We start from the raw sequence: 115,343 nt of genomic DNA, 5'->3' as shown, positions 1-115,343 counted from the left end.
GCCCGACGGTATCCGACTGAAGCACCATTTGCGTTCACCAGATTGAAAAAGGAAACGGCGACCGCAAGGTGAGTCAGAAGCAGAAAAGCAGAGGCAAAAAAGCAAAAAGGCCGCGAAAGAAAATCTTAGCGGCCCGAAATGTTCGGTTGAGATGCTGGTGGAAACGATGGCTATCGCGAAGCTGCGCTGTCAGATTCAGCCGGTAAAGCGGAGTAACATCAGCACCAGAATAGCGAGGAACACCGTTTCACCAATCATCAGTGCAATGGGTTTGAAACCGACTGACGCCAAATCTTTAAGCTGTGTTTTCATGCCGATCGCACTGATGGCCGCAACCAGGCACCAGCTGGAGAGATCTTTTCCATAGTGTTGCACCGCCCCAGATATCCAACCGGTACTGTTGATAGCGGCGAGCGCTACAAAGGCCACGGCAAACCAGGGTAGCAGAGGTGGGCGTTGTCCACCCTCGGCGGTACCCTGAGCGCGGGTGATCATGGCTGCACACAAGATCACCGGCAGCAACATGGCTATGCGCATCAGTTTAACGACCGTGGCTGTATCTCCAGTTTCCTGCGAAAGGCTATAGCCAGCCCCCACTACCTGGGCAACATCGTGAATGGTCCCGCCCAAAAAAATTCCGGCATCGACAGTTTCCAGCTCCAATAACTGCACCACCATGGGGTAGGCGATCATTGCCAGCGTCGAGAGTGCGGAAACCCCGATCACGGTAAACAGTGTTGCCCGCTCCTTCGCCGGGTGTGACGGCAGGGCGGCGGACAATGCCAGTGCCGCAGAGGCGCCACAAATGGCGGTGGCGCCACCAGTGAGCAGGCCAAAGATGGGTTGAAAACCGAGTGCTTTCGCCGCGGCCACCGAAACCAGGATCGTCACCACCACCGATACCACGACAATCAATACCGGCTCCCAGCCCAGTGCCGCAATCTGCGCAAAGGTAAATCGCAGACCGAGCAGCGCTACACCGACACGCAGCACCTGACGCGCGGTAAATTCGATCCCGGGTTTGCAGCGCGGGTCGCTGGCGAGAAAGTTCATCGCCATGCCGAGCAACAGGGCAAACAGCATTACCGGTGCATCGTAATGCTCCGAAAGAAAACTGGCTGCCGCCGCTGCGATAAGACTGGCAACCACGCCCGGAAACAAGTTGCGCCCGCGTTCATGCACGGCGGCAATGGCTGCTGCGCTCATTAGGAAAATTCCTCTGTATCAGCTGTTGCGGCCAGCGCCGCGCGTATCGCTGCCACCAACGTATCTGGCTCAGCGGCGCCGGAGACGGCGCGGCGATTGTTGAACACAAAATAGGGAACGTCATGAGCCTTGGATGGCGACATGGAGCGGTTGAAATGTATGGCCATTGCCAAGGCCCGCTCCGAGACTGCGTCCATGAAATGACTGTCGCGAGCAATCTCCAGCAGGGTGTTGCGGTCGCCAATGTTTTTGCCCTGTTGGAAGTGGGCCCGAAACAACTGATCCAGTAGCAAGCTGTACTGGGCGGAGCTGCCTTCCTGTTCTGCCAGTGTCAGGAGCCCGAGCGCCTGCGTGGTATTGGGCATCACTCTGATGCGGTCGAAAGCAATACTGACGCCGGCCTGCGCTGTGGCCTGTTGAACTTGAGCCTGTCGCAGGCGCACGGCTTCCGCACTGCCCAGACGGTGCTGATAAAACTCGACAAAAGGCACGCCGTGATCGGGGAGGTCGGGCAGCAACTGAGTCGGTTGCCAGTGGAGTTCTGGTTGGACCTGTGGGTGCAAGGCGGCGAGTGTTTCCAAAGCGGCTTCGAGATTACGCTTGCCGATAAAGCACCACGGGCAGATCAGGTCAAAATAGATATGGATGTTGAGCCGGATCATTGCACTCTGGTCTCCAGTGGAACATTTCCTTCATTGCCAGCATGCACGCCCTGAAGGTCTTTCAGGTAATTGCGCTTGCCGATGTAGAAGGCGATGGCTGCCGCCAGGCTCACCAGGGGAATAATCTGCAAAGCACTGCCCAGGCCGAAGCTGTCGGCGAGGCGGCCGGTTACCAGCGGGCCGGGGGCCAGCCCCAGTAGATTGTTGACCAGGGTCAGAGTGGCGAATGCTGTGCCGTGAATGGTGGCGTGAGTGAGATTTGCCACCATGGCACCGGCGGGGCCAGAAGTACCCGCGGCGACAAACATGCCGGCACCGATCAACAGTAGTTGTAGTGGTCCTGGCGGTAGTTGGAAGGCCGCGGACAACAGCAGGAAGGTTGCAATACAGTAGCTGCAGGCGAGTAAAAATTTACGCTGTGGCAAATTCTGGCTCACGCGATCACTCACAATACCGCACAGCACCATCCCGGCGCCGGCGGTAAGGACAAACACCGCGGCCAGGGCTCCGGCCTTATCGGTCGCCATGTCGTAGTAGCGGTTCAGGTAGCTGGGCATCCAGGCGATCATGGCACCGCCAATAAACAGTTGCAGACCGCTGCCGATATACGCACAGATGACCGAGCGGCTGGAGACCAGTCCAGCCAGTCGCAGGCGCAGTGGTGGCAGCGGCGCGGCTTCGTTGCGTGCGTTGCGCGGAGCAATCCTGGCTTCGCGCACGATCAGCGGGTAGATGAAGGCCAGTGCCAGGCCGAACAGTGCCATACAGGCGAAGGCCCAGCGCCAGGTCAGTGCGGTGGCGATAACGCCGCCGAGGCCCATGCCGAGTACCGAGCCAAACATGCCGCCCGCCATAAATGCCCCCGTGAGGGTGGCGCGCAGGCGTGCAGGAAATACCGACAGCACCACCGCAATGCCGACGCTGCCATAGGCGGCCTCGCCAATGCCGACAAAAAAGCGCGCCGTCAGCATCTGCTCGAAGTTGTCCGAGAGGGCGCACATCAGGGTTGCCAGGCTCCACAGGATCGCCATCAGTGTGAGGCTGCGCACGCGCCCAAAGCGATCCGCGAGCAGCGACAGCGGTACGGTCAGCAGCCCGACCATCAGCGCGACGATTCCGGCGAGCAATCCAAGCTGGGAGTCGGACAATACCCACTCTTCCTTGAGCAGTGGAAACACTGCATTAAGTACCTGCCGCGACATATAGTCGGAAATCAGCAGCCCAAAGGTGAGCGCGAACACAATCCACGCATAGCGACGCGGAACGTCACTCGCGGTTGTGCCACGGTGGTGATCGCAGTGATGGTCGCTGTGATGAAGTTGAGCCATGGAGCGTCCTCGTCAAAGAGTGGGCGAGCCGTATCAGTTTCTCGCCCGGCACCGCGGGTACATTACTTTTGCAGGAAGCCCTGCATGCCGCCCCTCGGGTTCGGAGCGAAGCCGTTGGCCGCCAGGGTCTCTTCGACGGTGTCATAGAAAACACCGATCTTGAGGATCTCGCGGGCTTCGTGACCATTGGCCACTGGGCGACCGAATTCTTTGGCGATGCGTACCAGCTGCTGAATCTGTTCGACGGTAGTCACCTTGCGCGAGCGATCCTGGGCCCAGAGGTTGTCTTCGATACCGCAGCGCACGTGCAGCCCCATCGCCATACCCATCATGTTGATGGGCAGCACGTTGAGCATGGTGCTCTCCACTGTCAGCATGGTGCCGTCGGGGATGGCTCGCAGGAAGTTCGCCATGCTGTAGATGTGCGGTTGGTCCATACCGCCACCGATGGCTACCCAGTTACATACCAACGGCCCCTTGTAGACACCGCGACGGATCAGGCGCTCAACCGTTTCGTAGCTGTTGATGTTGTAGAACTGGAAAGCGCTCTGGATACCGGCGTCGCTCAGACGCTTGACGTGCTCCTCGATGAAGCCGGGGCCGGACGGCACGATCATCTCGCGGTAGGCATCGTAGGTCTCGTCAGCCATGGAGGTACCTGCGTAGTCGCGCGCATCCATCTGCTCGATGACGTTCATCTGGGTGGTGTTGACCGTTACCGTGACCTGGTCGGGTTTCGGGTCGAGCTCGGCGAGCATGTGACGGGTATCGTCGTGCAGCCACTTCGCCGCCGCGCCGTCTTCCGGGGGCGCGAAGGAAATGGAGCCGCCGACCTGGATAACCATCTCCGGCACCGCTTTGCGCACACCGGCGATCAGTTCGTTGAACTTTTCCAGACGTTTGGAGCCCTTGCCATCCAGCTCGCGCACGTGCAGGTGCAATACCGCGGCACCGGCCTCGTAGCAGTCCACAGCTTTCTGGATCTGCTCTTCCATTGTCACCGGAATGTCTTCCGGAAAATCGGAGGGAAACCATTCGGGGCCGTACGGGGCCGCGGTGATTACGAGCCTGTCCTGATTTTCAGGGAAAAGTGCACCGTCTAAGAAGTTCATGACTGTTTCCTCAAATGATTGAAGGCGGGCGGTGTTGCCGGGTGCTCCCGGTCAGTAGGTTTTGTCACCAATGATGCCGGCGCGCTCCATCTTGCGATGGCACGGCGCATAGTCCATTACCGCGTAGTGCTGGGTGCTGCGGTTGTCCCAGATGGCTACGCTGTTCGGTTGCCAACGCCAGCGCACCTGGTACTCCGGGATGTTGGCCTGGCAGACCAGGTATCTGAGCAATTCACCGGCACCGGGGTTGGCATCCTGCCCGAAGCGCACGCGCTCGGGGGTGTGGTAATTGGTGAAGTGGGTGGTGAATGCGTTGACAAACAGAATTTTTTCGCCGGTCTCGGGATGTGTGCGCACCACCGGATGCTCCGCGTCCGGAAACTGGGCCTTCAGGGCCAAACGTTTTTCTATTGGCATGGCCGCACCGAAACTCGCTTCGATACTGTGGCGCGCACGCAGGCCGTTGATTTGATCTTTGATGTGCGCCGGCAGATTTTCGTAGGCAAGCGCCATATTTGCCCACATGGTGTCGCCGCCGATCGGCGGACATTCCACACAGCGCAACACACAGCCCATCGGCGGCGCCTCGCGCCAGGTGGCGTCGGTATGCCAAGCATTTTCATAGCGATCCATCGGCTGGTCCGGCGCTTTGTAAATCTGCACCAGGCCGGGATGTTCCGGATCGCTACCCGCTACCGGGTGGTCTTCCAGCTCGCCGAAGCGACGGGCGAAGGCCACGTGGTCGGCACGGCTGATAGCCTGGTCGCGCAGGAACAATACCTTGTGCTGCAGCAGCAACGCGCGGATATCGGAAAAAAGTCCGTCGTTATTCACTGCATCGGCAAGATTCACATCGCTCAATTCGGCGCCGATACTGCAGGTCATTGGCTGTACACGCATGGCCACACCCCTCAAATAACGAATATCGACGAGCCGGTGGTCTTGCGCGCTTCGAGATCCCGGTGCGCTTGCACAGCGTCTTCCAGCGCATAATGCTGGTTGATCTGGATACGAATGCGACCGGCGGCGATGTGATCGAAGATCTCGCCGGCGAGTTCGGCCTTTTCAACCGGATCAGCGATGTAGTCGGCGAGGGCCGGGCGCGTCATGTACAGCGAGCCCTTCATGGCCAGCAGCTGCGGATCAAATGGCGGAATGGTCCCGGACGCGGTGCCGACGCACACCATCAGGCCGCGGCGCTTGAGTGAGTCCAGTGATCCCATAAAAGTGTCGCGTCCGACGCTGTCGAACACCACGGCAACGCCTTCTCCACCAGTGATTTCACGTACGCGTGCGGCGACATCTTCGCGACTGTAGTTGATGGTGTAATCACACCCGTGGGCGCGGGCCATTTCCGCTTTGGCATCCGTAGACACTGTGCCGATCACCGTGAGCCCGAGCAATTTGGCCCATTGGGAAATAATCAGGCCCACACCGCCAGCGGCGGCATGCAGCAAAATGGTATCCCCGGTCTTGAACGAATAGATGCGACGCATCAGGTAGGCGGCGGTGAGACCGCGCATGGTCATTGCCGCCGCCGTTTCAAAACCGATACTTTCCGGCAACTTGATCAGCGGCGCAGCCGGCACCAGGCGTTCACTGCTGTAGGCGCCGAGTGTATTGATGAAGCCGGTGTAGGTAACGCGGTCACCGGGTGCCACATTGCTGACGCCTTCGCCAACAGCCAGTACCACACCTGACGCCTCGACACCCAGGCCATTGGGCATCGGGATCGGATAGGTTCCATTGCGGAAATAGGTATCGGCGTAATTCAGGCCCACCGCCACGTGGCGAAGATGCACCTCGCCGGGGCCGGGCTCGCACACTTCGATATCTTCGTAGCGCAGAACCTCGGGGCCACCCTGCTCGTAAATGCGCACTGCTTTTGCCATTGTCGTCACCTGTTTCAAACTCGAAATTGTCGGATTGGCCAGATGCCAAACCTATTGAGTCCTACTGTAGGTAACCCGGCGACCGGCTTCTTCTCTCGCGGCGACAGGGACTTTTCTTTTCGTGACAGCTGGGGCGGTTATGGGCAATTGATGATTGGCGGCGCTAATATAGTCACAGGCGGGATGTGGCAAATGGCAGTGCACGACAATGACATTGCAATTCGCGACATGAAACTCATTCGATTACGCGGCAATATCGGAGGCCAGAAGCCACCGGGGCACGCCTGATTGACGGATGCCAGATCATGGCGACACTCTTCCGGGCTGCGGCCCTCACCAATTATTTCGAGGTGGCGGAAAGCCTGGGGCTGAACCCCCAGCCACTGCTCGGCAAATTCGGCTTCAGCCGCTCGCAGCTCGCGGATCCCGAACAGCGTATCCCGGCGGCGGCAGCTATTAGCCTGCTTGAGGAGTCAGCGCGGGCCAGCAACTGTGACACATTTGGTTTGCGTATGGCGGAATCGCGCCAGCTTGCAGATTTCGGTGCGGTGAGCCTGTTGCTGACGCACCAGCGTACGCTGCGCGACGCACTTCAGGCGGTGGTTCACTACGAACATCTGCTCAATGAGGGGTTGGCGATCAGTATCGAGGATGCGGGTAAGACGGTCATCGTGCGGGATGAAGTGGTGACCGATCCGCCGATGTCATCACGACATGCGACTGAGCTCGCAGTGGGTGCCTTGTTCCGGTTGTGCAGTGCTCTTTTGGGAATCCACTGGCAGCCATACAGCGTCAATTTTACCCACGAGGCCCCGGACGATCTTCAGGTCCACCGCCGTATTTTCCGCTGCAAATTATATTTCGGGGCCGAGTTCAATGGGTTTACCTGCCCGGCTGACAGCCTCGATTTTCCGAACCCGACCGCAGATGCATCTCTGGCCCAGTTTGCCGAGCGCTTTGTGGATTCTCTGCCGGCAAAGTCCGAGCATTCCATCGAGTTGGACGTGCGCAAAATGATATTCCTGCTGCTGCCCACTGGGCGAGCGACCATCGAACAGGTGGCGATGACCATGGGAATGAATGTGCGCACCCTGCAGCGGCGATTGGATGAGGCCGATACGGGATTTTCCGAGTTGGTAAGCAGTGTGCGGCGCGAGCTGGCATTGCGACATATGGAAAATCCCAGGCACAGTCTGGGGCGCGTTGCCGAGTTGCTGGGTTATTCGGTGCCCAGTTCGTTCACGCGCTGGTTCAAGACCCAGTTTGGTGTATCACCCGCCCAGTGGCGGGCGAAGCATGTGAAAAAGGTGGGGTGAAACTGTCTACCGCTATATTGCCGCGAGTATGTATCCCTGACCCCATACCGTGCGCACCGTCAGTGAAAGTTCGGGACGCTTCTCCAGTTTTTTGCGCAGGCGGCTGACACGCCGGTCAACCGCGCGATCCAAGCCATCATATTGTCGCCCCAGTGCATGCACAAACAGGAAATCCCGACTTAAAAGGCGCTTTGGGTGTGAAACCAGCAACCAGAGAATTTCGAATTCGCCGGTGGATAGTGGCAGTAGCTGGCCTCCTATCTTCGCGCTTCGCTCTGCGTGATTCACCGTGAGATTTTGTATCTGCACAATACTTTTTTTGGGCGCTAGGTGAGTTGCGCGCTTCAGGCATACATGGATTCTCGCGAGTAACACGCGTGAATCAACCGGTGTAATGATGAAGTCATCCGCACCCGATTCGAAGGCATCCAGCTGGATTTTCGTATTGTTCTGACTGGAAATGATCAGCAGTGGCCCGACAAAGCTGCGCCGTATATGTCGGATAATCTCCAGTTTTTCTGTGTTGATTGCGTCGCTATTCCACAACACCACATCATACTCAATGGTGTCGAAAGTGAACTTCAAAGGACTGCCGTCAGCGAGTTGTTGAACGGAAAACCCTTGCTTTATCAGGAATTCACGTGGTGAGCGCTCCGGGTTACCCTTTCCTTCAAGCAATAGAATTTGTTTATCGTGCATCTCACGAATTTACTCAGTTCCTAATCCGGCTCACAGATCTCCATCTGTTGCGCCGCATCACGGCTCAATCAAGTTAACTGCCAGATCTCCTCATCCAACCTGCTGCCAGCAATTCGCAATTCTACAGCCCATGGCTACGACTGCTCGGCGTAAAACATGGGTGGCTCCGTGGTGAGCTCTATTAACAAAAATGATTGTCCGAGGATAAATTTTGTGGCTAATATCATGCGCAGACTGCTAGTGGATTTTAGTCCAGACATTTTGTTACGGCTATGACTTCATGGAGATCAGAGATCTGTACTGCCTGCTCTAGTACGTCTCGGGAATACGCGGAACAGGTGTGGTTTGTATGATGGCAAATTGAGATCTCAGATCCGTGCGGTAGATAAGCATCTTTTTTTCAGGAATCTCTGGGTGATTCACCCTAGCTATTCAAAGATGTTATTCGGACGGATAGTTGTGTGAACCGGTCGGTCTACAAACCAGTCTACTTCCGGCAGAAACGCACCTTACCGACGAAGGAATTCAGAGCAAGACTTTCTTTCGGGTGGAAGGAAGGCGGCGCCATTGCATGTCAGTAAGCGTAAGTGAGATAGCTAAGTATTCGAATGTATAGCTTGCCGAGTTGACGCAAGATCGCATGGTCATCGGTATAGGCGATTACCGAGGCCTGACCGCCAACACGAAGTTGATTGAGGGCTTCGGGTGGCAGCGATGAGTCGAATTCCACCCGCACGGGAAACCGTTGTGCCTGGCGCAGCCAGTCGCGATTGTTTTGCACATCTGGCAGATCCCCCGGCACGGGTATGCGACCGGCATTCACACCTGCCCCGATATCCCGTACTCGACCTTTTAAAACCTGACCAGGTAGTGCGTCCAGAAGAATTTCTACCGGTGTGCCCTGCTTCAGATGGCCTAAATTGTTTTCCGTGTAATCCGCGCTGATCCAGAAATCCTCTTGGGAAATCAGAGTCAACACAGGGCTTCCGGTCCCAGCGTAGCGGCCAACTTCTGCGCGCAGATCGGTTATGACGCCATCAGTCTGCGCGACGACTGTGGTGTTATCGAGATCCAGTTGCGCTTGGTTAACCGCAGCCCTGGCGACTTTCAGCAGCGAGTTGTTGTGCTCTGAATCACCACCTTTCTGTTCGATGGCCTGTTGGATCGCGGCTTCCGCGGCGACCACTTGGGCGCGCGCTTGTTCCAGATCAGCACGGGCGATTTCCAGACGGCGCAGGGAGATAGTGCCTGGATCTTCGTCGCGCAGTCGCTTGAGGCGAGTGTAGTTTTGTTCCGCTTCCAGCCTGCCGGCGGTAGCAGCGCGCAGGTTGGCGCGGGCTTGTTCTACCGCAGCATCTCCGGCGGCGATCTGCTGCCAGGTGTTGTCGAGATTGGCACGTGCGCTCTGCAGCGCCAGTGCGTACTTGGTGCGGTCGATGGCAAACAGTTTTTCGCCTTCTTTGACCTGCTGATTGTTGTTGACCCACACCTCGGTAATCACCCCGGCCACTTTGGGCGCCACGCCCACCACATAGCCTTGCACCCGCGCCTGCGAGGTATAAGGGGTGAAACGGTCGGCGAGGAGGTACAGGCACAGAGAAGCGAGAATCAGTGCCAGCAGGACTTTCACACCGCGACCGACTGCCTGCGCGGAATCTTTCTGTTCGTTTTTTTGTGACACAGGCGCAGGGGTACCGGCGGCGTCCGCCGCGGCGATTTCGTCCAGGGTGTGCCGGTTGTCAGCGCTTGCTTCTCGGTCGTGCATTCAGGACTCAGGCATTCATGGAATGGGTTCTTGCAAAAGATCGCCCCAGTCGACGCGCTCTGTCATGCGGTAGCGCGTTTCCGCGGGAACGAGGTCGTCGATGCCTGCCTCGCGCCAGCCGCCGCCGAGGGACCGGTACAGTTCAATAATGGCAGTTACATGGTCACCGCGATTGATGACTACAAGGTCGGATTGCACAAACACCGCGGCCTGCGCGTCGAGCACCCGCTGGAAGTCGGAATAACCTTCCTGATACCGCCGCATGGCGATTTCCAACGAACGCTCTGCGGCGGTCAGGGATTCGTTGAGAATGCTCTGGCGGGCGTGGGTCTGGGCGATTCTGCTGGCAGCGTCGTCGGTTTCCCGCGCGGCCTGCAGTACGGTTGCGCGGAAGACTTCCAGTAACTGTTGTAGCCGCGCATCCTGCACACGCACGTTGTTCTCGATGCGCCCGTAACTAAAAATATTCCAGCGCAGTGCCGGACCTATGGCAAAGGTGGACACGTCCGGGATATTGTCGAGGCTGGTGCCGGCCCAGCCGAGGGTGCCGAACAGGGAGATGGCGGGGTAGAGGTCTGTGATGGCGACCCCGACCTGGGCGGATTGCGCCGCGGCCTGCCACGCCGCCGCGCGCACATCCGGGCGCCGCAGCAGCAGGCTGACCGGGGCCTCGTTCAGCGGAATCCGCCGAATGTCCGGGAGGCTGTCATCGACGCCGGCCAATTCCGGTAAATCCCCCGGCGCGCGCCCAAGCAGTGCGCACAGGGCATTGCGCTGCAGGCTCAGAGTGAGTTTCAGCGCGGGGATTGTCGCGAGCGTGGCAAGGAGCTGGGTGCGCGCCTGTTGCAGGTCCAGCTCCGATTCCTGACCGCTCGCGAACAGCGCGCGGGTGATCGCCACGTTGCGTTCCTGCAGGGCAATATTGCGCTGTGCTATGTCGATGCGCTGCAGGGTGGTCTTGTAGTCGTAGTAGCGTGTCGCTACCTCGGCAGCGAGCAACACCTGCCCGTCGCGCTGGTTGGCAATGGAGGCGAAGAATGCGGCGTCGGCGGACTCGATGCCGCGCCGGAAGCGACCCCAGAAATCCATCTCCCACTGGATGTTGAAGGCGATGTCACCTGTGCGGTAATCCCGGTGATCGTCGTCAGCCCCGCCGTGCAGATATTCGGATACATAGGCCGCGGCACCGTCGATCTGTTGCAGCTGCGGGTATTTGAGGCCGATGGCGATGCCGAGTGCGGCGCGGCTTTCGAGAATGCGCAGGCCGGCGATCTGCAGGGTGGGATTTTCAATACGCGCGATGGCGATCAGGTTGTTGAGCGTGGGGTCCCCTAGGCGCTGCCACCACTGACTCAAATCTGACGCGCCCGGTTCCTGATAGGCCTGACCGTACAGATCCGGCTGCCACGCCGACAACCAGGCCATATCCGGTTCGCGAAAATCGGGCCCGAGAGGGGCGCAGGCAATGGCGCTGGTCAATAACAGCGCGGAAATTGGCCGGAAAAATGCGGAACGCAGCGTCGCACGGCTCATTGCGCGCGATCTTTGCTGGGGTTGTCCGCGGCGTCCATCCATCACGTTCCTTGTGCGCGGCGTAGGCGGGGCGTAGGTCGGCAGAAAGTATAGCAATCGCCTTTCAGCGGGAATTTCGCTCGCGCTGGTGCCATTCGCTCAGTACAACGGCAGCGACGATGAGGGCGCCGCCGATGGCGAGACGCGGCAGATCCGCGTCGCGGTTCCAGATCAACAGGTTCACCAGCAACCCCGCCGGAATCAGCGCATTGTTCATCGCCGCCAGGGTACCGGGGGAAACCTGGGTGGCGCCCTTGTTCCACAGGAAATAGCCGAGTCCCGAGGCTACGGCGCCGAGCCACAGTAACACGCCCCACTGGACTGGCGTGGTGGGGTATTTGGCGGTGCCGAGGGCGAACCAGGCAATACCGGCCACGATACTGGCGCCGATAAAAAACCAGCCGAAAGTCTGCCGCGGCGGCAGCGATTTCGTGCGCGCGTGGGAGGATTGCATAAACTGCCTGTAGGCCACCTGGCCTGCCGCAAAGCAGAGGTTGGCGCCCTGCACCACAAAAAAGCCTTTCCAATAATCGCCGCTCAGGTTGTCCCAGCGGATGATGGCGGCACCGAGCACGGCGATGGCGGCCACCAGTAAATTCCAGGGCGAGAAGCGCCGCGCCAACAGGTCGTAGATCAGGGCGATGTACACCGGCGTGAAAATGGTAAACAGCAGTACTTCCGGTACGCTCAGCAGCAGAAAAGATTGATAGTAGAACAGATACATCAGTCCCAGCTGCACGGCGCCGATGGCGATAAGCGTCAGCGCGATGCGCGGCGGTGTGCGCCAGTTGAGAAATGGCAGGAATATCAGGGTGGCGAGTAGTACCCGGGTGAGTACGGCAAAATAGCTGTCGACCTGGCCGGCGAGATAGACGCCGATCAGACTGAAGGAAAGGGCCCACAACAGGGTGATGAGTATCAGCAGAAACATGAATAGGAAGTTTGTCCGGTGACGATTGGCCTGGATTACATATCGCTCGCGGCGTTGGCGCAACTGTGCGAGCGGTTAAAGAAAGTCCGTGCTTTCAGTTTCAATGCCAGCAATGGTCCGGGCTCGCAGACCAATTGGCGTGGGCATGGGCGCGGGGAGGTGGAGGTTACCAGTTTTGGCGCGCACATTCTGTTTGCGGAACGGGCGAAGTTTACCGATGCGGATGGTCACAAAATTGACTTGCAAAATACTTACCGCTGGACGCGCTGTGTGGACTTTGTGCGGCTGGAGCATCTGCGGCGGGAGGAGCCGGTGATGTTGTTCAATCTGGTGCCTGTTACCGAGCACGGGTTCCGTCACCAGTCGCCGCATCTGTGTGGGGAGGATACCTACACCGCCGATCTGATTCTTCATCCGGATGAGATTGAGTTGATCTGGCAGATTGATGGGCCGCGGAAGAATGAGCGGTTGCATTACCATTACTGGTAAATGGGTATTACCGGTAAAGGGCATTAATACTTGATTGATTCCCGTGGTTATCGATTTATGGTTGCTCGAAGCAAATTGGTCTAATGAAGGTCGATATGAAGGTGGCGATACCGGGTGCGCTTTTGCGAGACCTTCCGCGAGAGGGACCTCGCGGAAGAGCCCCCATGGATGGGTTGAGGGGGAGCGCCTAGCTCGTGTCTCGCAAAAGCGCACCCGGTAGCGGTACCGCCACAGAGTAGGAACGAACAGGTACCACCGTAGAATTACAAACTGATCTGTCCTCGCAGATACGTCACCGCGCGTCCGCGCATGATTACCCGCTCACCTTTCAATTCACAATCCAGCTCGCCACCGCGCGGTGAAATCTGTTTTGCCTTGAGTGAGGTCTTGTCGAGTTTCTGTGCCCAGAACGGCACCAGTCGGGTGTGTGCAGAGCCGGTCACCGGATCTTCGTCGATGCCGATGGCGGGGGCAAAGAAGCGGCTGACGAAGTCGCAGTCGAAGCCGTCGCCGGGAGCGGTGCAGATCAGGCCTTTGTAGGGCAGGTTTTTTACGGCGCGGAAGTCCGGGGCGAGCTCGGCGACGATGTCGGCGGAGGGGAACTCCAGCAGCAGCTGGTCGTTGGAACCGACCACTTCCATGGCTTTGACTGGAGCTGTACCGAGTGCCTGTGTGTAGCTTTCGTCGAGTGGGATTTCGCTGTTTTTCTGCGCGGGGAAGTCCATTGCCAGCAGGTCGCCCTCTTTGCGCACGATCAGCTCGCCGCTGCGGGTGTGGAAGTGGATTTCGCTGTCGGTAAAACCCAGTTCGGTCCACAACAGGTGCGCGGTGACGAGGGTGGCGTGGCCGCACAGGGGGACTTCTTCACTGGGGGTGAACCAGCGCAGTTCGAAGCCGTTGCCGGCGGGCACGGTGAAGGCGGTTTCGGCGAGGTTGTTCTCCGCGGCGATCTGTTGCATCAGCGCGTCGTCGAGCCAGCTTGTGAGGGGAATGTAGGCGGCGGGGTTGCCTTTGAACAGTTTGGAGGTGAAGGCGTCGGCCTGGTAGATGGACAATTGCATGGGAATTTACCTCCTCGACTGCGGGAATGAATAACAAATGAAAAAGGGAGCGCGAGGCTCCCTTTTTAACAGGCGATGGCGCTAGTGGCCATCGCTAATCGGCATATGGCCGCCTTACCAGCCAAACACACCTTTGAAAAAGAAGAAGAACAGGATGGCCAGGCCCGCGCCGGCGGGCAGGGTGACGATCCAGGAGGCGACGATGGTGGTGATCATGCGCAGGTTGAGTGCGCCGATACCGCGCGCCAGGCCCACCCCGAGTACCGCGCCCACCAGGGTGTGGGTGGTGGAGATAGGTAGGCCTGTGCCGGAGGCCAGAACCACGGTAGAGGCGGCGCCCAGCTCGGCGGCAAAGCCGCGGCTGGGGGTCAGCTCAGTAATCTTCTGGCCGATGGTGGCCATCACCTTAAAGCCGTAAGTGGCGAGGCCCACCACGATACCGACACCACCGAGCAGCAGGATCCACGACGGCATCACCGCTTTGGCAGTTACCGCACCCTGCTGCACCGTGTTTACAATCGCTGCCAGTGGGCCGACGGCGTTGGCCACGTCGTTGGAGCCGTGAGCGAAAGCCATGGCACAGGCGGTGAAAATCATCAGGATGGCGAACACCCGCTCCACGTTGGCAAAGCGGTTGCTGCGCTCGCGCTCGGGGTCGCGTTTGATGCGCTTGATCATCGCCATGCCCACGCCCATCACGATCAGGCCGACAACGCCGGCGATCAGCGCGTCCTGCCAGAAGACCAGATTGATGTTCGCGTCTTTCAGCACGTGCTTGAGGCCCTTGGTGAGGGTCACCATGGCGATCATCCAGCCCACTGCGAACATATAGACTGGGATGTAGCGTTTGGCGTTGGTAAATGGATCTTCGGTGTTGAGGATCAGCCGCTGAACGCTGCGGAACAGCAGGAATGAAAAGGTGCCAGCCAGTACCGGTGAGACGACCCAACTGGCGACGATACTGCCCACCTTGCCCCAGGCCACCGCGTCTACGGAAATGCCCACCGCCGAGAAGCCAACGATGGCGCCGACGATGGAGTGCGTGGTGGACACTGGCCAGCCCAGCACACTGGCGATGGCCAGCCAGGTACCGGCGGCCAGCAGCGCAGAGAGCATGCCGTAGATCAGCAGTTCGGGATTATCGGTAAACAGATCCGGGGAAATGATCCCCTTGCGAATGGTGGCAGTTACTTCGCCACCGGCCAAATAGGCGCCGGCGAATTCGAAGATCATGGCGATGATGATCGCCTGCTTGATGGTCAGCGCGCGGGAGCCTACGGAGGTTCCCATGGCGTTGGCCACGTCGTTTGCGCCCACGCCCCAGGCCATAAAGAAGCCGAAGACGCAGGCCAGAATCAGGAAGATGTGGCCGTACTGTGCAATGATTTCCATGGAATTCCCCCTTTAACGCGCCAGCAACAATTGCAATCGGTTGCCGACAGCGTGCGCGCGGTCGGCCAGGTCGCCGACCCACTCGATGACGCGATAGAGGAAAATCACATCCACGGGAGGCAGTTCTTTTTCGATCTTGAACAGGGCAGCGCGCACCTGAACTTCGAGTTTGTCGGATTTGCGCTCGAGTTCGTCCAGCTCTTCGGTCATGCGCTGGGCGATATCCACTTCGCGCCCGGCGAAGCCGGACTCCAGCAGCTCATCCAGCTCGTTAATGGCGGTGAGGGCCTGGGCGGAGGCGGCTACGGCGCTCTCGACGAAGGTCTGCATCTGCGTGCGCAGAGCCTCGGGTACCAGCATCTGGCGGCCGATGGCGAGACCGGCGATGTCCTGGGCGGTGTTGGCCACTTCGTCCTGGGCGTGCAACAGCTCCAGCAGGTCGGTGCGGGAAACCGGCATGAACAGACTGTCCGGCAGGTGCAGGCGCAGATCTTTCTTTATGTCGTCGGCGCGGTTCTCGGTCGCGGAGATGCGCTGCTGGATGGTTTTGGCGGTGTCGAAGTCCTCATGCATAAGGGCTTCGAAGAAGGGCACCAGATCCGCTGACGCCTCGTGGGCGGTCGCCATGTGCTCCTTGATGGGCTTGATCGGCGAGCGGCCGAACAGGTTGGCGATATTGGACAGGGGCATGGTCTGTTCCTTTTTCCGGTCCTGACAGTTGGTTGAAAAGCCACCGGGGCGGCCAAATTTGGCGGCATGGTACCCCAACATCTGCCGAGGGCACAGTGACGCCTGTTTTTGACTAAAGGGTCTCGGCAATTTTCTGCGGACCGGTCGCACTGTTGCCGTCCGCCATAAAAGCTACAATGCGCCATCACACTAAGCGTAGACGGGTGCAAGGGTATGGCTGTGAGCAGAATGGCAGACAGGTTTCTCGACCTGGCGGGGTTGCTGGAAGACCTGGTGAGCCAGGGCTATGTGGGCCGCCCGGACGCCAATCGCCTGATCGGTACCCCGCGCACCGCGGAGCAGGCGCAGATGCACCCGCTCAGCTATATCGCCAGCTGTGAGCTGCCCAACCTGAAAAAGCCCGGCAAGGTGCTGGATGCGTTCTTTCTTACCCAGTGGCTGGCGGATACCTCCTCCCACGGCCTGTACCACATCGACCCGCTGAAGGTGAATGTAGCGGCGGTGACTGAGGTGATGAGCTTCCAGTTCGCCAAACGCCACCAGATTCTGTGTGTGGAGGCCAGCAAGGAGATGCTGCTGGTGGCCACCGCCCAGCCCTACACCTCCGGCTGGGAGGAGCAACTGGAACACACCAGTGGTCGCACCGTGCAGCGGGTGGTGGCAGACCCCGCGGACATCAAGCGCTATTGCACCGAGTTCTACTCCCTGGCCCACTCCATCACCGGCGCCAGCGGTCTCAAGGGCACGTCCGGCGCCAACAATTTCGAACAGCTGCTGGAACTCGGCAACCTGAAGGACCCGGAGGCCAATGACCAGCACATCGTCAATATTGTCGACTGGCTGCTGCAGCACGCCTTCGACCAGCGCGCCAGTGACATCCATATCGAGCCGCGCCGGGACGTGGGGCGCATCCGCTTCCGCATCGACGGCATCCTGCACCCGATCCACGAACTGCCGGACCAGGTCAACGCCGCTGTCACCAGCCGCCTGAAAATTCTCGGGCGCATGAACGTGGCAGAGAAGCGCAAACCCCAGGACGGCCGCATCAAGACCAAGCGCCCGGACGGCAGCGAGGTGGAACTGCGCCTCTCCACCCTGCCCACCGCGTTCGGTGAAAAGCTGGTGATGCGGATCTTTGATCCCGAGGTACTGGCGCGTTCCTACCACGACCTGGGCCTCGCCGGCGACGATCTGGCCCGCTGGCAGACCATGCTCGGGCGCCCCAACGGTATTGTGCTGGTCACCGGCCCCACCGGCTCCGGTAAAACCACCACCTTGTATACGGCGCTCAAGCAGCTGGCTTCGAGCGAGGTGAATGTTTCCACCATCGAAGACCCTATCGAGATGGTCGAGGAAAATTTCAACCAGACCCAGGTCCATCACAGCATTGGCCTGGATTTCGCCGCCGGCATCCGCACCCTGATGCGGCAGGACCCGGACATCATCATGGTGGGGGAGATCCGCGACCTGGAGACTGCACAGATGGCGGTGCAGGCCGCGCTCACCGGTCACCTGGTGATTTCCACCCTGCACACCAACGACGCGCCCACTGCCGTGACCCGCCTGCTGGACCTTGGCTTGCCGCACTACCTGCTGAAATCCACCGTGCTCGGGGTGATGGCCCAGCGCCTGGTGCGCACCCTGTGCCCCAACTGCAAGCGCAAGGCAGAGATCAGCGACGAGGACTGGCAGGCGCTGGTGAAACCCTGGAAGGCGCCCAAGCCCGAGGTGGTGTATCAGCCGGAGGGCTGCCTCGACTGCCGCAACACCGGTTACCGCGGCCGCCAGGGCATCTACGAAATCCTGCTGTTTTCCGAGGGTGTGCAGGCGCTGGTCACCCACGACTGCGACCTGCAACTGGTGCGCCGCCAGGGCATGCGCGAGGGAATGAACAGCCTGCGGTTATCCGGCGCGCGCAAGGTGGCAGCGGGAATTACCACCGTACAGGAAGTTCTGCGGGTGGCGCCGCCACCGGATATCGCTTTCTGATTTCGCGCGCTGTGTTTGCATTCTCTCGCCGATACGCCATAGTCAGGGAAGCGACCGCAATGACGGATAAACAATAAAAAGGACGATAAAGATGACGATTGAATACGCTTTGCTGGATGTATTTGCCAACGCCCCATTTCAGGGCACCCAGATCCCGGTGGTGAACCTGGCGGGCCACACTCTGGATGAAGCGGCAAAAAAAGCCATCGCCAGCGAATTCCAGCAGACCGAGACCGTTTTTATCCAGCCGGAACATCCCGTTCCCGCCAGCGTATACACCGCTAAAGGCCCGCAGCACTTTGGTGCCCACACCATCCTCGCCGCTTCATTTATGGCCTTTGAGCTGGGGCTCAGTAAAAGCGAAGGGGCCTTTGCCTCGTTTCTGCTGGAACAGGACAGTGGGCTGATCGAAAGCTTTATCGATGACCGGGACGGTGTGCCAGGCGCGATCCAGTTTGCCCGCGTGCTGTCGCCCACTGTCGACCGCTACACCCCGGAAGTGGCCCGCCTCGCGGCGGCGCTCAACACCGAGGAAAAGCATATTTCCTTCAGTAAATATAAATCCATGGTGGTGAGCGTCGACCGGCCCACTCTGATCGTGCCGTTCACCCGCCCCGAGCATGTCGTGGCGGCGAGCCTGAATCACGAGCGCTGGGCAGAATTACTGGGAGATATGTACACTTCCGAGCTGTTCCTGTTTGCACCGGGCTCCATTACCGGCGGCACTGAGTTTCACGGTCGCCTGCTGAATCCCGGTTTGGCGAAAGACGTGTATCCGCCCATCGGCAATGTAATGCCGGAATTCATTGCCTACCTTGCCGAGCAGCAGGAAACCGCCACGGGCACCCACACCTTTTCCGTAGATCGCGGCAGCGTGGCCACTCGCAAGAGTGTGCTGCATGTGGAGTTTGATAAGAAAAATGGCCGGGAAGTACGCTGCCGTATCGGCGGCAATGTGATCAAGATGGGAGAGGGCAAGCTGTTCTACTCATGACCTTGCTCGGCAATAATGAGCACCCAATAAAAAACCGCGCGGTTGCGCGGTTTTTTATTGGCGAGTGAATTACGCGGCTGGATCTTCCGAATCCTCCTGTTTATCACCTTCCGCGGTTTGTTCCTTTTCCTCCCGCTCCACCAGTACCAGATTGTCGTGGCGCTTGTCCGTTACGCGATCGAAGTCGTACTTGGCGATTTCAAACACCTGCTCGCGGTCACTCCGGCGCACATAGTATTTGTCGTCCGCGTGCAAGAAGCGGTAGCGCAGTTCGCCGTCTTTGGTCTGCACAAGTACTTCGGTTTCCTCGACTTCTGGCACCTCGGAAACTGGTGCGGTGATACGCAGCTTCTCCAACGCACTGGCGAGCTCGCGGGCTTTGCCGGGGTCCACTGCGGGCGCGGCTTCACTGCCAGTGTCTGCGAATTTCCAGTTTTCGCCATCTTTGCGCAGCTGGTAGTCGGGCCCTTCGATGTGCTCGATGTCGCCGGCGGCAAGCAGGGTTTTGTCCAGCCAGCTGTCGGCATTTTCCGGCAGGTCGAAACTGTTCAGTTCCACCGCATAGATGGCGTCGTCTCCGGCGCGGCGCACGTGCACTTTGCGGAAACCGGGCGAGGTACCCACAAACAACTCCAGCGCTGGCGTGTCGCCCTCCGCGGTGTACAGCTTCAGGTGTTTGCGGAATTTGTCTTCCGCCACCTCAAAGCGCTCGCGGGCGCTCGCGCTGGTGGCCACCGGCCAGTTGCCTTTGAGCGCGGTGAGTTTTTCCAGCAGTGTGTCGAGCTTGTCGCTGTCGACCGGCAGATCGTGCAGGTCCGGCAACTGCCACTGGCCGTTTTTTCTGGCCAGGGTGACGCTGTTGCCGTCGCCGGCAATTTCCAGACGCTTGAGTGCGTCGGTTTCGGCGTCTACCAGCCGGGTCTGCTGGGCCTGCGCCTGTTGCCGGGCACTTGCGTCCCAGAACAGGCCCGCGGCCAGTACCAGCTGCAGTGCCAGCACTCCGCTCAATATTTTTTGCAGATTCTTCATGCTTCCGTTCCTCCTCAGCCGGCCAGCAGCTGCTGATAGCGCTGCTGGCGGGCGCGACTGCGCAGGGTCTGGATCAGGGCGACGATGCCCAGTGCCAGCAGCGCGGCGATATAGTTCAGGGTTTCCCAGAACAGGCGGCTGTCCTGTTCCATCGGCGGCAGGGTGCGGTTGAAGTGGCCGCGGGCGCGGATGCCGAGCAGGCCGGCGTCTTCGAGAGACCAGTCCACGCTGTTGGCCGCCAGCTGCAGGGTGTTGAGGTAGTCGCCACCGGTGGCCGCGCCGCTCATGCGCACCACCTGATCGCGCAGGAAGTCGTTGGAGGCGAACAGGATGATGCGCGCGGATTCCGGCGAGCGGCTGATCTGGCTCGGCAGATTGTCCAGTTCGGTCGCGTCAGTTGCAGCTTCTTCTTTGTCTTCTGTTACTTCTTCCGACTGCTGCGCCAGCGGCGAGGGCTTGTCGGCGAAGTAGGAGTCGAAGCGCCCGGCACTCACCACGCCCAGCAGCTGCGAGGCGCGCTCGCCCTCGGGGGTGAAGGCGCTGATCTGTCCGTCCACGTAGCGCGGCATCACGCTGGTGCTGCTGGACAGCCAGGAATCCTGCGAGCTGTGCAGCAGCGGGGTGATGGTGCGCGCGGCGGACTTCTCCTCGTCCACGCGGATTGGCGACGCCCAGCTGAGGGTGGCCTGGGGCAGGCTGCCGGTGATGGGGTTGTCGGCGTTCAGGCCGTCGCCGCGCACGTCGATAAAGTAGGGGTAGTCCAGCATGCGCAGTTCCTGCAGCTGGAAGCCGCCCACATTGCGGGTCACCGGCACCGGGAAGGCGCTATTCTGCGGGTCCAGCACCAGTTTGTTGTCCACCTTCAGGCCCATATGGTCGAGCCAGCTTTCCAGACCGCTGTTGACCCGGTTCAGGCTCAGGCTGCGGTTGGACAGGTTGGCGCTGTACGGGGAGGTGGCGGCGATCACGGTGCCGCCCTGCATCAGGAACTGGTCCACGGCATACAGGGCCTTTTCGCTCAGGTTGCGCGGCGCCAGCAGCATCAGGATATCCGCGTTGCCGGAGACGCGACCGTCGCTCAGGTCCTCGCGCTCCACATTCAGCTCGGCGCCGAGCAGGGTTTCCAGCTGGCTGAAGCGGGCACCGCCGCCCATGCCCTGGCTGAAATCGTCCGCCGGCGTCACCAGCGCCACGGTCTTGGTAAAGCCGCTGGCAAAGCGCTTGATGCCCGCTTCCAGATTGCGCTCGAAGGTGTCGGCGCTGAGGTCGTCCAGCGGGATCTGCACCACTTTGTCATGCTGTTCATCGCGGGCGAGGGTTAGGTAGAAATAGAAGGGGCGCCCGACCAGGCTCGCGGCCATGGGCTGGAAGCCGTAGTCCTCGGCGATCTGCTGTGCCACCACACCGCCGTCCGCCTGCGGGTCGACAAATTCGACACTCAGGCGGTCGCCGGCGTCGGCCTGCATTTTTTCCACCGACGTGCGGATGGACTGTTTGAACTCCGCCAGCTGTTCAGGCAACTGTTCTTCGGCGGACACATAGGCGGTAAACGCCAGCTTGCCCTGCACCGTGTCGAACAGGTTGCCCTCGCTCTGGTAGCTCTGCAGAACTTTCTTGATCGCGCGGGTGAGGTCGTATTCCGGGTTGCGCAGCTGCACGTCGATATCCGCCTCGCGCTCCGCATTCACCTCGATCAGATCGCGGAAGCCCAGTACCTCGTACTCGTCACCGTACTGCACCAGCACATCGAAATAGGAGCTGACGATGGAAGCCTGGTAGCGGTCCGCCACCTGGAAGGGCACCGGCGCTATGCCGTATTTGCGGTTGGCTTCCTCTTCCAGTTCCGGTTCCTGGGTCGGGTCGATGATTTCCACCCGCACGCGGCCGTCGCCGGCCACTTCATATTCCCGCAGCAGGTCGCGCATCTGCGGTACCAGCGGAGCTAACAGTGGATGGGTTTTGCCGCTGAAATAACCGCGGATCAGCAGCGGTTCCTGCAGCTGGTCCAGATACTGCTCGGTAGCCGGGGAGATGGAATACAGATTGCCCTCGGTCACATCCGCGCGCAGGGATTTCAATTGCCCCAGCCACAGGTTGGCCCCCAGGGCGTTGACCACTAGCAGAGCGGTAACCGTCTGCCAGGCGCGGCGGTGCTTGCGATCGCCGCCGGCGGCCCAGCGCTCGCGCTCCAGCACCAGCGTATTGAGGGCCAGGAACACCGCGCACAGGCTCAGGTAGTAATAGAGGTCCGGCAGATCGATGACGCCGCGGGTGATGGCGTCAAAGCGCGCACCGGTGCTTAGGCTGCGCAGCCACTCGCCGGCGCTGTTGCCGAAAAAGTCGGTGAGCAGCGGTGTGCCGACCAGGTAGAAAACCCCGCACAGGGCCGATGCCACAATCAGGCTGACGATCTGGTTGCTGGCTCGGGCGGACACGAACAGGCCGATACTCAGATACGCGGCCCCCAGCAGAAAGGTGGCGAGATAACCCGCCCACACCGGGCCCCAGTCCAGCTCGCCGATCAGCGCCACGGTGATGGGCAGCGGCAGGGTGATGGCCAGCGCAATGCCGAGCAGCGCTAAGCAGCCGACAAACTTGCCCACCACAAACTGCCACAGCGGAGCGGGTTGGGTGAGGACATGTTCCAGCGTGCCTTTGGCGCGCTCGTCGCTCCACAGGCGCATGGTGAGCGCGCTGCTAAGGAAAATCAGCAGCAGCGGCATCCACTCGAACAGTGGGCGCACGTCGGCGATGTTGCGGGCAAAAAAGGCCTCGCCCCAGAAAAACACGAACAGGCTCACCGCGGCAAAGGTGGCGAGGAACAGATATGCCACCGGCGAGGCAAAAAACAGGGTGAGTTCTTTGGCGGCGACACGCTGGATCAGTTGTCTGCCGCTGACTTGAACGTTGGAATCAGGCCGCATCTTCCATTGCCTCCGTGTGTTGTTCTTTGTTGTTTTCATTTACCTGACGGAACAGGCTTTCCAGGTCCCGCTGTTCCGGTTGCAGGCGGTAGAGTTCGCCTCCGGCGGCAATCAGCGTGCGCGCGATGGTCGCGCTGGCGCTGCGCAGGTTGGCACCCTCTGCGAGGACGATGCGGAACTGCCCGGCAGTTTTCAGAGCCTCTACCCTGTGAATACCCTGCTCCTTGCCAAGGCGCGCGAGTACGTCGCGGGCATCGGTGGCGGAGGTCTCAAGCCAGATACTGTTGGCGCGGCGCAGGCGGTCGAGTTTTTCATCTACCGCGAGGCTGCCACTGTGAATGATCAGCACCCGGTCACACAGGGCTTCCACTTCCTGCATGATGTGGGTGGAGAGGATCACGGTGGCTTCGCGCGCGATGTCTTTTATCAGTGCGCGCATCTGCCGGGTCTGTGTCGGATCGAGGCCGTTGGTGGGCTCATCCAGGATCAGCAGCCGCGGGCGCCCGAGGATGGCCTGGGCGACGCCGACGCGCTGTTTGTAGCCCCGTGAGAGGGTGTGGATGCGCGCGTGCAGTTTGTCGCCGAGCTCCGTGGCTTTGATGGCGCGGCGGATTTCGTCGATTTTTTCCTGGCCGTCGAGGCCTTTCAGTGAGGCGGCGTAGTCGAGGTAGTCGGCGACGCTCATCTCTCCATAAACCGGAAGATTTTCCGGCAGGTAGCCCAATTGCCGTTGCAGGGTTTTGGGCTTGTCGGCCATGTCGATGCCATCAATCTTTACGCTGCCGGTATCCGGTTCCAGATAGCCGGAGAGCATTTTCATGATGGTGGTTTTGCCGGCGCCGTTGTGGCCGAGCAGGCCGACAATTTCGCCTTTGCCGATGTTAAAACTGACGCCGTCGACGGCTTTGAAGTCGCCGTAGCAACGGCTGAGGTGGGTGACTTCCAGCACCTTGTCCTCCTTTTGGTTTGGTTGTCAGGGGGTGGTGGTAATGCTTCGGGGGTTTAATCAGCTCCGTGGCGGCGCCACTGTCCGGTACAGCCTTGCGAGACACGCCGTAGACCCATCCATGGGGGCTCTTCTAAAACATCCCTGTTTTAGAAGGTCTCGCAAGGCTGTACCGGACAGTGACGCCTTCGCGCGAAGTTGAGTGGTAATAATTCGAAAGTGATTACGGTGGTGGACGCGAGATGGGCAGGTAGATGGGTACGCGTCGCATGGCGCGGCGACAGGTTGCCGCGGCCCGGAAGTTATGGGGGTGCTTGAGGTGAAGTGTGTAATCAGTCGAAATAGTCATGCTCGTAAAACGGGGTGGCCCGCAATAAAAACAGGGTTCTGACGAAAGATTGGTGGCAATGGATCGTCGGTTAGATAGGGTCTTCTAAAGAAAGTTCAAGAGCGCGGGCGCAGGGCGGCGAGGATTCCGGTGACGGCCAATGTATACTCAGGCTCTTACCGTAAAGATGGGCTGGAGCCCGTTCACAGGAGAAGCCCGGATGCCATTGACCGATCTCTGCCCCCCGCAACACCAATCCCTGTTTGCCCAGCGCTGGAATACCTGGAGCGCTGCAGTCGGTATGGAGGCTGCTGCGCAGGTTGAGTCTTTGCTGGCGGATAGAGCGAAGGCCATGAGTGTGGCCCGGGGGTTTGTGGGCTCGGATTTTTTTGTGCAGCAGTGCACGCGCCAGCCGGATCTGTTGCCGGCGCTGCTGGCGGAGGGCGATTGCGGCCTGGTGGCTCCCGCGCTGGATGAACTGGAGAGCGAGGAGCAGCTGGAGCGTGCGCTGCGTCGGTTGCGCAACCGGGTGAATGCGGAGGTAATCTGGCGGGATTTTGCTGGCCAGTGGGATATTCCCGCTGCCTGTGCGCGACTTACCGGGCTGGCAGAAGTGTGCATTCAAGCAGCGCTCGATTGGCACTGGCAGTCGCTGGTTGCGCGTCATGGGCAACCGCGCAACCGCGAGGGCGTCGCGCAGCCGATGATCGTGCTGGGCATGGGCAAGCTGGGGGCGCGGGAGCTGAACCTGTCGTCGGATATCGATCTGATTTTTGCCTACCCGGAACCCGGACAGAGCGATGGTCAGAGCCCGTTGGAAAACCAGGCGTTTTTCCAGCGCCTGGGCCAGCGGCTGATCAAGTCCCTCGACGCTACCACCGCCGACGGCTTCGTATTCCGTGTGGATATGCGCCTGCGCCCCTACGGCGACAGCGGTCCGCTGGTGAGCCACTACGCCGCGCTGGAGGACTACTACCAGACCCAGGGGCGCGAGTGGGAGCGCTACGCCATGATCAAGGCGCGCCCGGTGGCCATGAGTGGTGAAGGTGCGGCGGAGGCGGCGGAGGAATTGATGGAGCTGCTGCGCCCGTTTACCTATCGCCGCTATATCGATTTCAGCGTGATTGAAGCGCTGCGGGAAATGAAAACCCTGATCCAGCGCCAGGTGCGCGCGCGCGGCATGACCGACAACATCAAGCTGGGCCGCGGTGGTATCCGTGAGGTGGAATTCATCGCCCAGGCCTTCCAGTTGATTCGCGGCGGGCGCGAACCAGACCTGCGGGTGCGCAATATTCTCAAAGTGCTGCCGCTGCTGGAGGCCGGTGGGCATCTGCCCGAAGGTTGCGCGGCGCAGCTGCGCGAGGCCTATCTGCTGTTGCGCCGGGTGGAGCACGGCCTGCAGGCGGAAAAAGACCAGCAGACCCAGACCCTGCCAGCGGAGCCTGCGCGTCGCGAGCAGTTGGCGTTCGCTCTGGGCTATGCCGACTGGACGGCATTGGCGCTGGAACTGGCGGAAGCCCGCGCGGTAATTGAGCGGGAATTCGACGAGGTGATCGCGCCGCCGGAAGAGAGTGGCGAGATCAATCCCAGCGAGCAGTGGCAGATGTTATGGGCCGGTTGTGCGCGTGCGGAGGAGCGGGATACCTGGCTGGAACAGTTGCATGAGGGCGGCTTTCAGCCCGCGTCCAAAGCACTGGAAATCCTCGCCGAGTTGCACGGAGACCGTATCGTTGCCGCGCTGCCGGCGTCCGGTCGCCAGCGTCTGGACCAGACCATGCCGCTGTTGCTGGCGGCGGCGTCCGAAGTGAGTGAGCCATTACTGGCGCTGGCGCGGGTGATGCCGCTACTGCGCTCGATATTGCGCCGCAGTGCCTATCTGGTACTGATCATTGAGAACCCGCCGGTGCTGGCGCAGCTGCTGCGGCTGTGCAGCGCTTCGCCGTGGATCGCCGAGCAACTGGCGCGCCACCCGATCCTGCTGGATGAAATGCTCGACCAGCGCCGCCTGTTGCAGCCGTCCACGGCAAAGGACATCGCCGACGATCTGCGCCAGCACATGCTGCGGGTGGACCCGGAAGACCTGGAGGCGCAGATGGAAGCGTTGCGCCACTTCAAGCAGGGCCAGAGCCTGCGCACCGCAGCCCAGGAAATTACCGGCGCGCTGCCGCTGATGAAAGTGAGCGACTCGCTGACCTGGCTCGCCGAGGCGATTCTGCAGCAGTCGCTCGCGCTCGCCTGGCAGCAGGTGACGGAAAAACACGGTGCGCCGGCGAATACCAGCGCAGAGGAAATGCGCTTTGCCATCGTCGCTTACGGCAAGCTCGGCGGTCTTGAGCTCGGTCACGGCTCGGATCTGGATATCGTATTCGTGCACGACGCCGAGGCGCAGCAGTACACCGACGGCGAGAGACCCATCGACAACCTGAGTTTCTACACCCGTCTCGCCCAGCGCCTGATTCATATTCTGCAGACCCGCACCCTGAGCGGTCCGCTGTATGAAGTGGATACCCGCCTGCGTCCATCCGGTAATTCCGGCCTGCTTGTCACCTCGCTGGCCGCGTTCGAGAAATACCAGCGTGAGAGCGCCTGGACCTGGGAGCACCAGGCGCTGGTGCGCACCCGTCCGGTGGCGGGCAGTGAACGCCTCGGCGCGGCATTCGAAGCCCTGCGAACCGACCTGTTGTGCTCCCAGCGTGACGAGCAGAAATTGCGCGATGAGGTGGTAGAAATGCGCAATAAGATGCGTGCACAGCTGGATAAGAGCAATGATCGGGAATTCGATCTCAAGCATGGCCGGGGCGGTATTGTCGATATCGAATTTATGGTTCAATATGCCGCATTGGCCTGGGCGCATAGCGCCCCATCAATCGTGCGATATACCGACAATATCCGCATTCTTGAGAGCCTCACCGAGGCGGGCCTGATGCCGGCCCACCAAGCCGAGCATTTGATCGACGCCTACAAAGCCTACCGATCAGAAGGTCATCGCCTGGCATTACAACAGCTGCCGGGGGTTGTATCCGGTGACCACTTCGAAGCGGAAAGAAAGACCGTTGAAAAAACCTGGCAGCAGATACTGGGCTGAAGCAACTCCCCCGGGAGAGTTTCCGTCACCAGTGTCTAAATTGGCTGCCCGCTTAAACTGTTTTTCACTGGCTCTGTGCTGTAGGAGCCAGCCTGCTGGCGAACTGATTCGATCCTCCCGCTTGTTCCGGGCTCGATTTCCCTCCCCAGGCCTAGACTCCTACAGAGTGCGTAACTGAATTCTTGCAGGAGTTTCCCCATGTCTTTTGCCGATAGAGACGGCGTTATCTGGTTTGATGGTGAGCTGGTTCCGTGGCGCGATGCGCGTGTCCACGTACTCACCCACACTTTGCACTACGGAATGGGCGTGTTCGAAGGCGTGCGCGCCTATCAGACCGCCGACGGCGGCACCAGCATCTTCCGCTTGCAGGAGCATACCCGCCGCCTGTTCCGCTCCGCCAAGATCATGAACATGCCCATGCCGTGGGATGCCGAGCAGCTGAATGAAGCTCAGCGTCTGGTGGTGCGTGAAAATGGCCTGAAGGAGGCCTACCTGCGCCCGATGGCGTTTTACGGCTCCGAAGGCATGGGTCTGCGCGCTGACAAGCTCGAAACCCATGTAATTGTCGCCGCCTGGGAGTGGCCGAGCTACATGAGCCCCGAGGCCCGCGAGCTGGGTATCAAGGTCAACACCTCGTCCTACACCCGCCACCACGTGAACATCGCCATGTGCAAGGCGAAGGCCAATGGCAACTACATCAACTCCATGCTGGCGTTGCAGGAGGCAATCCGCAACGGCTGCGAGGAAGCCCTGCTGCTGGATCCGGAAGGCTACGTGGCCGAGGGCAGCGGTGAGAATTTCTTCCTGGTGAGCGACGGCGTGATCTACACCCCGGAACTGACCTCCTGTCTCGACGGGATTACCCGCAAGTCGGTAATCCAGCTGGCGGAGGAGTGCGGCTACAAAGTGGTGGAAAAACGCATCACCCGCGACGAGGTGTATATCGCCGACGAGGCCTTCTTCACCGGCACCGCGGCGGAAGTCCTGCCCATCCGCATGCTCGACGGCCGCACTATAGGCGCGGGCCGCCGCGGACCCATCACCAAACGTCTGCAGCAGATGTATTTCGATGCGGTGCAGGGCAAGAGCCAGGCGCATATGGGGTGGCTCAGCGATGTGTCTAATGACGGAATCAATGAGCGTCTCGCCGCAGTTTAATCGTTCAAAGCTCTTCTCCGTGTAGGGGGAGAGCTTTTCGCCTTTCTTTTTTCTCTCTCTTTATTTCATTCCCTGAGATTTGTCTGTTTCTAAATATTAAGTTTCTCGATCTGAATTGGGGGCGTGTTTTTCAACGGTAAGCAATACAGAATATTGGTTCGGTCTACTAATTTCTCGCATTTATTCTGTAGCTTCTGATGCGTGGGTACCAGTTCCGGAATTTTTCCGATACGTTCGTGCCTATTGCGCTGGTTCTGTCTGCATTTTTTGAAAAAACTTGCTAATCCGCAAAGATTGCGCTTTACGCGTCTAATTTCAGTGCTTAGTATCTCGCCGCCTAAAATCATCAATGGAAGGTGAAATTATTTATGCGCAAGAGTATTTTTCTTTTTCTTTTTATTGTTTTTCCCGCTGTAGGGTTTGCAAAAAATTACTGGCAGGGACCTGTCGGCGGCACTGGGGGGAATTACTTTCAGACCGTTGTGGCGGATCATGAGCGTGTCTGTGGGGTTTATATCCGACATGGAAGCCGGATTGATGCGATTCAATTGAAAGTTTGCGACAAAAGTGGAAATTCGTATCGTTCACAGAGGTTTGGTGGGGGTGGCGGTAGTGAGTCCTTTTTTGCCATTTCCAGTGCTGAATATCTTAGTGGTTTGAAGGTCTACCTTGGTAGGCGAGATGGCGGTGAGCGCATTTTTGGGTTGCAGCTTGAAAAAAATAGAATTGGAAGCTCGTCTTCCTCCACCAGAGTCACTTCACCACTCTACGGAACCAAGACAACTAAGCTTCTCATTCAGGATGGTGTGTCATATCAATCAATATCCCCCTTTGATTATTCCGTTCCGGGAATTGTGGGGCTTTTCGGGCGGGCGAACAAAGAGCTGGATGCAGTAGGTCTGGTGTTTTCTGATGGGCAGCGCGGCAATGATCCAGATAATTTATTGCGCACCGCTATCGGCGGAAAGAATGGAGTTTATGACGACTTTTTTCAATTTACCGATGGGAATATTTGCAGGTTTGATGTTCGCCATGGAAGTCGAATCGATGGCTTGAGGTTCAAGAAGTGCACTGATAATGGTGGTTCCTTATATTCCCCGTGGTACGGTGGTAGCGGCGGTTCGATAAGTAGTTTTATCCTTCAGGATGGGGAATTTCTTGTTGCGATAAGGGGGTCCCTGGTTACCCGTAATGGTCGCGTTACACTTTCATCCATCTATTTTGTAACCAATAAAAGAGTGTCTCCGATATTTGGGGAGACTACATCTCGTGAATACAAAGTGGAAATTCCTGTGGGTAAGGCAGTGTATTTATTGCAGGTAGAGAGCAAGGATGAGATAACCTCCTTGGGGGTTTGGACTTTGTAAGTTCTGAGTACACGTATCCATTGGTCCGGCTGTGCAGGTTTACCTGTGCAGCCGAAGCGTTGATGTTTTCTTGCTTTTTAACTTGATTCTTTGTTTGCTTGCTTTTGGTGTTTCATTTTTTTGCATAGATCGTAGAAGTTGTCAGCTATGTCGTTACGGTTATACTTTTTCATCTGGTTAAACGCGAGCGCGATTTCCCTGTATGTTTGATTAATTGCCCAGCTTTTTATGGAGTTTGCCAGTGATTCAGGATCAGGAGGGAAGTACTCTATCGCTTTGTCGAGAGGGCTTTCGATTATGTAGTTGGAGGGGATTAGCGACGGTTTTCGATATCGTAAAATGTCGTTTTCAACTCCTGACATTTTGCTCTTGCCGTAAACTTCCCGATATTTTTTGAAGTGAGTATCAATCTTTATTGGAGCGACAAAAAAATCCACTGATGCCACCTTCTTTTCAAATTCCTCTGCTGGCACGTAATCAGTGCTGTAATCTAGGTGGAATCTGTCAGATGTCAGGCTCTCAAAGTTCCGGATAATATTGCCAACCTGCTTATGTCCGGCGTTGCCCAGTAGGGTCAGTTTGACTCGTGGGGAGTTGGGGTCTTGCAGGTATTTTCTAAGCGCGCGGTAAACCAAAGTGAAGTCTTTCTTGCAGTTGGTCACTTTGCCAGTGATGGCAATATTGATTGTATCGCGTTGGTTGATGTCTGGGATTTTCCTGAGTTCTTTTTCTCCAAGGTAGCCAAAAGGCAACACCGGGTCGAGAATCTTTTGTGGGTCTACCCAGTTGTGGTCTTTGACATAGTGAGTGATGGTTTCATTAGGAAACATCACATAGTCAATTTTTTCAAATAGGCTTTTCCTGAGGTTCCACTCCCGGCCGATCAGCACTTTGCGCAACAGGTGGGAGAGTATGGCAGGGCTGTTTAATACCGGGTTCCGAAAGTGTCTGAGCGGGCTCAGGTCGCAGTGAGCATTGTGGATCCTGATGATCGCCGGAGCGGTAAAGCGAATGCGGTTTACCTCTTTCCAGTAACCGGCGACGGTATTGAAATAGATGATGTCGGCAGATGCGAAGACCGGTGCCATTCTCTGTAGAAAATCGGCAATGTATTCTTCCGGCTTCTTGAGTTGAATATCAAGGCGCGGGTCACTGCCTGCTGAAGGCAGGCCAGAATCTTTGTAAACCTTGGGTATGGTGACAAGGGTTAGCTTGAAATTATTCAGCTTCAGGGTGTCGTAAAGATTCTTCAGCAGTTCACCGTGGTGGTGCAGTTCCAGCACCACCAGGTGAATGGTTTCGGGCTTGCCTTGTTCGGGCATATGGGACTTTCTCTAAATGGAACTCGGTTGCGTTGCTGGGGGGAGGCTGGCTTTAGCTTGCGGGCGCCCCACACAGAAGTATTCAAACCCGGCTTCTGCCATATCCAGCGGATCGTAGAGGTTGCGACCGTCGAATACCACCGGCGTTTTCAGGCTGTCGCGTACGGTATTGTGGTCCAGTGATTTGAACTGCTGCCACTCGGTGGCAATGATCAGCGCATCCGCGCCGGACAGGGCGCTGTCGCGGGTGCCGCACAGTTGCAGGTCGTCGCGATTTCCGTAGATGCGCTCGCACTCGTGCATGGCTTCCGGGTCAAACGCGCGCACCTTCGCTCCCATATCCCACAGGTTTTCCATCAGCACGCGGCTGGGTGCCTCGCGCATGTCGTCGGTGTTGGGCTTGAATGACAGGCCCCACAGCGCGAAGGTCATACCGGAGAGATCCTTGCCGTAGCGCTGCACGATTTTTTCCAGCAGGTAGTGCTTCTGGCGCTGGTTGCGCTCTTCCACCGCGTTCAGGACTTTGGGTTCGAGCCCCAGCTGGGTTGCGGTGGTTTTCAGAGCCTGCACATCTTTGGGGAAGCAGGAGCCGCCGTAGCCGATGCCGGGGTAGATGAAATGGTAGCCGATGCGCGGGTCGGAGCCGATGCCCTGGCGCACGGCTTCAATGTCCGCGCCCACTTTGTCGGCAATCACCGCCATCTCGTTCATGAAACTGATTTTGGTGGCGAGCATGCAGTTGGCCGCGTACTTGGCCAGTTCCGCGCTGCGCACGTCCATCACGATGACCTTGTCGTGATTTCGGTTGAAGGGCGCATACAGCTGGCGCATCTTCTGCTCGGATGCGTGTTCGCTGGTGCCGATAATGATGCGGTCCGGCTTCATACAGTCCGCCACCGCCGAGCCTTCCTTGAGAAATTCCGGGTTGGAAATCACATCGAACTCAAGGTTTAGCGCGTTGCGCTCCTGCAGTGTGCGGGTCACCTGCTCGCGTACCTTGTCTGCGGTGCCCACCGGTACGGTGGATTTGTTAATGATGTATTTCTTGCCACTCATGTGCTCGGCGATGGTGCGCGCCACTGCGAGTACGTAGCGCAGATCGGCGGAGCCGTCCTCGTCCGGTGGTGTGCCGACGGCAATGAAAATCAGGTCTCCGTGGGCGACGCCAGCGGCGGCATCGGTAGTGAAGTTGAGATTGCCGGATTCGTTGTTGCGCTTGACGATCGGTTCCAGGCCCGGCTCGAAGATCGGGATATGACCCTGCTTCAGGCGCTCAATCTTGTTTTCGTCGATATCCACGCAGGTAACCCGGTGGCCGGCTTCCGCCAGTACAGCGGCTTGTACCAGGCCCACATAGCCGGTGCCAAATACGGTAACGTTCATTTGTCAGAACCTGTTAATTTTGAAATTTTGGATTGGGATGATCGGCATTTATACGGCTGGTCAGCTGACTGCGTGCCAGCAAAACCGCCAGTGGTATCCAGTAAAAGAACCAGATATAGCTGGGTTTTACCAGGGGTTGTTGAGCGTAAATCAACATCGCGAGGACACCGAAACCAAGCCAAATAGCGTAGAGTCCGGGGATCCACTGGGTCCAGGTTCTACGGTGACGCATTGGCCAGGCAGCCGCAAATAATTGAGCCAGAGCAGCAGTAACGCCTATCAAGCCGGTAAAGCGTGCGATATCGAATAAGTAGTTGTGGGGGTGCGGCAGTACGGCTGGACCCAAATTAAGGAATTGCTTGTACATCAGGCCCGAGCCAACGAGCGGCGATTCGGCAAACTGATTGAAGGTCATGAGCCAGAGGTCGATGCGGGCGGAGTAGGCAATGTCTCGGTGTAAAAGAGGCAGGTCGCCGTATATAGCCAGATAGATAAGGGGCAGGGCGATGACTCCGCCGACCAGTAGCAGCGCCTTCAGCCAGCGAGAGCCGCCGCTGATTAGTGTTGCCAGAATTATGGCTACAAGCACCATCACAATCGGGATTTTCGTTTGTGATAACAGTATGTAAATGCAGCAGAGCAAGAGACCGGTCCAGGACAGCCAGCGCCAATACTTGCCTAATGTAAGACCGTAACAGCAAAAGAGTGCGAGGAAACCGTAAAGCATTCCGGTCTTGTCGATATCTCCTTCGAGCGATATGCCGCCAATACGGCGAAAACTCTCCAGGCCACCCGCTACTACATAATTAATTAAGGAAATTGCACAGGAAATGATCCCGATGGGGATCAGCCACTGGAAGATGCGAACTAATATTTTATCGCCATGCTTTTCCAGTGTCAGATACAGGGCCACGTAAAACAAAGCCAAATAAAGTGTGACTTTCAGGTAATAGGAAAACTCACGCTGAATATCCGCCTCTTCACTCGAAGCCCATAGCGAGGATATTGCCAGTAATAAAGGCAGGGTGCAGAAAACGACAAATTGCCATGACAGTAGAAAGGAAAGATCCCGCCTTGTCATCAATAACAAGAGTGCTGGGAGCAGCAACGTAAGATAAAAGGCTGTCTGGAGTTTGGCGACGTGTGGAACGACATAGAAACCGCACGCCAGGATAAGTAATCCCACCCCAGTTAATTTCAGCAATCCGGAAGCCCAGCGTTCGCTCCAGCGGTAATCGTTGGCGCAGGAGTCGAGAGTGATGCTATTTGATCCAGACATAATTATGGCTATACGGCAGGTGCATGGCGCTCTCGACGATGTATTGGGCGTAGAGCGTATTATTGATTTCACGGTGAAAGAAGTCGCGGCATCGCGCAGCCCAGTGCCGACGCTTATCGTCGTCATGATGGAATTCTAAAAGGCGTGCTTCCAGCGAGTCTTTACCGTCGAAATATACCAGTGTCTCCTCCGGCATGAAATCATCAAAGCGGCCTGCGGCGTGAGTGAAGACCAATAAGCCATTGCCGGCCATCTGTGCAATACGGGCAGAGGAGTACCACTGGTAGCCTTCCTGACGATTCAGGTTGAGGCCCATCTTGCTTGCGGCCAGCTTGTGTTCGTAATCGCGTCCCCACAGGGTAGGCTGATCGAACATGCCGGGTGTGTGGAAACGGAAATCCGCGGGCAGGTGCTCACGGAGCTCACTGACCAGCTGGCCGCGTTCGGTGTATTGGTGTGACTTGCTACAGAACAGCAGGTCGGTCTGCAGCCGCGGGTCGTCGGCCGCCAGTGCACTGGCGTCCGCAGTCTCCACCGCTGGGTCCACTGGATTGGGCATATGCCAGAGGCCTGCGCGTTTACCTTTGAAAATCTGCAGATCGTCGACGCCGGTGGACACAAACATAGCGTCGGCGATTTCACAGCGCTTTGCGATGTTGGCAGCATTCGTGGGCACGAACAGTGGGTCGTTGTTGCATGCGGCAATGACGATGTCCGGGTGCCGCTGCCGAATTGTTGCGAATGTCTCATTGTCGATCAGGTCGCAGTGGCCGATCACAACCAAATCGGGCTCGAAGGCCTCCACTGTCTGCAGCAGGCGCAGGTTGGTTTTCTTCCTCCCCAGTTCGCGGATGCGAAGCGGCGCCTCGAATGCGGCGACGTCACGGTCACTGAACGCCAGAACATTGTGACCGGCGCGTACCAATCCCGTGTATAGCTTGAGGGCCCAACTGACGCGTGTGTGACCGTATTTTCGCTGCTGGTGATTGTCGACGTGGATGATGCGCATGGAGATTTTGTCGGTGATGAGCCGGTAGGGGGGCCGCTGCGGAGAGAGTGGGCATTATACTGACGACCTCGATGCGAGCAAATTGAAGGTATGTTTCCGGCAGGTTTGATGCATTACCTCGGCGGACTGAGTTAGCATGCGCCGGAAAGCTGGCTTCGGGTGCTGATATTCAAAGCGAGATGCACTTCTCAACGGCCATTTGCGGGAATCTGGAGAACTACTGTTGCGGCTCATCATCTGGCGTTTTCTCGACGGCAATCGCGCCCATGAAAAACAGAGTGCGGCTCTGGTCAGCGGGCTGCGCAGTTGTCTCGGCTCGGACTCGGTGGATTGCCACGACCTCCACTGCCTCGAGTTAAGCATCTCATTGTGGCGTGGGCTACCTGAACAGCTGCACCAGTTGCCTAAACCGGACCTGATCGTGGGTGCCGGTCACCGTAGTCACTGGCCTATGTTGCGCGCCCGTCGCCAATTCGGTGGTCGCAGTGTGGTAATCATGCAGCCAAGCCTCCCTCTGCACTGGTTTGATTTTGCCATTATTCCTGAGCACGACCGCCCGCCGCCTCTGGAGAATGTGATTCTGACCCATGGTGCACTTGCCGAGCCATTGCCGGATCTGGAGCCGGAAGCTGGGCGCGGCCTGCTGCTAATCGGCGGACCCAGCAGGCATTACCGTTGGGATACACAAGCGGTGGCTACCACCGCGGATCGACTTTTTGAGCAACCCTTGCGTTGGGTAGTGTCGGACAGCCGCCGCACACCTGCAGACACGCAGGCAATCCTGGCCGGCAGCAAGGCCGAGTTTTACAGCTGGCGCAGTTGCCCGCCCGGGTGGCTGGCGGAGCAAATGGCGAGGTCGGCACAGATATGGGTGACCTCGGATAGTGTGTCGATGATCTCTGAAGCCCTGCAGAGTCGCGCCAGGATCGGCGTCATCCCGTTGCCGAGTCGCACCAGGGCTAACAAGGTGCGCAGCGCCGTGCAGCGCTTCATGGATCTGGGGCTGTTGAGCGATCGCCCAGAGGAGATTGGCGGTGCCTGGGCGCCGCGGGAGCCGTTCAATCAGCAGATAGTCTGTGCGCGGGCACTGTTGCGTCGCTGTGGCCTCAACACATTGAAACAGGTGGAAGTGGGCGGGCAACTGTTGTGATCGTTAGTTCAGACATCGTTCCGGTAGAATCACCTCTGCGCATTTGTCACCTGTTTACCAGCCAGGAGACGGGCGGGCTGGAAAAGCATGTACAAGAGCAGTGCCAGTGGCAGTTGGAGAGCACGGATGCCGAGATATTTGTAATCGCGCATCCGAGATATCGAGCCATGTTTCCCGAGGGGGTGCGGTTTCTGCCGATGAATACGGACCGCAGCCGCCGCAATCCAGTGCTGAATTTTGCCCTGCTACGGCAATTGCGTCGCTACCGCATCGACCTGGTTCATGCTCACGGCGGTAAACCCGCCCACTTGCTGTGGAACCTGCGACGTTTTCTGCGGGCGCGGGTGGTGATTACCCGTCACAACCGACACCACCCCAAAGACAAGATTGCTCGCCATTTTGAGCACCGCATTGCGGTCAGCCTCAAGACGGTTGCGAACTCTTCCCTGGACTGGACGATTATTCCCAACGGCACCCGCTTGCCGTCCGCCGGTGAGCATCACTGTGACCAAGTGGACTGCAATCGCGCAGTGGTGATCTCGGTGGCGCGTCTGGTGCCCGCCAAAGGCGTAGATGTCCTGCTGCGGGCATGGTGTCGTGCTCAAGTGAACAGCGCTGTGCTCTATATACTGGGCGATGGTCCTGAGCGTGCGGCGCTGGAGGCGTTAGCAGCGGAGCTGAACCTGGAAGAGAGTGTGCGTTTTATGGGATATCAGCGGCAGGTGGCGGATTGGTACCGCGCTGCCGACCTGACGGTAATCGCTTCCCGTTATGAAGGCGGCCCCTATACGGTGGCGGAAGCGTTGCTGGCGGGGTGCCCGGTTGTGTCGACGGACGTTGGCTATGTGGCGGAAAATATCCCGGCGCAGTATCTGGTTCAGATAGAGGATATCCCCGCGTTGGCGGTACGTCTGACGGCCGCTCTGGGAGACCTTGAACGATTGCGTGACGACTTCGCGCCCTATATTGCCCGTGCCCGCAACAGACTTACTCTAGAGGCCATGGCAGGGGAAACCTGGAAAGTCTACCTGCGTGCTCTCAGCGACGGCTGAGCTTTTCCGCCTGTGTCCATGACAGCGATCGGTCGGAAACTTCCCAGTGAATACGTTTCCACATTTTCTCAATACGGCGTTCGATATAGCGCCGGCGGGAAAAAGCGAAATACTCCGCAAATGGCAGGAAGGCCGCACTGCCGAGGCCGTCGATCAGAAACAGCTCCGGTTGGCCGTGGCGATGGCTCAGCACCAGATTGTGCGGCAGCAGGTTTTTGGTCAGTACACCGGTGGCGCGCAGCCATTGTGAAAAGCGCGCCAGCGCGCCGCGGATCGTGTCGTCCAGTCCGTACTGCTGCAGGTAATTTTCCAGCGTGATGCCGGGTGCTCCGTCCGCATCCAGAATCAGCTCAGACACCGCGCCCACGCCGATACTCGTGTCCTCCACACCATACCAGCGCGGCAGGTGCGCCCACACCGGGCTCGCCGGCTCCGCATTGTTTAGCACCTTCTGCCGGTAGCCATCCACTTCGCGCGCGTTGTCGTCGAACTGACGTTCACTGCCCAGCGCCTTATACCAGGGAGCGCGTCTGCGCAGCTCGGCGACGCGCCCGGGTCGCATCACCTTTACGCAGCGATCCGCGAACTGCGGGTGGCGGTAGCAGTGGCGGTTGCCGCCGGAGGCGAATGGTTCGGCGTTGGTAAGGTCGATCAAAACGTCAGCTCTATGGGTGTGATGGGCGCTGCTCTAAAAGACGCTGGTACAGCGCCATGGTGCGCTGCGCCAATGTGTCCAGGGTGAACTCCGCCGCGAGGTGCGATGGCTGCGGATTCGCGAGCAGGGCGCGGGTTTTTTCAAGCAATTGCCTGCCGTTGCCGTTTTCCACCAGACCCTGTGGGAAACACGCACGCAGCGATTCCGCCGGTCCGCCGATGTCGTAGCCGATGATCGGCTTGCCCATGGCGGCGGCCTCAATCACTGTGCGTCCGAAGGGTTCGGGTTTTTTCGACAGGTTGAATACCAGTGCTGCATATCGGTACCACTCGCGGATGTCGCTGCGGTGTCCGGTGAAGGTGATTTTGTCGGCGACACCGAGTTCTGCCGCCAACGCGCGCAGTTCCTCGGCGAAATGCTCTTTGTTTTTTTCCGCCCCGCCGAGCACGATCCCGTGGATGTCCGGTTCCTGGCGCGACAGCGCGGCGATCATACGGATGAAATCTTCCTGTCCCTTCCAGCGGCTGAGGCGTCCGGGCAGTAATAACCAGCGGCGATCACGCAACGCAGGGAATTCCCCCAAGGTGTTTTCCAGCCAGTCCACCGGCGGCGGAATATCTGTGGAAAACTCCTCGGTATCCACACCGCGGTAGATCACCTCTGGCTCTGCGCGCAGGTCCGCGGCGTAATTCGCCAGCAAATAACTCTTCACGCAGTCCGAGATGGCGATTACCTGTTCGGCCTTGGCCATGATCGCACTGTAGCGGTTGATGGAGTAGAGGCCGTGGGCGGTGCTTACCAGGTGCGGGCGGGTGCGCGGGTCGAGTTTTCGCCAGGCGAGCCAGGTAAGCCAGGCGGGTACTCGCGAGCGCACGTGCAGAATATCCGGCTGCAGTTCGCGGATGAGCCGGCGCAGTGGGCGCACCTGCAGTAGGCTCGCAAGCGATTTTCTATGAACCGGCAGCGCGATATGCCGGCTGCCTTCCATTTCCAGTTGCTGCACCAGGCGCCCGCCACTGGAGATGACGATGGAGTCGTGGCCCGCACGCACCAGGGCGCGGGCCAGGTCCAGGGTGCCCCGTTCCACACCGCCGGAATTGAGGGCGGGCAGTAGCTGGATGACTTTCATTAATGGGGGTCCGTGCGGGCGCGAAGTGAAGAGAATGGCGCTATGTAATCCGCGCAGAAGTATACCGATGTAGTGATGTTCGCGCAAAAAATAGCCATTCTAGACATCCCGGAATTGGGGGTATAGTCTGCCGGCCCTACTGTGAGGGAGCCGCATGCTCCAGAGGGGAGGAATTGGATAGGTTACTGAATATCGGTGTCTGTAGTTATCGGCGGCCGGATCAACTGAGGCGTCTGCTGCAAAGTTTCGCAGGTATGAGAGTTCCCTCAAGCCTGCAATTGCTTGTCACCGTGATCGACAATGATCCCGCCGGCAGTGCGCAACCGGTGGTTGCCGAAATGAAGGCGTCGTTGCCTTTCTCTCTCGGCTATTGCCATGAAATGCGCAGGGGTATCCCCTGTGCCCGCAATCGGGCAATCGCGGAGGCGCTCATCGCTGAGGCTGACTACCTGGTTTTCGTGGACGATGACGAATGGGTCGAAGTGGACTGGCTGGAACAGCTTTATAATTACGCCCTTTTAAAAGACGGCGCGGTTATTTGTGGGCGGGTCAAAGCTGAGGTGCCAGAGGGAACTCGAGCGGTGATGGCTGAGTTCTTCGAGCGCAAGGTATATCCGACAGGTGCGCGGCGCGCCTATTGCGCCACGAACAATGTACTTATCCCAATTGCGGTGGTGCGAGACCTCAGCTTGCGTTTTGACGAAAGTCGCCCTTTTGCGGGAGGGGAAGATACTCTCTTTTTCACCGAGGTCTCGGCGAGGGGAGTTGAAATTCTCTACTGCGCAGAAGCGGTGGTCCATGAGGTAATTCCAGCAGAGCGGATATCGGTGCGCTGGCAGTCCCGCAGAAAATTTGCGGCGGGAACGACACAAGCGGTGCAGAAGCGTGCCTGCGGTCGTGGCCGCATGGGGATCATTCAGTCCGGTGTGGCGCAGTTGCTGGGAGCCTTGATCAGTGCGCCTTTGTACTTCGCAACAGGGCGGACAGACAGCGGGTATCGCAGCTGGTTAAAAGCCTGCCGCTCAGCCGGGTTGATCGGCGGTGCAATCGGGGTTCGATCTGATTTTTATCGCCAAATTGCTGAATAGCAAGGTTAACGTAGTCTTGTCACGATTGGGTGCAACAACATACTAGATGCGTCATCTATACACTTGGTTTTTCCGCCTCACACTCCCGCTGATGCTACTGCATCTGTGGTGGCGCGGCCGCGCTGACCCCGCTTACCGCAAGCGCTGGAGCGAGCGCTTCGGGCTGGTGCCGTCGCGCCCGGGTGCCCGCCGCCGCTGGCGCGAGCGTTTCGGGGTGGTGCCGGACCGCGCGAGCCGCGCGCCGCTGATCTGGATTCACTCGGTATCGGTGGGGGAAACGCTTGCGGCCATCCCGCTGATCAAGGAACTGGCCGCGCGCCATCCGCGCTGGCAGTGGTTGGTAACCACCACTACCCCCACCGGTTCACAGCGGGTGCACGATGCACTTGAACCCATCCTCAATGGGCGGCTGCTGCACTATTACCTGCCGTTTGATCTGCCGGAATGCCTGACCCCGTTTCTGGATGCGCTGCGCCCGAACATTCTGGTGAGCATGGAAACGGAGCTGTGGCCGAATCTGTTGGCGATCTGTGATAAGCGCGGTATCCCTGCAGTACTTGTGAACGGTCGTCTCAGCGCCAAGTCTGCGAAGGGATATGGGCGTTTCCCGGGGCTCGCCCGGGACATGATGAAAAATCTCATGAAGGTGGTTGCCCAGTATCCCGCGGATGCCGATCGCTTTGTCGCCCTGGGAATGCCGTCAGACAGGGTGGTGGCTGTAGGCAATATCAAATTCGACCTGCATATCGGCTCCGGACTGGAGAGCGAGGCGCAGGTATTGTCGCATCAGTGGCGCGGGGCTGCGAAACGGCCTGTGTGGCTCGCCGCCAGTACCCACGGCGGCGAGGACGAGCCGGTGCTGGAGGCTCACCAACAGCTGTTGCGGGAGTTTCCCGACCTGCTGCTGGTACTGGTGCCGCGCCATCCGGTGCGTTTCGACAGTGTGGCGCGCCTGTGCCGCGAGCGGGGGCTTTCCGTAGTGCGGCGCAGTGACGGGCGCCCGCCCGCGGCCGGTGATCAGGTGTTACTGGGAGATTCCATGGGGGAGCTGCTGCGCTTCTACGGTGCGTGCGATGTGGCCTTCGTGGGGGGTAGCCTGGTGCCGGTAGGGGGGCACAATATGATTGAGCCGGCGGCCTGGGGTGTGCCGGTAGTGTGCGGCCCGCACCTGCACAATTTCAGCACCGTTGCGAGCCTGATGCAGGAAGCCGGCGGTCTGGCAGTGGTGAACGATGCCTCGCAGCTCGCGGCGCAGCTGGCCCAGTGGCTGCGGGACGCCGCGCTGAGGGAAGAGGCCGGTGCTCGCGGCCGCGCGGTGGCAGGGCAGAACAGTGGTGCGCTGGCGCGCACCGTGCAGGAAGTTGAATCCATGATGCCTCGCTGAGCCGGTGTGTTCCGGCAAACGCCGCACACAAACGAAAAGGCCGACCGCTTCCGCGGTCGGCCTTTTTCATTATCGGGGAGTTGTGCCCGCTACTGGCTCTTGTCCGTCGCCTTGCGCACGCTGCTGCGGATCTGGGTATTGAGCCTGCTGCCGGTGTATCGCCCCTTGCTGATATGGCGGATGCGGTAAACCCCCGGGATTTCCAGCGGTGTGCCCTGAGTGCCCAGCAGCCAGCGGAAAGCGCGGTCCTCGTGGGCTTTGCACCAGCTGTCAGCGGGCTTTTGGTAGTAGGCGAGGCAGTCGCAGTAACCGCCGGCGCGGGCCACGTCGCCGTGGGCAATCTGCAATGGGCCTGTGGCGCGGTCGCGCGTCTGCTCCACAAAGCGCGTATCGTCGATGTCGGCGATACGCAGTTCCGCCGGATCGAAGTTCAGCATGGGATCGTCGTCGGCCAGCAATGAGGTGATGCGCTCGCGGGATGGGAACACCAGGCTGTCGCGGCGACCCTGTAGCAGGTCTGCCAGCTGGTCGATGCAGTTCTCGCGGAACATCAGGTCGCAGTCGGTGAACCAGATCCAGTCGGCTTTAGTGGCGAGTGCGGCCTGATTGCGGCCGATGGCGCGGCGGAACAGGGACTCTTTGGGCAGTTCACACCAGTTCCAGGTCACACCGGGAACCTGCTGGTGGCCGATAAAATCGAGCACCGCCGCGGTGCGGGTGTCTTCGCTGTTGTAGTAGACGGTCATGGTGACCGTCGCTTTGGTGGGCGGGAACAGCGCCAGCGAGCTCAGCTGGTAAATCAGGAAATGCGAGTACTGCCAGCAGTGGCTGACAATCTCGATATCCAGCACACCGGTGCGCGCCGCGCGCTGTGTTTCCGTCGGCAGCGGTTTCTGGAACAGGGACGGCGGCACCAGGCCGCTGGCGGCGAGGCGCAGGAAACGGCTGACGAAAGGGTCGGACCAGTGTTTGTGACTTGTCATGGGCGTTCTGAGTTAATTGGCGTTCGGGGTTATTCGGGGCGCGGATTATTCAGGGGGCGCACTATTCAGGTTGGTAGCCACTTTCCAGCAACTGGCGGATTCCCTGCGGGGTTTCAATGACGCCCTCTCTGGCGACTCGCAGACGCAGTGCCTTGTTGCGTGCCACGATCGCCGGATCGGCGTAGCCCCGCGGGTGATCCAGATGCACGCAGATGGCGTCGAAACGCACATGTCGCGGCCTGATGCCGGCGTTTTCCAGGCGCACACCGAATTCGCGGTCGAGCCCGCCCCAGGCCATGCGTTCGTCGAAACCATTCACTTTCAGGATGTCGGCTTTCCAAGCGGACGCATTGGAGCCCTTGAGGTTGCACGCGGTGGGGGTGAGGCGATTGAGCAGCGGTGCCCAGCGTGCACTGGCGCGAAGTTTCAGGGTCTTGCGGCGGGTTTTGAGGCCGTTGGCGCGCAGCCAGGCATAGTCGAAGCAGCGCCCGGAGAGAATGTCGTCTCTGGTGATGGCTTCGCTGGTGCTCATAGGCAGCTTGAAGTAACTGCCGGAGAGAAAATAGCCCGGCTCGGCGCGGCGCTTGTGCACGGCGAGGAAATCCGCGCGTGGAATACAGTCGCCGTCGGTGAAGACGATGTAGTCGCCGCGGGCGTGGAGGATTGCCTTGTTGAGAATCCGGCACTTGCGGAAACCGTCGTCGCGCTGCCACACATGGCGGATATCCAGCCCGCTCTCCTCCCGCAGCCGCGCCACCAATTCACCGGTTTCCGGGCGCGAGCCGTCGTCGGCGACGATCACTTCCAACGGCATTTCCGTCTGGCAGCTGTAGCCCCACAGCACTTTTTCCAGCCATACGGGGGAGTTGTAGGTGGTCATGATGACGGACAGGTTCATGGATATTCCGAGTGATTCCGCTGTTACTTTATCGCCGCCGGGGGCGGGCCGGGGAATTTAACCCATTGCCAAGGGTATTGCGACCGTCCAACTGGCCCCATTGGCCTGAGGCGTGGATTCATCCGGGTGTCATCTGGCGTTGCCACGCTATGGCGGTGAAGTTGTGGCTGGGAACGATAAGTCACGGCAGTGGCAGGCAGCTTTTGGTATGCTGCGCCGGCCCAGCAAACTGCACTGTGTAAGCCGAGAGCCCATGCATATTTTTGTTTTTTCCTTCAATCGTGGTCCATTTCTGGAGAACTGTGTCCGCTCCATTGAGGCTTGCGCGCCGCAGTGCAGGTTGACGGTGATCGACGACGGCAGCAACGATCCGGAGACCCGCCGGATCCTGGTGGACATTGCCAGGCGCCATGAGGTCATCGACAAGACCGCGGACTCCGGCCACAAACTCGGTGGCCTCTACGCGAATATGCAGGCCGCGTTTGAGATGGCCGCAGACGACCAGTTGATGTGCTTTCTGCAGGACGACACCCAGATGGTGCGCGCACTGTCCGATGAAGATGTGCAGGACCTGCGCCGGAGCTTCGAGCAGCAGCCGGATCTCGGTTTTGTTTCCCCGGCCTTTGTGCGCGGCTTTTCCCTGCGCAAAAAAGCCGATCGGGATTTTCGCTTTGACCGCGAGCGCGGCTACTGGTTCTGGTATCCACAGAAGCGCTCCACCGGCACCTGGTTTTCCGCGCTGCTGATTGCCGACCCCAAGCGTTTGCGGCAGGTGGAGTGGCGCTTTGAGGTGGGGGAGTCGGTCAACAACCGCAAGGCGGCACAGCTGTTCTGCCGCATGGCGCGCATGCGCGCGCCTTTTTCCATGTGGCTGCCCAATGGGCGCGCCTACCGCGGCAAACAGAAGTCGCTGGCACTGCGCTTTGGGGAGTGGTCGCGCCGCTGCGGTTTGTATCCGCTGCAGATTATGCCGGATAGCGAAGTGCAGGCGCTGAAGCAGGCGGAGCCCGCGCGTCTGCCGGTGGCGGAAGATTGGCTCAAAACGACCCGTGGCGAGTTGAAAACGCCCTGGGCTTACGACCCCATGCAAGGCGCCGGCTGGTTAAAACTGCTGGACCGTCTGGAGCGCAAACTACGCGGGCTGTTCGGCTGATCGGGACGGGCGCGCTATTGGGGGCTGGCGCGGACAGCGTTAGAATGCGTAGGACTTTTGTTTCCAAAATAAGACCTGAGACGGAACCGGGTTGCAATATAAAAGCAGGATGACGGCAAAATTAGGGTAAATATTCTGTGGGGTATCGGCAGTTCACAAGCAAACTCGCCCGGGTGATCTACGACGATGAAGTGGTGGATGCCGGCTGCGAGAAGCTGTTCCATTGCGATTGGCTTGCGGCCAATAGCCGCTGCGCGCTGGTGGAGCGCGGCAAGGCGGTCATGTTTGCCTACCGCGGCCGGGAGCTGGTGTTCAAACAGTATCACCGCGGCGGATTGATCGGGCGTCTGGTGGAAAAGACTTACCTGTACAGCCCTCTGTCCAACACCCGCGTCTGGCGGGAGTTCAATATGCTGCGGGCCATGCGCGAGCTGGGTCTGCCGGTGCCGCGCCCGGTGGCAGCGCGCTGTGTCAGCGTGCCGCCGCTGGCCTACCGGGGTGCGCTGATTACCGAGCGGATTCCCGATTCGCGCACCCTGACCGAAATACTGCGCGAAAGACCGCTGGACAATGAGGCATGGGCAAAGTTGGGTGCACTGATTGCGCGTTTCCACCACAAAAATGTGTATCACGCCGATCTGAACGCCAGCAATATCCTGCTGACCGGCGGTGGCGACTTTTATCTGATTGACTTCGACAAGGGCACTATCCGCCGCTCGCTGTCCCGCCAGGATGCCGATGCCAATGTGGCGCGTCTGCGCCGTTCCCTCTGCAAACTGCAGAAGCGGTGTCCCGAATTCCACTTTGCGGAAGACAACTGGCAGGCGCTGGAGCGCGCCTATCGCGCCGCGATTGACCAGCCTGAAAATCAGGCTGGATAGCGGTCACACCGAATAGTACTCCCGGTACCAGTCCACGAATTTCCGCACCCCCTCGCGCACGCTGGTGTCGGGTTTGTAGCCGGTGGCCTGTTGCAGCCTGCGGGTGTCCGCGTGGGTATCCGGAATGTCCCCCGGCTGCATCGGCAGCAGTTCGCGAATCGCCTTTTTCCCCAGCGCGTCTTCCAGTGCGTCAATATAGTCCGATAGCTGCGCAGGGTCGCCGTTGCCAATATTGAAAATACGGTAGGGCGCGCTGCTGGTAGAGGGGGTCGGTGCGTCTCCGGACCAGTCGGTGTCCGGGCTCGCGATCTGGTCACTGGACTGGATCACACCCTGCACTATGTCATCGATATAGGTGAAATCCCGGCTGTGGTGGCCCCGATTGAACACCGGGATTGGCTTGCCCTCGAGAATCAGACGGGTGAACTTGAACAGCGCCATATCCGGGCGTCCCCAGGGGCCATACACGGTAAAGAAGCGCAGTCCGGTGGTGGGCAGGCGGAACAGGTGGCTGTAACTGTGAGCCATCAGCTCGTTGGCGCGCTTGGTGGCGGCGTAGAACTGCAGCGGGTGGTCGGCGCCGTGATCCTCGCTGAATGGCATGCGGGTATTGCCGCCGTATACGCTGCTGGTGCTGGCGTAGGTCAGGTGCGGGATGGCGGCCTGGCGACAGGTTTCCAGCAGGTTGGAGAACCCCACCAGATTGCTCTCGACATAGTCTTCCGGGTGGTCGATGGAGTGGCGCACTCCGGCCTGGGCGGCGAGGTGGATCACACGGTCGAAACGGTGTTGTTCAAAGCAGCGGTCGAGGGCAGCGCGATCGGCGATATTGGCGCGCACAAACGCGTATTCGGCACCGCTTTGCTGGGCGGTGATGTCCAGCGCGCGCAGCCGATCCTCCTTCAGGGCCGTATCGTAGTAGCCGTTGACATTGTCGATGCCCACGACGGCATCTCCCCGCGCCATCAGGGTGTTCGCCACATGAAAGCCGATAAAGCCCGCATTGCCAGTGATCAGATACTTCATGGATTGAGTCAGACCGCAGTTAGCCAGTGGGTGTGGCGGACGTACATCCCCGGATTTCGCAATGGATGTCCCGACATTGTAGTCAGCCCATAAAAAAGGCCGGCACTATAACAGTGCCGGCCTTTGATTTCTGCGCGGGTATTCTGATTTGCCTACCTTATTTGCTGAGGGGCGCGGCACCGCTGTCGAGGATATGTGCGCGGGACACCGGCATCGCCGGGTTCAGGCTCGCATCCAGTTGTTGCAGATCCGCTGGTCCCAACAGCCCCGCCACCAGCTTCAGGTTCAGGGTGTTGAGGATGTAGTCGTACAGCGCATTGGCGTAATCGGTCTGGGACTGTGCCAGGGTGCGCTGGGCCAGCAGCACGTCGACGATATTGCGGGTGCCCACCTCGTAACCGGCCTGGGTGGCATCCAGTGCACTTTTGGCGGAAACCACTGCCTGCTCACGGGCCTCCACACGCGCGGTGTCGGTAGTGACGGCGCGGTGCAGGGTGCGGGTGTTCTGGATGGTGTTGCGCTCGGTCAGGTTGCGCAGGTCTTCCGCCTGGAACGCCAGGTTGCGCGCTTCGCGGCGGCTGGCGCTGAGGCGGCCGCCGGTATAGAGCGGCATGGTCAAGTTGATGGCGGCCATTCTTACTTCTGTGCTGGCATCTACGGGGGCAGAGTTGAAGAATGTATCACCGGTTCTAGGTACAAAACTGGTCGAACTGCTGCTGCCGTCCTCGGTGCTGTCCTGGTACATCAGGGAGCCGGTAATAGTAGGCAGATGTTCTGCCGCTGCCGCGCGGGCATTGTAGCGGGAGGCATCAGAGTTCAGGCGGGCCGCTTTCAGGGTGTAGTTGTTGGCCAGTGCGAAGTCGACCCAGGCGGCGCGATCCGCGGGGTCCGGTGCGGCGACGGTAAAGCTCGGTTGCAGCGGCGCCACCACATCGTGGTGTGTACCGGTCAGTACCGACAGCGCGTCAAACCGGCTCAGCAGATCGTCCTGTGCGGTGAGTCGGCGCGCCACGGCGCTGTCGTAAGCGGAGCGGGAGTCATACACGTCGGTAATCGCGCTCAGACCCACCTCGAAGCGCTGCTGGGTCTGCTCCAGCTGCTTGGCCAGGGCCTCTTCCTCAGAGATAGCGGCTTCCAGTACGTCATGGGCGCGCAGCACGTTAAAGTAGGCGCTGGCAACGCGGATCATCATGTCTTGCTGGTTGGCGCTGAACTCGGCGGTGGCCTGCTCGCTGACGGTTTTGCCCTGTTTGTAGCCGAACCACGCGGGCAGATCGAACAGTGCCTGGTCGAGCCGGGCGCCGTATACCGTGCTGTCGACGTCACTGTCGCCTTCGGTATTTATGTTGACGATACCGACACCATCAACCAGGTTGGTGCCAACGGAGTCGAAATCGGTTTTGGTTCTGTTGATTTCGGCGGAGGCACTAATCTGCGGCAACAGCGCGGAGCGGCCGAGGTTTTTCGCTTCAAGGCCGGCGCGGTAGGCGGCGCGGTCGGCGGCCAGCTGCGGGTCGTTGTCGAGCGCCTGCAGGTACACTTCCCACAGGGTATCTGCCTGGGCCTGTACCGCGCCGAGACCGGTACCCAGGCCGATGACAGCGGCGGCGAGCAGAGATTTGAGCGGGCGGCCAAATTGGTGAGCGAGGCGCCCTTTTGCACTTCTTGTCATTACTGTTGATTTCCTGTGACAGCTGCGGTCTTCAAGTTTCCGGTAGCAATGGATTCTGCTCCGGGCTTTCCTGTAAACCCCGCTTTCCTTGTTATAAGGAGTGGAGCCAGTCTGTAATGTGCTCTGAAGGCGGCGCTGGCTTGGCCCGGGGCGGTGTTGTTATTCCGCTGAATACATGGATTCAAGACGGAGTCCGGGCCTGCGGTCGCGAGAGTGTACCCTTCGGCCGCAGGAGCGTCGAGGCGACGGTCGGGGCAAATTGGTATATCTTCGTTAAGCTGACGCGAATGTGCGTCCAGTAACCAAAATCAACCTCTGACCGGCACGCCTGGGCATTTCCCGACCTTTGTGACGCGGTATCGACCGCTGGCGGATGCAGTCCTGGTGCGGCCGCGGCGAAATATTCTAACGAGCAGGAAGTTGGCGGGACATGGAGCAGGACTCCGGGCAAGACGCACAGCAGTACAGGCCGCAGCTATTAGATGCCGGGCAGCCCCGCGTCTGGCAGCGCGCCTGTCACCAGTGCGATCTGTTGCTTACCCGCGCCCATGCGCCGGTGGGGCAGCGGCTGCTGTGCCCGCGCTGCGGGGCCACGCTGCATCGCAATATGGAGCGCAGTGTTGCCCATACCGCGGCCCTGAGCCTGAGTGGACTGCTGCTGTTTATTCCCTCTGCAACCCTGCCGTTGCTGGAGTTTTCCCTGTTTTCCTTCGGAGCCGAAAACACCCTGCTGAATGGCGTGCAGGCACTGTTTGCCGCCGGTTACATGTGGCTCGCGTCGATCGTACTGTTCTGCAGTGTGCTGGCACCGCTCGGCAAATTTCTGCTGCTTGCTTTTATCTGCTGGGGTAGCGGCTGGGCCTCGCTGGCAAAGCCGGTGGCACGCGCGTTGCGCTGGTATCACCACCTGCAGGAGTGGGGCATGCTGGATGTTTACATGCTCGGCATTCTGGTGGCGCTGGTGAAAATGTCGGATCTCGGCAAGATGACGGTGGAGCCGGGGCTCTATTGTTTTGTTGCGATGATGGTGATTTCCAGCGCGGCCACCGTGTCGTTCGATGCGGAAACCGTGTGGGCGAGGTTGGCGCGGCGCGCGGCAGCGACCGGCGGCGGAGACAAAGATAGGAAGGCAGCACAATGAACCGACCGGCGCGCGCCCTGTCTCAGGGGTTCTGGACCTGCCTCGGCTGTCGCCTGCTGGTGAAGGCGCCGGAAAAGCGCAATACCCTCTCCTGTCTCTGTCCGCGCTGTGGCGCGCGCATGCACGGACGGGTGGAGGGCAGCATCATGCTCACCTGGGCGCTCACCATCACCGGCGCGCTGCTGCTGATTCCGGCGAATATCCTGCCGGTCATGACGGTGATCTACCTGGGCGCGGGCGAGCCGAGCACCATTGTCGGCGGCACGCTGGAGCTGTATCAGAACGGTCTGTGGGGTATTGCTCTGATCGTGTTTGTGGCGAGTGTCGCGGTACCGGTAATGAAACTGGTGGGGCTGGTGATCCTGTGCCTGATCGTGCAGTGGCGCCTGGACGTGGCGCCGCGCCAGGCAATGCGGATTTACCGGGTGGTGAATGCCATTGGCCGCTGGTCGCTACTGGATCTGTTCATGATTTCCATACTGGTGGCGTTGGTGGATATGGGAGCCATCGCCGAGGTGGCCGCGGGCGCAGGCAGTACGGCATTTGCCACCGTCGTGGTGGTCACCATGTTTGCGGTGCGGGCATTTGATCCGCGTTTGATCTGGGATATTTACGAAGAAAAAATGGCGGCAGTCGACAGCAAAGCCCGGGATGAGGAGCGCGAATGAGCGATCCTCAGGTCGAATACGATACCCAGCCGGAAGGTGTGGCGCGCCGCAGTCGCGGCCTTTCGCTGGTGTGGCTACTGCCGTTGATCGCGGCCCTGATCGCTGTGTGGCTGTTGTACAAGGATTTCACCCAAGGCGATATCCGCGCCACCATCCTGTTTTCCAGCGGCGATGGCCTGGTGAAAGGAAAGACGTCGGTGAAATACTCCGGTGTGGAAATCGGCGTGGTTAACGATTTCAGGCTTGTGCCAAACGCCAAGGAACTGAACGGCCAGGATGGGGTGCTGGCGGAAGTTACCTTCAACCGCAGTGCCGGCTACCTGCTGACGAAAGACACCAAGTTCTGGGTGGTCAGGCCGGAAGTGTCCCTCACCGGGGTGCGCGGCCTGGAGACACTGGTTTCCGGTAACTACATTGCGGTGGAGCCGGGCAGTGGTCCGCCGCAGAGGCACTTCGTTGCGGTGGTCGAGCCTCCCGCCTATGTGCGTGGCGACGGCCTGCGCGTCACGCTCAAGTCCGCGCGTCTGGCTTCTCTCAGCCGTGGGGCCCCGGTGTATTACCGCCAGCTGGAGGTGGGGCAGGTAGAGAATTACCGCCTGGCGGAAGATGCGAGTGAGGTGGAGATCAATCTGTTCATCCGCCGTGAATACGCGCATCTGGTGCATCGGGGCAGCCGTTTCTGGAATGCGTCCGGCGTGTCGATTCAGGGCGGAATCAGCGGGGTCAATGTGGAGTTGGAGTCTCTTGCCTCGCTGATTGCCGGCGGTGTGAGTTTCTATACCCCCGATGCCCAGCAGAATTCACCACTGGCGGTGGATGGCAACGAATTCAAGCTGTACAAGAGTTTTGCCGAGGCGGATGCCGGTATACCCATCACCCTCAACTTTGATCGCGGGGTCAGCCTTTCCGAGGGTTCCACCCAGGTGATATATCAGGGCATCCAGGTTGGGGAAGTGAGCAGCGTCGAAGCCAACAAGAATATTGACGGCATGTCGGTGAAGGTTCTGATGGACCCCATTACCGACGACCTGTTGAGTGAAAACACCCAGTTCTGGCTGGCGCCGCCAACACTCGATTTCACCTCCGGGGTCAACGATTTACTCAAGGGCAACCGTATTGAGGTGGACCTGCGCCGGGGGCAGCGCTCGGTACGGGAGTTTGATGCCCACGCGTCGCCGCCGCCGCGGGATCCAAGGGTGCCGGGACTGCACCTGACACTCACCGCGCGCAATACCGGGTCGCTACAGCGCGGCGCCTCGCTCTACTACCGGCAGATGGAGGTGGGGCGCGTGCAGGGCATGGCATTGAAGGGAGATGGTTCGGGCGTTGAGGTGTACGTGGTCATCGACCCGCCCTACGCCCACTTGGTGAACAATGAAAGTCGCTTCTGGAATGTAAGCGGCCTGCGCGCCAGCGCCAGCCTCAAGGGCATCGAAGTGGAGACGGATTCTCTATTGTCGATGGTGCGCGGTGGCATTGCCTTTGGCAGCGGCCCCCACGACAGTAAGAGCGCCGGGCAGGCGGTCAGCGGAGACAGTTTCCCGTTGTATGGCAGCCGCGACGAGGCCATGGAGGAGGGTATCAATATCTACATTGACCTCACCGGTGACGAAGGGCTCAAGGTGGGGGCGCCGCTGCGCTACCGCGGCATTCAGGTGGGGGAAATCACCGCCATGCGGCTCAATCTGAATCTGGACGGTGTGCGCGCCCGCGCGCGACTCTATCGGCGCGCAGAGCGCTTTGCCCGCAGTGGTACGCGGATGTGGGTGGTGGGGCCGAAAATCGGGCTCGGCGGTGTCGATCATCTGGATACTCTGGTCACCGGGCCTTTCCTGGAGCTGGAACCCGGCGCCGGCGGTGAACCGCAAACGGAATTCGTCGCGCTGGCCGCGAAGCCGGAACCGGATCTGGCGGACACCATGATGATGCCGGGGCTGGCGCTGATTCTGGACGCACCGCGGCGAGGCTCCCTCAAGCGTGGCAGTCCGGTCTACTACCGCCAGGTGCAGGTGGGGCAGGTGACCGGCTACCAGTTGGGGGAACTGGCGGACCGGGTTTACATCTATGTTTATATTGAGCCGCAGTTCCGCACTCTGGTGCGGGAACACTCGAAGTTCTGGAATGCCAGCGGGGTGGACGTGAATTTCGGGGTGATGACCGGGCTCGACGTGCACACGGAATCCGCCCAGGCGCTGCTTGCCGGCGGTATCGCCTTCGCCACACCGAACAATGCGGAGATGGGGCTTGAAGTGGAATCCGGCAGCCACTATCCACTGTATGGCAAGCCGGAAAATGACTGGCTGCTGTGGAGCCCGAAAATTGAGCTTTACCCGGCGCTGGAAGAAAGTTTCAAATAAATCCAGAAGCCTGTCAGTGATTCGTCACCCGCGGTTTCGGGATCCGTCAGGTTCGTCGCTTCGAGCAAGTACACATAGAAAGGGAGAACGGATGCGCAATTCAAATACCGGGCTGACAGCCACCAGTCTGTTGGCGGGGGTTGTCTTGTCCCTCGGCCTCGCCGGCTGCGGCACGCCCACACAGATAGACCGTATCGAATCGCGCAGTGCGCCGGTCAGTTTCCAGACTTACGCCTGGGGCACCGAGGCGCTCAGCGCCGAATCCGGCGCCCCGGCGCAATTGGTAGAGCTGGACAGTGAGCTGCGCCAGGTGGTCGGCGCGCTGATGCAGTCGCGCGGCTACCGTCAGGTGCAGGGCACCGACAATGCGCAGATGGTGGTGGACTACCAGATATCGATTGTCGAGGAGGAGTTTGCCAGCGAGGACAATAACACCAGCTGGGATGCGCAGTTCGACAGCAACGCCCAGCGCGGCGTGGTGGAGCTGCCCGACCGCAGTGGCGCACCGCGAGTGACCCTGTCGGTCGGTATTGGCCCCCAGCACGGCATGCCCATTTGGGGTGGTAGCGCCACCAAACTGATTGTGCGCCCGGAGGACAGGAGCGAGCGCCAGCGCATTCTCAACAATGCCGTTGGCGAACTGCTCAGGGACTTGCCGCCGGCGGCCTGATACAGTTCGTGCGAGAACATTTTCAAAAACGGATCGGCAGGGACGCCGTTCTCTCAACGCATCAGCGGGAGTACACATGGCTTCACTGCTCAGATTCTTTTCCGTCGCCTTTCTCGGCCTGTTACTGGCCGCGGGGCTCGGCGGCTGTGCCGCCCCCAATCCGGTCGCGGTCGATTACGATCCCGGCTTTAAATTTGCCAACCTCCGCAGCTACCATTTGCTGGATACCCTCGCCAACGGCCCGGTTTCCCCTTTTGAGAGCAAGCGTGCCAGTCAGGCTGTCGACGAAATGCTGAGAGGCACATACACGCCCGCCGCCAGTCGCGATACGGCGGATTTCCTGGTGCGCGTGCAGCTGTTCAGTGCCGACAAGGTGGCGGTATACGAAGACCCGTTCAGTATCTACGGCGGCTACCGCTACTTCGGTTTCGGCTGGCGCGCACCGCTACGGGTGCGTGAATACCGCGAAAATACCCTGATCATCGACGTGCTGTCGCCGGAAGAGGCGCCGCTGTGGCGCGGCAGCATGCCGTCCACTGCCACGCGCTACGAATCCCCGGAGCAGCAGATGTTTCGCCTGCGCGAAGAGGCGGCCATGATTCTCGCGCGCTTCCCGCCGTACAACGACGTCGGCTACGACTGATCCCGAAAGGGCCGCCCCAGCAAGGATTTCCATGAGCGATACACCGGACCTGAAACCGCCGTTCACCCGCGGCGCAGTGGATATCATCTCCCGCACAACGGTATACGACGGCTTCTTCAAAATGCACAAGCTGCGCCTGCGGCACCGCCTCTATCGCGGTGGCTGGGGGGGAGAGATGGAGCGCGAACTCTTCGTGCGCGGCAACGCGGTGGGGGTGTTGCTATACGATCCGGAACACCAGCTGGTGGCGTTGATCGAGCAGTTTCGCATTGGCGCACTGGAGCGCGAAGCCGGACCCTGGTGTCTGGAAGTCGTGGCGGGTATGGTGGAGGAGGGTGAATCCATAGAGGATGTCGCCCGCCGCGAACTGCAGGAAGAGGCTGGGCTCGAGGTGCAGGGCCTGCACTTCATCCGCAGTTACCTGCCGAGTCCCGGCGGCGCCTGCGAGCGCATGTATCTATTCTGCGCCTGCGCGGATCTGCGCGGTATCGAAGGGTATTTCGGTCTCGCCCACGAACATGAAGATATCCGCCTGCGGGTTTTCCCTCTGCAGGTGGTTCTCGACGCGGTCAACAGCGGTGATGCCGCCATCGACAACGCGGCCAGTATCATCAGCCTGCAGTGGCTGCAACTGAATCGCGACCGCTTGGGCGGATGATATTCTTTCCGGGCTGTTTGACAGCAGGCAGATTTGCGTCAATAGCCCTTTGGGGCCCTACAATTCGCAGGTTGGAAGCGCGATTTCGTCGAATCGCGGACAATTTGAGAGATCAATCACGGCGCGGACAGAACAGGAGTGTCGATAATGGCGGTACCCGCTGGCACAGACCGCAACAAGACTGCGGTTCAGGCCCGCACCGGTGTGAATAAAGAAACGGGGGGCGGCGCCAAAGCGCGCTACCGAGTTGACTTGCCCAATTATCACGCCGACTGCGATGCCAACTACCTGCGTCTGTGCAAGCTGATGCCAGAACTCGCGAGCAATCAGTGCTGGCGCTATCAGGTACCCGGCGGTTTCCTGGAGGTCGCGGTGCTTGAGCGCAGCCGGTACACCACCGAGGTCAGCCTGCAGGCGTCTGCGGAGCCCGGCAGCCGGGGCCGCAACTGGCTGCGACCGCCGCCCATCACTGTTCGCCTGTACCACGACGCACGCATGGCCGAGGTAGTGGCGGTGGATGGCCAGGGGCCGGTAGGCGGCGATGGACTGAACTTCAGCTATCCCAATCCGGCCATGCACAATGAGGACGAGCGGCAACAGGTCAATCGCTACCTGAGTGAATGGCTGGCCCACTGTCTGGCGAATGGTCGCGTCGACGTCGAGCTCACCTTTGGTGACCGGCGACGCTGAGTACACGCCGGGCATCGCAAAGACAACACGGATGTTTCGGCAAGGTGAGAAAGTGAAGATCGAGGCAGTACAACCGGCAAACCGGCTGATCCAGATTACTGACCCCCATATTGGCGGTCGGCCGGATTACCAGTTGCTGGGCCTGGATACCGGCCACACGCTGGACGAGGTTCTCGCTGCCATTGCCGCCGCTCCCTCGCAACCGGAGCTTATGGTGGTGACCGGCGATGTTTCCGCCAACGGCGCTGAAGCCGCCTATCGCCGTTTCCTGCACAAGATGCAACCGGTTGCCTGCCCCTGGTACTGGCTGCCGGGCAATCACGACAACCCCCAGCGTATGGACGAGATAGCGCCGAAACGCCGCCCGGAGCTGGTGGCGCTCGGCAACTGGCGCCTGCTGTTACTGGATACCAGCGTGCCCGGAAATATCTGCGGCGGGCTCAGCGAGGCGGAACTGGCGCGTGTGGCGCAGCTGATCGAGGCCCATCGCGCGCACCCGGTCCTGCTGATGATGCACCACCAGCCGGTGCCTGTCGGCAGCCACTGGATCGACGGCCATATGTTGAAAGAGGGGCGCGAGTCGTTCGTCGACCTGATCCAGCGCGCTGACAATGTCCGCGCCGTGTGCTGGGGGCATGTGCACCAGCAGTTCGACGACGAGCTGGGGCATGTCGGTCTGCACGCCACGCCCTCCACCTCGGTGCAGTTCACTCCCGGCAGCGGCCCATTTGCGGTCGACAGCGAGATGCCCGGCTACCGCTGGTTCGAATTGCGGGACGATGGCAGCTACGAGACCGGCGTCGAGCGGGTCACTGTCGCCGAATACAGCGTCGATCTGGCATCTTCCGGCTACTGAGAACCGAGCGTCGGACCGTTTCCCGGGGTACCGGGTGGCCGTTCGTCGAAGTATCGCGTCCGCCTGACTTTCATGACTTCCCGGCCTGCTCTTTACTTGTAGAATGGCACCCGAATCCGCGAATGTGTGGTACCGGATTTGGAACGCGGCCGGGTTGTCTAATGGCCGCGCGTTTAACTCCCGGAAACAGGAAGTGAGGTCACCATGCACACAATCCATAACAAACTGCTGTCTCCACTGCTTCTTTCGCTCGCCCTGCTGGCCGGCTGTGCCCAGCAGCCCGCGATCAGCCCGGAGGATGCCAAAGACGGCCTGCTGCCGCGCCAGACCGGCCTCGACAGCGTCAGCGCGGCCTATGCCTTCGATCTGAGCGGCGCCAAGGTTTACCTCGAGCCGGTGGGCGTCGCCTACAACAAACGCCACACCAACCCGGGTTCGCCATTGCGCGCGGAAGATTACGAGCTGAGCGAGAAGGATCTGGCGCGGCTGCAGGAACTCATGGGGGAAACCCTGAGTGAGCGCTTCCTCGCACCGCGGCAGAGCCAGTTGGTGGCGGACAAGTCGGAAGCCGATTACGTCCTGCAGTTGGATCTGAGCCGTTTCGCCCTCGGTGCACCGCTCGACCCACAGCCCTGGCTGTGGCGCGTCTACACCGACAAGAGCGCCTACGGCGTGTTGTCCGGTGAACTACAGGACAACAGTGGCAACGCGGTGATGCGCTTCAGCGACCGCCGCGATATCGGCGACAATTTCGCCGGCCTCGGGCTCGCCGGCCGTATGGACCGCTTCACCAGCGTTACCTTCTGGCACGATATGAAAGTGGATCTGCGCCGCGCGTTTGGCAGCCTGGATGAATCCCTGCGCTAGTTGTTCGAGCCAGCAAACGCAAATAGCGCAAGGCTGCCGGTGCATCTGCCGGCGGCCCCGCTATAATCCCCGCCCATGCAAGCACCACAACTCTCGAACCGCGAACGCCCGCTGCTGATCTATCTGCACGGCTTCCTGTCTTCCCCGCAGTCCTATAAATGCCAGCTGCTGAAAGACTGGCTGCAACAGTTGCGCCCAGACATCGTATTCTATGCACCGATGATCTCGCCCTATCCCGGCGAAGCGGCGATGGCGCTGGGGCAGATGCTGCGGGATTTCCGCATCAACCACCGCGGTCCCATTGGCCTTGTGGGCAGCTCCATGGGGGGCTTCTGGTGCACCTGGTTGGCGGAACAGCATGGATTGGCCGCCGTGGTGATCAACCCCGCGGTTGAGCCCTCCCGTTTCATGCCGGGTTATGTAAACCAGGACTTGAAGCCCTACAGTGGCGAGATGCAGACCTATCGTCTGCGCCCCGCGGATGTGGAAGACATGCGCAGGCTGGAAGCCTCGGTTCCAGCCGACCTGCAGGGGCGCTACTGGCTGCTGGCCCAGCGCGGCGATGAAACCCTCGACTGCCGCGATGCCGAGCAGTTCTACCGCAGTCAGCAACAGACTATCGAAGATGGCGGCGATCACAGTTTCCAGGGATTTGCCCGCTACACCGAGGCACTGGTAGATTTCCTGTTTCCCCAAGAACTGAACACCACAAAGCAGTACGGCGAATAAAAACTCTATGGCCAATTACTCCGCAGAAGACATTGAGGTATTGACGGGGCTCGACCCGGTGAAAAAACGCCCGGGCATGTACACCGACACCACCCGTCCCAACCACCTGGCCCAGGAAGTCATCGACAACAGCGTCGACGAAGCCCTCGCCGGCCATGCCAAAAAAATCGAAGTGGTGCTGCACAAGGACCACTCCATCACCGTCAGCGACGACGGCCGCGGCATGCCGGTGGATATCCACCCGGAACAGGGTCGCCCGGGGGTGGAAGTGATCCTGTCCACCCTGCACGCGGGGGGCAAATTCTCCAATAAAAACTACCAGTTTTCCGGCGGCCTGCACGGTGTGGGCATCTCGGTGGTGAACGCGCTGTCGAAGGTGCTGGAAGTCACCATCCAGCGGGACGGCCAGGTGCACCGCATCGGTTTCCAGAATGGCGACAAGGCATCCGATCTGGAAGTCATCGGCGAGTGCGGCAAGCGCACCACCGGTACCAGCGTGCGTTTTTTGCCGGACCCGCAGTACTTCGACTCCTTCAAGTTTTCCGTGCCGCGCCTGCGCCACCTGCTGCGCGCCAAGGCGGTGCTTTGCCCGGGCCTCAGCGTCACCTTCATCAATGAGCAGGACGGCGAGTCCGACCAGTGGTACTACGAAGACGGCCTCAAGGACTATCTCGCCGCCGCCAACCAGGGCTGGGAAGTGCTGCCGGCGGAACCGTTTGTGGGAAGCTTCGCCGCCACCAGCGAGGCCGCCGACTGGGCAGTGCAGTGGCTGCCGGAGGGAGGTGAAGTCACCGCGGAATCCTACGTCAACCTGATCCCCACCGCCCAAGGCGGCACTCATGTGAATGGCCTGCGCGCGGGCCTGCTGGACGCCATGCGCGAGTACTGCGAAATCCGCAACCTGCTGCCGCGCGGTGTAAAACTCGGGCCGGAAGATATCTGGAACCAGTGTTCTTATGTGCTCTCCGCCAAGCTCGCCGACCCGCAGTTTTCCGGCCAGACCAAGGAGCGCCTGAGCTCCCGCGAGGCCACCGCATTTATTTCCGGCGTGGCGAAAGACGCCTTCGGCCTGTGGCTCAACCAGCACACCGAGGAGGGCGACAAGCTCGCCGAGCTGTGTATCAGCAATGCGCAGAAACGCCTGCGCTCGGCGAAAAAAGTCGCGCGCAAAAAAGTCACCCAGGGGCCGGCGCTGCCGGGCAAGCTCGCCGACTGCTCCAGCGGCGATGCCAGCCGCTCGGAACTCTTCCTGGTGGAAGGGGACTCCGCCGGTGGCTCCGCCAAACAGGCGCGGGACCGCGAATTCCAGGCCATCATGCCGTTGCGCGGAAAAATCCTGAATACCTGGGAAGTGGACTCCAACGAGATCCTCGCGAGCCAGGAGGTTCACGACATCGCCGTTGCTTTGGGGGTGGATCCCGGCAGCGACAATCTCGAAGGTCTGCGCTACAACAAAGTCTGCATTCTCGCCGACGCCGACTCCGACGGCCTGCACATCGCCACCTTGCTGTGCGCGCTGTTCCTGCGTCACTTCCGCCCGCTGGTCACCAATGGCCATGTGTATGTCGCCATGCCGCCGCTGTTCCGCATCGACATCGGCAAGGACGTTTACTACGCGCTGGACGACGCCGAACGCCAGGGAATCCTCGATCGCATTTCCGCCGAGAAAAAGAAAGGCAAGATCCAGGTCACCCGCTTCAAGGGCCTCGGTGAAATGAACCCGCTGCAACTGCGGGAAACCACCATGGACCCGAACACCCGTCGCCTGGTGCAGCTGTATATCGACGCCGGTGACGACAGCAATCAACTGCTGGATATGTTGCTGGCGAAGAAACGCGCGGGAGACCGCAAGCAATGGTTGGAAAGCAAAGGTAACCTCGCCGAGATCAGTTAAAAAGGAGCCTGCTTCAAAGGGCTTTGTTATTTAATGACGGGACAGGGAGAGAGGTTGATGGAAACTGAGTGCAGGTTTCAGGCGGAGCTGTTGCAGCCGGTAAGCCCCGGCGAGAGTTCATCATGGTTGTTTGTCGTTTTGCCAAAGGATGTGAGTGATACACTTCCGCGTCGGGGCCGAACGACGGTGGAGGGCCTGCTCAATGGCCATGCATTTCAGGTAACACTGGAGCCAGATGGTAAATTGAGTCACTGGTTAAAGGTCGGCAAGGAACTGCAGCAGGCTGCGGGCGTTGCTGCTGGTGATTCGGTTACGCTTGAAATCCGGCCGGTGGAGAAGGAGCCGGAGCCTGAGGTGCCTGGGGATCTGCAACAGGCGCTGGCTGCCAATCCTGAAGCGCGCAGTTCCTGGGAGGCGACCACCACGATCGCGCGGGTGGACTGGATACACTGGATCGTCTCCGCCAAGCAGGCGAAGACCCGCGTGAAGCGGATCAACGATGCCTGCAATATGCTGGCCGAAGGTAAAAAGCGGGTGTGCTGCTTTGATACTTCGGGTTTCTACAGCAAGGCGTTACGCGCGCCGGAACACGCGTAATCGGTTGTTGCGCAATCAGTCTGTTCCGTCGAATGAACGGTGCAGGAAGCTGATCATGTCGTCCAAGGTGTCCGGCGCATCCCGGTCAAAGCAGGTGCCGAGATACTCGTTGCAGCCGTTGTCCAGAAACGCGTGGTTTTTTCCCGGATAGAGTCTGAATTCGGCCGGTTGGCCTGCGGCGCGCAAGCGCTCGACAAAATCCTCGACCGCCGCGGGCGGGGTGGTGGCGTCTTTGCTGCCGACGTGTGCAAATACCGGCGGTAAACGGTAGTCCGCGGCTGCGGGAATCTGATGGATGGGGGATACCGCCCGGTAGAGTTCCGGCTGCTTCTCCACGCTGTAATTTTTGCCGAACAGCCCCCGTGCCTGCGTATTCCCCATTTTCCAGAAAATATTCTGCGGGCTTTCAAAACCATTCTGGGCAGCATTGAAAATATCGAAGGCGCCGTAGCTCAGTACCGCCGCCTGCACCCGCAGGCCGTCTTCCGCCGCAATCTGCTCCGGGGTTTTTCCGCTGGGGATGTAACTCGGCTTAAAGGCGAGGTTCGCAGGCGAGAAGTCCTCGCTGCTGAGATTGCGCGCGGCCAGTAATACCATCGCGCTCAGATGCCCGCCGGCGCTGTCGCCAGTGACGGCCACGCGTGCAGGATCACCGCCGTAGCGTGCAATGTTTTCTTTCACCCACAACAAACCGCCCAGTGCGTCCTCGACGATGTCATCCATAGTGGTGGTGTTGCCATTGTCGCCGAGCAACCGGTAGTTCATGTTGGCCACCACGAATTGTCCGTGGCTCGCGAGATACTGGGCGGTGGAATCCATGATGCGGTTGTCGTTAATCAACCAGCCGCCACCGTGATAGATCACGACAACCGGCAGGGGTTTATCGGCGTCCTTTGGTGCAATGATATCGGCGGTCAATTGCCGGTCGCCGGCTTGGGTCCAGGGGATATCGCGCTGGATCGAGAGCGCGGAATTCTTCTGGGAGATTTCCGCGGTGCAGGCGGACAGGAAGAGCAGGCCGAACAGCAGCACCGGGAAGCGGATCTTCAGAGATTGGAACATGGGTATGCCTCATCGGAAAACAGGTGAGGCACACTTTATTGCGCAACGTCAGTGGGTGCCAGCGTTCGGGCGTGCCATGTTTATTCCGGGACTGTGTTTGTGCGCTCGGCTACGAGTTCTGGTTCCGGCTTCTCGCCTTCCGCCCACCTGCGCGCGAAGGCTACCAGCAGAAAGCCGATAGGAAACATGATTACGCCGTAAATGGCGGAGGGAATGGACATATCGCCGGACTGCAGCAGCGTCAGTGTCACCATCAACCCCAGAGTGCCATTCTTGATGCCCAGTTCGGTGGCGATGGCGATGCCCTCGCGTTTGCCCAGCCCTATCATTCTTGCGCTGAAAAATCCGAGCGCAATACCGAGCAGGTTCAACGCAATGGTGGCCGGGCCCGCCTGGATCATCAGATCGAGAAAGCGATCGCGCATCCCGTACACAATACCGATTACCAGCGCCGCCAGCACCAGGCCACCGAAGACACTTACCAGGCCTTCCGCGCGCGCCGCGAGGGCGGGGCTCGACCGCTTTACCAGCATGCCGATGGCGACCGGCAGCAGCACAATCAGTGACAGCATCAGCACGGTTTTCCCAAGCGGCAGCTCAATGGCCTGCTGGGTGCCGTAATTCAGCTCCAGGGCATAGTTCGCAAATATCGGCAGGGTCATGATGGTAATCAGGCTGGCGGAAATCGTGAGCACTATAGAGAGTGCCACATTGCCACGGGCCAGCAGGGTGAACAGGTTGGACGTGGTGCCGCCGGGGCAGGCGGCAATCACCACAAGTCCCACCGCCATTGCCGGCGGCAGTCGCAATGCCCACGCCAGGGCAAACGCCGCCGCAGGCATCAGCAGTATCTGGGTGACTGTACCGAGGATCAGGCCCGCGGGTTTGACCGTGACCTGGTGAAAGTCCCGCGCAGTCAGAGTCATGCCGATACCGATCATGATGATGAACAGGGAGATCGGCAGGCCGATAGAAATCAGGGGGCTCGATTCCATGGGAGGCTCCGGAAATTATTATTAGATCTTGTGTTTATAGCCCACAAAGCGCAAATGCATTGCCGCGGATACTCCAGAAAACGCGCGCGGGGCGAGAATGTCAACGAGTTTACGCCTGGTCGGGCGGGGTTTGGCGGTTTCGATGTCTGCGCTGCAATAGCGGTACCGGGGCCTTACTGAAGTTAAAACTGGGCAGTCTGCGGCACTGTGGTATAGTGCCGCGGCTGGCACTAGCGCCAGTTGCGTCATCTGTAGGCTGGAATGTTTTCTGGCTCCTTTCTGAAACACTGCACCCAGCGGTGTGTCCGAACCCTTTCTACTGAATGCCGCACCCGGTCGAATTGAAATCTTCGACCACAGCCTTTGGCGGCAACTTGAGCTCACCCGTGGAACACCGGAGTTTTCTGCTTCTACCTGGCGAGTTTTCCGAATTTTTATCCGGCAGCCTGTGCTGATTCAGCGCCCGGCCCCGGTCATCTGTAAGAAGAAACTTTATGCTGTTTGAAGATCTCGGCCTTGTGCCGGAAATCGCCCGCGCCGTAGCGGAGCAGGGCTATACCCAACCCACCCCGATCCAGGCGCAGGCCATCCCCGTGGTCATGCGTGGGGGCGATGTGATGGCCGCGGCCCAGACCGGTACCGGCAAGACCGCCGGCTTCACCCTGCCGCTGCTGCACCGTCTGTGCGCCGGCGAGCGCGCGCGCAACAATCAGGTGCGCGCTCTGGTACTCACGCCCACCCGCGAACTGGCGGCGCAGGTGTTCGACAACGTGCAGAGCTACTCCAAGTACCTGCCGCTGCGCCACAGCTGCGTATTTGGCGGCGTGAAGATCAATCCGCAAATGATGCGCCTGCGCGGCGGTGCGGACATTCTCGTGGCGACCCCGGGCCGCCTGCTGGATCTCTACAACCAGCGCGCGATCAAATTCGACGCTCTGGAAGCGCTGGTGTTGGACGAAGCCGACCGCATGCTGGACATGGGCTTTATCCACGACATCAAAAAAATCCTGCGGGTGCTGCCGGCCAAACGCCAGAACCTGTTGTTCTCCGCGACCTTCTCCCCGGAAATCCGCGCCCTCGCCAAGGGCCTGGTCAACGATCCGGTGGAAATCGATGTGAGCCCGCGCAACAGCACCACCAAGACGGTACAGCAGAAGCTGCACCCGGTGGACAAGGCGCGCAAGACGGCGCTGTTGAGCCACCTGATCCGCGAAAACAACTGGCACCAGGCGCTGGTGTTCAGCCGCACCAAGCACGGTGCCAACCGCCTGGCACAGCAACTGGAAAAAGACCGTATCACCGCTGCAGCCATTCACGGCAACAAGAGCCAGAATGCGCGCACCAAAGCCCTGGCGGATTTCAAAAGTGGCAAGGTACAGATTCTGGTGGCAACGGATATCGCCGCCCGCGGTATCGACATCGACCAGCTGCCGCAGGTGGTCAATTTCGACCTGCCGAACGTGCCGGAGGATTACGTGCACCGCATCGGCCGCACTGGCCGCGCCGGTGCCAGCGGTCAGGCGGTTTCGCTGGTCTCGGCAGACGAGATCAAGCAGTTGCGGGATATCGAGCGCCTGATCCAGAGACCGATTGAGCGCGAGGAAATTGAAGGCTTTGAACCGGACCACCAACTGCCGCTTTCGGATGGAAAAGGCGGTGGCAAAGTCGGCAAAGGCAACCAGGTGCGCCGCGGTGGCAACCCGCGTCCGCAATCTGCGGGCAGTGGAAATTCTGCTGGCAATGGCCGTCCGTCTGCCAACCGCTCCGGCAATCGCAGTGGAAATGGCGGTGGCGAGGGGCGCGCTGGTGAAAACCGTGGAGGCAATCGTCGCGGCGGTAATGGTTCCGGTGGCAATGGTGCTGGTGGCAATGGCGGCGGACAGAGCCGCAATCGCAACAGCGATGGCCAGGGCGAGAACCGCTCACAGCAGAACCGCCGACGCCGTCCGCAGCGCCGTCCTGAAACGGCGTGAGTCGATAGCAACAAAAAAGGCGATCACTGATCGCCTTTTTTGTGTCTACCTGTTTGTCGCTAGGGTTTCGCCTGGCTGGCAAAATAATCCAGCGTCAGCTGGGTAATCGCTTCAGTACCTACTTTCAGCGCGCTTTCATCCACATAAAAACGCGGCGAATGGTTGCTGGCCGCTGTGGCCGGGTCGGTGCCCTTGGGAGTGACGCCGAGAAAGTAATAAAAACCGGGAATCTCATTAGCGAAGAAGGAAAAATCTTCGGCGCCGGTCACTTTCGGTACCACTATGACCTTGTCTTTGCCGGCCGCTGATTGCAGCGCGGGAATCGCGGCCTCGGTGAGTGTGGGGTCATTGGCGGTCACCGGGTAGCCTTCGATGATTTCCACTTCGGCTTCTGCACCGCTGCTTTTGGCAAGGTTTTCCGCCGTCACTTTAAGGCGGTTGAAAATTTCCTGGCGGTTGTCCATGTCGAAATTGCGGATAGTGCCGTTCAGGAACACGCTGTCGGGGATGATATTGTTGCGCACACCGCCGTCGATTTTGCCGAAGGAAACCACCGCGGGTTCCTTGGTGATATCGATCTGGCGGCTGACAATGGTCTGGGTGCCCATGATGATCTGCGCCGCTGCGGTGATCGGGTCGACACCGCCCCAGGGGCGTGAGCCGTGGGTCTGGCGCCCCTTCACGTTGATGCGGAATTCATCGGAGCTCGCCATCAGTGGGCCGGAGCGATAGCCGATCATCCCCGCGGGCAGGCTCGAGGTCACATGCTGGCCAAAGGCCACGGCCGGTTTATATTTCTTGAACAGCCCTTCCTTCAGCATCAGCTCCGCACCGCCTTCCTCACCGTCCGGTGCACCTTCTTCGGCGGGCTGGAAAATAAACAGCACATTGCCGGCGAGTTCATCGCGCATGCCTGCCAGCACCTGTGCCGCCCCCATCAGCATGGCCACATGGGTATCGTGGCCGCAGGCGTGCATCACGCCCACTTCCTCGCCGTTGTATTCGGTTTTGGCCTTGGACGCGAAGGGGATGTCCACCTGCTCGGTCACCGGCAGCGCGTCCATATCCGCGCGCAGTGCCACAGTGGGGCCGGGCTTACCGCCTTTCAGAAAACCGACCACGCCGGTGTGGGCGATGCCTGTCTCCACCTCCATACCGAGGGATTTGAGGTGTGCGGCTACGTATTTGGCGGTTTCGAATTCGCGATTGCCCAGTTCCGGGTTCTGGTGCAGGTGACGGCGCCACTCGATGACCTTGTTTTCGGTCTGTACCAGTTGTTTTTCCACATCGGCGGCCTGAGCCTGAGTGGCGGCGAGCGCAAGAGCGAGTGAGAGTAAGGTTTTTTTCACGCGGAATTCCTTGGTTGCAGTGCATGGCCGGCTCACAGGAAACCATGCACTGCCGCGGGAATCAATCCTTGCGCGCGTTGACGGCCTTTACCCGCTCAGGGAAATCGGAGACGCCTTTCTCGGTGCGCTCGACTTTCTGGATGGTGCCATCATCATTGAAGTACAGGTACTCCGCCGCGGAGTGGCGCTGGCGTTTTTCGCAGCTGGAGGGGTCGGATTCCAGCCAGCGGTGGTAGAACAGAATCCACTGGCCTTTGTACTCGACGATGGAGTGGTGGTTGTTTGCGTTGTGCTCCTCGTCCATGAAAATCCCTTTGTATTCCCAGGGACCCTTGGGAGAATCGGACATGTAGTAGGCGAGGGCGCGGTTATTTTCCGGCATGGTGAAGTAGTACTTGTCCCCGCGCTTGAATACCCAGGGGCCTTCCATTTTTGGCTCGTAACCGCCCATGTCCATTTTGTGGAAATCGCCCTTGATGCTGCGCATGTCATCGGCCATCTCGACCACGTAGTAATCGAATTTGGTGCCGTGGAAATACAGGTAGGCCTTGCCGTCGTCGTCCATGAACAGCGCCGGGTCATTGGCGTAGGGCTTGCGCCACAGGGGGCCGCCGATGACGTCTTTGAAGGGACCGGTGGGGGAGTCGCTCTCGGCGATACCGATGCCCATCCATTTGGTGCTCTTCTCCGGGTTTACGCGGTCTTTGTGGCCGGTGCCGGCGGGGAACACGAGATAGTATTTGCCGTTTTTGTAGGCGGCGTCCGGCGCCCAGGCGTAGTTGTCGGCCCAGCTGAGGTCGTCGACGGACAGCACCGCGCCGTGGTCTTGCCAGTTGACCAGGTCTTTGGACGAGAACACGTGCCAGTTCTTCATCCAGAAGTCTTCCTGGCATTCCTCGTCGTGGGAGGTGTAGAGATACATTTTGCCGTCCTGCCACACGTGGCCGGAGGGGTCGGCGGTTTTGATATCGCTGCCGAAATTCAGGGGGTTTTGTGCTTGGGTCGCGCTGGAGCCGAGCATCAGTGCCACCAGGGCTGTGTGAAGTTTGTTTATTTTCATGGGTACTCCGTCATCGCTGTCAGGTAACTGTCAGGCCGTTTATTTTTTTGGTCTGGCCGATTTTACAGGTCGCGTAGTGAAAATAAAGCTCTGTGCCCTGTTTTGGTCTTTCGGGGTTCTAGGCTGGGGCGGTGGCGGCAGAGCTCCGGGTATGGGTTTTCAAAACCGCCATGAATACATCCCTGTAGGCTGCGTCGGAAACATCCCTGTTTCCGACGCTTTTGAAAACCCATACCCGGATCTCTGCCTTCGATTCAGTGCAAAGTGCTTCGTAAGCAAAGAGTGAGGAGAGGCAAAGAGCGGGAGTTGAGAGAAAAAGCCTGGGAAGCAAAAGCTAACGAAGTGCAGTTCTGTGAATTGAAGGGAAAGTGCTGGGTAACCCTTTTTGAAAGCGTCGGAAACAGGGATGTTTCCGACGCAGCCTACAGGGACGTATCTATGGCGGTTTCAAAAAGGGTTACCCAGTGCTTTCCCGCCACCGGAGGTCAGTCAAAACCACCGAAAACCCATAAAACCCGAATTACATGGAGAAGTAAGTAGCAGCCCCAGGCCCAACCGGAAGCCCCGCCACAAACACCCACAGGAAAAACAGCGCCGTCCAACCCACAAAGAAGAATATGGAGTACGGAATCATCGTCGCAATCAGCGTCCCGATGCCGAGATCTTTCTTATAACGGGTGGCAAAGGACACGATCAGGCCGAAATAGCTCATCATCGGCGTGATGATATTGGTCACCGAATCCCCAATCCGGTAGGCCGCCTGGATCACTTCAGGGGCGTAGCCTACCAGCATCAGCATCGGTACAAAGATCGGCGCAGTCACCGCCCACTGCGCAGACGCGCTGCCCAGGCTCAGGTTCACCACACCGCACATCAGGATAAAGAAGAAGAACAGCAGCGGACCGGTGAGGCCGATGCTCTGCAGCGCTTCCGCACCCAGCACCGCGAAAATAGTGCCCAGGTTGGTCATGGAGAAGAAGGCCACGAACTGCGCCGCAAAGAACACCAGCACAATGTACATGCCCATGGTGCTCATGCTCTTCGACATGGCGTCGATCACATCGCGGTCGTTGTTTATGGTGCCCACCACCTTGCCATAGACAAAGCCCGGGATGGCAAAGAACACCACGATCAGCGCCACAATACCTTTCAGGAATGGTGAGCCGGCGACTTCGCCCGTGGCCTGATTGCGCAGCACGCCCCACTCCGGAACGATGGTGAGTGCCAGCAAACTGCATACTCCCAGTACCGCAATACCGGCAAATTTTAAGCCGCGCTTTTCGGTGTCGGTCAGGTCGGTCATCTTGTCCTGGGACAGGTCCACCGAAGCCTCGCTGTTGTCGTACTTGCCCAGCTTAGGTTCGACGATCGCCAACGTCACCCAGCTGCCGACAGCGGTGATCAGGAAGGTGCTGGCGATCATGAAGAACCAGTTTACCTCCGGGCCTACCACATAGTTGGGATCGACCATGTGCGCGGCGGACTCGGTGATACCGGACAGCAGCGGGTCCACGGTGCCGAGGAACAGGTTGGCGCTGTAGCCTCCGGACACCCCGGCAAAGGCGGCGGCGAGGCCCGCCAGTGGGTGGCGGCCGAGGGAGTGGAAGATCATCGCCGCCATCGGGATCAGTACCACATAGCCGAGTTCGGACGCGGTATTGGAGATGATGCCCGCGAACACCACGATCACCGTCACCGTGCGCTTGGACGCCTGCAGCACCATGCCGCGCACCGCGGCCGAAAGCAGCCCCGAATGCTCGGCAATACCCACGCCGAGCAGTGCCACCAGCACCGTGCCCAGCGGTGCAAAGCCGGTGAAATTGGTGACGAGTGAGGTGACGATGGTGCGCAATCCTTCACCGGATAGCAGGTTTACCACGTGGATAACCCCATCGGCGGAGCGACCGGCGGCGCCTTCAGGGCGCGGGTCGACGACAGACAGACCGAAATAGGAGGCTATGCCGCTCAGGACCACCACGCCCAGGGCAAACATCGCAAACAGGGTAATCGGGTGGGGCAACAGGTTGCCGAGCCACTCGACGGTATCGAGGAAGCGGGTAAATGCGGTTTTCTTGCCAGAGCCGGCGGTCTGTACGTCACTGGGGGAAGCGGAAGTTGTCATTATTTCTCCTGAGTGTCGCCCGCAGGCCAAAAAGTAGTCAGATGCGCGCCATCATACACAAAATATGACAGCGATAGTTTTTGTGGATGGAGAACCGGTGTTTATTCTCGAAATTCGTGAATTTTCAGCAATGATCGCTTCAATTCTTAGGTTGAAAAAGGTCTGAGTGCCAGTGCAGCGGCGGCGGAAGCGACGTGTGGCGTTGAGAATGTGATTCAGCGGCGCCACGGTAAGCGGTCGAGTGCGGCGGAACGGCGAGGCAGAGGGGCGGGCGCGGTGCTTCCGCTGGAATCTGTCAGAACTTATAGCCGAGACCGACGGAATATACCCAGGGGTCTATGTCTACATCGGTTCTGATCCGTGTTTCGTACCCCTGTCTGCTGCGGAAATAAATCTTGGCGTCGCTGTCGATGTCCAGATACCACACCGCGGCATTGAACAGCCAGTTGCTTTCGCGGCCGAACAGTATGTCTATGCCGAGTTCGCCGGCGAGTCCCCAGGAGTCGTCCAGCCTTAGGTCTGCGGGCGCCCAGGCGTCGAGAGCGTCCGTGAAGTATTCGTCGGCGGTGCTGCTGATTTCCTCGTTGCTGAAGGTGGTAAAGTTCACTCCGAATCCCACATAGGGCTGTACCCAGGATTCCTTGCACACCGGGAACCACTGCACCGTCAGTGTGGCGGGGAGATGCTCCAGGCTGCCGAGGTCCACCTGGCCGAGGCGGGCGCCGGGATTGAGAGGGTCGGGCAGCCCCCCCACTTCCAGGTCATGCTCGAATGGCAGTGCCGCCAACAGGCCGAGGCCGAAGTGGTCGGCGAACAGCCAAGTGGCGGTAATGGTGGCGCTGTCACCAGTGTCCACGTACACGCGGGTGTCGGGCAGTTGGCCAACGCCGTCGATGGCGAGCCAGTCGGATGCGTCGTCGGGGTCCACATAGCCCCAGCCGACACGCAGGACAAAGTCGCCCTGTTCGTAATCCGCCAGGCAGGGGCTGGCGCCGAGGATGGTGGCCAGTGTGGCCGCGATGACGGAGGTCGCCTTGCTGGCTGTTTTCATGAATCCGCTCCTTGAACTCCCCGGGGGTGAGGCGCAACACTTTGATTCTAGCCGGGCCTTTAAATCTGCGATGTTTTCGCGTTTTATCTGGTGTCAGTCCGGACCCGCTTGAGGGTCACGGGGATGGGCGCAATAATGTGATCACATGTTTGGCTGTCAGTTGTCTCTGGAAATGGGTAAGTAAAATGAAGATAGGTGTTCTGAAGACCGACGATGTCCGCCCCCAGCTGGTGGGGGAGTTTGGCGAATATCCGGAGATGTTTGCGTCGCTGCTGCAGCGTGAGGAGCCGTCGCTGGAGTTTGTGACCTATGAGGTGCAGCACGGGCACTACCCGCAGGATGTCGACGAGGTGGACGCTTACCTCATTACCGGTAGCAAGACGGGTGTTTACGACGATAAGCCGTGGATTGCGCCGCTGATGGAGTTCGTGCGCGAGCTGCACCGGCGCGAGAAGCCGACACTGGGGGTCTGTTTCGGCCACCAGTTGATTGCGCACGCACTGGGTGGTGAGGCGCGCAAGTCGGAGAAGGGTTGGGGCATTGGGGTGCACAGCTATGAGGTGCAGGAGACGCCGGTGTGGATGGTGGAGCCGCAGGGCCAGTTTAATCTGTTGGTGAGCCACCAGGATCAGGTGACGGCGCTGCCGCCGGGGACGAAGGTGATTGCGTCCAGTGATTTCTGTCCCTATGCGATGTTGCAGGTGGGTGAGCACATGCTCACCATGCAGGCGCATCCGGAATTCACCAAACCCTATTCCCACAGCCTGATGGAGCTGCGCCGCGAAATGTTCGGAGACGAGATGCTGGAGAGGGGCAAGGATTCCCTGCAGAACGATATTCATGCGAGTGCAGTGGCGCGGTGGATGCTCGCGTTTTTGAAAAGCGCTTCGTAGTTTTTGGTGTTTTGAGCAGGTTTGGTGGCGCCAGAACACTGGGTATCTGTTTTCGAAACCACCGTGAATACATCCCTGTACGCTGCGTCGGCAACATGGCCCGGCCGCTCCATCGCGGCGCCTTCGGCCCCTGTTGCCGACGCTTTCGAAAACAGATACCCAGCACTCTGTCTTCAATTCAAGTAATTTACTTCGTTAGCAATCTTTGCTTTCAACCTAATCCAGAAAAAATCAGGCCTGGTTTGTCAGGATGAAACTCCCTCGTTCATCCTGCCCATATTCTCTCCGTCCACTGCGCACGGGCTCCCTTCACAATCTACGTCAAATGACGCATACCCCTTCCCGGGGAATCTTGTTTCCATTGGCTCTGAATCCATCCTGTGGCTCCGGCTTTCAATGCGGGCGGCGGGTTTGAGCTGCTGGTCTGTAGATGAATCAACTCGCCATTGTCGATATTCCCAACATTGCCGAAGCGCAGGGCACGCAGGCCAGTCGCTGGCATGCGGATCTGGAGCTGTGGTTCGAGCGCGACGCGCGCGGTTGCCGGCTGGCACGCAACCGGCACAGCGGACCGCTGTATGTGCAGAAGCCGTTTTTCCCGGAGGGCCGGGACCTTGCCCATGTGTATCTGTTGCATCCGCCCGGGGGGCTGGTGTCGGGGGACCGGCTGGATATCCGTGTGGAGGTGCGTGAGAACGCGGCGGCGCTGGTGACGACGACGGGGGCGGGGCGGGTTTACCGGGCCCGTCCGGACGGGTTGTTGCAGGGGCAGAATACGGTCTTGCAGGTGGCGGCCGGGGCGAGCCTGGAGTGGTTGCCGCTGGAGAATATTGCCTATCCCGGAGCCAATGGCGCGATGCACACGCGAGTGGATATCGCTCCCGGTGGAAGATTTGCGGGGTGGGAGATCACATCGCTGGGGTTGCCGGCCTGTGATGAACCGTTTGCCAGCGGCCGGTTGACGCAGCGGCTGGAAATTTTTCGCGCGGGGGTTCCGCTGTTGGTGGAATCCCTGCGGATCGGCGGTGCGGACCGCTATGTCCTGAACGCGGGCGCCGGGCTGAGGAATTTTCCGGTTAACGGCTTGCTGGTGATGGGACCGTTTGCTGCAACCTTGCCGGAGGAGTTGATGACGAGCTGCCGGGAAATCATTGCCGGGCACGGGCAGCGTTGTCTCGCGGGGATCTCGCAGGTGACGGACATGTTCGTGGTGCGTGTGCTGGGGCATTGTGCCTTTGACGTGCGCCGGCTGCTGACGGCCTTGTGGGCGCAGCTGCGCCCGGAACTGCTTGGGCGCGAGCCCTGTGCGCCGCGCATCTGGCGCACCTGAATTAAAAACTTTCACTGCAGGTTTGTGCATGGAATTACTGCCGAGAGAAAAAGACAAGCTGCTGATCTTTACCGCCGCGGTACTGGCGGAGCGGCGGTTGGCGCGAGGGCTGAAGCTGAATTACCCGGAGGCGGTGGCGCTCATCACTATGGAAATCATGGAGGGCGCGCGGGACGGCAAAAGTGTCGCGGAGTTGATGGGTTACGGCCGCGAGATCCTGCGCGTGGACCAGGTCATGGATGGTGTGGCGGAAATGATTCACGAGGTGCAGGTAGAGGCCACGTTTCCCGATGGCACCAAGCTTGTCACCGTGCACAACCCGATCAGCTGAATGGCCGCGGAGAAAAAAATGATTCCCGGAGAAATCCAGGTTGCGTCAGGCAAGGGCGATATCGAACTGAATGTTGGCCGCGAGACCCGCACTCTGCGGGTGGAAAACATCGGCGATCGCCCGGTGCAGGTGGGTTCCCACTATCACTTTTACGAAGTCAATCCGGCGCTGCGTTTCGAGCGTAAACAGGCGCGGGGGTTTCACCTGAATATCGCGTCTGGCACCGCGGTGCGATTCGAACCGGGGCAGGGGCGCGAGGTGGAGTTGGTGGCCTACGCCGGTGCGCGCGTGGTGTACGGTTTTCGCGGCGAGGTAATGGGCGCGTTGGATGAAGTGGGAGTCGTTGAAACATGAGCCGTATGGATCGCGAAAGCTATGCCCAGATGTTCGGTCCCACCACGGGCGACCGTGTGCGTCTCGCCGATACCGAACTCTGGTTGCAGGTGGAAAAGGATTTTACCCGCTACGGTGACGAAGTGAAATTTGGCGGTGGCAAGGTGATCCGCGACGGCATGGGCCAGAGCCAGCGTCCTTCGGCGCAGACGCCGGACCTGGTGATTACCAATGCGCTGATACTGGACCACTGGGGCGTGGTGAAGGCGGATGTGGCGGTAAAGGCCGGGCGCATTTCCGGCATCGGCAAAGCGGGAAATCCCGATGTGCAGGAAGGGGTGGATATTATCATCGGCCCGGGAACGGAAATCATTGCCGGTGAAGGTTCCATTCTCACCGCCGGTGCCATCGACGCGCACATTCATTTCATTTGCCCACAGCAGGTGGAAGAGGCGCTGATGTCCGGCGTCACCACCATGATCGGCGGCGGCACCGGCCCGGCCACCGGCACCAATGCCACTACCTGCACCCCGGGACCGTGGAATATCGGCAAGATGCTGCAGGCCACCGACAGCCTGCCGATGAATTTCGGCTTTCTCGGTAAGGGCAATGCGAGTCTGCCACACGCTATCGAGGAGCAGCTGGAAGCGGGCGCCTGCGGCCTGAAACTGCACGAAGACTGGGGCACCACGCCGGCGGCCATCGACTGCTGCCTGACGGTTGCCGACAAGTACGACGTGCAGGTAGCCATCCACACCGACACCCTGAACGAATCCGGGTTTGTGGACGACACCATGAATGCCTTCAAAGGCCGCGCCATTCACACCTACCACACCGAGGGCGCCGGCGGCGGCCACGCGCCGGATATTATCAAGGCGTGCGCGTCTTCCAACGTGCTGCCGTCGTCGACCAATCCCACGCGCCCCTATACCGTCAATACCGTGGATGAGCACCTGGATATGCTGATGGTGTGCCACCATCTGGACACCAGTATCCCTGAAGATATTGCCTTTGCAGATTCCCGCATCCGCAAGGAAACCATCGCCGCGGAAGATATTTTTCACGATCTCGGCGCCTTCAGCATGATCGCGTCGGATTCGCAGGCCATGGGGCGCGTGGGCGAGGTGATCACCCGAACCTGGCAGACCGCGCACAAAATGAAAATACAGCGCGGAACTTTGTCCGAGGACACGAAAGGCGATACGGCCGGAGCCGACAATTTCCGCGCGCGCCGCTATATCGCCAAGTACACCATCAACCCGGCCATTACCCATGGCATCGCCCATGAGGTGGGCTCGATCGAAGTGGGAAAATTCGCCGATCTGGTGCTGTGGAAACCGGCCTTCTTTGGCATTAAGCCGTCGATGATCCTGAAGGGCGGCATGATCGCCGCCGCACCCATGGGTGATCCGAATGCCTCTATCCCCACGCCGCAACCAGTGCACTACCGCCCCATGTTCGGCGCCCTCGGGCTGGCCGCGGCAAAAACCTCACTCACGTTTGTGTCCCAGGCAGCGGTAAAAAATGATGTGGCGAAAAAACTCGGCCTCAGCCGTACCCTGGCGCCGTGCAAGAACACCCGTACCATCGGCAAGAAAGACATGTTGCTGAACGATTGGCAACCGGAGGTCAGCGTAGACCCGCAAACCTATGAAGTGCGCGCCGATGGCCAGTTGCTGACATGCGAGCCCGCAAGGGAATTGCCTTTGGCTCAGCGCTACTGCCTGTTTTAATTTTTTTGAGGACTGATTCGTGACGCTGGACGTCTACCAACGGCTCGGGGTCAAGCCCGAAATATCTGCAGACTGCTGCATAACCCTGGATCATCTGCAGCGGGATCGCGGCCGCCTGCGCACCTCCGCCAATGACGGTAGCGAAGTGCGTATTTTTCTTGAGCGCGGCAAACCGCTCTTGGTGGGTGAATTACTGCAGAGCGAATGTGGCAAATTCATTAAGGTGGTCGGCGCCGAAGAGCTGGTGACCACCGCCCGCTGCGACAACTGGATCACCTTCAGTCGCGCCTGTTATCACCTGGGCAACCGCCATGTGAAGCTGCAGATCGCAAATAATGACGAGGGCGGATATTGGCTGCGCATCACCCCGGATCATGTGCTGGAGGAAATGCTGGAGCTGCTCGGGCTCGCGCTGGAGAAAGAACTGGCGGTATTTATACCGGAATCTGGCGCCTACCGTGGCGGCCATGGCCACTCCCATGGACACGACAGCGGCCATTCGCACTCCCTGCATCATCGCCACGAGCAGCATGAGCATCACCACCACTGATGTCGCGCTGCTGCGTCTGTTGCAGCTTTCCAGCGCCAGCCTGCCGGTGGGCGGTTACGCCTTTTCCCAGGGCCTGGAATATGCGGTGGATGCGGGCTGGATAAAAAACCTGGCGGACACTCGCGAGTGGTTGGGGACACAGCTGATGGCATCCATTACACAGGTCGACGGCCCGCTGCTGTTGCGCAGCCACCGGGCACTGCAGGCGGGTGACGAGGCTAAACTGTGCTATTGGAACCAATACGCCCTGGCCTGCCGCGAAACGCGCGAGCTGCGCCTCACCGACACCGCCACCGGAAGTGCATTAATGCGACTGCTGGCACAACTACAGATCGAAACACCGCGGATTTCTGGCGATATCAGTTTTGTCACCGCCTTTGCCATCGCCGCCTACCGCTGGCAACTGAGTGAGGAGGCCGCAGTGTTGGGGCTGGTGTGGTCCTGGCTGGAAAATCAGGTCGCCGCCGCCACCAAGCTGGTGCCCCTCGGCCAGACCCAGGCACAGCAATTGATCGGCGAGATTCAGCAACAGGTGCCCGCGGCAATAAAACGCGTGCGGCAATTGCACGACACTGAACTCGGTGCCGGCCTACCCGCTCTGGCCATCGCCAGCGCCAGACACGAAACCCAATACAGCCGCCTGTTCCGGTCGTAAATATTCCCGAGCGTAAACTGAGGAAACAATAAATATGCATGCCGCGAGAAAACAAACCCTGCGCGTCGGTGTCGGCGGCCCTGTCGGCTCCGGAAAAACTGCCCTGCTGCGTGAACTCTGCGCCGCCATGCGCGACCATTACCACATCGCCGTCGTCACCAATGACATCTACACTCAGGAAGATGCCCAGTTCCTGACCCGGCACGAAGCCCTCGACGCCGACCGCATCATCGGCGTGGAAACCGGCGGCTGCCCCCACACTGCCATCCGTGAAGACGCCTCCATGAACCTCGCCGCCATCGACGAACTCATCGCCCGCCATGGCGATCTCGATGTCGTGTTCGTAGAAAGCGGCGGCGACAACCTCAGTGCCACCTTCAGCCCCGAGCTCTCCGATCTGACCATCTATGTCATCGACGTCTCCGCCGGCGATAAAATCCCGCGGAAAGGTGGTCCCGGTATCACCCGCTCCGATCTTCTCATTATCAACAAAACCGACCTCGCCCCCCTGGTCGGTGCCTCTCTGGACGTCATGGACCGCGACGCCAAAAAAATGCGCGGCGACCGTCCCTTCGTCTTCTCAAACCTGAAAGTGCAAAAAGGTTTGAAAGAAATTATCCAGTTCATCGTGCGCGAAGGCATGCTCGAAGAGAAAACCATCCCGGCCATTGCGTAAATTCAGCCATCAGGAATATCTGGAAGTAGAGACCAACATGAAACTGAAAAATCTGCTGCTCGCATTTACCACGTTAGTTGCCACCACCCTGAGTCTGTTCTCCCATGCCCATGAAGGCCACGCGCCTGCCGGCGTGGTCCATGAACTGCACCATATGCTGTGGCTGGCAATGGCGCTGGCCGTGAGCGCCGTGGCTGTTTTCCTGATCCGCAGGGGTGGCAAGAAAAAAGAAAATTCCCGGGACTGAATGGCGGCGATGCTATCTACACGAGGGCGAGGCAAGCCCGTTTCACCAGTGCCGGTTATTCGGCTTGCCGAGCCCTCTGCTTGAGTTTGTGCCCGACCTGTACGATGGCTTCAATGGCCGGTTTCAACTCCGCGCCCAAGTCGCTCAGACGATATTCCACACTGGGGGGAGACGTCGGCTTTACCTCCCGGATCACCACGCCGCGCTCTTCCAGCTGCTTGAGGCGCGTAGTCAGCATCTTCGCTGAAATCCCCGGAATATCACTTTTCAACTCGGTAAAGCGCCGCGCCCGCTCGCTCAGATACCAGATGATATTCGGCGTCCAGGCGCCGCCGATAACCTCCATGCAGGTGCTTAATGGGCAGCTCACCGGCGGCGTTTGCACCGGATTCTTACGTCTGGGCAGCACTGCAACCCTCCTTGCTGAGATCTGTCAATAAATGCGAAAAAACCATCGGTTACCGAGTGGTAACCAGGTTTCCAACCTGTAACCGCATATTCTAGTTACAAGTCCTCTATAAGTATATTTTGGTAACTCCCACCGCTAGACTGCTTCCCGAACCCGAAAACTAGGGAAGAATCATGGGACATGACAACTGGTGCGACAGCGCCATTACCCGGAATCTGGGATTGCGCTTTCCGATACTGCAGGGCCCCTTTGGCAGCGGCCATTCCAGTGCAGAACTCGCTGCAGCAGTCACCAATGCCGGAGGCCTTGGCGCCTATGGTGCGCACCACTTGTCCGGAGAGGAAATTCTCGCGCTCGCCGGGGATATCCGCCGGCGCTGCGACGGCCCCTTCAATCTCAATTTGTGGATACCGCGCGAAAAGGAGTGGGGGCCAGCCTCGGACCCGGCACGCGAGCTGGCCTATCTACAGCGGCTCGCGCCGATGTACCGCGAACTGTCATTGCTAGAGCCGGCGCACGCAGAAAATCCACTGCACCGCTTTGAGGACCAGGTCGAGGCAGTACTTGAGGCGCGGCCGGCCGTATTCAGTTTTGTATTCGGAATTCCCACACCGTCGATTCTCGCGCGCTGTGCAGAGCGTGGTATCAGAACGCTGGGCGCGGCCACGACCGTGGCCGAGGCGGTTGCGTTGGAGGCGGCTGGTGTCGATATGGTGATTGCGTCGGGGCTGGAAGCCGGCGGCCACCGCCCGGCATTTCTGACCGAGCCCGACCCGCGTTCGCTGCTCACCACCTTCACTCTGTTGCCGCAGGTACGCGATGCCGTATCCATCCCGGTGATCGCCGCCGGAGGCATTGCCGATCGCCGCGGCGTGCGGGCGGCCATGGCACTGGGGGCGGATGCCGTGCAGGTCGGTACCGCATTTCTGGCCTGTAACGAGTCTGGCGCAAGCCGGTTGCACAAGCGTCTGCTGCATCAGCAGGGGAGCACTGATACCGTGCTGACCCGCGTGGCTTCCGGGCGCATGGCGCGCTACATACGCAACCGTCTGACGGAATCCAGCGCCGGCTGGCCGGACCCTGCACTGCCCTACCCATTCCAGATGTCGCTGACCCAATCCCTTTCCCGAGCGTCGATGGACAGGAATCTTCCCGATTTCGCCACTATGGCCGCGGGCCAGACCGCTGGCCTCTGTCGACATTTCAGTGCAGCGGAACTGATGGCCGCACTGATCGAAGATCCGGCCCAAGCCGCCGCCCCGACAACCTGAATACCCCTTGCAACCCGACCAACCACAAGAGGAACGAACGATGTACAAACTCTATTACATGCCCGGTGCCTGTTCGCGCGCAATTCACGCGCTGCTGCTGGATCTCGGGCAGCCGGTAGAACTGATTGCCCGGGAGTCAGTGGAAAATTTCCGCGAAATCAACCCCACTAATCAGGTTCCCGTGCTCACCGATGGCGACCTGGTGTTGCGTGAAGGTGCCGCCATTGTTTTGCACCTGCTCGACAAGCACGGCGCTCCGGAGTTACAGGGCACCGCCGGTCAGCGCGCGGAATTTACCCAGTGGTTAATGTTTGCCAACGCTACGCTGCACCCGGCCTATAGCCTGCTGTTTTTTGCCAGCCGCGGTCTTGAATCAGAGGACGCCAAACAAGAAGTACTGCAGAAAGCCGCGGCGCGGCTCACCGGCCTCTGGGGTATCGTGGAAGCGCGTCTGCAGAACAGGGAATTTGTCTGTGGCGAAAAAATTTCCGCGATAGATCTGATGCTGGCGGTCTATGCCAACTGGGGAAATTATTTTCCGCTGGACATTGAACTGGGGGAAAGAACACGGAAGCTGCTGCATCGTGTAGCGGAGTACCCGGCGTTTGTGCGAGCGGTCGAAGCCGAGGAGGCGGTCGCCGCCTGACGAGGTGATGGCAGAGAGGAGGCCCCGGCTTCCTTTCTGCCTTTCTGTCTTTCTACCTTTCTGCCGCGCGTGCCATTGTCAGGCATCCTGGTTAAGTGTGCGGATGGCAATTCCCGCCGCCGCGGTTCGGTTCTCAACCCCGAGTTTGGAAAACACTCCTTCGAGGTGTTTATTCACGGTCCTCGGGCTCACATCCAGAATCTCCCCAATCTCCCGGTTCGTCTTGCCGTTCGCAATCCAGAACAGCACCTCGGACTCCCGCTTGGTCAGTGCCAGCTTTTTCTGCAGCACCTCCTCGCCCGCGGGCCCTCCATCGTCCTGCAGCTTCAGCAGGTAGGTACCGGTGTCCCGGCGCTCGACAAACACCACCGCGAGGGATTTCTGCAGCCCCTCCCACTTTAGCCGGTTTCCCGCTGCCGGATCGCGCCGCAACCACAGCTGCAATTCGGTGATCAGAGGCCGCCGCAGCCCCCCGTCCAGTGCTCCCGCACTGCTCAGCAGTGCATAGGTCTGCGGTGTGGCCCACTGCATCTGCCCCGATGTATCCACCGTAAACAGAAACTGTCCGGTGGAATCCAGAGCCTGGTGTGCACTCGATGTCAGGCGTGCATTGCTCAGGTGTACCTTCATCCGCGCCAGCAGCTCGTTCGGCTGGATCGGCTTGGTCAGGTAATCCACTCCACCGCTCTCGAGCCCGCGCACAATGTCCGTCGAATCCGTCAGCCCCGTCATGAATATGACCGGGATGGATACCAGCGACGGATCTGCTTTCAACAGGCGGCAGGTTTCAAAGCCATCCAGCCCCGGCATTATCGCATCCAGCAGAATCATGTCCGGGCGCAGGCGGCGCGCAATGTTCAGTGCCTGGCTGCCATCCAACGCTACCAGAACATCAATGCCCGCCTGCTCCAGGGTATCGTTGATCAGGCTCAGGGTGTCCGGCGAATCATCCACCACCAGTACAATGTCACCGGTGTGCGCGCCGGGCTTCTCCGTATGCGCCGTTTGCGTGCTTGCGCGCGGCGATTCCGTGTCGTCGCAGATGCTCATGGGGATTCCTTGTGTGCAAGCGCTTCGCTCAGTTGCTCAAAACGCATGGTGTCCGCCAGCTGGCGGAGTTTTTCGATCTGTGGTGCGGGCACTATCGCCTCGCCGGCAATCCGGTCGAGGGTGCGGTGTACACCGCTGCGATAGCCGATGCGCGCATAGGCCAGCAGCTCTGCCAACAGGGGGTGTTCCGGCAGGGGGGCATCGTCGCTGGCGATCGCTGTATTGTTCGCAGTACCGGTCACCGGGTGCACGGCCTCGGGCGTGTCGTCATAGCGCCACTCGAGATCCAGCCACTGCGCCAGGGTGTCGAACAGTTTCTGGTTCACCAGCGGTTTTACCAGGTAGGCATCGTGGTGAGCGCGGGGCGCGTCGCCGGGTTTCAGGTGGCGCTCCTTGGCATCGGCAGAGAGCATCACAATTGGCGCACCGATGCCCCGAGCGCGCAGTATTTCCGCCAGGGCCAGACCATCCGTACCGGGCATGCTTACGTCCAGCAAAAAAAGGTCCGGTTGCTGCTGCTGCACCAATGCCAGACAGTCTTCTGCACTCTGCGCCTCCATCAGTGAGAACCCCATGGGAATCAGCAGGTCGCCAATGAGACCGCGGTGGATGGGATCGTCGTCCACCACCATCACACGACGCCGTGCGCCGGTATACCCACTGATCCGGCGCGCGGGTGCCTCGCGCCGGTGGTCTGAATTCACCCACGACAACAGCAGTGAAACCGTAAAGCGGCTGCCCTTGCCGGGTTCACTGTGCATGCGCAGCTCTCCGCCCATGATTTCTGTCAGCAGGTAGGCGATGGTGAGGCCGAGCCCGGTGCCGGTCACCGTCGGGCCATTGCCGTTGCGCACCCGTTCGAAAGGTTTGAGGATGCGCGCCTGATCCTCCGGGTGAATGCCCACACCGGTATCGGCAATGGTGAATTCCGCCACCTGGTTGCGATAGCGGATATGAAACTCCACCTGGCCTTCGCAGGTGTATTTGATGGCATTGGACAGAAGGTTGATCAAAATCTGGCGCAGGCGCTTTTCGTCGGCGATTACGGTGGAGGGCAGCGGGCTGTGAATATGGCAGTGCAGCTGGATACCCTTGGCCTCCGCCTGCGGGCGAAACATGTCCACCATCTGCTCCAGCAGCTCGGGAAGACGCACCTGGTTGCGATAGATATCCAGGCGCCCGGCCTCGATCTTGGAAATGTCCAGCAGCCCCTCGATGAGATCTGTCAGGTATTCGCCGCTGCGCTTGATAATCCGCAGGCCGTTGCGGTGCTTTTCCGGAATATCCGGCTGCTGGTTCAGCAGCTGCGCGTAACCGAGGATGGACTGCAGTGGCGTGCGCAGCTCGTGGCTGATCCCGGACAGGTAGCGGCTTTTGGCACTGTTGGCGTTCTCCGCCTGTTCCTTGGCCTGTTGCAGCGCGCGGTCGGTTTCCTTGTGCGCTTCGATTTCGTTCAGCAGCAGGCGGGTCTGCCGGTTGGATTCCGTTTGCGCCACCACGCGACTGTCGTGGGTGAGAAGTAGCAGCCAGCACAGTACTCCGGCGATCAGCACCAGCAGCACAAACAGCGTCCACAACGCCTGTTGCAACATGGCTGCCTCCGCCGCGGTGGATGGCGCCATTTGCCCGTATATCAACGACAGCATGCCGGCGATACAAGCAGCAGCTCCGAGCAGCAGTGCCGCAAAACGCCCGAGGCGCGCGTCCACATTGGGACGCATCGGCGCGGGCACCAGCATTTTCACTTTATCGAGCAGCTGCCGGGAAAAGCGCGCATCCGGCTTGCAGGTGTCGAGGCAGCGGGAATCCAGTGAGCAGCACAGGGAGCAAATGGGGCCCTGATAGGCCGGGCAGTGGCTCATGTCCGCGGGCTCAAAATCGTTCTCGCAAATGCAACAGGTCTTGGCGCAGTGAATGGTGCTGTCATGGGATGCGTCGCTGCCATCCAGCGAATCCCGGTGGCGGGCGAGATAAAAATGCCCGCGGGTCAACGCGCCGAGAAAGGGCACCATCACAAAACAGATGGCGAGACTGATAAAGCTGGCAAAGTTTTTCGCGCCGTCGCCGAACTGCCCCAGGTAACACAGAATCCCGACGATGGAGGCGAGCAGCATCGACCCTACACCCACCGGGTTGAAGTCGTACAGGTGCGAGCGCTTGAACTCCACATAGGGCGGGCTGATTCCCAGGGGCTTGTTGATCATCAGGTCCGCCGCCAGGCACCCGAGCCAGCTGATTGCCACCAGTGAGAAAATCCCCAGCACGCCCTCCAGCGCGCGATAGATGCCGAGCTCCATCAGGATCAGCGCGATGCTCACATTGAACACCAGCCACACCACCCGCCCCGGATGGCTGCGGGTGAGGCGTGAGAAAAAGTTCGACCAGGCGATGGAGCCGGCATAGGCATTGGTCACATTGATCTTCATCTGCGAGATCACCACCATCACCCCGGCGAGGATCAGCGCCATGGTGGGCGACTGGGTGAGGTAGTTGAACACCATCTGGTACATGTATACCGGGTCCGCCGCCTGCAGGCTGGAGGCGCCGCGGGTGATGGCGAGATAGGCGAGGAAAGAGCCGAACAGCATCTTGATCAGGCCGATAAAAATCCAGCCCGGTCCCGCCAGCGTCAGCCAGAACCACCAGCGCGCGCGGTTCTCGCGGGTCTTCTCCGGCATGAACCGCAGGTAATCCACCTGCTCGCCGATCTGCGCCACCATGGCGAAAAATACCGCACTGGCGGCGCCGAACAGCATCCAGTTGAACCCGGCAGCGGCCGGGTTGTGTTGCGGGGCGTAGCGCGTCCAGTCTTCCACCCGGGAAATTTCAAACCAGGCGGCAATGCCGAGCGCGAGACACTGCAGCAGCAGCCACAGGGGCTGGGTGCCGATCTGGAATTTGCTCACCGCGCGGATGCCGTGGGTGACGATGGGAATCACGGCAACGGCGCACAGGATGTAGCCGACCGCCGGTGGTATGCCCAGCAGGGCGTGCAGGGCGGAGGTGAGGATCGCCGCTTCGATGGCGAAGAAAATGAAGGTGAAACTGGCGTAGATCAGCGAGGTAATGGTGGAACCGAGATAGCCGAAGCCGGCGCCGCGGGTGAGCAGGTCGATGTCGAGGCCGTGTTTGGCGGCGTAGTAGGTGATGGGAAAGCCGGTAATGAAAATTACCGCGGCCACCGCGAGCATGGCGGCGATGGTGTTGATGAAACCGTAGTTGAGGGTTACCGCAGCGGCGATGGCTTCCAGCGCGAGAAAGGCGGTGGCGCCGAGGGCGGTCTTGGCTACCTGTTCGATGGTAAAGCGGCGCCCGCGCACGGCGGTAAAACGCAGTGCGAAGTCCTCGAGGGTTTCGTCCCCTACCCACTTGTTGTAGGTCCGCCGTACGCGGAAAACCTGTTGTGCGGGTCGCATGGCCTGTTGTTCGTTGTCGTTATTGTCGCCCGTAAAAATGCCAATCACCGGGTGCTGCCTACCGCCTGTTTCTCGTCATTCTGTTTTTTGATGCAACAAGAATACCGGATTCGATAAAGGTGGCGGGAACGCTATCTGGTGCAGGTTCTCGAGACACGCCGTAAACCCATCCATGGGGGCTCTTCCGCGAGGTCCCTCTCGCGGAAGGTCTCGAGAACCTGCACCAGATATCGCCCCCTTCAGCCCACCTGAAGTGGATATATCGAACCTCGATGTCATTGACCCTTAGTGTATGCCTACCCTTGCGACTGAAAACCGTCAAATGACGTAGTTGCCCGCGCCATTGTGCGTATGGTCCCCCTGTGCCCCGGGTCGAATAATCGGTATCGCCAGAAAATTACCAATAGATACCAACGATTCGCAAGAGGGGATGGACATGGAGAAGGTGTCATGGGGTGCTCGAATGCAAGCCGAAACTCAGTCGAAACAGCGTTTACTCAGCCGTGTGTGTACGCTGGCCGTGATGGCGGGCGCGGTGATGCCGCTGTCCGCGGTGGCCGGGGCCTCGTTTGAATCCGAGGGTGGGCAGACGTTCAGCGTCGGCGCCGGGTTCCGTGGGCAGTTCCAGTCGGTGGACGGCGACAGTGAATTTACCCTGCCGGATATCCGTATCTACACCAGTGGTTCGCTGCACGACAATGTGAAATTTACTTTCAACCTGCAGCAGCGCGACGGCGATACCGCCGACGTTCTGGATGCGATCGCGCAGTTTGAGTTCTCGCCCGGGTTCAACATCTGGGTAGGGCGCATGCTCACCCCGGCGGACCGCATCGAAATGAGCGGGCCCTTCTACGGCCTCAGCTGGAACCAGTATCGCCAGCCTCTCTATGCCTCCGACCAAAGCGGACAGGCGGGGTTGATCGGGCGCGATGAGGGGGTCACCTTCTGGGGTACCGCCGGCAAGTTCCAGTATGCCGCGGGCACTTTCTACGGCGTGGATGAGTACAGCAACCAGGACGACAATCCACTCTACGCGGCGCGCTTTGCCTACAACTTCCTGAATATGGAAGCCAACCCCGGCTACTACACCAGCTCCACCTACTACGGTGGGCTCGGCAATATCCTGACCCTCGCACTCTCCCTGCAGAGCCAGGAAGACGGTGTGGGCAGTGAGTTCGAGGCGGGGGATTTCTCCGGCTGGACCATCGACCTGCTGTCGGAAACCGTACTCACTGGCGGCGGTGTGGTAACGCTGGAAGCCGAATACAAAAGCTTCGATGCGGATTACACATTGGCTTCGCAACCGCTCACCGACGACTGCTTCTGCCTGTTCGACGGCGAGTCCGCCTTTGCCACCGCCGCCTACCTTTTCCCCACTGACGTTGGCCCCGGCAAGTTCCAGCCCTACGTGCGGCTGGTGGAAAACAGTCCCTCCGACGCCGCCAGCAGCAGCGCCACCGAGTTCGGTCTCAACTATGTGGTCAATGGCCACAACACCCGGCTCAACTTCAACTATGTGTCCGGTGATGCCAACGCGTCCGGCTACGCCGGCGCCGACGTCGATGTGCTGAGCCTCGGCATGCAAGTCCAGCTGTAAACCAATCCCGCAAGAATCTGGAGCAAATGTATGAAACTGAAGAAATTCGTTGCCGGCCTCGCCTTCGCTGCCGGCACCAGCGTGATCAGCAGCGCCGTGCTCGCCGCGGAAACCATTAAAGTGGGCGTGCTGCACTCCCTGTCCGGCACCATGGCTATCAGTGAAACCACGCTGAAAGACACGGTGCTGATGATGGTGGACGAGCAGAACCGCAAGGGCGGCCTGCTGGGCAAGAAACTGGAAGCGGTGGTGGTAGACCCGGCCTCCGACTGGCCACTGTTTGCGGAAAAGGCCCGCGAACTGCTCACCAAGGACAAAGTAGACGTGATCTTCGGTTGCTGGACATCGGTATCGCGCAAGTCCGTGTTGCCGGTGATCGAGGAACTGAACGGGTTGATGTTCTACCCGGTGCAGTACGAAGGGGAAGAGTCCTCGAAGAATGTGTTCTACACCGGTGCCTCACCGAACCAGCAGGCGATTCCCGCGGTGGATTACCTGATGTCGGATCTGGAAGTGGAGCGCTGGGTGCTCGCCGGTACCGACTATGTCTATCCGCGCACGACCAACAAGATTCTGGAAGCCTACCTGGAATCCAAGGGCGTGGCGAAAGAGGACATCCTGGTCAATTACACCCCCTTCGGCCACTCCGACTGGCAGAGCATCGTTTCCGATATCAAGAAGTTCGGCAGTGCCGGCAAGAAAACCGCGGTAGTGTCCACCATCAACGGCGATGCCAACGTGCCCTTCTACAAGGAACTCGCCAACCAGGGTGTCAGCTCCGAAGACATTCCGGTAGTGGCCTTCTCCGTAGGTGAAGAGGAACTCTCCGGTATCGATACCGGCCCGCTGGTAGGCCACCTGGCGGCGTGGAATTACTTCCAGGGCATCGATAGCGAAGCCAACGAGTATTTCGTGCAGCAGTGGAAGAAATTCATCGGCGACGAAAAGCGCGTGACCAATGACCCCATGGAAGCCACCTATATCGGTTTCAATATGTGGGCCAAGGCGGTGGAAAAGGCCGGAACCACGAATGTGGATGCGGTGGAGCAGGCGATGATCGGCATCGAGTTTCCAAACCTGACCGGTGGCGTGGCGAAAATGAACAAAAACCATCATCTGTCCAAGCCGGTATTTATCGGCGAGATCCAGGACAACGGTCAGTTTGAAGTGGTGTGGGCCACCGATGATGTCGTCGCCGGCGACGCCTGGTCCGACTTCCTGCCGGGCTCCAAAGATCTGATCGCCGACTGGACCGCACCGATCAAGTGCGGCAACTACAACACCGAATCCAAGGCCTGTAGCGGTCAGGCCAAGTGACCGCTCGCGCCTGATGTCACATGTAACGCGGTAACACAATTGCGGAGAAGGTAGTGAAATTTTTACTACACAGCCTTTGGCTGGTGGCGGCCCTGCTGCTGCCAGCCGGCAGTCCGCTGGCGCAAACACCGCCCACAGCACCTGCTGTGGGCGAGCTGCTTCAGCAAATCCCGAATGCCAGCCTGAAGAAAACCGGCGAGCTGGTACAGCAACTGGAACAGGCCGGCGGGGCGGAAATGCGTCCACTGTTTGAGGCCATGCTGGCGGGCGAACTCTACGCCGTCAAAGAGAGCGACAAACTTGTCGCGGTAACAAAAGACCGTGCGGGAAGGCTTGTCGGCCGTGAGATTTTCAATGACAGAAAACTTGCTGCATTCGCTTCCCGGGATCTCAAAAAAATCCGAGTGAATAACCGTCTGCGCAGCCAGTTGCGCGACGCCATCGCGCGTATCGATCTCCTGCACGGCAGCGAAGAGCAGCAACATGCCGCAGTGCTTTCGATCCTGGATGACCTGAGCAGCCAGAATATGCGCCTGCTGCGCAGCGCGGAGACGGCGGGTGCCAGTGCGCAAGTACAGGAGGTGATTGCGCTCGCCGACGCCATGGTGCAACTGCGCGACAGCCGCGTGCTTGAAGAGCGGCTTGCTGCCATTGAAATCATGAGTGGGCGGCTGGAGGCGCCGGTGCGCAACCAGTTGCAGCGGCTGCTGAACGACGACGGCGAGCAGGAGGTTGCGGTAAAGGCCGCCGCGCAAAAGGCGCTGGATAAGATTGCCGGGCGCGTGGAATTTTATGGGCAGATGGAGCAACTGTTTTTCGGCCTGAGCCTGGGCTCGGTGCTGTTGCTCGCGGCCATCGGCCTCGCCATCACTTTCGGTGTGATGGGCGTCATCAATATGGCCCACGGCGAAATGATCATGCTGGGGGCTTATACCACTTACGTGATCCAGCAGCTGATGCCCGGTGCCATCGAATACTCACTGTTGCTGGCGGTGCCGGCGGCCTTTCTGGTTTCCGGCGGCGTGGGCGTGCTGATCGAACGCGGCGTCATTCGCCATCTGCAGGGGCGACCGCTGGAAACCTTGCTGGCCACCTTCGGCCTCAGCCTGATCCTGCAGCAGGCCGTGCGCAGTATTTTCTCGCCACTGAATATGCAGGTCGTCACGCCGGGCTGGATGAGCGGTTCGCTGGTAATTAATCCGGTGTTTTCCCTCACCTACAACCGCCTGTACATCCTGCTGTTCGCGCTGGCGGTATTTGCCGCGCTGGTGGCGATTCTTAAAAAATCCTCCCTCGGCCTGAATGTGCGCGCGGTGTCCCAGAACCGCGATATGGCCAAGGCCATGGGGGTGCGCACGGAACTGGTGGATGCCATGACCTTCGGCCTCGGTTCCGGTATCGCCGGTGTTGCGGGAGTGGCGCTGTCGCAGCTGACGAACGTGGGGCCGAACCTCGGCCAGTCCTACATCATCGACTCGTTCATGGTGGTGGTATTTGGCGGTGTGGGCAACCTGCTCGGCACTTTGGTGGGCGGTTTCTCGCTGGGGGTGGCGAACAAATTCCTCGAGCCTGCTACCGGTGCAGTGCTTGCGAATATCATCGTGCTGGTGTGCCTGATTCTGTTTATCCAGAAGCGGCCGAAAGGGCTGTTTCCCCAGCGCGGGAGGGCGGCGGAATGAATACATTGAGCGCTCTCAGATCGTTCGGCCAGTGGTTCGCCGAATTTCGCCAACCCGGGCGCGGCAGCTCCTGGCTGGTGGGCATTCTGTTGCTGGTAACACTTACCATGTCCGCGGCGAACCTGCTGCTGCCGGCGGACTCGCCGTTGTATGTCAGCACCTACACCATCACCCTGATGGGCAAATACCTGTGCTTCGCCATGCTCGCCATGGCGGTGGATATCATCTGGGGATATTGCGGCATTCTGAGTCTCGGCCACGGGGCATTTTTTGCCCTCGGCGGCTACGGCATGGGTATGTACCTGATGCGTCAGATCGGTGACCGCGGTGTGTATGGTAACGCCGACCTGCCGGATTTTATGGTGTTCCTCAACTGGCAGGAACTGCCCTGGTTCTGGTTCGGCATGGATCAATTCTGGTTTGCCGTACTGATGGCGCTGCTGGTGCCAGGGTTGCTGGCATTCGGTTTCGGTTGGTTGGCGTTTCGCTCCCGGGTTACCGGTGTGTATCTGTCGATCATGACCCAGGCGTTGACCTATGCGCTGATGCTGGCATTTTTCCGCAATGAAATGGGTTTTGGCGGCAACAACGGTCTTACAGACTTCAAGGATATTCTCGGCTTTGATCTGCAGGCGGATGGCACCCGTGTGGCACTGCTGCTCGCGACCACTCTGCTTCTGGTGCTTGCGTTCCTCTCCAGTCGCGCCATCGTGCAGTCGCGCCTTGGCCGCGTGATCGTTGCGGTGCGTGATGCAGAGGCGCGGGCGCGTTTTCTCGGCTACCGCACCGAGCACTACAAGGTGTGGCTGTTTGTGTACTCCGCGCTGATCGCGGCGGTGGCCGGCATGCTGTATGTACCGCAGGTGGGCATCATCAATCCCGGTGAATTCTCGCCGCTGAACTCCATCGAGGTCGTGGTGTGGGTGGCCGTGGGTGGCCGCGGCACACTGTATGGCGCCATCGTCGGTGCGCTGCTGGTGAATTACGCCAAGACCCGTTTTACCGCGCTGATGCCGGATGCCTGGCTGTTCGCCCTGGGCGCGCTGTTTGTGATCGTGACTGTGTATCTGCCGCGCGGGCTGGCGGGAATCTTTGAGCGGTTTGCCGTCGGCATGCGCAGGGAAAAACACGGTGAAAAAAGCTGGCGCGAAAATTCTGGCCAGTTGTCCGCGGGGGAGGTAAGCGCGTGAACAGTATTCATCAATTGGCTGGGCAGGCGCGTGAGGTCATGCGCCGGGATACCACCTGGCCTTTCCTGATTCCGCGCCGGCGCATGGTGGATGTGTCGAAAGACATCATTCTCTATCTGGAGGATCTGAATGTCAGCTTCGACGGCTTTCGCGCACTGAACAATTTAAACCTGTACGTGAACGACGGCGAGCTGCGCTGCCTGATTGGCGCCAATGGCGCGGGCAAGACCACACTCATGGATGTCATCACTGGCAAGACCCGCTGCGACAGTGGCAGTGCCTGGTTCGGCCAGAATATCGATCTGCTGGCCCACGACGAGGCGGAAATCGCGCAGCTCGGCATCGGCCGCAAATTCCAGAAGCCGACGGTATTCGAGGCGCATACGGTGTTCCACAATCTGGAGCTGTCCCTGCGCTGCGGCAAGGGGGTATGGCGAGCGCTCACCGCAAGATTGTCTGGCAGTGAACGCGACCGCATCGACGAGGTGTTGAGCATCATCGGTCTTGAATCGTCACGCCATCAACTGGCGGGTGCACTGTCCCACGGACAGAAACAGTGGCTGGAAATCGGCATGTTGCTCGCCGCCGAACCGCGCCTGTTGCTGGTGGATGAGCCGGTGGCGGGGATGACGGCGGAAGAGGCGGAGCGCACGGCGGAGCTGCTGACGTCGCTCGCCGGAAAACACACGGTGATTGTGGTGGAGCACGATATGGAATTTGTGCGCAGCATCGCGCGCACGGTGACGGTGCTGCACCAGGGGTCGGTACTGGCGGAGGGCACCATGGATCAGGTGCAGAACAACCGGGATGTGGTCGAGGTGTATCTGGGGGAGGGAGCATGATCCGTATCGAACAGCTAAACCAGAAATACGGCGGCACGCAGATTCTGTGGAATCTGGATCTGGAGATCGAGCGCGGCTCCTGCACCTGCATTATGGGGCGCAACGGGGCGGGAAAGACGACGCTGTTGAAGTGTCTGATGGGGCTGTTGCCGGCGAGCAGTGGACAGATCCTGTTTGAGGGAAGACCCATTGAAGGCAGTGCGGCGCAGGCGCGGGCCAAAATGGGCATCGGCTATGTGCCTCAGGGACGGGACATTTTCCCGCTGTTGACGGTGGAGGAGAATCTGCAGATCGGGTTGCCGGCACGGCGGGATGGTTTACGCAGGATTCCCGAGCGGATTTTTGAGTTGTTTCCGGTGTTGAGGGATATGTTGCATCGGCGTGGGGGGGATTTGTCGGGCGGCCAGCAACAGCAGTTGGCGATTGGCCGCGCGCTGGTAATCGATCCGAAGGTGTTGATTCTGGATGAGCCGAATGAGGGGATTCAGCCGAATATTGTTCGCCAGATTGGGGATGTGGTGATGCAACTTAATGCCGAGGATGGGTTGACGGTGATTCTGGTGGAGCAGAAGTTGGGGTTTGCGCGTCGGGTGGGGCGGGAGTTTCGCTTGATGCAGAAAGGCTCGGTGGTGGCGGCGGATAAGATGGCGAATCTGGATGATGGGTTGATTCGGCAGTATCTGGCGGTTTAGTTAATTCGGGCATTGTGGGTGGGTGCTTCGTAGATGGTTAAGTGGCGGTTCCGCTACCGAGTGCTTTCTTGTGAGACACGCCGTGCACCCATCCATGGGGGCTCTGCAAAAACATCCATGTTTTTGAAGGTCTCACAAGAAAGCACCCGGTATCGGCACCTTCGATTTGAACTTGTGAGTACTTAATTACTATTGCTGGCTGTGTTTTTCAGTTAAAAATCTGTAGATACTCGCTTTTACCGTAATAGTGAAATTCTTCCAATGCACTGTACGCAAGCTTGATGACATGGTCGTCGTCGCTGTTCAGCGCCCTGTCCCTGATTTCCGTCTGACGTTGCGGAATATTTTTTATCTCGTCCCGTTCAATTGATTGAATGGCTTTCGGGCCGGTACTCAGATATGCGATCACCAGTCCCTGCCAGAAAAAGCGCAGCGCAACTTCTTTGTCATTGCAGTAGGGCAGTATCAGGCGCAGCGCGTGACAGCCGGTGACGCCGTGGAGCAGGGTGAAGTCTTTGGTTCCAAGGTAGGCTGTGATCGCTACTGAGGCGATGTCTTCGAGTCCCAGCAGTTGCGGTTGGATTGGGGTGCTCATCCAGCCCGGCTGGCCGGTGACGGCGTGCATGTGGTCGGCGATATTGCCCGGTGCAATGGCAATGTCGGGATATTGTTGCGCAAGTCGCGGGAGGATGTCGGCCGCGGCGGCGGGGGTTTGTTTGTCGCTGCTGTTCAGCTCGTGATAGTCGAGGTTCCAGTAGGCGAGCCCCATGGCAATTTCCTCGAGGTGCCGCGCGTCGACGCCGTAAGCGGTGCGGATAAGGCCGTGGAAGGCGGCGGTGGCGATGGCGGGGAGCAGCGCGGGCAGTTCCCGCTGCAGGCATTTGGCGATGCCGAATTGCCGGAGCTGCTGTTCGTAGTCGTGCAGTGCACTGGGGAATCGGTCGTCGCGGTTGCGGCAGTGTGCGGGTTCTGTGATTTCTTCTACGGGGCTGCCGGGGCGCAATTGCAGATGTGGTGTGCTGCGGTCGAAGGCGTGTTTGAGTTGCACGGGGCGCGCGCCCAGCTTGTCCAGGGCGATCAGGACCATGGGCAGGTGGTTGGCGAGGCGATCGCCATAGTGCACGTGGTAGCGGCTGCCGGCCTCCAGCAGTTGTGCACAGTCGCGGGTGATGCTCATGCAAGGGCCCCGTTCGTCGATGGTCGGCTCTCAGCGGACCTCCACTTTGTCGCTCAAGTGTATGGTGGGCGGATTCTCGTCCCCAAGCCGCGCGGCGGTGGCGGCGTCTGGGGCGAGGTTCATGCCGAAATAGATCTGTCCGTCCGCCCAGCGCCGGTAACTCGCCAGGGTGCGCAAGGGCTCTTTCTGCGCGCGGCCGGTAAACGGGTGCAGGCCTGGGATGGCGCAGCGGGCGCAGGGATGGGTGCAGTCGAACACCAGCGGACCGTCGTGGGTATGAACGGTAAGGGTTTTCCAGTGGTCTTCGGCGAAGGGTTCGCAGCCGCTCACTACCAGGTTGGGTCGAAAGCGCAGCATGGATACCGGTTCGGGCAGGCGGCTGTTGAGGTCGTCGAGAGACGCCTGGCTGATCACCAGCAGCGGTGCGCCATCGGCGAAGCCAACCTGGCGGTCGGCGCGCGGGGCCTTTAGTGGGCGGCGAAATTCATCACCCATGGCGACCAGGCGTACAGGCGACTGTAATTGTTCGCTCAGCCAGTGCGCGGCGTCGTCGCCGGCGTCGCGGGCGGTAACGTCATCGTGCCACACGCGCACCGTCTTCAACTCCGCTTCGCGGCCGGGCTGGCGGATTTCAAGGTGCAGGCCCTCGGGATTTTCAAATCGCACCCCGTCTCTGGTCGCGGTGGCTTTGAGTTGCGCCATGGCGCGCAGGCGACGCTGGGTGACGAACTGGTTGTCCGCATCCACCAGCATCCAGCGGCGGTCGTTGACGGCACCATACTGGTCCAGCGGCAGAGACTTGCATTTGTGCCCCTGCAGGGATTTGACCGGGAAGTGATACAGAGCGGAAATTTCCACCACTGGCTCCTGAACACATGACTGGAGATGGCTAGGGTATAGACAAGTGGCGGAACAAAAAAGACCTGTGCTGTTAAAGGCCCCGGTGTCTGCCACCGGGGGGGAAATCACGGTTCTGAAGGTTTGCCGAATTCCGGGAAACCTTCGTGGTTCCAGCAGATGGTTTTTACAAAGGTGTGACGGTTCGGGTCCCACAGGGGGTCGCCGACAATTTCGGTATAGGTGCGGGCGTGGAACACCAGAATGTCTTCGCTGCCGTCTTCGGATACCGTGAAGCTGTTGTGGCCCGGGCCATAGATACCGCGCTCATAGCAGCTCTGTAATACCGGTACCGGGGATTTTTCCCAGCTCGCCGGATTCAGCAGGTCTGCATTTTCATCCGCCCACAGCAGGCCCATGCAGTAGTTGTGGTTGGTGGCGCTGGCGGAGTAGCCGATAAAGATCCGGCCGTTTTTCTTGATGACGGCTGGGCCCTCGTTGACGAGGAAACCGATCACTTCCCAGTCGTATTCCGGCTTGGTCAGCAGTACCGGCTCGCCGACGATGGTGGTGGGGCTGTCCATTTCGGCGATGTAGAGATTGGAGTTGCCGGGAATATCGGGGCCTTTCTGGGCCCACAGATAGTAGTGTTTGCCCTGGTGTGTGAACACGGTGGCGTCGAGGCAGAAGCTGTCGATGCCGGAGTCCACCTGTTGCAGGGACCACTCAGCCTGCATGGGGTCGGCGTCGGTGGTGGTCAGCGCGTACATGCGGTGCTGGAACAGGTCGTGTTTGATTTCCCGCGACGGTGCTGCGGCGAAGTAGATGGCCCAGGTGGGTTGCTGCCCTTCGATGTGGACATGGTGGATTTCGGGAGCCCAGATGAGGTCGGAGTAGGGGCCGCTGTCGGGTTTTGTCCAGACCGTGATTTTTTCCGCATCGACGAGGCCGGCGATGGTGCTGGCGCGGCGCAGTTCGAGGCGGTCGTATTCGGGCACCGAGGCGATAAAGTAGTAGTTGCCGTCGGTGTGCTTGTAGATATACGGGTCGGCGCGTTGTTCGATCAATGGCTTGATCAATGGTTCTGCGGTTTTTTCTGGGATCACTTTGTTACTCCACTACATCGAGTCTTTCTTAACTGGTTCTGTGGCGGTGTCGCCACCTTCTCGGAAAATTCAGATTACTTATCCAATATTTGCTATTCAGGTTGATGTGGCTGGGACCGGTTCTATTTCAGGCTCGTCTTCCGGATTCAATTTCCCATTTTTCAACACTTTGTAGAATTCATCGGTAATCACAAACCTGCGCATCAATAAGCCCAATAGAAAGTGAAACAGACCGGGAATGATCGTCAGCATCAGCGCGATACCAGTGAGGGTAAATTCGCTCTGGGTTTCTCCGGCCTGATAGCCGAAATACGTGAGTAGCAAGCCGGTAATGAATCCGGCCAGGCCGGCACCGGCCTTCTGGCAGAAGGAGATTCCGCCGAAGGCGAGGCCGCTGACGCGCTGGCCGTTTTTTACGTGGCCGTAGTCGACGGCTTCGGCGATGGCGGACCAGAAGATGGGGGCGTGCAGGTCGACGACGAACGAGAGAATTATGTAGAGCACAAAGGCGAGCGCGATGTCACCGGGGGAGACGGCGAAAAACATGAGCAGGCTGATGGCACCGACGAGCATTTGCGACCAGCTGAACAATTTGATTTTGCAGAAGCGCTTGGTGATCCAGGTAGAGGCGACCATGGAAACGATGGAAGCGGCGATACCGGCACTGGTGAACTGGGCGGCGAGGGCGTCGTTGCCGCCGAGATAGTAAATGGCATAGTAAAAGGCGACGCCGCCGCGCAGGGCATAGCCGATAGTGCCAAGAATGCAGGCACCGGCGAGGATCAGCCACTGGTCGTTTTTAAGCAGCAGTTTCAGTTGTTGCGACAGAGGTTGCTGGTCCACCTGATGCTCGACGCGTTCGCGAGTGGTAGCGAAACACATCATCAGCAGCAATACGCCCACCAGAGACATGAAGCCCATGGCGAGCTGGTAGCCTTTGGCTACGTCGTTGCCGCCCCAGGACTGCGCCAATACCGGCACCGAGGCGACGATGATGACGTTGGCAATCTTGGCGAAGAACATGCGATAGCCGTTGGCCGACAGGCGCTCCTGTGGGTCGCTGGTGAGTACGCCGATGTAGGAAATGTACGGAATGGCCACGCCGGTAAACATGAGCGTGGCGAACAGATAAGTGACGTAGGCCCATACCAGTTTGGCGTTGTAGTCGAGATCAGGGGTGGTGAACAGCAGGAAGACCGCGAAGCCATAGGGCACGGACAAATACAGGAACCAGGGACGGAAGCGGCCGTGGCGGCCTTTGAATTTGTCGGTGATCAGGCCCATCAGGGGATCGCTCAGCGCATCGACAAAGCGCGCGGCGAGGAACAGTGTTCCAACATGGACGGGCTTGAGGCCAAAAATGTCCGTATAAAAGTACTGCATGAAGTAGAACATGGCCGCGATCATCACGTTCACCGCCATATCGCCGGCACCGAAGCCGACTTTCTCCACCACAGACAACTTGTTCGACTGTTGCATGGTGCTTTCTCTCTTATCTTTATATCGCTGTATTTGCCGCGTGAGCCACGCGCACCAAGTTGCTGTTTGGGCGCGACAACGATATATATATTATTGTAGTATTAAAGTCAAAGAGCAGGTTCGAACCGATGGTATGTCCCGGCCGCGGCTTTTATCTGACCGGAAATAGGCGTACATTTCGCAATTCAGCCCCGCTTCGTGGGTTGGACTTCAATATCCTGCCGCTCGGTAGCGCATAGAAGCGCTTTGATCGTACCAGTTTTCATGCAGTTCCGGATGCGCGGAGTGTGACCGGATTCGTCATAAAGTAAGGTAAATGCAGTTTCAGAGCGGTACAGGGTGATCGTGCGGCGAACTCGCGGTTGGCAGCACCAGTTAAGGCAAGCATTATGGTTAAACAAATCAGGGAAAATCGGCCGCGCAGCGTGCATGCATGGGTGGCTTATGAACTGGGTACCCGCATTGTGACCGGGTATTACGAACCCGGTGCGTATATTCCCAACGAGGCCACTATCGGCGAAGAGCTGAATGTGTCCCGCACGGCACTGCGGGAGGCATTCAAGATTCTTACCGCCAAGGGCCTGATCGAGTCGCGCCCGAAACTGGGTACCCGGGTACGCCCGCGGGAGTTCTGGAACATGTTCGATTCCGATGTGTTGCGCTGGTGCTTTGACTCAACGCCCACCCCGGAATTTTTGCGCTCCCTGTTTGAGGTGCGCGAAATGATCGAACCCACTTCCGCTGCGCTTGCCGCCAAGCGGGCGACCGACGAGCAGATTGAGGCAATGGAAAAGGCCTACCGGGCGATGGAGACGGCGGAACCCGGCACTGAGCAGGTCATCCTGACAGATATCGAATTCCACATGGCGATTCTGCGGGGCACCAACAACGAATTTATGATTTCCCTCGGCGAGTCTATCAAGACTGCGTTGATGGGACTCTTTCGTATCAGCAGCTCCAAGGAATCCGCCTATCAGGCGTCCCTGCCGGGACACTATGCAGTGTATCTGGGAATCCGCGACCGCGACTCCGAACGTGCGCGCTTTGAAATGAAATCCCTGTTGTCCAAATCCGTGCGCAAGGCGCTGGACCATCTGGCGGATGACGACGGCGGTGGCAAGGTGGATATGGCGGTCTGATCTGGCCGTACCAGGCGAATGCGCAAAGGGCAGCTCAATGAGCTGCCCTTTGTTTTTGCGGGGAAAAGCAAATCGTTACAGGGTTTTTACTTTGGGAATCACGCGCTCTACCACCTTCAATGAATTGCGCAGCGGGCGGCCAAAGGTTTCTGACTCAATTTCAAAGCGATCGCCAGCCTGAGGCTGGATACCATCGCCGAAACTCAGTGTGGCGGTGCCAAAGAAGTGAACCTGAACGTGTCCCGGGCGGCAGAAGTTGTGGTACTTGAAGTGGTGATCTTCCAGGTTCTCAATGGTGTGCGACATGTTGTCTTCCCCACTCAGAAAGTTCTTTTCCCAGATCACCTCTTCACCGCGCACGATGCGCGATGTTCCCTCGATATGTTTGGGCAGATCGCCCAGTAACAACTCGGGTCCAAACGAGCAGTGGCGCAGCTTCGAGTGAGCCAGGTACAGGTAGTTCTGCCGCTCGGTGACATGGTCTGAGAGTTCATTGCCGATGGCGAAGCCGATTCGGCAGGGATTACCGCCGGCATCGTTGATGTAGATACCGGCAATTTCCGGTTCCTCGCCGGCGTCCAATGCAAAAGAAGGGCTCGGAATGGAGGCCTCCGGAGGAACCACACTGTCTCCATCACCCTTGTAGAACCACTCCGGCTGCACGCCGGTTTCCCCCTTTGCCGGCTTGCCGCCTTCAACTCCCATCTTGAACATTTTCATTGTGTCGGTCATGTCTTCCACCTTGTTGGTGGAATTCTGCGCGTGCATCGCCGCGCGGGTATCGGCACTTCCCAGATGGGTGAGGCCGGTGCCCGCCACCATCATCCGGGTTGGCTCAGGGTGGTCGATGGGGGCGAGAAGGCGGCTTTCATCGATGATTTTCTGGTAGTCCAGGCGGATATCGGAAAGCAGTTCGGTAGCCAGTGCTTCGAGGCCCGTAGCACTGTCTATTGCACGCTGCGCCAACTGGTAAATGGTCTCCACGTCTTTCAATTGTTCGACGGTGTTGTTGTCGACCACGGCGCCTACTGCGCGCTGGCCGGATTCGGTGGTGAATTGGATCAGTCTCATCGCTGTTTTCCCTTAATTATTTGCACGGGCCTCAAGGATCGCCGCTGGAACGGAGGCGGATGATTTTTATATATTATTGTAATACTTATTGCAATTGCGGATACGGAATCCGCTGTCTACTGATCCCCTCGTAGACGATTACGCCAATGGCGAATACAGGGCAGCTCGCACTTTATACGGGTCGTGCAAATATTCATACAATAATATTGACATTTGGTGGTGCCCTCTGTAAGTATAAATGGTAGCGGTAACATCCGTGGTGTTAAATCAATAATAATCATGCCGTCGTGAAGCCCTGGGGTTGTGACAAAGGGGCGGCAGCGGCAAATAGCGAAAAGAGGAGAGGGCTGCCACCTGGGGCTGTCCCGGCGCTGGCTGCCGTAAAAAAATGCAGAATAAGCACTCGTTATCCCCTTCCGACACTCTCATAAATAGTTCTGCCCGTCCGGGCCCGTTGTTCAGGCGCTCATTGCTGGCCGCAGCGATCATGGCCTGCGCTTCACCGTTACTGGCGCAAGAAGTCAAAGGTACAGAGGCGAGCGATCAGGGTGGCGCTCCCAAAGTTATTTCCGAAAGCGGTGGCGCCGCCATCGACTCCGATTCCATTGAAGAGGTCACTGTCACCGCTCAGCGCAGGTCCCTTGAGACGGCGTTGGAGCTAAAGCGTGCATCGGATACCGTCAGTGACTCCATTGTTTTGGATGAGGCGGGTAAAGTCCCCAGTACTTCGCTCCTGGAAATTCTGCAGCGCGTGCCGGGCATTACCATAAATCGGGTCAGGTCCGCCGGCTCGCCGGATCAGTTTACGTTTGAAGGCTCCGGGCTTCAGATCCGCGGTTTGAGTGGAACCAAAGGTCTAATCAATGGACGGGAAGTTTTTCAGGGCGGTCTAGGCTGGTCTGACATTGGCCCGGAACTGTTGAAAGGTGTCACTACCTACAAGGCCAGCCGGGCGGATCTGATTGAGGGGGGTGTTGCCGGCACCATCGACCTGCAGACACATATGCCGTTCGATTTCGATGGCACGGAAGTCAGTGCCGCGGTGTCTGGCAGCTACGGCGATTTCTCAGAGAAAACCTCCCCGAGCGCCTCGATTCTGGCTTCTACACGCTTCGATACCGACATCGGTGAATTCGGCGTTCTTGTCGATGGCGCCTATTCGCGCATTGAATCCCAGAATAGCTTTGCCCGCTTCCAGCCTTATTTCCAGACCGAGTATCAAGGGAAAAGAGCGTTTGCACCGGGCGGGTTCTTTGCCGGCAGCGACCAGTTTGAACGGACGCGCAAGGGTTTTTACGGTGCAGTTCAATGGCGGCCCACGGAGGAACTTGAATTCTTCCACACTACCTTTATTTCTGGCAGGGAGAGTGTCCGCGATTCTCAATACATCTCTCCGGTCAGTACCAGTATCGGTTTGGCCGATGGCAGTGTGGTCGATGACGACGGCGTATTCGTGCGCGGGTCCATTATCAACAGCGCGGACCCGGCAACTGGTATTACCGTTGGCAGTACCAGCAACCACACGCCTTCTGAAAACCAGGCTCGCGACTTCAGCCAGGGGTTTACCTATGCGTCCGGCCCGTGGGAGGTGCGCGGTACCTACCAACACGTCGAAACCGAATCGCACACATCCAAGTACGGTATCAGCCTCAATGGTCCCGGCGTGGTTCAGCAGTATATCAACGCCAGCGGTTCCAGCCCGAGAATCGGCTTTGACGGGTCGTTTCAGGCGGACCCGGCGACCACCGGACTCTCCAATTTTGCCTGGCTGAACCAGGACAACGAGGCCCGCACCGACGCGGTCACCCTCGACGTGAGTTACGATTTTGACAACGGCTTCTTCAAGAAAGCTGCTGCAGGTGCGCGGGTCGCGCGCCGCAAGGAATCCGATAGTTTCGTCGGCACCTGGTGGTCGGCATCGGGGCGCGGTTGGAACGGAGTGCCACAAACGTTCGTTGCCACGGCGCAGGAAGGTGATTTCCGGCTCGAGGAGTTTTCAGATTTCTTTAAGGGCGATGTCGATGCACCGACGTCTGCCTATGTCGCCGATCCTTCCGTTCTAAAAGGCAGTCAGCTCGAGCGGGTGCTCAACACCTATGCGGCATGTGCGCCCGATTTACCGGTCCAGTGCAGCGACCCAACGCAAAGTTCCTACCTCTACGGCAATCCTGTGGATCCGACGTTTGGACTTCAGCCCAGCTTCAGCACCACGAGACCGGATACCCAATCGGCGTATGTCATGGTCGGGTTCGAGAATACCAGTGCGAATCCATTCCTGAACTTCTCCGGTAATGTCGGTATGCGCTATGTGCGCAACGAGGTGGAGAGTGTGGGGAACTTCGTTTTCGGCGGTGGGGCCACCTACTACCAGAGTCTGGAGGATGCGGCGGCTTCGCTGGAAATGATTGGCGGTATCGATAATCTGGAAGCGTGGCGAGAAGCGCATCCGGACGAAGAGTTGCCTCTGACACTGACCAGTGTGCCCAGTTCTTTTGACCGTACCGAAAGTTATACCGGCGACTATTTCCTGCCCTCGTTCAATATCAAGTTCGCTCCATTCGATAACTGGATTTTCCGCTTTGCGTTGACGAAGACATTGACGCCGCCCAACTACGGCGACATCCGCGCTCAAGGTAACGCGGGAATCAGTTCCGTGGAGAATCCCTACGGTGGGGGAAGTGAATCCGGATTGCCCGGTATTTTTAGCGGCTATGGCTATACCTCCGGAAATTCCAACCTCAAGCCGGAGATTTCGCTGAATAAAGACTTCTCCGTTGAGTGGTATCCAAGTCGCGGTACAACCATGCATATGGCCCTGTTCCACAAGGCGATTGACGACAAAGTTCTCTACAACGATGTTGACTACACCGCAGCCGATGTTTTCAGCGCGGACAAGCCGATGTCTGTCAGTACAGACAGCGGTGAAATGGTATTTGTAGATGGGCCGATTAACGGTGCAGCGAGAATTAACTCGTACAAAACATCGACCGTAAAAGGGATTGAACTTGGAGGGCGTACTTATTTCGATAGCCTGCCGGGACGGTTGAGCGGTCTGGGTATCGATGCCAATGTTACCTACATCGACAGCAGTGCACCGGATTCGCTGGCGTTTGATATGACCGGAGCCACCATGACCGGGCTACCGCTTCCCGGCATGTCGAAGCTGAATTACAACGCGACGATGCTTTACGACTGGGATAAATTCAGCGCGCGTCTGTCCTGGCAGTGGCGCGATCGCTATTTGATCACGACAAACGATTCCAGTACCACCAATAGCTATTCCATTCCGGGATCTGCTGATCCGATCCAGTACTCGCTGCCCGTGTACGGTGCAGCCGATGGTCGTCTCGACGGCAGTATCGCTTATCAGTTCACTGAGAACGTGAGCCTCAAGTTCAACGTGGCGAATATCACCGACGAGATTACGGAAGCGGAAATGGAAGTCCTACCGGGCAAGTTTGTCACCCGGAGTCATTTCATTTCCGACCGTCGCTACAGTCTGGACCTGGGCATCAGATTCTAAATGACGGAACCGGCGCTTTTCGGAGCGCCGCGTCGCCCCGCGCCGTGTTTGTCGGCGCGGGGCGACGGTGACTTGGGGAATCGGAATGACCAGAAAGATCCTTATTGTTGGGGGAGGGACCGCAGGCTGGATCAGCGCGGCCTACCTCGCACAGATGCTGTCTGCGGACCTCCCCGGCGGTGCGTCGATTACGCTCGTGGAATCGGAGGAGATTGGTATCCTCGGTGTTGGTGAGGGTACCTTTCCGATTATTCGCAGGACGCTCAGTCGCATTGGTCTTGATGAAACAGACTTGATTCGGGAGGCCAACGCCACCTTCAAGCAGGGCATCCGCTTTCAGGGATGGAAGTCCAATCCGGATGCTGGAAACGACGATTGGTTCCTTCATCCATTTCAAGTGAACGCTCAACACACGGATATGGACCTCTTGCCCTACTGGCTGCTCGGTGTCGCCGGCGAAGTGCCGTGGGCGGAGGCCAGTACGGTACAGGGGCGTGTGGTTGCGGCCATGCGTGCGCCGAAGTTGATTACCCACTCGAACTTTGACGGTCCACTCAATTATGCCTACCACTTCGATGCGGTGAAGTTTGCCGCTGTGGTTCGCCGCCGCGCGATGCAATTGGGTGTAAAGCGGCTTGTCGACACCATCGACGAAGTTCGCTTGGACGAGCATGGCGCTATCGCTTCATTGCAGTCGCGGGAGAACGGAGAATTGCGCGCGGATCTCTATATAGACTGCAGCGGTTCCCGCGCGCGCTTGATCGGTGAGGCTCTGGGATCGGAATTTACTTCCTATCGCGATCAGCTTTTCTGCAACCGCGCCCTGGCCATACAGGTACCCTACGACCGGCCCGACACGCCAATTCCATCCTGCACTTACTCCAGTGCGCAAAACAGCGGATGGATCTGGGATATCGGACTGCAAAACCGTCGCGGTATCGGTCACGTCTATTCTTCAGATCACTGTAGCGATGACGCCGCACTGGCGGCACTGTATCGATATCTGGGGCCTGATGCCGACGAGCTGCCGTACCGAAAATTGTCGTTCGAGGCGGGATTTCGCAAAACGCAATGGCACAAGAACTGCGTCGCTATAGGAATGTCCGCAGGCTTCATTGAGCCACTGGAGGCTACCGGTATCAGTTTTGCCGAAGTCGCGGCGCTGATTCTCAGCGGTCTGTTTCCCTGGTCGGGGGATTACGAGTTGGCCGCAAAGCAGTTCAATGCACAGATGACCACCCGCTACGAGCACGTGATCGACTTTATCAAAATGCACTATTGCCTGAGTCAGCGGACGGACTCTGCATTCTGGCACGATAATCGTGCGTCTTCCTCTATGTCCGAAAGTCTGCAAGAACGACTGGCGCAATGGCGGCACCGGCCGCCGTCGTTTCTCGATGTGGATGCGAGCCACGATATCTTTGATGAGACCAGCTGGCAGTACATTCTTTACGGCATGGGATTTAAGACCGATATCGGCCCCCGAGCCGGGGCGCTGCGTTTCTATGAAGATGCGCAGCGTGAGTTCGACAGCATTCGTCGCCAGAGCGAGAAGGCGATCAGTGTTATGCCGGCGCACCGCGCGCTGGTGGACCAGGTGGTTGCCAGCGGCTTCCATCCCTCGCGGGAGGCGCGACCATGAATCCGAATGTGCAGCCTGATACGGCGCACGTCAAGCGCGTGGTTATCGTCGGCGGTGGCACCTCCGGCTGGATGTGTGCCGCAGCCATCGCACGTATGGCGCCCGCCGGTTTGTCCGTCACCCTGGTGGAGTCGGAGGAGATCGGTGTAATCGGCGTCGGCGAAGCCTCCATTCCCACATTGATTAAATTCAATGATTTTCTGGGGCTCAATGAGAACGACGTGCTGCGGTATTGCCGGGGAACCTTCAAGCTCGGGATCGAATTCGTCGATTGGCTGGGTGCGGGGGAGCGCTACTTCCACCCGTTCGGCCTGTTTGGTCGCGACACGCCGGAATTTGCCTTTCATCAATTGTGGCTGCGATTAAAAGCCATGTCGGCGAACGGCACGGCGCCGCCCGACGCCGCCGGTGGCATTCACGATTACAACCTCTGCTCAGCGGCGGCGGCCCAGGGACGGTTCTCTCCGCCGAATGGCGGGAGTGACACCATTCTTTCGACCATGCGCCACGCCTATCACTTTGATGCCAGTCTCTATGGACAGTTGCTGCGGGGCTACGCCGAGCAAAGAAACGTCAGCCGGGTGGAAGGGAAAGTCGTTGACGTGATGCGGGATCCGGAGCTTGGCATGATCCGGTCGGTAAGTTTAGGGGACGGGCGGGTACTTGCCGGCGACCTGTTCATCGACTGCAGCGGTTTTCGATCGCTGTTAATCGGAGATGCTTTGGGTAGTGATTTTGTCGACTGGAGTCACTATTTGCCCTGCGACCGCGCGCTCGCATTGCCTACCGAGCGGACCGGGCTGCCGACGCCGTTTACCCGGGCCACCGCAGACCGGGCGGGTTGGCGCTGGCGGATTCCGCTGCAGCAGCGCAACGGCAACGGCTATGTCTTTGCCAGTGACTTTATCGATTGGGACGAGGCCCACCGGCAGCTCCTCGACGGCGCCGAGGGCGCATCACTTGCAGAACCTATGCCTTTGCGTTTCCGTACCGGTCACCGGCGTGCTTTCTGGGAGAAAAACTGCATTGCCATCGGCCTTGCTGGTGGTTTTATCGAACCGTTGGAATCAACAAGTATCCATCTCGCACAAGTGGGTATCCAGCGGTTGATCAACCTGTGGCCGGGATGTGGCATCAACGCTGCGGAAGTGACGCACTACAACCGGGCGATGTGTGCCGACTACGAGCGCATTCGCGATTTTATCGTACTGCATTACCACGCCGCTCAGCGCAAGGACTCCGAGTTTTGGCGCTATGTCAGCAATATGGCGATCCCGGATACCCTCGCAGGCAGGTTGGATATGTTTCGCGCCCATGGGCGGATCATCCCGGATCCGGAAGATTTATTCAGCGAGCACAGCTGGTTGGCGGTGATGCTCGGACAGGGCATCCATCCGCGAAACTACGATACCTTGGTGGATCGCATACCTGCAGACACTCTGATCCATCACATGCGCTTGTTGAAAAATGCCGTTGCGAAAACGGCAAGCACTCTACTTATTCACCAGGAATACATTGATCGCCATTGCGCCGTATGAGTATCACTATGAAAAAAAATAAAATTCTTTGCACGCTATTAATGTTGTCTGTTTGTACAACTTACTCCGTATCCGGGGTTGCCAATACGTTCAAGTCTGGTGAGAACCCAATTTTCAGAAATATTTTTACCGCCGATCCATCCCCTCTGGTTGTTGGCGATACGCTGTACGTCTATGTCGGCCACGATGAAGCAGGCGAAGGCCAGATGTTCAATATCACTGAGTGGGTCGTTTACTCCACTACGGATATGAAAAACTGGACCTTTCACGGGTCGGTCATGAAGCCTACGGATTTCGATTGGGCGGTCAGGGATGCCTGGGCTTCCCAGGTGATCGAAAAAGACGGCAAGTTCTGGTTTTACACGACGGTGGAGCATGGGCCACCGCACAACGCCAAGGCCATTGGCGTTGCCGTTGCGGACTCACCCTTGGGGCCGTTCAAGGATGCCAGGGGTTCCGCCCTGGTTCACGACGCAATAACCCCCACGCCGGAAGACCCGCATGACTGGGATGATATCGATCCGACTGTGTTTACGGACGACGACGGCACGACCTGGATCGCCTGGGGAAACATGCATCTTTATCTGGCCAGGCTAAAGGCCAATATGATCGAATTTGACGGGCCGATTCAGGAAATATACTTGCCCAACTATACCGAGGGACCATGGCTGCATAAGCGCGAGGATGTGTACTACCTGACCTATCCCTGCTTCGCGCATCAGAATATGTATGAAAAAATGTGCTATGCCACGGCGCCTCGAATCACGGGTGAATGGACCTACCAGGGCATTCTCACCGACCGCACCGAAAATAGTTTTACCATCCATCCAGGCATCGTCGAATACAAGGACCAATGGTACTTCTTTTACCACGACGCCAAGCTTTCAATTGATGGCGTCCCCGGAGCCATGGGACGACGCTCTGTTGCCGTTCAGCATCTTTACTACAACGAAGACGGGACCATCAAACCGATCCCTCAAACGAAGCAGGGCGTGAGTTTGCCGCCCGATCCGCCCGGAAGTTACCAAGGGCCGGTTTTCAATCCTGCGGGCCCTTTGGCTGAGGTAAAAAGCGATGTGCATGTCGCGCAAAATACGGCAACTGCGGCAACAAGATGGAAAGGAACACCGGTATTACAGACCACCGCTGATCCTTACCAGACGGCAATCGTCCCGGAGAGTTTTAATCGTGGCGATAGTGGTGCTGCCACTCTGGGGCAGGCGTTCCGTCCGGATGTCGATTTCAGATTACGCGAAATCAACTTGTACGCCGGAGATGGACTCGGCACCACTGAATCTGAACCTGTAACTTTAGCCTTGTATGAACTTCATGAAGGCGACGCAGGCGGACACCTCGCTGACTCCTATGCGACAGGAAAGAATCTGCTGGGACCGGATGACGGATTGAAGATTAATTACGTACCGCAGGCGCAGGGATTGCTTCAACTGCGGTTGGAGGAAAGCCGTCAGCCGGTATTGCATGCGGGTAAACGTTATGTGTTGGAGCTGCAGGGTGTGCGTGGTTCGGCGCCACTTTTCTGGCGCAGGACAAAGTCGGATACCTACGCAGACGGTACGGCTTATTACGACCGGTCACCAATGAAAAACGTACAAGGAGCAGGCGATTTTAGCCTGGCACTATATGGGGATACGCTTCTAGAGCGATGATCTCAATATGAACGGTATTGTCTTCAATATTCATGATGTCGCACTCCTGTTGATCGCTGGTGAGTGCGGCATGTTGGCAATGCTGTTTTTTGCGTACAGAAGCAATCGGCGCTTGGCGCACTCCCTCATGGCAATTTTTATGCTTATGAACATGCTGATCGCGATCGATACGCTAATATGCCGGGGTGAAGTATTTTGTTTTTGGGTGTTTTTTGTCTCGCCTGACCTGTTTTTTCTTTTTGGGTTCGCCTATTTTTTGCTGGGACCGGCGCTTTACTTTTATACGCGTGCGGTAATTTTTCGCGAATCTTCATTTCGCCGCTTGCATGCATTGCACTTGATTCCGGCGGCTACCGCGCAGCTGTATCTGTTCCTTGTGTACCATCGCTACCCCGCGGATGTCCAAATTAACCTGGTTCTGGGGAAGAGCGTTTTCCTTTTCTCGGGCGGGTATCACGATCTTTTTTGGTTGGCGCAAAAAGCAATGGTTGTGGTTTACGGAATTGCCTGTTTTTTTCTGCTTGCGCGCGATCTTGTGCTGCCCAAACATCAACGTTCGATCAGCAAGAACAGCATTTTCGTCTGGCTGCACTTGCTGATCGGAGGATTCCTACTGGTCTGGATCTGGAGTTTGGCCGCGCACATATGGAGTGTATTCCGGTCCGTTGATGCCAGTAACGTGATGGGAATCACCGGCAATTACATGACCGTTTTGCTGACCACTGTTCTGATGTTCTACAGCCTGCTTGGCTCGGGCCTCCTCGGAGGCCTCCGGCCAGGTAAAAATACCAGCCGTGGAGACCCTGCGCCGATGGATCAGAGTCTTATCGAGAGAATCTGTGCCGCGATGGAAAGCGGCAGACTGTTTCTCAATCCCAGGCTCACCGTAGAAGAGTTTGCCGGGCACGTAAAACTGCCGCCGCGCCAGGTTTCTTCGGCGATCAAGAGCCGATACGGGTGTAATTTCCTTGAGTACGTCAACAGCTACCGCGTGCAGGAGGCAAAAATCGGGCTGGCCGATCCCGCGAATCGCGACGAATCGGTACTCGATATCGCGTCTAAATCCGGGTTTAACAGCAAGGCCACCTTCAATCGGTTCTTTAAGAAGTTTGCCGGTGTTACGCCGACGGAATTCCGGCGCCGCTGCCTGTCCGGCTTGCCTGATTGAGTGTGGTGTTATGGGTTTGCTATGCGTCTCAATTTTTGTTCGGCAAAAATTGCAGCTTTACCCGCTGCGGCAGCCGTATCAGGCTTTGGGAGCCATCGTCTGACCGACAATTCGTCTTATGTAGTACAGGCGAAGGAGGTCTGAACTACCTGAGTAGCGCCGGGCGTATCGGAGTTGTACCCAGGCGGATACAGAAGGCGGTTTCAGGTTCCGATAAAGATTGTTCACATCTCCAGGGAGGAGAAAACGTGTTTCATTCAACCGTTCTTGTATTACGGACGGCATTAATAGCCGTCGCGGTACTTGGGTCTTTGGCAGTTGGCGCCAAACCATACAAGGCCGCGGAAGTTTTTACCAACAACAGCCAACTCTACGGTAAGTATGTGTTTCGGATGCGTGCGGCTGAAGGCAGCGGGATCATCTCGAATTTTTTCCTGTGGAAAGAAGGGTCTGAACTTGCGGGTGTGACTTGGGAGGAGGTCGACATCGAAGTCTTTGGTAAGAACCAGGCCCGCTCATGGCAAAGCAACATCATTACCGGCCTGGACAACCGGATCACTTCCGAGCAGGTGCACAACGCTGGCGTGTCTCTTGCCGATGACTACCACACCTACAGCATAGAATGGACGCCGCAATGGGTTCGCTGGCTGGTTGATGGGCAGTTGGTGCGCGAAACGCAGGGCGGCCAAGCCGGCGACCTGATCAACCCATCCCAGGCTCGTTTCAATTTCTGGCCACCGAATATTCCCTCCTGGGTTGGCCCCTGGAACGACAGCATCCTTCCAGTGCATATGTTCGTCAACTGGGTGGAGTATCACAGTTGGAACGGTGCCGGGTTCACTTTCGAGTGGCGGGATGATTTCAACGCATTTGACAGCGGTCGCTGGGGAGTGGCTGACTGGACCTTCGCGGAAAACCGCGCGGATTTTGCTCCGGCCAACGCGACAACCGTCAACGGCTATTTGGTGCTGTCTCTGACCCACGAGGGGCAGGAAGGCTTTAATGGTGTTCCTCCAGGAGATAGTGGCGGTAGCTCGGGCTCATCGTCCAGCAGTTCATCGTCAAGTTCTTCCGGCGGCAGTTCGTCTTCCAGTTCATCCAGCGGCAGCTCATCTTCCAGTGGATCGGGCGGCGGCGCATACCCGGTGATATCCGGCGGCCAGTCAGGCAATTTCAACACCAGTGGCGCCTACGGTTTCCATACACAGGATTCAATTTCCGGCTGGGGTGTTTCGAACTTTTCCGGACGCACAATTTCCGTGACGGTGAACGGCTCCGGGGCAGCGGTAACTAGTCCCGGTGCACCGTTGCCGCCGAAAGGGGCCGGCGACTACTACGTTTTTGAAGCCACTGCCGGAGATTTTCCATGGGCCTCCATCTATTGGTGGTAGAGCCATTTTTCAAGAAAGCGATGATGTAAATATTTCAAATACAAGATCTCAAGAGAGAAAACCGCGGTAACAATAAAAATCAATTCCGGAGAAAACGCATGAATCTAAAGAAAATAATTCCGTCGTTTATGCCATCGATGGGCAGCTGTATGAAAACTGCTGCGGCGATGTTTGCGCTTTCGGCTTCTGCCGCCTGCCTGGCTGACAATCCGTTGGTATCCCAAGTCTACACGGCGGACCCGGCTGCACGGGTATTTGACGGCCGCGTATATGTCATTGTTACTCACGACCAGGATACCCAGTCGGATTACAGCGAGCTTCATGATTACTATATGTTCTCTTCGGAGGACATGATCAACTGGCAGGATCACGGTGTGGTCTTCGATGCGCGCACCGACAGCAGTTGGGCCAATCTCGCCTATGCGCCGGACATGATTGAGCGCAATGGGAAGTATTACCTGTACTTTCCCAATGGCGCCAACTCGATCGGTGTGGCGGTGAGCGACAGCCCCACGGGGCCGTTTACCGATCCGCTGGGTGGTCCCCTCATCGATCGCAATACCCCCAATGGCAATGTGGATTGGGTGTTCGACCCGGGTGTGTTTATTGATGACGACGGCCAGGCCTATTTGTATTTCGGTGGCGGTGGACCGGGTAACGCGCGTGTTATCCGCCTGAACGAAGACATGATAAGCACCAGTGGCTCTGCAATAACATTGGACGTGCCGAATTTTTTTGAAGCGCTGTATATGCACAAGCGCAACGGTACCTACTATCTGTCGTATTCCACCAATACCGCGGGCGGGCTGGCGATCGACTACATGACCAGCAACAATCCGACATCGGGATTCGTTCACCGCGGCACGGTGCTTCCAAATCCCTGGGAGAACAACAATAACAACAACCATCAGTCCATTCTGGAATTCAACAACCAGTGGTACATCTTTTACCACAACCGCGCAGTGGCCAATGCGCGCGGTGCCAGTACCTACCAGCGATCCATCAATGTGGATCGACTTTTCTATAACAACGACGGCAGCATCCAGCAAGTTGCTGCCGGGTCGGCGGGTGTGCCCAAGCTGAAAAACGTGGATCCTTTTGTCAGGAACGAAGCGGAAACCATTGATAAAGAGCAGGGTATAGAGACCGAGGGTCCCGCCACTGGTACCAGAAATCTGGCATTTATCCAAAACGGCGACTGGGTAAAAATTTCCAACGTTGATTTCGGAGCGGGCGCTACCGGTTTCGAGGCGAGTGTCGCTTCCGATACGACGGGTGGTGCTATTGAGATCATTATTGATGATGTAAACAATGCGCCGGTCGGCAGTCTCAGTGTCGGCAATACCGGTGGATGGCAGAGTTGGCAGACTACGTCAACGCAAATCAACACCGTGACTGGTCTCCACGATCTGTATCTGCGATTTTCCGGTTCGGCCGACTATCTACTCAATCTGGACTGGTATCGGTTCACTGGTGGCGCAGGTCAGGGCAGCACGCTTGAGGTGGAATTGGAAAGCCTTTCCGGGCAGAGCAGTTTTTCTCCATTCAATGTGGAGTTCGATTCCGCCGCTTCCGGCGGGCAGTATATAGCGTGGCCGAACAACGGGGTCCAGATACTGAGTTCGCCTGCGGACGGTGAAACTGGCCAGGTCGAGATCCCGTTCACACTCTCGCAATCGGCGGACGTGCAGTTTCAGATCCGGGCCAATATGGCCAACGGTGACGACGATTCCTTCTATTACAAACTGGATTCCGGCGCGTGGAGTACCCAGAACAATACCGCTACAAGTGGTTGGGAAACGCTGATGCCGACCACCTTCGGCAACCTGGCGGCAGGTGATCACACGCTGCGTATTTTGCGGCGCGAAGATGGCGCGGGGCTGGATCGGGTTACATTGATTGCGTCTGCCGGAGAGATCTCAGCCTCTGGCGCTGGTGGTGACAACAATATTGTAGTTCGCGCCCTCGGTACCACCGGCACCGAGTCCATTACCCTGCGTGTGGGTGACACGGATATGCAGAGCTGGACTCTTACCACGGCCATGATGGACTACGCAGCTTCCACCGACCTTACCGGCGACGTCACCGTTGTTTTCACCAACGATGGCGGCGACGCGGACGTGCAGGTGGATTACGTCGAGATCAATGGCCAGGTCCGCCAGGCTGAGGATCAGAGCGAAAATACCGGTGTCTGGGGCAATGATCAGTGTGGCGGCGGCTCAAACAGTGAGTGGCTGCACTGCAATGGTCACATCAATTTCGGCCCCATTGCCAGCACCATCACTGTGCGTGCCCGGGGCACCACTGGTACCGAGTTGATTACCTTGCGCTCGGGTGATTCGGACCTGCAGAGCTGGACGCTCACTACGGCCATGGCCGACTACACGGCGACTACCAATCTGACTGGCGACGTAATCGTGGCTTATACCAACGACAGTGGCGACGCAGATGTACAGGTTGATTACGTGGTGGTAAATGGCCAGACCCGCCAGGCCGAGGACCAGAGCGAAAATACCGGTGTTTGGGGCAACGACCAGTGTGGTGGTGGTGCGAACTCTGAGTGGTTGCATTGCAGCGGTCACATCAACTTCGGACCTGTGTTCGGTGCAAACCCCGGCCCTTCTCCTATCCCGTTCTTTGTTGGCAACATCACTACCGGTGGTCAGGTTCGCTCCGACTTTATGCAGTACTGGGACCAGATCACACCGGAGAACGAAGGTAAATGGAGCAGCGTGGAAGGAACCCGCGATCAGTACAACTGGAGTGGCCTTGATGCGGCCTACAACTTTGCCAAGCAGAACGGTATTCCGTTCAAGCAGCATACCTTTGTATGGGGAAATCAGTCACCGAGTTGGATCAATAATCTCAACCCCTCGGAGCAGGCCGCGGAAATCGAAGAGTGGATTCGCGATTACTGTGCACGCTATCCGGATACCGAGATGATCGATGTGGTCAACGAGGCTACTCCAGGCCATGCGCCCGCCGGCTACGCGCAAAGCGCTTTCGGGAATGACTGGATTATCCGTTCGTTCCAACTCGCCAAGCAGTATTGTCCGAATGCCGTACTGATTCTGAACGATTACAACGTGCTGAGCTGGAACACCCAGGAGTTTATCGACATGGCCAGACCGGCGGTTGAGGCTGGTGTGGTGGACGCCATCGGCCTGCAGGCTCACGGCCTGGAGGACTGGTCCCTGAATGATTTGCAAAGCAAGCTCAACGCGGTGGCCGCTCTCGGCTTGCCCATTTATATCTCTGAGTACGACGTCAATCACGCCGATGACCAGAGACAGCTACAGATCATGCAGGAACAGTTCACGATGTTTATCAATCACCCTTCCGTTGTCGGGATTACGCTGTGGGGTTATGTGCATGGCCAAACCTGGGTGCCCAACAGTGGTCTTATCCGCAGTGATGGAACACATCGCCCGGCCATGACCTGGTTGATGAACTATCTGGGTCGGTAGCGCGCCCGGTGATTACCGAGTCTGAACGCCGATAACAAGCAGCGCCCTTTTAACCAGGGGCGCTGCAATCAGTCCGGCGGCAGGATGTCGCCCCGGCGAGAGGGCCCGGTTTTTCTCAATGAACCAATTACATGAATAGCAGCGGAGGAATTTCTTATGACTGTCTTCAAGCGCAGTCTGGCTGCAGTACTTTTGTGCCTGATGTGGTCAACGGGACACGCCGCGCAGGGCTCCATGACCATCGTCAACGACTGGGGTTCGGGTTTTCAAGGCGAGGTGACGGTTACCAATGACGGCAGCAGTGTTCTCACAAACTGGACGGCCGAATTCGATATGGCCATTTCCATCGACAACATCTGGAGTGCGCAGGTCCAGTCGAGCAATGGGAACCATTTCGTTATTGAACCGGTCGCCTGGAATACTGAGATAGCACCCGGGGCCTCGATAACCTTCGGTTTTAACGCGTCACCCGGCAATCTGTCTGCGGTGAGCGTTACGATCAATGGTGACACCAGCTCCAGCTCATCCAGCAGCTCAAGCTCTTCCAGTAGCAGCTCCTCGAGCAGTTCCGGTTCATCAAGTAGCTCGGGTTCATCAAGCGGATCAAGCTCCAGTGGTGGTAGCAACGCAATCACCGTACGCGCCCGCGGCACCACTGGCAGCGAGTCCATCACACTGAGTGTAGGCGGTACCGAAGTACAGAGCTGGACGCTCACAACCGCCATGATGGATTACATTGCCACCACCGACCTGGACGGCGATGTCACGGTGAGTTTCACTAACGACGACAACGGCGATGCCGATGTGCAGATTGATTACGTGGAGGTTAACGATCAAATTCGCCAGGCTGAAAATCAGAGTGAGAACACCGGCGCCTGGGGCAATAGCCAATGTGGCGGGGGCTCGCACAGTGAGTGGCTGCACTGTAACGGTTATATCAATTTCGGCAGTTTGTCGGGTTCAGATCACGGTGGATCGGCCGGGTGCGGTACGGCTTTGGGATTGAGCAACGGCCGGCACAGTATCAATGTCGGCGGGTTGAACCGGGAATACATTATCGATATCCCGAGCAACTATGACATGAACAATCCCTATCGGCTCGTTTTCGCTTGGCATTGGCGCGGCGGATCGGCGGCTAACGTTGCAAACGATGCGTATTACAACCTGAAAGGGCTGTCGAATGGCACGGCCATCTTCGTGGCGCCCGACCGATACGTATCTCCCACGGGGCAGGACGACAACGGTTGGCCCAACACGAATGGGCGGGATATGGATTTTCTGCGGGCGATGCTCAATGAGTTCAACAATGCATTGTGTATCGACGAAGAGCGTATCTTCTCTGCTGGCTGGAGTTACGGCGGAATGATGTCTTTCGCTGTGGGCCGCGAGATGGCCGCAACCTTCCGCGCTATTGCCCCTTCATCGGGCGCACTGTGGACGCCGTACAGCGACAGCGGTTTACCAATGGCCGCGTGGATATCTCACGGGACCAGTGACAGTGTCGTTGGGTTTGGTAGTGGGCAGGAGGCAAAAGATCTTTACGTCTCGGCCAATAACTGCTCCAACACAACGGTCCCCGCTGACCCGTGGCCTTGTGTGGAATATCAAAACTGTGATGCTGGACATCCCGTTGTCTGGTGTCCGTTTAATGGAGACCACACGACGCCGTCGTTTTACTCCACCGCCGTCTGGGATTTCTTCAGCCGGTTCTGAGCCCGGCCCGGTCTCACGAAGAATGTGACTGGAGAGGCAGCGCCCACCGCGTATAGCGGCGGGCGCTGTCATTTCTGTCTCTGTGCAGGAGTGATCTTCGCGGGGCGGCCAACAACTTCCAATGTGCAATCAATAAATCAATACCAGGATATTTATGAGCCTGACCAGAATTACAACTCTTGCTTCACTGCTTGTATGTGCTGCAAGCGCGCTCGTCTTCGCCGCACCCGCGATGGCGCAGGACGGAACCATATACCCGCTGCAAGCCCCCGAGGAGCCGAAAGCCATTCCTTTGGGTACCGGTGGCGTCGAGGGACAGACCGTGCCCGAGACCTGGTTCCGCCAGTGGGGGGATCCTATGGCGAGGAATATCTCTAAGGCAACGCTCACTCCCTTCCTGCCCGAACCGGGCAAAGCAAATGGTGCGGCGATCATTGTGGCTCCCGGTGGCGGCTTCAGATGGCTGTCGATAGACAATGAGGGCTGGGAGGTCGCGGAGGCCCTTGCCGAGCAGGGGATCGCAGCCTTTGTGCTCAAGTACCGCCTCCAGCCGACACCGGAATCACTGGACGGCTTCAGGGAATCGATGAAGCAACTTTTCGCCGAAGCTGGTGCGACGCCTGACGCTGAGAAAAAAGACGAGAATCCGTCGCGCCCGCCGCGTTGGGATCTGTCCAATCAGTTGGAGGATGCCGAGGCTGCCTACGCTCTGATCGTCGAGCGCGCCGGCGAGTGGGGAGTGGACACCGATCGCCTGGGTATGATCGGCTTTTCTGCGGGCGCCGCGCTCACGATGCACTCGGCGCTTAATTCCAAGACCATGGATCTGGCCTTTATCGGGCCTGTTTATGGCGGCATGGGTCCGGTCGAGGTGCCGGCGGATGCGCCACCTATGTTCAATGTTATCGCCACCGATGATTTTCTCTTCCGGGGCCAGTTCGGTGTGGTCAAGTCCTGGTTCGAAGCGGGCCGGCCGGTGGAGTTTCACCTTTACCAGAATGGCGGCCACGGTTTCGGTCTCGGCAATCCCGACCGCACCAGCAATCGCTGGTTTGATGCCTTTATGCATTGGTTGAATGTGAATGGTTTTCTCGCAGCCAAGGCGTAGGAGTGGTATCGGGCGATGAAAAAGAAACAAGATGTACAGGCCGCTGTGTATCGGCGATCAATGTTTTGCGTTCCGGTGATCCTCGCGCTGTCGCTCGGTCTGCCGGGGTGCGGAGCGGAAAGTGCAGGCCTGCGCGCATCTGCAGGCAGCGATACTTTTAATAGGGCCTCGGGTGTCAACAGCGCCGCAGGCGTCCCCGAGGCGGTCGCAACGCGCAACCCCATAATTTGGGCGGACGTTCCCGACGTGTCGGTAATCCGCGTCGGCGACAACTACTACATGAGCAGCACCACCATGCACATGAATCCGGGATTGCCGATCCTGAAATCCCGGGACCTCGTGAACTGGACGCTGCTGGGATACGCCTACGACACACTGGTCGACAACGCTCAGATGAATCTGGAGGACGGCAAAAATGCCTATGGCAAAGGCTCCTGGGCGAGCAGCCTGCGCTATCACGACGGCCGGTTTTATGTGTCCACCTTCTCCGCCACTTCCGGCAAAACCCATGTGTACAGAACGGACGACATCGAGCGCGGGAATTGGCATGAGACCGCCTTTGAGCCGGACCTGCACGACCATTCACTGTTTTTTGACGACGGCCGCGTCTTTATGGTTTACGGCAGTAACGAAATTCGGTTGGTCGAGCTGGAGGAAGATTTCTCGGGAATAAAAACCGACGGTATCAATCAAGTGATCATTGCCGATGCCGGCAAAGTGGCGGGGGAAGACATCCTGCTACCGGCGGAGGGATCGCAGCTTCACAAAATAGATGGTCGCTATTACCTGATGAACATCACCTGGCCACGCAACGGTATGCGTACGGTAGTGATTCATCGCGCTGATCAACTTACCGGACCATACGAGGGCAGAGTTGCGCTGCAGTATCAGGGGATCGCCCAGGGCGGGCTGATCGACACGCCGGAGGGAGATTGGTATGCGCTGCTGTTTGGCGATCGCGGCGCGGTGGGGCGCATTCCCTATCTGGTACCGGTCACCTGGAAAGAGGGGTGGCCGATACTGGGGCGGGAAGGTGCGGTTCCCACCGCCCTCGATGTTCCGGTGAATGGAAAACCAGT

Annotated in this window: 95 protein-coding genes (1 of these 95 cut by a window edge); 55 read left to right on the top strand and 40 right to left on the bottom strand. The window is 58.9% G+C overall.

Features of this window, described 5'->3' with window-relative positions; all coding sequences use genetic code 11:
• Window positions 1–195: 195 nt before the first annotated feature.
• From FDY93_RS10445 to FDY93_RS10420, 6 genes are all read right to left on the bottom strand, one after another.
• Complete coding sequence (locus FDY93_RS10445; RefSeq protein ID WP_138235681.1) at window positions 196–1,206, bottom strand: YeiH family protein; 1,011 nt, start codon at window positions 1,204–1,206, stop codon at window positions 196–198.
• A complete protein-coding gene (locus tag FDY93_RS10440) occupies window positions 1,206–1,868 on the bottom strand; it encodes a DsbA family oxidoreductase (RefSeq protein ID WP_138235680.1) in 663 nt (220 codons plus the stop codon). Before FDY93_RS10440 ends, FDY93_RS10445 begins: the two co-directional genes overlap by 1 nt.
• Window positions 1,865–3,196, bottom strand: a complete 1,332-nt coding sequence (locus tag FDY93_RS10435; protein ID WP_138235679.1) for an MFS transporter — start codon at window positions 3,194–3,196, stop codon at window positions 1,865–1,867. The genes FDY93_RS10440 and FDY93_RS10435 overlap by 4 nt, the downstream gene beginning before the upstream one ends.
• A 62-nt stretch (window positions 3,197–3,258) precedes the next feature.
• On the bottom strand, window positions 3,259–4,308 hold the full coding sequence (locus FDY93_RS10430; protein ID WP_138235678.1) for a beta-keto acid cleavage family enzyme: 1,050 nt from the start codon (window positions 4,306–4,308) through the stop codon (window positions 3,259–3,261).
• A gap of 51 nt (window positions 4,309–4,359) precedes the next feature.
• Window positions 4,360–5,208 carry a TauD/TfdA dioxygenase family protein gene (locus FDY93_RS10425; protein ID WP_138235677.1) on the bottom strand — a complete coding sequence of 283 codons (849 nt, stop codon included), beginning with the start codon at window positions 5,206–5,208 and terminating at the stop codon, window positions 4,360–4,362.
• 11 nt (window positions 5,209–5,219) lie between these two features.
• Entirely contained in the window at window positions 5,220–6,200 is a 981-nt protein-coding gene (locus FDY93_RS10420) for a quinone oxidoreductase family protein (RefSeq protein WP_138235676.1), read from the bottom strand.
• Between the two features lie 42 nt (window positions 6,201–6,242).
• On the opposite strand from FDY93_RS10420, the gene FDY93_RS19595 reads away from it, so the two are divergent.
• Both FDY93_RS19595 and FDY93_RS10415 read left to right on the top strand, forming a co-directional pair.
• Window positions 6,243–6,488: a hypothetical protein gene (locus FDY93_RS19595; RefSeq protein ID WP_220446159.1), complete on the top strand. Its 246-nt coding sequence runs from the start codon at window positions 6,243–6,245 to the stop codon at window positions 6,486–6,488.
• A gap of 17 nt (window positions 6,489–6,505) precedes the next feature.
• Window positions 6,506–7,516: an AraC family transcriptional regulator gene (locus FDY93_RS10415; RefSeq protein ID WP_138235675.1), complete on the top strand. Its 1,011-nt coding sequence runs from the start codon at window positions 6,506–6,508 to the stop codon at window positions 7,514–7,516.
• Window positions 7,517–7,528: 12 nt separating this feature from the next.
• Here the strand turns inward: FDY93_RS10415 and FDY93_RS10410 are convergent, their stop codons facing one another.
• The 4 genes from FDY93_RS10410 to FDY93_RS10395 all read right to left on the bottom strand — a co-directional run bounded on the left by FDY93_RS10410 (window position 7,529) and on the right by FDY93_RS10395 (window position 12,483).
• The gene (locus FDY93_RS10410; protein ID WP_138235674.1) at window positions 7,529–8,215 is read right to left on the bottom strand and encodes a winged helix-turn-helix domain-containing protein; all 687 of its coding nucleotides are present in this window, start codon (window positions 8,213–8,215) and stop codon (window positions 7,529–7,531) included.
• Window positions 8,216–8,789: 574 nt separating this feature from the next.
• Window positions 8,790–9,980 carry an HlyD family secretion protein gene (locus FDY93_RS10405; RefSeq protein WP_138235673.1) on the bottom strand — a complete coding sequence of 397 codons (1,191 nt, stop codon included), beginning with the start codon at window positions 9,978–9,980 and terminating at the stop codon, window positions 8,790–8,792.
• A gap of 15 nt (window positions 9,981–9,995) precedes the next feature.
• Window positions 9,996–11,513 (bottom strand): efflux transporter outer membrane subunit, encoded by a 1,518-nt coding sequence (locus FDY93_RS10400; protein WP_138235672.1) that lies wholly within the window; start codon window positions 11,511–11,513, stop codon window positions 9,996–9,998.
• Window positions 11,514–11,616: 103 nt separating this feature from the next.
• Window positions 11,617–12,483, bottom strand: coding sequence for a carboxylate/amino acid/amine transporter (locus FDY93_RS10395; protein ID WP_138235671.1), 867 nt, complete (start codon window positions 12,481–12,483; stop codon window positions 11,617–11,619).
• An 18-nt stretch (window positions 12,484–12,501) separates the two neighbouring features.
• Here FDY93_RS10395 and FDY93_RS10390 point away from each other — a divergent pair, with 18 nt between their 5' ends.
• On the top strand, window positions 12,502–12,972 hold the full coding sequence (locus tag FDY93_RS10390; RefSeq protein WP_138235670.1) for a DUF6314 family protein: 471 nt from the start codon (window positions 12,502–12,504) through the stop codon (window positions 12,970–12,972).
• Between the two features lie 263 nt (window positions 12,973–13,235).
• Here the strand turns inward: FDY93_RS10390 and FDY93_RS10385 are convergent, their stop codons facing one another.
• The 3 genes from FDY93_RS10385 to FDY93_RS10375 all read right to left on the bottom strand — a co-directional run bounded on the left by FDY93_RS10385 (window position 13,236) and on the right by FDY93_RS10375 (window position 16,115).
• A complete protein-coding gene (locus tag FDY93_RS10385; RefSeq protein ID WP_138235669.1) occupies window positions 13,236–14,033 on the bottom strand; it encodes a PhzF family phenazine biosynthesis protein in 798 nt (265 codons plus the stop codon).
• A 114-nt stretch (window positions 14,034–14,147) separates the two neighbouring features.
• A complete protein-coding gene (locus FDY93_RS10380; protein WP_138235668.1) occupies window positions 14,148–15,425 on the bottom strand; it encodes an inorganic phosphate transporter in 1,278 nt (425 codons plus the stop codon).
• A gap of 12 nt (window positions 15,426–15,437) precedes the next feature.
• On the bottom strand, window positions 15,438–16,115 hold the full coding sequence (locus FDY93_RS10375; RefSeq protein WP_138235667.1) for a TIGR00153 family protein: 678 nt from the start codon (window positions 16,113–16,115) through the stop codon (window positions 15,438–15,440).
• A 213-nt stretch (window positions 16,116–16,328) separates the two neighbouring features.
• Between FDY93_RS10375 and tfpB the strand changes: the two genes are divergently transcribed.
• Window positions 16,329–18,104, top strand: coding sequence for a type IV pilus assembly ATPase TfpB (gene tfpB, locus FDY93_RS10370; RefSeq protein ID WP_138235666.1), 1,776 nt, complete (start codon window positions 16,329–16,331; stop codon window positions 18,102–18,104).
• 91 nt (window positions 18,105–18,195) lie between these two features.
• Window positions 18,196–19,098, top strand: coding sequence for a PhzF family phenazine biosynthesis protein (locus FDY93_RS10365; RefSeq protein WP_138235665.1), 903 nt, complete (start codon window positions 18,196–18,198; stop codon window positions 19,096–19,098).
• Between the two features lie 69 nt (window positions 19,099–19,167).
• On the opposite strand, the gene FDY93_RS10360 is transcribed toward FDY93_RS10365, so the two are convergent.
• From FDY93_RS10360 to FDY93_RS10350, 3 genes are read right to left on the bottom strand one after another with little or no spacing between them, the layout of a single operon-like run.
• Window positions 19,168–20,127: a DUF4340 domain-containing protein gene (locus FDY93_RS10360; RefSeq protein ID WP_138235664.1), complete on the bottom strand. Its 960-nt coding sequence runs from the start codon at window positions 20,125–20,127 to the stop codon at window positions 19,168–19,170.
• A gap of 14 nt (window positions 20,128–20,141) precedes the next feature.
• A complete protein-coding gene (locus tag FDY93_RS10355) occupies window positions 20,142–23,051 on the bottom strand; it encodes a Gldg family protein (protein WP_138235663.1) in 2,910 nt (969 codons plus the stop codon).
• Entirely contained in the window at window positions 23,041–24,000 is a 960-nt protein-coding gene (locus FDY93_RS10350) for an ABC transporter ATP-binding protein (protein ID WP_138235662.1), read from the bottom strand. The genes FDY93_RS10355 and FDY93_RS10350 overlap by 11 nt, the downstream gene beginning before the upstream one ends.
• A gap of 545 nt (window positions 24,001–24,545) precedes the next feature.
• Here FDY93_RS10350 and glnE point away from each other — a divergent pair.
• The 3 genes from glnE (at window position 24,546) to FDY93_RS10335 (ending at window position 29,935) form a co-directional block, all read left to right on the top strand.
• Window positions 24,546–27,410 (top strand): bifunctional [glutamate--ammonia ligase]-adenylyl-L-tyrosine phosphorylase/[glutamate--ammonia-ligase] adenylyltransferase, encoded by a 2,865-nt coding sequence (glnE, locus tag FDY93_RS10345; RefSeq protein ID WP_138235661.1) that lies wholly within the window; start codon window positions 24,546–24,548, stop codon window positions 27,408–27,410.
• A 198-nt stretch (window positions 27,411–27,608) separates the two neighbouring features.
• The gene (locus tag FDY93_RS10340) at window positions 27,609–28,568 is read left to right on the top strand and encodes a branched-chain amino acid transaminase (RefSeq protein WP_138235660.1); all 960 of its coding nucleotides are present in this window, start codon (window positions 27,609–27,611) and stop codon (window positions 28,566–28,568) included.
• Window positions 28,569–28,936: 368 nt separating this feature from the next.
• Window positions 28,937–29,935 (top strand): jacalin-like lectin, encoded by a 999-nt coding sequence (locus FDY93_RS10335; protein WP_138235659.1) that lies wholly within the window; start codon window positions 28,937–28,939, stop codon window positions 29,933–29,935.
• Window positions 29,936–30,012: 77 nt separating this feature from the next.
• On the opposite strand, the gene FDY93_RS10330 is transcribed toward FDY93_RS10335, so the two are convergent.
• Genes FDY93_RS10330 through FDY93_RS10315 form a run of 4 tightly spaced genes read right to left on the bottom strand, consistent with a single transcriptional unit; the run spans window position 30,013 to window position 34,928 of the window.
• Window positions 30,013–31,257 (bottom strand): glycosyltransferase family 4 protein, encoded by a 1,245-nt coding sequence (locus FDY93_RS10330; RefSeq protein ID WP_138235658.1) that lies wholly within the window; start codon window positions 31,255–31,257, stop codon window positions 30,013–30,015.
• 12 nt (window positions 31,258–31,269) lie between these two features.
• Complete coding sequence (locus tag FDY93_RS10325) at window positions 31,270–32,640, bottom strand: UDP-glucose dehydrogenase family protein (RefSeq protein ID WP_138235657.1); 1,371 nt, start codon at window positions 32,638–32,640, stop codon at window positions 31,270–31,272.
• 13 nt (window positions 32,641–32,653) lie between these two features.
• Window positions 32,654–33,919, bottom strand: coding sequence for an O-antigen ligase family protein (locus FDY93_RS10320; protein WP_138235656.1), 1,266 nt, complete (start codon window positions 33,917–33,919; stop codon window positions 32,654–32,656).
• On the bottom strand, window positions 33,903–34,928 hold the full coding sequence (locus FDY93_RS10315; protein WP_138235655.1) for a glycosyltransferase family protein: 1,026 nt from the start codon (window positions 34,926–34,928) through the stop codon (window positions 33,903–33,905). The genes FDY93_RS10320 and FDY93_RS10315 overlap by 17 nt, the downstream gene beginning before the upstream one ends.
• Window positions 34,929–35,151: 223 nt before the next feature.
• Between FDY93_RS10315 and FDY93_RS10310 the strand changes: the two genes are divergently transcribed.
• Together FDY93_RS10310 and FDY93_RS10305 are read left to right on the top strand one after the other, a co-directional pair.
• Complete coding sequence (locus FDY93_RS10310) at window positions 35,152–36,078, top strand: mitochondrial fission ELM1 family protein (protein ID WP_138235654.1); 927 nt, start codon at window positions 35,152–35,154, stop codon at window positions 36,076–36,078.
• On the top strand, window positions 36,075–37,130 hold the full coding sequence (locus tag FDY93_RS10305; protein WP_138235653.1) for a glycosyltransferase family 4 protein: 1,056 nt from the start codon (window positions 36,075–36,077) through the stop codon (window positions 37,128–37,130). Before FDY93_RS10310 ends, FDY93_RS10305 begins: the two co-directional genes overlap by 4 nt.
• Here FDY93_RS10305 and FDY93_RS10300 read toward each other — a convergent pair.
• On the bottom strand, window positions 37,117–37,785 hold the full coding sequence (locus FDY93_RS10300) for a YrbL family protein (RefSeq protein WP_138235652.1): 669 nt from the start codon (window positions 37,783–37,785) through the stop codon (window positions 37,117–37,119). The two genes, FDY93_RS10305 and FDY93_RS10300, sit on opposite strands and share 14 nt — an antisense overlap.
• A 10-nt stretch (window positions 37,786–37,795) precedes the next feature.
• Window positions 37,796–38,914 carry a glycosyltransferase family 4 protein gene (locus FDY93_RS10295; protein ID WP_138235651.1) on the bottom strand — a complete coding sequence of 373 codons (1,119 nt, stop codon included), beginning with the start codon at window positions 38,912–38,914 and terminating at the stop codon, window positions 37,796–37,798.
• A gap of 173 nt (window positions 38,915–39,087) precedes the next feature.
• Between FDY93_RS10295 and FDY93_RS10290 the strand changes: the two genes are divergently transcribed.
• Both FDY93_RS10290 and waaA read left to right on the top strand, forming a co-directional pair.
• Window positions 39,088–40,002, top strand: coding sequence for a glycosyltransferase family 2 protein (locus tag FDY93_RS10290; RefSeq protein WP_166219525.1), 915 nt, complete (start codon window positions 39,088–39,090; stop codon window positions 40,000–40,002).
• A gap of 46 nt (window positions 40,003–40,048) precedes the next feature.
• Window positions 40,049–41,386: a lipid IV(A) 3-deoxy-D-manno-octulosonic acid transferase gene (waaA, locus tag FDY93_RS10285; RefSeq protein WP_138235649.1), complete on the top strand. Its 1,338-nt coding sequence runs from the start codon at window positions 40,049–40,051 to the stop codon at window positions 41,384–41,386.
• An 89-nt stretch (window positions 41,387–41,475) separates the two neighbouring features.
• Here waaA and FDY93_RS10280 read toward each other — a convergent pair whose 3' ends face one another.
• Both FDY93_RS10280 and FDY93_RS10275 read right to left on the bottom strand, forming a co-directional pair.
• Window positions 41,476–42,369, bottom strand: coding sequence for a glycosyltransferase (locus FDY93_RS10280; protein WP_138235648.1), 894 nt, complete (start codon window positions 42,367–42,369; stop codon window positions 41,476–41,478).
• Window positions 42,370–42,430: 61 nt separating this feature from the next.
• On the bottom strand, window positions 42,431–43,267 hold the full coding sequence (locus FDY93_RS10275; RefSeq protein WP_138235647.1) for a glycosyltransferase family 2 protein: 837 nt from the start codon (window positions 43,265–43,267) through the stop codon (window positions 42,431–42,433).
• A 253-nt stretch (window positions 43,268–43,520) separates the two neighbouring features.
• Between FDY93_RS10275 and FDY93_RS10270 the strand changes: the two genes are divergently transcribed.
• Complete coding sequence (locus FDY93_RS10270) at window positions 43,521–44,420, top strand: glycosyltransferase (RefSeq protein WP_171018957.1); 900 nt, start codon at window positions 43,521–43,523, stop codon at window positions 44,418–44,420.
• 137 nt (window positions 44,421–44,557) lie between these two features.
• The gene (locus FDY93_RS10265; RefSeq protein WP_138235645.1) at window positions 44,558–45,301 is read left to right on the top strand and encodes a 3-deoxy-D-manno-octulosonic acid kinase; all 744 of its coding nucleotides are present in this window, start codon (window positions 44,558–44,560) and stop codon (window positions 45,299–45,301) included.
• Window positions 45,302–45,304: 3 nt separating this feature from the next.
• Here the strand turns inward: FDY93_RS10265 and FDY93_RS10260 are convergent, their stop codons facing one another.
• Complete coding sequence (locus tag FDY93_RS10260) at window positions 45,305–46,327, bottom strand: NAD-dependent epimerase (protein ID WP_138235644.1); 1,023 nt, start codon at window positions 46,325–46,327, stop codon at window positions 45,305–45,307.
• A gap of 157 nt (window positions 46,328–46,484) precedes the next feature.
• Window positions 46,485–47,999, bottom strand: a complete 1,515-nt coding sequence (locus FDY93_RS10255; RefSeq protein WP_138235643.1) for a TolC family outer membrane protein — start codon at window positions 47,997–47,999, stop codon at window positions 46,485–46,487.
• A 430-nt stretch (window positions 48,000–48,429) separates the two neighbouring features.
• Between FDY93_RS10255 and FDY93_RS10250 the strand changes: the two genes are divergently transcribed.
• From FDY93_RS10250 to FDY93_RS10195, 12 genes are all read left to right on the top strand, one after another.
• On the top strand, window positions 48,430–49,140 hold the full coding sequence (locus tag FDY93_RS10250; RefSeq protein WP_138235642.1) for a paraquat-inducible protein A: 711 nt from the start codon (window positions 48,430–48,432) through the stop codon (window positions 49,138–49,140).
• Window positions 49,137–49,808 (top strand): paraquat-inducible protein A, encoded by a 672-nt coding sequence (locus tag FDY93_RS10245; RefSeq protein WP_240914053.1) that lies wholly within the window; start codon window positions 49,137–49,139, stop codon window positions 49,806–49,808. The genes FDY93_RS10250 and FDY93_RS10245 overlap by 4 nt, the downstream gene beginning before the upstream one ends.
• The gene (locus FDY93_RS10240; RefSeq protein ID WP_138235641.1) at window positions 49,805–52,165 is read left to right on the top strand and encodes a PqiB family protein; all 2,361 of its coding nucleotides are present in this window, start codon (window positions 49,805–49,807) and stop codon (window positions 52,163–52,165) included. The genes FDY93_RS10245 and FDY93_RS10240 overlap by 4 nt, the downstream gene beginning before the upstream one ends.
• A 91-nt stretch (window positions 52,166–52,256) precedes the next feature.
• A complete protein-coding gene (locus FDY93_RS10235; RefSeq protein WP_166219541.1) occupies window positions 52,257–52,835 on the top strand; it encodes a DUF4136 domain-containing protein in 579 nt (192 codons plus the stop codon).
• Between the two features lie 76 nt (window positions 52,836–52,911).
• Complete coding sequence (locus FDY93_RS10230; RefSeq protein ID WP_171018956.1) at window positions 52,912–53,478, top strand: DUF4136 domain-containing protein; 567 nt, start codon at window positions 52,912–52,914, stop codon at window positions 53,476–53,478.
• Window positions 53,479–53,509: 31 nt separating this feature from the next.
• The gene (locus FDY93_RS10225) at window positions 53,510–54,136 is read left to right on the top strand and encodes an NUDIX domain-containing protein (RefSeq protein WP_138235638.1); all 627 of its coding nucleotides are present in this window, start codon (window positions 53,510–53,512) and stop codon (window positions 54,134–54,136) included.
• A gap of 147 nt (window positions 54,137–54,283) precedes the next feature.
• Window positions 54,284–54,826, top strand: a complete 543-nt coding sequence (locus FDY93_RS10220; RefSeq protein ID WP_138235637.1) for a DUF1249 domain-containing protein — start codon at window positions 54,284–54,286, stop codon at window positions 54,824–54,826.
• A 31-nt stretch (window positions 54,827–54,857) separates the two neighbouring features.
• The gene (locus FDY93_RS10215; RefSeq protein ID WP_138235636.1) at window positions 54,858–55,682 is read left to right on the top strand and encodes a phosphodiesterase; all 825 of its coding nucleotides are present in this window, start codon (window positions 54,858–54,860) and stop codon (window positions 55,680–55,682) included.
• Between the two features lie 204 nt (window positions 55,683–55,886).
• Window positions 55,887–56,549, top strand: coding sequence for a hypothetical protein (locus FDY93_RS10210; protein ID WP_138235635.1), 663 nt, complete (start codon window positions 55,887–55,889; stop codon window positions 56,547–56,549).
• Between the two features lie 75 nt (window positions 56,550–56,624).
• Window positions 56,625–57,278 (top strand): YqiA/YcfP family alpha/beta fold hydrolase, encoded by a 654-nt coding sequence (locus tag FDY93_RS10205; protein WP_138235634.1) that lies wholly within the window; start codon window positions 56,625–56,627, stop codon window positions 57,276–57,278.
• A 7-nt stretch (window positions 57,279–57,285) separates the two neighbouring features.
• The gene (parE, locus tag FDY93_RS10200; RefSeq protein ID WP_138235633.1) at window positions 57,286–59,172 is read left to right on the top strand and encodes a DNA topoisomerase IV subunit B; all 1,887 of its coding nucleotides are present in this window, start codon (window positions 57,286–57,288) and stop codon (window positions 59,170–59,172) included.
• 57 nt (window positions 59,173–59,229) lie between these two features.
• Window positions 59,230–59,769, top strand: coding sequence for a YdeI/OmpD-associated family protein (locus FDY93_RS10195; RefSeq protein WP_138235632.1), 540 nt, complete (start codon window positions 59,230–59,232; stop codon window positions 59,767–59,769).
• A gap of 15 nt (window positions 59,770–59,784) precedes the next feature.
• Here the strand turns inward: FDY93_RS10195 and FDY93_RS10190 are convergent, their stop codons facing one another.
• Both FDY93_RS10190 and FDY93_RS10185 read right to left on the bottom strand, forming a co-directional pair.
• A complete protein-coding gene (locus FDY93_RS10190; protein WP_138235631.1) occupies window positions 59,785–60,831 on the bottom strand; it encodes an alpha/beta hydrolase in 1,047 nt (348 codons plus the stop codon).
• Between the two features lie 80 nt (window positions 60,832–60,911).
• Window positions 60,912–61,826 carry a bile acid:sodium symporter family protein gene (locus tag FDY93_RS10185; protein WP_138235630.1) on the bottom strand — a complete coding sequence of 305 codons (915 nt, stop codon included), beginning with the start codon at window positions 61,824–61,826 and terminating at the stop codon, window positions 60,912–60,914.
• Between the two features lie 494 nt (window positions 61,827–62,320).
• Here FDY93_RS10185 and FDY93_RS10180 point away from each other — a divergent pair, with 494 nt between their 5' ends.
• Window positions 62,321–63,799, top strand: coding sequence for a DEAD/DEAH box helicase (locus FDY93_RS10180; protein ID WP_138235629.1), 1,479 nt, complete (start codon window positions 62,321–62,323; stop codon window positions 63,797–63,799).
• Window positions 63,800–63,858: 59 nt separating this feature from the next.
• On the opposite strand, the gene FDY93_RS10175 is transcribed toward FDY93_RS10180, so the two are convergent.
• From FDY93_RS10175 to FDY93_RS10160, 4 genes are all read right to left on the bottom strand, one after another.
• A complete protein-coding gene (locus FDY93_RS10175; RefSeq protein WP_138235628.1) occupies window positions 63,859–65,148 on the bottom strand; it encodes a M20 family metallopeptidase in 1,290 nt (429 codons plus the stop codon).
• A gap of 61 nt (window positions 65,149–65,209) precedes the next feature.
• Window positions 65,210–66,208 (bottom strand): family 43 glycosylhydrolase, encoded by a 999-nt coding sequence (locus FDY93_RS10170; RefSeq protein WP_138235627.1) that lies wholly within the window; start codon window positions 66,206–66,208, stop codon window positions 65,210–65,212.
• A gap of 520 nt (window positions 66,209–66,728) precedes the next feature.
• The gene (locus FDY93_RS10165; RefSeq protein ID WP_138235626.1) at window positions 66,729–68,330 is read right to left on the bottom strand and encodes an AbgT family transporter; all 1,602 of its coding nucleotides are present in this window, start codon (window positions 68,328–68,330) and stop codon (window positions 66,729–66,731) included.
• 295 nt (window positions 68,331–68,625) lie between these two features.
• Entirely contained in the window at window positions 68,626–69,381 is a 756-nt protein-coding gene (locus tag FDY93_RS10160) for an OmpW/AlkL family protein (protein WP_138235625.1), read from the bottom strand.
• A gap of 185 nt (window positions 69,382–69,566) precedes the next feature.
• Here FDY93_RS10160 and FDY93_RS10155 point away from each other — a divergent pair, with 185 nt between their 5' ends.
• The 9 genes from FDY93_RS10155 to FDY93_RS10115 all read left to right on the top strand — a co-directional run bounded on the left by FDY93_RS10155 (window position 69,567) and on the right by FDY93_RS10115 (window position 76,129).
• Window positions 69,567–70,274 (top strand): glutamine amidotransferase-related protein, encoded by a 708-nt coding sequence (locus FDY93_RS10155; RefSeq protein ID WP_138235624.1) that lies wholly within the window; start codon window positions 69,567–69,569, stop codon window positions 70,272–70,274.
• Between the two features lie 430 nt (window positions 70,275–70,704).
• Window positions 70,705–71,604 (top strand): urease accessory protein UreD, encoded by a 900-nt coding sequence (locus tag FDY93_RS10150; protein ID WP_138235623.1) that lies wholly within the window; start codon window positions 70,705–70,707, stop codon window positions 71,602–71,604.
• Between the two features lie 28 nt (window positions 71,605–71,632).
• Window positions 71,633–71,935, top strand: coding sequence for an urease subunit gamma (gene ureA / locus FDY93_RS10145; protein WP_138235622.1), 303 nt, complete (start codon window positions 71,633–71,635; stop codon window positions 71,933–71,935).
• An 18-nt stretch (window positions 71,936–71,953) separates the two neighbouring features.
• Window positions 71,954–72,289, top strand: coding sequence for an urease subunit beta (locus tag FDY93_RS10140; protein ID WP_138235621.1), 336 nt, complete (start codon window positions 71,954–71,956; stop codon window positions 72,287–72,289).
• Window positions 72,286–74,001 carry an urease subunit alpha gene (gene ureC / locus FDY93_RS10135; protein WP_138235620.1) on the top strand — a complete coding sequence of 572 codons (1,716 nt, stop codon included), beginning with the start codon at window positions 72,286–72,288 and terminating at the stop codon, window positions 73,999–74,001. The genes FDY93_RS10140 and ureC overlap by 4 nt, the downstream gene beginning before the upstream one ends.
• Before the next feature lie 19 nt (window positions 74,002–74,020).
• Window positions 74,021–74,551: an urease accessory protein UreE gene (locus tag FDY93_RS10130; RefSeq protein ID WP_220446158.1), complete on the top strand. Its 531-nt coding sequence runs from the start codon at window positions 74,021–74,023 to the stop codon at window positions 74,549–74,551.
• On the top strand, window positions 74,532–75,206 hold the full coding sequence (locus FDY93_RS10125) for an urease accessory protein UreF (RefSeq protein ID WP_138235619.1): 675 nt from the start codon (window positions 74,532–74,534) through the stop codon (window positions 75,204–75,206). The genes FDY93_RS10130 and FDY93_RS10125 overlap by 20 nt, the downstream gene beginning before the upstream one ends.
• Before the next feature lie 34 nt (window positions 75,207–75,240).
• Complete coding sequence (gene ureG, locus FDY93_RS10120; protein ID WP_138235618.1) at window positions 75,241–75,882, top strand: urease accessory protein UreG; 642 nt, start codon at window positions 75,241–75,243, stop codon at window positions 75,880–75,882.
• Window positions 75,883–75,919: 37 nt separating this feature from the next.
• Window positions 75,920–76,129 carry a hypothetical protein gene (locus FDY93_RS10115; protein WP_138235617.1) on the top strand — a complete coding sequence of 70 codons (210 nt, stop codon included), beginning with the start codon at window positions 75,920–75,922 and terminating at the stop codon, window positions 76,127–76,129.
• Between the two features lie 55 nt (window positions 76,130–76,184).
• On the opposite strand, the gene FDY93_RS10110 is transcribed toward FDY93_RS10115, so the two are convergent.
• Window positions 76,185–76,538, bottom strand: a complete 354-nt coding sequence (locus FDY93_RS10110; protein WP_220446157.1) for a winged helix-turn-helix transcriptional regulator — start codon at window positions 76,536–76,538, stop codon at window positions 76,185–76,187.
• A 173-nt stretch (window positions 76,539–76,711) separates the two neighbouring features.
• Here FDY93_RS10110 and FDY93_RS10105 point away from each other — a divergent pair, with 173 nt between their 5' ends.
• Together FDY93_RS10105 and FDY93_RS10100 are read left to right on the top strand one after the other, a co-directional pair.
• Entirely contained in the window at window positions 76,712–77,809 is a 1,098-nt protein-coding gene (locus FDY93_RS10105) for an NAD(P)H-dependent flavin oxidoreductase (protein ID WP_138235616.1), read from the top strand.
• A gap of 40 nt (window positions 77,810–77,849) precedes the next feature.
• Complete coding sequence (locus FDY93_RS10100) at window positions 77,850–78,455, top strand: glutathione S-transferase family protein (RefSeq protein ID WP_138235615.1); 606 nt, start codon at window positions 77,850–77,852, stop codon at window positions 78,453–78,455.
• Between the two features lie 78 nt (window positions 78,456–78,533).
• On the opposite strand, the gene FDY93_RS10095 is transcribed toward FDY93_RS10100, so the two are convergent.
• Both FDY93_RS10095 and FDY93_RS10090 read right to left on the bottom strand, forming a co-directional pair.
• Window positions 78,534–79,505: a response regulator gene (locus tag FDY93_RS10095; RefSeq protein WP_138235614.1), complete on the bottom strand. Its 972-nt coding sequence runs from the start codon at window positions 79,503–79,505 to the stop codon at window positions 78,534–78,536.
• Entirely contained in the window at window positions 79,502–82,969 is a 3,468-nt protein-coding gene (locus FDY93_RS10090) for a hybrid sensor histidine kinase/response regulator (protein ID WP_220446156.1), read from the bottom strand. The genes FDY93_RS10095 and FDY93_RS10090 overlap by 4 nt, the downstream gene beginning before the upstream one ends.
• Window positions 82,970–83,384: 415 nt before the next feature.
• Here FDY93_RS10090 and FDY93_RS10085 point away from each other — a divergent pair, with 415 nt between their 5' ends.
• From FDY93_RS10085 to urtE, 6 genes are all read left to right on the top strand, one after another.
• On the top strand, window positions 83,385–84,518 hold the full coding sequence (locus FDY93_RS10085; protein ID WP_171018955.1) for a porin family protein: 1,134 nt from the start codon (window positions 83,385–83,387) through the stop codon (window positions 84,516–84,518).
• Between the two features lie 30 nt (window positions 84,519–84,548).
• On the top strand, window positions 84,549–85,835 hold the full coding sequence (urtA, locus tag FDY93_RS10080; RefSeq protein WP_138235612.1) for an urea ABC transporter substrate-binding protein: 1,287 nt from the start codon (window positions 84,549–84,551) through the stop codon (window positions 85,833–85,835).
• 53 nt (window positions 85,836–85,888) lie between these two features.
• Window positions 85,889–87,514 (top strand): urea ABC transporter permease subunit UrtB, encoded by a 1,626-nt coding sequence (gene urtB, locus FDY93_RS10075; RefSeq protein WP_138235611.1) that lies wholly within the window; start codon window positions 85,889–85,891, stop codon window positions 87,512–87,514.
• Entirely contained in the window at window positions 87,511–88,704 is a 1,194-nt protein-coding gene (urtC, locus tag FDY93_RS10070; RefSeq protein ID WP_138235610.1) for an urea ABC transporter permease subunit UrtC, read from the top strand. Before urtB ends, urtC begins: the two co-directional genes overlap by 4 nt.
• Window positions 88,705–88,787: 83 nt before the next feature.
• Entirely contained in the window at window positions 88,788–89,546 is a 759-nt protein-coding gene (urtD, locus tag FDY93_RS10065; RefSeq protein ID WP_220446161.1) for an urea ABC transporter ATP-binding protein UrtD, read from the top strand.
• On the top strand, window positions 89,543–90,238 hold the full coding sequence (urtE, locus tag FDY93_RS10060; protein WP_138235609.1) for an urea ABC transporter ATP-binding subunit UrtE: 696 nt from the start codon (window positions 89,543–89,545) through the stop codon (window positions 90,236–90,238). The genes urtD and urtE overlap by 4 nt, the downstream gene beginning before the upstream one ends.
• A gap of 208 nt (window positions 90,239–90,446) precedes the next feature.
• On the opposite strand, the gene FDY93_RS10055 is transcribed toward urtE, so the two are convergent.
• The 4 genes from FDY93_RS10055 to FDY93_RS10040 all read right to left on the bottom strand — a co-directional run bounded on the left by FDY93_RS10055 (window position 90,447) and on the right by FDY93_RS10040 (window position 94,837).
• Complete coding sequence (locus FDY93_RS10055) at window positions 90,447–91,415, bottom strand: questin oxidase family protein (protein ID WP_138235608.1); 969 nt, start codon at window positions 91,413–91,415, stop codon at window positions 90,447–90,449.
• Window positions 91,416–91,445: 30 nt separating this feature from the next.
• Window positions 91,446–92,273, bottom strand: a complete 828-nt coding sequence (locus FDY93_RS10050) for an MOSC domain-containing protein (protein WP_171018954.1) — start codon at window positions 92,271–92,273, stop codon at window positions 91,446–91,448.
• A gap of 107 nt (window positions 92,274–92,380) precedes the next feature.
• Complete coding sequence (locus tag FDY93_RS10045) at window positions 92,381–93,358, bottom strand: glycoside hydrolase family 43 protein (protein ID WP_246068541.1); 978 nt, start codon at window positions 93,356–93,358, stop codon at window positions 92,381–92,383.
• 96 nt (window positions 93,359–93,454) lie between these two features.
• Complete coding sequence (locus tag FDY93_RS10040; RefSeq protein WP_138235606.1) at window positions 93,455–94,837, bottom strand: MFS transporter; 1,383 nt, start codon at window positions 94,835–94,837, stop codon at window positions 93,455–93,457.
• A gap of 389 nt (window positions 94,838–95,226) precedes the next feature.
• Between FDY93_RS10040 and FDY93_RS10035 the strand changes: the two genes are divergently transcribed.
• Complete coding sequence (locus tag FDY93_RS10035; RefSeq protein ID WP_138235605.1) at window positions 95,227–95,976, top strand: FadR/GntR family transcriptional regulator; 750 nt, start codon at window positions 95,227–95,229, stop codon at window positions 95,974–95,976.
• 75 nt (window positions 95,977–96,051) lie between these two features.
• On the opposite strand, the gene araD1 is transcribed toward FDY93_RS10035, so the two are convergent.
• Entirely contained in the window at window positions 96,052–97,047 is a 996-nt protein-coding gene (araD1, locus tag FDY93_RS10030; RefSeq protein WP_138235604.1) for an AraD1 family protein, read from the bottom strand.
• A gap of 487 nt (window positions 97,048–97,534) precedes the next feature.
• On the opposite strand from araD1, the gene FDY93_RS10025 reads away from it, so the two are divergent.
• The 10 genes from FDY93_RS10025 to FDY93_RS09980 all read left to right on the top strand — a co-directional run.
• The gene (locus FDY93_RS10025; protein ID WP_246068540.1) at window positions 97,535–100,570 is read left to right on the top strand and encodes a TonB-dependent receptor; all 3,036 of its coding nucleotides are present in this window, start codon (window positions 97,535–97,537) and stop codon (window positions 100,568–100,570) included.
• A gap of 85 nt (window positions 100,571–100,655) precedes the next feature.
• A complete protein-coding gene (locus FDY93_RS10020) occupies window positions 100,656–102,212 on the top strand; it encodes a tryptophan halogenase family protein (RefSeq protein ID WP_138235602.1) in 1,557 nt (518 codons plus the stop codon).
• A complete protein-coding gene (locus tag FDY93_RS10015; RefSeq protein ID WP_138235601.1) occupies window positions 102,209–103,750 on the top strand; it encodes a tryptophan halogenase family protein in 1,542 nt (513 codons plus the stop codon). Before FDY93_RS10020 ends, FDY93_RS10015 begins: the two co-directional genes overlap by 4 nt.
• Window positions 103,751–103,758: 8 nt before the next feature.
• On the top strand, window positions 103,759–105,417 hold the full coding sequence (locus FDY93_RS10010) for a glycoside hydrolase family 43 protein (RefSeq protein WP_138235600.1): 1,659 nt from the start codon (window positions 103,759–103,761) through the stop codon (window positions 105,415–105,417).
• Between the two features lie 7 nt (window positions 105,418–105,424).
• Window positions 105,425–106,585, top strand: a complete 1,161-nt coding sequence (locus FDY93_RS10005) for a helix-turn-helix domain-containing protein (protein WP_138235599.1) — start codon at window positions 105,425–105,427, stop codon at window positions 106,583–106,585.
• A 248-nt stretch (window positions 106,586–106,833) separates the two neighbouring features.
• On the top strand, window positions 106,834–107,976 hold the full coding sequence (locus FDY93_RS10000; RefSeq protein WP_246068539.1) for a family 16 glycosylhydrolase: 1,143 nt from the start codon (window positions 106,834–106,836) through the stop codon (window positions 107,974–107,976).
• Between the two features lie 98 nt (window positions 107,977–108,074).
• Window positions 108,075–111,443 (top strand): endo-1,4-beta-xylanase, encoded by a 3,369-nt coding sequence (locus tag FDY93_RS09995; protein ID WP_138235598.1) that lies wholly within the window; start codon window positions 108,075–108,077, stop codon window positions 111,441–111,443.
• Between the two features lie 156 nt (window positions 111,444–111,599).
• Window positions 111,600–113,156 (top strand): cellulose binding domain-containing protein, encoded by a 1,557-nt coding sequence (locus FDY93_RS09990; RefSeq protein ID WP_138235597.1) that lies wholly within the window; start codon window positions 111,600–111,602, stop codon window positions 113,154–113,156.
• Window positions 113,157–113,310: 154 nt separating this feature from the next.
• The gene (locus FDY93_RS09985) at window positions 113,311–114,264 is read left to right on the top strand and encodes an alpha/beta hydrolase (RefSeq protein ID WP_138235596.1); all 954 of its coding nucleotides are present in this window, start codon (window positions 113,311–113,313) and stop codon (window positions 114,262–114,264) included.
• 15 nt (window positions 114,265–114,279) lie between these two features.
• Window positions 114,280–115,343: the 5' portion of a glycoside hydrolase family 43 protein gene (locus tag FDY93_RS09980; protein ID WP_246068538.1), read on the top strand. It continues 649 nt past the right edge of the window; 1,064 of the gene's 1,713 nt are visible here — the first part of the coding sequence; its start codon is at window positions 114,280–114,282; its stop codon lies beyond the right edge, outside the window.

The organism is Microbulbifer harenosus (assembly GCF_005771435.1).
Taxonomy (GTDB): Bacteria; Pseudomonadota; Gammaproteobacteria; order Pseudomonadales; family Cellvibrionaceae; genus Microbulbifer; species Microbulbifer harenosus.
The sequence above is the reverse complement of the archived record's forward strand: the minus strand, read 5'-3'. Positions and strand labels throughout refer to the sequence as shown.

Excerpts from the sequence above, each read along its gene's own strand:
- FDY93_RS10445 (WP_138235681.1), bottom strand. The coding sequence starts at position 1,206 with ATGAGCGCAGCAGCCATTGCCGCCGTGCATGAACGCGGGCGCAACTTG.
- FDY93_RS10440 (WP_138235680.1), bottom strand. The coding sequence starts at position 1,868 with ATGATCCGGCTCAACATCCATATCTATTTTGACCTGATCTGCCCGTGG.
- FDY93_RS10435 (WP_138235679.1), bottom strand. The coding sequence starts at position 3,196 with ATGGCTCAACTTCATCACAGCGACCATCACTGCGATCACCACCGTGGC.
- FDY93_RS10430 (WP_138235678.1), bottom strand. The coding sequence starts at position 4,308 with ATGAACTTCTTAGACGGTGCACTTTTCCCTGAAAATCAGGACAGGCTC.
- FDY93_RS10425 (WP_138235677.1), bottom strand. The coding sequence starts at position 5,208 with ATGCGTGTACAGCCAATGACCTGCAGTATCGGCGCCGAATTGAGCGAT.
- FDY93_RS10420 (WP_138235676.1), bottom strand. The coding sequence starts at position 6,200 with ATGGCAAAAGCAGTGCGCATTTACGAGCAGGGTGGCCCCGAGGTTCTG.
- FDY93_RS19595 (WP_220446159.1), top strand. The coding sequence starts at position 6,243 with ATGCCAAACCTATTGAGTCCTACTGTAGGTAACCCGGCGACCGGCTTC.
- FDY93_RS10415 (WP_138235675.1), top strand. The coding sequence starts at position 6,506 with ATGGCGACACTCTTCCGGGCTGCGGCCCTCACCAATTATTTCGAGGTG.
- FDY93_RS10410 (WP_138235674.1), bottom strand. The coding sequence starts at position 8,215 with ATGCACGATAAACAAATTCTATTGCTTGAAGGAAAGGGTAACCCGGAG.
- FDY93_RS10405 (WP_138235673.1), bottom strand. The coding sequence starts at position 9,980 with ATGCACGACCGAGAAGCAAGCGCTGACAACCGGCACACCCTGGACGAA.
- FDY93_RS10400 (WP_138235672.1), bottom strand. The coding sequence starts at position 11,513 with ATGAGCCGTGCGACGCTGCGTTCCGCATTTTTCCGGCCAATTTCCGCG.
- FDY93_RS10395 (WP_138235671.1), bottom strand. The coding sequence starts at position 12,483 with ATGTTTCTGCTGATACTCATCACCCTGTTGTGGGCCCTTTCCTTCAGT.
- FDY93_RS10385 (WP_138235669.1), bottom strand. The coding sequence starts at position 14,033 with ATGCAATTGTCCATCTACCAGGCCGACGCCTTCACCTCCAAACTGTTC.
- FDY93_RS10380 (WP_138235668.1), bottom strand. The coding sequence starts at position 15,425 with ATGGAAATCATTGCACAGTACGGCCACATCTTCCTGATTCTGGCCTGC.
- FDY93_RS10375 (WP_138235667.1), bottom strand. The coding sequence starts at position 16,115 with ATGCCCCTGTCCAATATCGCCAACCTGTTCGGCCGCTCGCCGATCAAG.
- tfpB (WP_138235666.1), top strand. The coding sequence starts at position 16,329 with ATGGCTGTGAGCAGAATGGCAGACAGGTTTCTCGACCTGGCGGGGTTG.
- FDY93_RS10365 (WP_138235665.1), top strand. The coding sequence starts at position 18,196 with ATGACGATTGAATACGCTTTGCTGGATGTATTTGCCAACGCCCCATTT.
- FDY93_RS10360 (WP_138235664.1), bottom strand. The coding sequence starts at position 20,127 with ATGAAGAATCTGCAAAAAATATTGAGCGGAGTGCTGGCACTGCAGCTG.
- FDY93_RS10355 (WP_138235663.1), bottom strand. The coding sequence starts at position 23,051 with ATGCGGCCTGATTCCAACGTTCAAGTCAGCGGCAGACAACTGATCCAG.
- glnE (WP_138235661.1), top strand. The coding sequence starts at position 24,546 with ATGCCATTGACCGATCTCTGCCCCCCGCAACACCAATCCCTGTTTGCC.
- FDY93_RS10340 (WP_138235660.1), top strand. The coding sequence starts at position 27,609 with ATGTCTTTTGCCGATAGAGACGGCGTTATCTGGTTTGATGGTGAGCTG.
- FDY93_RS10335 (WP_138235659.1), top strand. The coding sequence starts at position 28,937 with ATGCGCAAGAGTATTTTTCTTTTTCTTTTTATTGTTTTTCCCGCTGTA.
- FDY93_RS10330 (WP_138235658.1), bottom strand. The coding sequence starts at position 31,257 with ATGCCCGAACAAGGCAAGCCCGAAACCATTCACCTGGTGGTGCTGGAA.
- FDY93_RS10325 (WP_138235657.1), bottom strand. The coding sequence starts at position 32,640 with ATGAACGTTACCGTATTTGGCACCGGCTATGTGGGCCTGGTACAAGCC.
- FDY93_RS10320 (WP_138235656.1), bottom strand. The coding sequence starts at position 33,919 with ATGTCTGGATCAAATAGCATCACTCTCGACTCCTGCGCCAACGATTAC.
- FDY93_RS10315 (WP_138235655.1), bottom strand. The coding sequence starts at position 34,928 with ATGCGCATCATCCACGTCGACAATCACCAGCAGCGAAAATACGGTCAC.
- FDY93_RS10295 (WP_138235651.1), bottom strand. The coding sequence starts at position 38,914 with ATGAAAGTCATCCAGCTACTGCCCGCCCTCAATTCCGGCGGTGTGGAA.
- waaA (WP_138235649.1), top strand. The coding sequence starts at position 40,049 with ATGCGTCATCTATACACTTGGTTTTTCCGCCTCACACTCCCGCTGATG.
- FDY93_RS10280 (WP_138235648.1), bottom strand. The coding sequence starts at position 42,369 with ATGACAAGTCACAAACACTGGTCCGACCCTTTCGTCAGCCGTTTCCTG.
- FDY93_RS10275 (WP_138235647.1), bottom strand. The coding sequence starts at position 43,267 with ATGAACCTGTCCGTCATCATGACCACCTACAACTCCCCCGTATGGCTG.
- FDY93_RS10270 (WP_171018957.1), top strand. The coding sequence starts at position 43,521 with ATGCATATTTTTGTTTTTTCCTTCAATCGTGGTCCATTTCTGGAGAAC.
- FDY93_RS10260 (WP_138235644.1), bottom strand. The coding sequence starts at position 46,327 with ATGAAGTATCTGATCACTGGCAATGCGGGCTTTATCGGCTTTCATGTG.
- FDY93_RS10255 (WP_138235643.1), bottom strand. The coding sequence starts at position 47,999 with ATGACAAGAAGTGCAAAAGGGCGCCTCGCTCACCAATTTGGCCGCCCG.
- FDY93_RS10250 (WP_138235642.1), top strand. The coding sequence starts at position 48,430 with ATGGAGCAGGACTCCGGGCAAGACGCACAGCAGTACAGGCCGCAGCTA.
- FDY93_RS10245 (WP_240914053.1), top strand. The coding sequence starts at position 49,137 with ATGAACCGACCGGCGCGCGCCCTGTCTCAGGGGTTCTGGACCTGCCTC.
- FDY93_RS10240 (WP_138235641.1), top strand. The coding sequence starts at position 49,805 with ATGAGCGATCCTCAGGTCGAATACGATACCCAGCCGGAAGGTGTGGCG.
- FDY93_RS10235 (WP_166219541.1), top strand. The coding sequence starts at position 52,257 with ATGCGCAATTCAAATACCGGGCTGACAGCCACCAGTCTGTTGGCGGGG.
- FDY93_RS10230 (WP_171018956.1), top strand. The coding sequence starts at position 52,912 with ATGGCTTCACTGCTCAGATTCTTTTCCGTCGCCTTTCTCGGCCTGTTA.
- FDY93_RS10225 (WP_138235638.1), top strand. The coding sequence starts at position 53,510 with ATGAGCGATACACCGGACCTGAAACCGCCGTTCACCCGCGGCGCAGTG.
- FDY93_RS10220 (WP_138235637.1), top strand. The coding sequence starts at position 54,284 with ATGGCGGTACCCGCTGGCACAGACCGCAACAAGACTGCGGTTCAGGCC.
- FDY93_RS10215 (WP_138235636.1), top strand. The coding sequence starts at position 54,858 with ATGTTTCGGCAAGGTGAGAAAGTGAAGATCGAGGCAGTACAACCGGCA.
- FDY93_RS10210 (WP_138235635.1), top strand. The coding sequence starts at position 55,887 with ATGCACACAATCCATAACAAACTGCTGTCTCCACTGCTTCTTTCGCTC.
- FDY93_RS10205 (WP_138235634.1), top strand. The coding sequence starts at position 56,625 with ATGCAAGCACCACAACTCTCGAACCGCGAACGCCCGCTGCTGATCTAT.
- parE (WP_138235633.1), top strand. The coding sequence starts at position 57,286 with ATGGCCAATTACTCCGCAGAAGACATTGAGGTATTGACGGGGCTCGAC.
- FDY93_RS10195 (WP_138235632.1), top strand. The coding sequence starts at position 59,230 with ATGGAAACTGAGTGCAGGTTTCAGGCGGAGCTGTTGCAGCCGGTAAGC.
- FDY93_RS10190 (WP_138235631.1), bottom strand. The coding sequence starts at position 60,831 with ATGTTCCAATCTCTGAAGATCCGCTTCCCGGTGCTGCTGTTCGGCCTG.
- FDY93_RS10185 (WP_138235630.1), bottom strand. The coding sequence starts at position 61,826 with ATGGAATCGAGCCCCCTGATTTCTATCGGCCTGCCGATCTCCCTGTTC.
- FDY93_RS10180 (WP_138235629.1), top strand. The coding sequence starts at position 62,321 with ATGCTGTTTGAAGATCTCGGCCTTGTGCCGGAAATCGCCCGCGCCGTA.
- FDY93_RS10170 (WP_138235627.1), bottom strand. The coding sequence starts at position 66,208 with ATGAAAATAAACAAACTTCACACAGCCCTGGTGGCACTGATGCTCGGC.
- FDY93_RS10165 (WP_138235626.1), bottom strand. The coding sequence starts at position 68,330 with ATGACAACTTCCGCTTCCCCCAGTGACGTACAGACCGCCGGCTCTGGC.
- FDY93_RS10160 (WP_138235625.1), bottom strand. The coding sequence starts at position 69,381 with ATGAAAACAGCCAGCAAGGCGACCTCCGTCATCGCGGCCACACTGGCC.
- FDY93_RS10155 (WP_138235624.1), top strand. The coding sequence starts at position 69,567 with ATGAAGATAGGTGTTCTGAAGACCGACGATGTCCGCCCCCAGCTGGTG.
- FDY93_RS10150 (WP_138235623.1), top strand. The coding sequence starts at position 70,705 with ATGAATCAACTCGCCATTGTCGATATTCCCAACATTGCCGAAGCGCAG.
- ureA (WP_138235622.1), top strand. The coding sequence starts at position 71,633 with ATGGAATTACTGCCGAGAGAAAAAGACAAGCTGCTGATCTTTACCGCC.
- FDY93_RS10140 (WP_138235621.1), top strand. The coding sequence starts at position 71,954 with ATGATTCCCGGAGAAATCCAGGTTGCGTCAGGCAAGGGCGATATCGAA.
- ureC (WP_138235620.1), top strand. The coding sequence starts at position 72,286 with ATGAGCCGTATGGATCGCGAAAGCTATGCCCAGATGTTCGGTCCCACC.
- FDY93_RS10125 (WP_138235619.1), top strand. The coding sequence starts at position 74,532 with ATGAGCATCACCACCACTGATGTCGCGCTGCTGCGTCTGTTGCAGCTT.
- ureG (WP_138235618.1), top strand. The coding sequence starts at position 75,241 with ATGCATGCCGCGAGAAAACAAACCCTGCGCGTCGGTGTCGGCGGCCCT.
- FDY93_RS10115 (WP_138235617.1), top strand. The coding sequence starts at position 75,920 with ATGAAACTGAAAAATCTGCTGCTCGCATTTACCACGTTAGTTGCCACC.
- FDY93_RS10105 (WP_138235616.1), top strand. The coding sequence starts at position 76,712 with ATGGGACATGACAACTGGTGCGACAGCGCCATTACCCGGAATCTGGGA.
- FDY93_RS10100 (WP_138235615.1), top strand. The coding sequence starts at position 77,850 with ATGTACAAACTCTATTACATGCCCGGTGCCTGTTCGCGCGCAATTCAC.
- FDY93_RS10095 (WP_138235614.1), bottom strand. The coding sequence starts at position 79,505 with ATGAGCATCTGCGACGACACGGAATCGCCGCGCGCAAGCACGCAAACG.
- FDY93_RS10085 (WP_171018955.1), top strand. The coding sequence starts at position 83,385 with ATGCAAGCCGAAACTCAGTCGAAACAGCGTTTACTCAGCCGTGTGTGT.
- urtA (WP_138235612.1), top strand. The coding sequence starts at position 84,549 with ATGAAACTGAAGAAATTCGTTGCCGGCCTCGCCTTCGCTGCCGGCACC.
- urtC (WP_138235610.1), top strand. The coding sequence starts at position 87,511 with ATGAATACATTGAGCGCTCTCAGATCGTTCGGCCAGTGGTTCGCCGAA.
- urtD (WP_220446161.1), top strand. The coding sequence starts at position 88,788 with ATGGTGGATGTGTCGAAAGACATCATTCTCTATCTGGAGGATCTGAAT.
- urtE (WP_138235609.1), top strand. The coding sequence starts at position 89,543 with ATGATCCGTATCGAACAGCTAAACCAGAAATACGGCGGCACGCAGATT.
- FDY93_RS10055 (WP_138235608.1), bottom strand. The coding sequence starts at position 91,415 with ATGAGCATCACCCGCGACTGTGCACAACTGCTGGAGGCCGGCAGCCGC.
- FDY93_RS10040 (WP_138235606.1), bottom strand. The coding sequence starts at position 94,837 with ATGCAACAGTCGAACAAGTTGTCTGTGGTGGAGAAAGTCGGCTTCGGT.
- FDY93_RS10035 (WP_138235605.1), top strand. The coding sequence starts at position 95,227 with ATGGTTAAACAAATCAGGGAAAATCGGCCGCGCAGCGTGCATGCATGG.
- araD1 (WP_138235604.1), bottom strand. The coding sequence starts at position 97,047 with ATGAGACTGATCCAATTCACCACCGAATCCGGCCAGCGCGCAGTAGGC.
- FDY93_RS10025 (WP_246068540.1), top strand. The coding sequence starts at position 97,535 with ATGGCCTGCGCTTCACCGTTACTGGCGCAAGAAGTCAAAGGTACAGAG.
- FDY93_RS10020 (WP_138235602.1), top strand. The coding sequence starts at position 100,656 with ATGACCAGAAAGATCCTTATTGTTGGGGGAGGGACCGCAGGCTGGATC.
- FDY93_RS10015 (WP_138235601.1), top strand. The coding sequence starts at position 102,209 with ATGAATCCGAATGTGCAGCCTGATACGGCGCACGTCAAGCGCGTGGTT.
- FDY93_RS10010 (WP_138235600.1), top strand. The coding sequence starts at position 103,759 with ATGAAAAAAAATAAAATTCTTTGCACGCTATTAATGTTGTCTGTTTGT.
- FDY93_RS10005 (WP_138235599.1), top strand. The coding sequence starts at position 105,425 with ATGAACGGTATTGTCTTCAATATTCATGATGTCGCACTCCTGTTGATC.
- FDY93_RS09995 (WP_138235598.1), top strand. The coding sequence starts at position 108,075 with ATGAATCTAAAGAAAATAATTCCGTCGTTTATGCCATCGATGGGCAGC.
- FDY93_RS09990 (WP_138235597.1), top strand. The coding sequence starts at position 111,600 with ATGACTGTCTTCAAGCGCAGTCTGGCTGCAGTACTTTTGTGCCTGATG.
- FDY93_RS09985 (WP_138235596.1), top strand. The coding sequence starts at position 113,311 with ATGAGCCTGACCAGAATTACAACTCTTGCTTCACTGCTTGTATGTGCT.